Origin of the sequence: Azospirillum sp. BE72 (assembly GCF_031455875.1) — a bacterium.
Lineage (GTDB): Bacteria > Pseudomonadota > Alphaproteobacteria > Azospirillales > Azospirillaceae > Azospirillum.
This window is the reverse complement of sequence record NZ_JAVDTO010000011.1, coordinates 1-115343: the sequence shown is the minus strand read 5'-3', so window position 1 is coordinate 115343 and position 115343 is coordinate 1. Positions and strand designations below refer to the sequence as shown.

The window sequence follows — 115343 nt, the reverse complement described above, 5'->3', positions numbered from 1 at the left end:
AGCTGGGGCCGACCTTCTCCAGCTACCAGATCAACGTGCCGCAGCTGGACGTCGATCTCGACCGGGTGAAGGCCAAGCAGCAGGGCGTGGCGGTCGGCGAGGTGTTCGACACCATGCAGATCTATCTGGGCTCGCTCTACGTCAACGACTTCAACAGCTTCGGCCGCGTCTACCAGGTGCGGGTGCAGGCGGACGCGCCGTTCCGGGCCGAATCCGGCGACATCGGCCTCTTGAAGACCCGCAACGACCGCGGCGACATGGTGCCGCTGTCCTCGCTGGTCCGGGTGGCGCCCAGCTACGGGCCGGAGATGGTGGTGCGCTACAACGGCTACACCGCCGCCGACATCAACGGCGGGCCGGCGCCGGGCTTCTCCTCCGGTCAGGCGCAGGCGGCGGCCGAGCGCATCGCGGCGGAGACCCTGCCCCGCGGCGTGCGGTTCGAGTGGACCGACCTGACCTATCAGCAGATCCTGGCCGGCAACTCCGCACTGTGGGTGTTCCCGATCAGCATCCTCCTGGTCTTCCTGGTGCTGGCGGCGCAGTACGAGAGCCTGACCCTGCCGCTGGCGATCCTGATGATCGTGCCGATGAGCCTGATGTCGGCGCTGGCCGGCGTGTGGATCACCGGCGGCGACAACAACATCTTCACCCAGATCGGCTTCATGGTTCTGGTCGGCCTGTCCGCCAAGAACGCCATCCTGATCGTCGAGTTCGCCCGCGAACTGGAGGAACAGGGCCGCAGCACCGTCCAGGCCGCTATCGAGGCCAGCCGCCTGCGCCTGCGCCCGATCCTGATGACCTCCATCGCCTTCATCATGGGCGTGGTGCCGCTGGTGACCTCCACCGGCGCCGGATCGGAGATGCGGCACGCCATGGGTGTGGCGGTGTTCGCCGGCATGATCGGCGTCACCCTGTTCGGTCTGGTGCTGACCCCGGTCTTCTACGTCCTGCTGCGCCGGCTGGCCGGCGCGAAGGCGGAGCGGTCGGCGGACATCCCCTCCACCCCGGCGGGAGCGGTGACGCACCACTGACCGCTTACCGTCTGAACACTTCCTCCGCCACGGCATCCAGCAGGGCCTCGTCGCTCTGCTGGTTTCCGTTCGTCAGGAAGATCAGCGCGGTGCGGCGGCCGGGGTAATAGCGGACATCGGCCTCGAACCCGTCATAGCGGCCGTCATGGCCGACGCCGCGCCCCCAGCGGTCCTTCCACAGCGCAACACCCAGCCCCTGCCCCTCCTCGTTCTCCGACGGGGTCATCATCCGCCGGACCATCTCGGGTTTCAGCAGCCGGTTGTCGCGGAACAGGGCGAAGACGAAGCGTTCCAGATCCCCGGCGGTGGTGACCAGCGGCCCGTCGCCGGTGGTCGCCGCCCAGGACCGGCGGCTGACGTCGCCCTCCTCGGTATAGCCATGGGCAAGGCTGCGGTCGCGCGGATCGGCGCCGACGGTGGTCGAACCCATCCCGGCCCGCTCCAGCACCCGGCTCCGCAGCACCTGCGCGAAGGGAACGCCGTCGCGCAGCGCCGCGATGTGGCCGAGCAGGACATAGTTGCTGTTGGAATACTCGTAATGCCCGCCGACCGGCCCGGTCGCCTCCTCCCCCGCCGCATAGGCGAGCAGCGCGCCGCTGCGCGGCAGCCGTTCCGGCTTGGCCGCCTCGTCCTCTTCATAGGCATCGGTGATGTAATCGGGAATGCCCGAGCTATGGTCGAGCAGATGGACCAGCCGCGCCCGGTTGGCATTGGCGACCTTGCCCAGCGGCAGGTCCGGCGCCAGTTCCCGCACCGGCCGGTCGAGCGAGAGCAGCCCCTCCTCCACCTGCTGCATCACGGCGGCGGCGGTTGCCATCTTGCCGACGGAGGCAACGTAAAAGCGCGTCTCCTCCGTCACCGGCCGCTCCCCGCGCCGGTCAGCGATGCCGGAGACGACCACGCGGCGGACATCGGGTCCGGACACCAGCAGGACGCCGCCGTCGAGTTCCTCCTCGGCTATGAAGCGGTCGAGGAGGCGCTGCAGGCGGTCGGTGCTGGCAGCGTGGGCAGGCACGGCTGCATGGCCCAACAAGAGCACCGCCGCCAAGGCTAGCCGAGGCAGGAATCCAATGCCGGGTGGAAAGCGGTCCGATCGGTCCCGTCTGTGCACCTGCATGCCCTGCCCCTCCGACTGCGCGGTCCGGCGGAAATACGCCGAAAGCGGTAACCCGAACTGAGGGTATGCCGCGCAATCGAGAGGCGGCAAGAGTCCGGACCCGCGGATCAGGTGAAGCTGTCGCCAAGCCCGATATTCTTCAAATTGAAGCCGGCATCCTTGCAGGTCTGGCGGATCTTGCGGACGGCGACCAGCAGATCCTTGCTCTGGCTGAGCGTTGGGGAGGTGCGGAGGATCTGTGCGAACAGTTCCTGGTTCATCTGGTATCGCAGCGTATTCGTGGGATCGCTTTCGAGATGCAGAAGGAACATGTCGTCAAAGATGTTGCTGTCCACGGTGCGAGCTTTCGATGTCTTCACCCGCTTGAACCAGCTCATGCTTTTCGCGAGCTTGGAGTTCTGCTCCACCGTCTTCATTTCGCTGGACAGCTTGGCGTAGGCCTTGCTGTCGTCATCCTTGTCGCCCAGGAACATCTTGAAGATGCACATGGCCTTGGTCTTGGTCGGCTCCGCCCGGAAGTCCAGCACCATCCAGGGAAACAGCACCCGCTTGAGACGGGTAATCGACGTCTCGACGGAGTCGACCTCCATCTTCGTCGCGATGGCCCCCTGGCTTCGCGACAAAGCGGCGTAAACAAGGGCACGGCGGGTCTCCGCCGGTGCGAACGCAATCTTCTGGGCAACGGACGTCACGCCAACCCCTCCTTATCAAAGGGATATTTTCGGTCCGTCCGGGCTAACACACATAACTATGCGGACTCAATGTATTGCGGGCGGCGCGGCAGGTGCGGAAGCCGCCCCTCCCCGTCAATGCGCCTCCTCCCAATTGTCCCCGATCCCCGCCTCCGCCACCAGCGGCACACCGAGATGCGCGGCGCCCTCCATCACCCCGCGCACGATGCGCGCCGCGTCCTCGGCCTCCGCTTCCGGCACTTCGAACAGCAGTTCGTCGTGCACCTGCAGCAGCATCCGCGCGCTGCTTCCCGCCACCGCCAGTGCTGCCGGCATGCGGTTCATGGCGCGCTTCATGATGTCGGCGGCGGTGCCCTGGATCGGGGCGTTGATGGCCTGGCGCTCGGCGAAGGCGCGGCGGGCGGCGTTCTTGTCCTGGATGCCGGGCATGTAGCAGCGGCGGCCGAACAGCGTCACCACATAGCCGTGCTGGCGGGCGAAGCTCTTGATCGACTCCATCCAAACCTTCAGCTCGTGGAAGCGCTCCAGATAGGTCTTGATGAAGCTGTTGGCCTCGCCGGGCGCGATGCCCAGCTGGCGGCCCAGGCCGAAGCCGGAGATGCCGTAGATGATGCCGAAGTTGATCGCCTTCGCCTTGCGGCGGATGTCCGGCGTCATCTGATCCAGCGGGATGCCGAAGACCTGGGCGGCGGTGGCGGCGTGAATGTCCAGCCCGTCGCGGAAGGCGTCCTTCAGCGCCTGGATGTTCGCCATCTCCGCCACCAGACGCAGCTCGATCTGCGAATAGTCGACGCTCAGCAGTTTGTGGCCGGGGGATGCCACGAAGGCGCGGCGGATCTTCTTGCCCTCCTCCGTCCGCACCGGGATGTTCTGCAGGTTGGGGTCGGTGGAGGACAGGCGGCCGGTGTTGGTCGCCGCCAGGGCGAAGGCGGTGTGGACCCGGCCGGTGACGGGGGAGATCTTCTCCTGCAGCGCGTCGGTGTAGGTGCTCTTGAGTTTGGCGAGCTGGCGCCAGTCGAGCACGCGCTGGGCGATGGTGTGGCCCTGCTCCGCCAGCTCCTCCAGCACGCTGCTGTCGGTGGAATAGGCGCCGGTCTTGCCCTTCTTGCCGGTGCCGAGCTTCAGCGTCTCGAACAGGATCTCGCCCAACTGCTTGGGCGAGCCGATGTTGAAGCTCTGGCCGGCCAGCGCGTGGACGTCCTTCTCGATCTCGGCGAGGCGGACGGACAGGCTCTGCGACAGGTCGGACAGCGCCTTCTTGTCGATGCGCACGCCGGCCCGCTCCATGTCCGCCACCACCGGGACCAGCGGGCGGTCCAGCGTCTCATAGACGGTGACCATGCGGTCGTCAACCAGACGCGGCTTCAGCAGCGTCCACAGGCGCAGCGTGATGTCGGCGTCCTCCGCGGCATAGGCCAGCGCCTTGTCCAGCGGCACGCGGTCGAAGGTGATCTGGTTCTTGCCGGTGCCGCAGACCTCCTTAAAGGGGATCGGCGTGTAGGCGAGGTGCATCTCCGCCAGTTCGTCCATGCCGTGGCCGTGGGCGCCGCCGTCCAGCACGTAGGAGATCAGCATGCTGTCGTCCACCGGCGACACCGTGACGCCGTTGCGGGTGAACAGCTGGTGGTCGAACTTGAAGTTGTGGCCGATCTTCAGGACCGACGGGTCCTCCAGCACGTCCTTCAGGATCGCCATCGCCTCGGCCGTCGGGATCTGCACCGGCGGCGGCGGGGCGTCGAAGTCCAGCTGGCCGGCGGCAGCGGTGGACGCGCCATGGGCCAGCGGGATGTAGCAGGCGATGCCCGGCTCCGTCGACAGCGACACGCCGACCAGCGCGGCGGTGGCCGGGGTCAGGCTGTCGGTCTCGGTATCCACCGCCAGCACGCCGGTCTCGCGGGCCCGCTCGACCCAGCGGCGCAGGGTGTCGGCATCCTGCACCAGTTCGTAGCGTACCTCCGGCACATTCAGCACCGTCTTGCGGGCCGGGCGGCCTTCGTTAGCCGGGGTATCGGTGGGTGCGGGGGACTTCGCGGCGGGCGTGGGTACCGAACCGGGGGACGGGAGCCCACCGCCGGCGCCGTCGGCGATGCGGCCGTCCTTCAGCATCTCCATCTCGACGCGGGAGACGATGGTACGGAAGCCCTGGGCCTTCAGGAAATCGATCAGGCGCTGGTGGTCGGGCTCGCGCACGCGCAGCTCGTCCAGCGGTTTGGGCGGCGGCACGTTCTCGTCCAGCAGGACCAGACGGCGAGAGATTCGGGCCTGATCGGCGAACTCGATCAGCTTCTGGCGGCGGGCCGGCTGCTTGATCTTCTCGGCATTGGCCAGCAGGGCTTCCAGGTCGCCGTATTCGGTGATCAGCTGGGCGGCGGTCTTCACGCCGATGCCGGGCACGCCGGGGACATTGTCGACGCTGTCGCCGGCAAGCGCCTGGACGTCCACCACTTTTTCCGGCGGAACGCCGAACTTCTCGAACACCTCGTCGGGGCCGATGGCCTTGTTCTTCATCGGGTCGAACATGCCGACGCCGGGGCGGACCAGCTGCATCAGGTCCTTGTCCGACGACACGATGGTCACCGGCCGTCCGGCCTCCTGCGCCAGACGGGCATAGGTGGCGATCAGGTCGTCGGCCTCATACCCCTCAAGCTCCAGGCAGGGCAGGCAGAAGGCCTCCGTCGCCTCGCGGATCAGGGCGAACTGGGGCTTCAGCTCCTCCGGCGGTTCCGGGCGGTGGGCCTTGTAGTCGGGATAGAATTCGTTGCGGAAATTCAGCCGCTTGCTGTCGAAGACGACCGCCACCGCTTCCGCCCTGGCGTCGGCCAGCAGCTTCAGCAGCATGTTGGAGAAGCCCAGCACCGCGTTGACCGGCGTGCCGTCCGGCCGCGTCAGCATCGGCAGCGCATGGAAGGCGCGGAAGATGAAGCCGGAGCCGTCGACCAGATACAGCCCGCTGCCGTCACCGTTGGAGGCGGCGGGGAGCCCGGCGGCGTCGTTCTGGGAGGCAGCGGTGGCGTCGGTCATGATGGTCTCTCGTCCCTTCCTTGCGGGCGCTACCATCGCCGAAGGAGGCCCGGGAGTCGAGTGCCGAGACCGGGTATCAGGGGTCGGGGATCAGGGCCCGGATTTCAGGGCGTGCTGTCCTCGACCACGCTGCTGACGACCGGGCCGACGAAGGCGTATCCGACGCCGTGCACCGCCTGAACCGGCAGGGCGCAGCCACTGCGCTCCTCTACCTTGATGCGCAGGCGGCGGACCAGCGAATCGATGGAGCGGCTGTAGGGGTCCCAGTCGCGGCCGGTCAGCGCCACCGAGATGTCCTGCCGGGTCACCGGCTCGCCGGGAGCGGTGACCAGCAGGGAGAGGAACTTGTACTCGGTCGCGGTAAGCGGCACGGCGGAGCCGGTCGGCGGCTGGATGCGCCATTCGATGTCGTCGAAAACCCAGGCCTTGCGCGCGTCGGCCGCAGCCGCGGACGCGGCGGCGGGCGGCGGTTCCGGTGCCGTGAGCGGAGCGGTCCCCTTCTGCATCCGGCGCATCAGAGCCTTGACCTGCGCCTCGACCTCGCGGAAATCGACCGGCTTGACCAGATAGACGTCGGCGCCCAGTTCCAGCCCGATGACCCGGTCGATCAGACTGGACCGAGCCGTCAGCATGATGATGGCGGCATGGGACGAGGTGCGGATGCGCCGCGCGACCGAGAATCCATCCTCATCGGGCAGGTTGATGTCGAGTACGATGACGTCGGCCGGACCGCTTTCCAGCAGCCGGTCCAGCTCCGCACCGCGCGACGCCCCCCGCACCTCGAACCCGCAGCGGTCGAGATATTCGACGAGATCGTCACGAAGGTCGGCTTCGTCTTCGACCACAATGATCCGGGCCACGACGCCTATGCCCCCATTCACATTCGTATGAGGTTATATTAAACACCCAATCGGGTTACGCAAACCCAATCAGTTCGACCGGACCAAACCGGGGCCACGCAAGATCGGTTCCACAGCTTTACCTAAGGGATAGGTATTGGTCGCCCACGGTAGCGGAGTAGCGCGCAACCGCGGCCTTGTCGATAGCGTCGATCCGGCCCTTCCCCTTCAGCTCCGCAAGGCAGCGGTCGAAGTCGCCGCGCAGCGACTCGTCGCGGAACACCATGCTGTAGGGTGTCGGCGGGAAGATGGCGGTGAACTGCACCGGCTGGGCCGGATCGAAGGGCAGGCCGCCGCCGGCCTTCGCCTTGTCCTGAAGCTGGCGGTTGTATTCGGCGAAGATCAGCCCGTCGGCCAGAACCGCGTCGACCCGGCCGGCGAACAGCAGGTTGGAATGCACCATCTGGTCGGCGCGCTCGCGGAAATCGCCGAAGCTGGGGATCGCATCCCGCAGGCCCGGCAGGACATCGGGCGCGCCGGAGAAGGTGATGACCCGCTTGCCCGCCAGATCGGCCAGCGACTTCACGGCCAGGCCACTGCTCTTCAGAACCGACGCGCCGTTCTGGTACAGGATGTAGGGGGCGGAGCGCGCGCCCGGCATCTCCATGCCGGCCGGCACGGTGGTGACGGCGTCGACCTGGGCGCCGTCGCGGAAGTCGTTCCAATGGCGGCCGAAGGGCACAACCTTGAACCGCGCCTCATGCCCGCAGGCCGCCAGCGTCTCGGTGATGATGGAGGCCTCCCGCCCGGTGCCGTCGGCGGTCATCATCGGCGGCAGTTCCGGCGTCAGCACCGTCACCGGACGGGCCGCGGCGGGTGACGCCGCCATATGAAGGGCTGCGGCGAGCGTGGCGGAAAAGACCCCTGCGGCACCGAATGCACGAACACCGAACGCCATCCTTCGCCCTCCACCATTGCGGTACAGGCCGCGACCGTCCTGCCGGCTAGCGGCGGGCCGGGAAGCGGCGGGCGGGAAGGTAGCATGGGCAACTGTGCGGCCGTCCACCGAAAATCCCATTCCGGGCAACGGCTTCGCCCCGCCCAAGCCACTATTCGGCCGGCGTCCGTTACAGTTCGTTGCAATTGGACGACATTGGTCGCCCCTGGTTGCCGCTCGTTCCCATTCTCTTGGGCTTTCTGACAATGAAGAAAGCCATTGCCGAATGTTATTTCACGACTGGCTAAAACGATCGTGCTATGGATAGGCTCATCCGCCACACGCATCATGCCCGCCGGCTCTTTCGATGACTGTCGGCGCATTGCACGCAGGGGTGGATTTACTGATGGGCGCGGGACTACCGCACTCCCGGTCGACCGGACCGGGACTGCCATGAAGACCGTCATGAACGAACGCGCCCCGGTCACCCGGGTCAGGAGGATGTGGATGAGCGTCACGGGATGGGACGACACCGAATCCTATACGCTTCGCGGCTCCGGCCCCCGCGGCACGGATGAGGACGCCGTCCGCGCCGGCGGATCGTCGCTGCTGACCCGCGTCATCCTGATGATCGTCGGCTGCACCCTGCTGGTCGGAATGGTCGCCATGGGCGTTTCGTCCGTCCTGGTCGGCCGCCAGCAGCGCGAGGCGGTGACCCACCGCGCCATGCTGGTCGGCACGCTCCAGGCCTCGGCCATGGGCCAGGCGGTGTGGGAGTTCGATACCCGCGCGGTGGAGGGAATGATCCGCGGCCTGATGGCCGAAGATCCCGCGGTGCGCAGCGTCAAGGTGTGGGCGGCCTCGGGCGGCCGCGGCGGCCATGGCGAGCCGCTGGTGGCGCTGGAACGCCCCGCCGGACGGGCGGAGCTGACGACCGTCGAACGGCAGATTGCCATTTCCGGCAGCGGCGGCGAACGCACCATGGTCGGCCTGCTGCGCCTGACCTATTCGCTGGAAGAGGCGGAAAGCGCCACCATGACCGCGCTGGCCCCGATGGCCGGACTGGTCTTCTTCTCGCTGCTGGCCGTCATCGGCATGATCAGCATCCTGCTGAACCGGCTGGTCCTGGCGCCGCTCGCCCGGCTGACCCGTTCGGCCGGCGCGATCGCGGCCGGCGACTACCGGGTGCGGCTGCGCAACCGCCGTGCCGACGAGATCGGTCAGCTGACCGTTGCCTTCAACCACATGGCGGAAACCGTCCACGACTATACCGAACGGCTGGAACAGCGCGTCGCCGAACGGACGGAGGAGCTGCGCCAGTCCAACGAACAGCTGGCCGTGGTGAACCGTCAGGTCATGGACAGCATCCAGTATGCCAGCCTGCTGCAATCGGCCATCCTGCCCGACGAGCGCGAGATGGCAAAGCGGCTGGACGGTGTCTGCGTGCTGTGGCGCCCGCGCGACGTGGTGGGCGGCGATTTCCACATCTTCCGCGAGTTGGAGGACGGCCGCTTCCTGATCGGTGTCGCCGACTGTTCCGGCCACGGCGTGCCGGGCGCCTTCATGACGATGACGGTTTCGGCCATCCTCGACCATGTGCTGTCCGACACGCCCGACAGCGATCCCGCGGCGATCCTGGGCCGGCTGAACCGCATGGTGCGCTCGGCGCTGGCCCGCGGGCGGGACAACCCGCGCTTCGACAACGGGCTCGACATCGGGCTTTGCCTGGTGCGGCCGGACCGCGGCGACCTGTTGTTCGCAGGCGGCCGGATCGGGCTGCACATCGTCGATACCCAAGGGGTCGATACCCAAGGGGTCGATGACCAGGGCCGCGGCACCGCATCGGTCAGCGAGGTGAAGGGCGACGCCGAAAGCCTGGGCTACCGCCGGTCGGACATCGGCCACCGCTTCACCACCCACCGGGTGGAACTGGCGCCGTGCCGCAGCTTCTACCTGACCACCGACGGATTCCTCGACCAGGCCGGCGGCGCCCGCGGTTTCGGGTTCGGCAACCGGCGCTTCAACGCCATGCTGCTGGAACACGAAGGCATCCCCATGGCAGACCGCAAGGCCGCCTTCGCGCAGGCTCTGGCCGACCACCAGGGCGACCGCGCCCAGCGCGACGACATCACCCTGATCGGCTTCTCGCTGTCGCCGGCATCGGCCGCAGCGGGTTTCGGGGCCGCCGGCCCCTCCTCCCAATTCATCCACCCGTAAGGCAGGTCGTCAAGGTACGATGAAAGGCAACGAACTCTTCAACCTGCAGGAGCTGCTGTCACGGCAGAAGCTGCTGATCTGCTTCAGCGGCCCCTTCAGCCACAGCGTCATCGAAGAGCTGGGCAAGGCGGTCCGCAACCACCTGGAAAATGAGCAGATCGAGAAATCGGCGATCATGGACGTCTTCTCCGTCTATGTGGAGCAGGCGCAGAATGTCCGCAACTATACCGCGTCCCGCGAAGCGCTGGGCCGACCGATCCCCGCCAACAGCGGCATTGTCGTGATTGGCAAGGAGGACGAACATTACGTCGTCAGCTCCGGCAATCTGGTCGAGGCGGACGATGTTCCCGGCCTGTCGGCGATGCTGGAGAAGCTGCGCGGCCTGGACAAGGTGGGGCTGAAGGCCGCCTACAAGGAACAGTCGCGCAAGCCGCGCGAAGCGGGCGCCAGCGGCGCCGGCCTGGGCCTGATCGACATGGCGCGCAAGGCCACCCGGCCGCTGGAATATTCGCTGCGCGCGGTGGATGAGCGCTATTTCTTCTTCAGCCTTGAAGTCCAGCTATAAAAAATCACGGAACACGCATAATGGACAGTTTACGGATTGAGGCAACGTCCTGCTCGCCCCTGATCGATTTCGATCCGGCGGCCGGGCTCCTGCGCATCGAGGGGGAGTCCTACCCGGAAAACTCCTTCGATTTCTATGCGCCGGTGTTCATCTGGCTGGAGGAGTATTTGAAGGAACCGGCGCCGGCGGTGGTGCTGGACATCGGGCTCAGCTATCTCAACACCAGCAGCATCAAATGCATGATCGACGTGCTGGAGATGCTGGACCTTACCCATCAGAAGGGCCGGACCGTATCGGTGCGCTGGCATTACGACAGCGACAACGACCGCGCTCTCGACATGGCGGAGGAGTTCGCGGAAGACGTCTCCCTGCCCTTCGAGATCCTCGCCCATTGATGACGCGTCCAGCAGCCGAAATGAACTGAGCACCCGAGATGACGATGCGGTCGCAGGAACAGGAGCTTCGTCAATGGATCGAGCGGCTGGCCGAGGATCCGGCCAATGCCGACAATCCTCTGCTGGCGGAATTCCAGAAGCTGGCGGAACGGCATGGCAAGCTGTTGCACCAGTTCCGAAAGATCGCCAAGATCAGCGACCGGCTGCAGACCGAGACCAAGGACATGGCGCGCCAGCAGCGCCAGTTCGTGCTGATGGTCAGCCATGAGTTCCGCACGCCGCTGGCGATCATCGACAGCGCCTCGCAATTGCTGGAACTGGAGCCGAAGCTGCCGGTCTCGGCCATGCCGCGGGTGGGAAAGATCCGCAACGCGGTGCAGCGGATGCTTCACCTGATCGAGCGCTGCCTGACCGATGAACGGCTGGGAACCGCCGCCGCCCGGCCGATGGCCTTCGACCTTGCCGCCATGCTGACGGGGCTGGTCGCGGAAATTGGGGCGTCAGCGGCCGGCCACGGCCACAGGTTCGAACTCCACGGCGTCGATCGCCCGGTGCCGATTCCCGGCGACCGCGACCTTTTGGCCGTTGTGTTTTCCAACCTGCTGGAAAACGCTGTGAAGTACTCGCCGAAGGGAGGGACGATCCGCCTCGACCTCTCCACCGGCGAGGGGCAGGTGACGGTGCGGGTGGCGGACGAGGGGATCGGCGTCAATGCGGCCGACGCGGCGCGGCTGTTCGACAAGTATTTCCGGGCGTCCAACGCCGCCGGCACCACCGGCGCTGGGCTGGGTCTCCATCTCGCCCGCTGCATCGTGGACACCCACGGCGGCGGGATCGCGGTGGCGAGCCAGCCGGGTCAGGGTGCCGCCTTCACGGTCCGCCTGCCGCTCGCCCGCACCGCTCCCGCTCAGGCGGCTTCGGCTGCGGTTTCGACGGAACCGCCCGTGACGGAGCCGCCAGTCACGGAGCCGGCGTCATGAGCGGCGGCGCGAAGTCCGGTGACGCGAGGGTAACGGGCCTGCCCAGGCGCTGGGCACTGCGGCGGGGAACGGTGGGGATGATGCTGCAGGAACAGAAGCTCCAGGACTGGCTCGCCCGCCTCGCCGAAAACGACGATTACGCTGCCCACCCGCTGATGACCGAATTCCGCGCCCTGGCGGACGAACACCTGAAGCTGATGCGCCAGCTGACGAAAATCGCCAAGATCAGCGACCGCATGCAGACCGACACGCGGCAGATGGCCCAGGCGCTGCACGCAGCCTCGCAGACCGATCCGCTGACCGAGCTGCCCAACCGCCGCCATATGGTCGACCGCCTGGAAGCCGAGCTGTGCCGCGTCGGCCGGAACGGCGGCGGTAGCGGTAGTGACACCGGTAGCGGTTGCGGCGGCTTCGCCCTGATCATGCTGGACATCGACCATTTCAAGGAGGTCAACGACGCCTTCGGCCATGCCGCGGGCGATCACGTGCTGGTGGAGGCCGCAGGTCTGTTGCGCCGGAACCTGCGCGGGCATGATCTGTGCGCCCGCTGGGGCGGCGAGGAGTTTCTGATCCTTCTGCCGGACACCGATCAGATCCAGGCGGAAGCGGTGGCGGAAAAGCTGCGCGGGCTGATCGCCCACCAACCCATCATCCACCAGGGGCACAGCATCGCCGTCACGCTCAGCCTGGGCGTGGCCGCCTACCGGCCGGGGCGGACCGCCGACGACTGCATCCAGGCCGCCGACGATGCGCTCTACATCGCCAAGCGCGCCGGACGAAACAGGTGGGCCACAGCGGCATAAGCCGCCGTGATGCCGGCCTTTCTCAATCCGCCCTTTCTCAATCCGCATCGACCTGCGGCTCGGCGGCTGCCGGCGCCGTAGCGCCGATCTGCAATTCCTCCAGCTGCGCCAGGGCGCCGGCCATCCCGGTGGCGACCAGGTTGGCATCGGTCTCGGCGCTGGCGCGTTCCGGGACTTCGGCTTCGGGGTGAGCGCTCCACAGGCAGAGCAGGAACGGCACGCGGGGGCCGAAATGCAGGCGCAGCCGACGCAGCAGCCGGCGCGAATGACCGAGCGACGAGGGGTTGAGGGAGGACAGAACCACCGCGTCGATGCCCGCGGTGCCGAGGCTGGCGATGGCCCTGGTCGACACCTTCTCGCACGGGATAACATCGGTGCGGATGTCGCGGCCGGTCAGCAGATAGGCGAGCAGCCCGGCTGCCGCCTCGTCCAGGTTGTTGCGGGCGCCGATGCAGAGCACCCGTGGCGCATCCTCCGGCGGAGTGCCGGTTTCGGACAGTTCGTCCAGCAGGCTGGCCATCCCGTCCGCCACCGCCTGACGGCCCTCCGGGTTCAGTGTCCCGCGCTGGCGATCCTGCTCGGCCAGCGACAGGGCGGGCAGCAGCAAGCCGTCCGCCATTTCCACCGGGGTGCCCTTGCCGAGCCGTTCCTCCGCGATCTCGGTCGCCTCGACGGGATCGCGGGCCAGCAGGCGCTGGTAAACCTTCGCCTCGTCGGGCAGGACGGGACGGTCGCCCAGCATCACCTCCAGGAAATGCAACTGCGGCACGTGGCGGCCCAGCACCACGAGACAGACGGTCAGCGGCGTGGCCAACAGAAGGCCGACCGGCCCCCATAAGGTCGTCCACACCACTGCCGCGATGATGATGGCGAGGGAGGACAGGCCGGTCGCCGTCCCATAGAGCCAAGGCTCCACCACATTGTTGGAAAACAGCTCCACCGCCACGAACAGTGCGATGCACAGCAGCGGCAGGGTCCAACCGGTGTCCACCGCAAAGGACAGCAGGATGGGAAAGGCCGAGGCGATCACCGGCCCCAGGAAGGGGATGAAGCGCAGCACCGTCGCCATCAGCCCCCAAAGCAGCGGATTCGGCACTCCGAGCAGCCACAGGCCGATGCCGATCGGAATGCCGTAGGTGACATTGACGACCACCTGCATCAGCAGGTAGCGGCTGACCCGCTCGCCCGCGTCGTTCATCGCCTCGGTTGTGCGGCTGAGATCGCCGGACCCGACCAGCCGGATCAGGCGGTCGCGCAGATCCTCGCGCTGCAACAGCATGAAGATTGTGAAGACCAGCACCAGGCCGGCCATGGCGATCGGCGTCATCGCCGGGCCGAGGACCCGGCGCACGAGGTCGAAGACGCCGGCATCGGATTGGTCGAGGCGGACCGGCACCGGCTCCCGGCGCGGCGGGCTGGCGGTCGTGGCGGTGGTCGTCCCGGATGGTGGCGCGGCCGGAGCGGCACCGGCCGCGGGTGGCGCCGGCTGCTCGCCGCCGGTCGCCTTCTCCAACTCCTGCTGAAGGTCGCGGAAGGCGTCGGTCGCCTGCTTCAGCGCGCCGCGGTCCCCGGGCGACGAGGTGGCGGTGCGCAGGGTCTGGATCTTGGTGTGGATGTTGCGCTGGTAGGTCGGCAGATTCTCCGCCAGATCGCCAAGTTGGCTACCCACCACCGCGCCGAAGCCGATGATGGCCATGAACAGCAGGACCACCACCGCCAGCACCGACGGCACCCGGCCCAGATGCCAGCGCTCCAGCCGGCTGACGATGGGCGTCAGCACGAAGCCGAGCAGCACCGCCAGCGCGATCGGTATCAGGATGTCTGCCGCCAGATAGAGCGTCACCACGATCAGCGTGATGATCAGCAGGATCGTCTGGATCGAGGCGGGCGGCGCGGCCTTGGTCACCGCGATGGGGCGTGCCTGCAGCCGGCGGGCGGTGTCCTCGGCCATGGTCGTCGGGCTTTCTGGAAGGGAGAATGCCCGACAAGAACACCGGCCGTGCGGACGCGTTCCCTCGCCCGCCGAACGCAGTGACGGAGAGGGAGCCGCAGTCAGCAAGCCGCCATCAGGGAAGCGGCTGCTGCTGGGTGATGCAGTGGATGCCGCCGCCGCCGCGCACGATGTCCATGGCGGCGATCTGCACCACCTCGCGGTCGGGGAAGGTCTTGCGGACGACGCGGTAGGCCTCGTCGTCGGCCGGATCCTCGAAGGCCGGCATGACGATGCCGCCGTTCGCGATGTAGAGGTTGGTGTAGGACAGCGTCAGGCGCACGCCGTTCATGTCGCGGCGCGCGGGCTGCTGGATCGGGATGACCTCCAGTTCGCGGCCCCTGGCGTCGCGGGCACGCTTCAGCCGGTCAAGATTGTCCTGGAAGGCCTTGAAATTGGCGTCTCGGGGGTCGTCGGTGGTGATCGCCATGACCACGCCCGGGCGGACGAACAGCGCGATCTCGTCAATGTGGCCGTCGGTCTCGTCGTCCTGATAGCCCTCGCCCAGCCAGATGACCGTCTCGATGCCGAGATGGTCCTTCAGGTTCCGCTCGATCTCGTCCTTCGACAGGCCGGGATTGCGGTTGGGATTCAGAAGGCATTGTTCGGTGGTGATCAGCGTCCCCTCCCCGTCCACATGGAACGAGCCGCCCTCCATCACCAGCGGGGCGGAAAAGCAGGGGAGCTTGAGGTGGTCGAGGATCAGGCGGCCGACCTGCTGGTCCTTGTCGCAACCGTCGTAATTGCCGCCCCAGGCGTTGAAGCCCCAATGGACGCCGGCCAGCCCGCCCTTGCCATCGACGACGAAGCTGGGACCGGTATCGCGAATCCAGGAGTCGCTGATCGGCAGCGGCAGGATCTGCACGCCGGGACCGCAGGCGAGCGAGGCTTCGGCCACATCCGCCGGGTCGCACACCATCGTCACCGGCTCGAACCGGGAAATGGCCTGCGCGACCTCGGCGTAGGCGTCGCATGCCGCGTCGAAAGCACCCTCCGGCCAGGTTTCCGGCCGGCACGGCCACGCCATCCAGCAGCCGCTGTGGCGGGCCCATTCGCCGGGCATGTGGAAGCCTTGACCCGTCGGCGTCGGGGCGTTCGGTGTCGTCATGCGTCGATCCCTCTACCCTTTGTTCTCTGCGCATATCCCTTGGGCGCATATCCCCTGGCCCATCACGGCGGCGGCACCAACGCTGGCCGGCACTCCGACTGGTCGGGACATTTTTCAACCCAACCCACCCTAACCACGGGAGCGCGCGTTTGGCAATCGCGTCCGCGACAGCGGGCACTTGGCCTGATGGCAGAGAAACTTTTCAAAGGACGCGATCATGGGGTCGCGTCGGCATGCCGGGAGAGGGAGCCGGCATGAGGTCCGGTCAGCAGCCGAACCGTGGCCGATCAGTGGCCGGACGGCGGGCGCAGGGCGCGGCGGGCGGTGACCGTACGGGTGGTCGAATAAGCAGTGGAAACGGGATTGAAGAATCCGAGCCTCAACAAGGGGAACCACAGGAGCGCGCGCATGGCACAGCCTCTTTCGCTGTTGACGATGGCTTCAACATAGCAAAAGAAACGGGCAATTGCCATCCGTAGCGGCACGGGTCTGCCGAGCGCGGACGGATAGGCTGGCGAAAACGACTGCGGACCGGCCGGCTTATGCTTCCGGCCGGCCCGCGCAAAACCTCAGTCCTCGGGGCTCAGCCGTTTTGAATCGCCATCTGCTCGTCGCGTTTGCGCTGGCGCTCCTGGCGGGTCATGACGATGCTGGCGACGAAGATGCCGGTCGCCACCACCAGAACCATCAGGGTTGCCAGCGCGTTGATCTGTGGGCTGATGCCGAACTTCACGCTGGAGAAGATCACCATCGGCAGCGTCGTCGAACCGGGACCTGAAACGAAGCTCGCCACCACCACGTCGTCCAGCGACAGGGTGAATGCCAGCAGCCATCCGGCGACCAGCGCCGGGGCGATCAGCGGCAGGGTGATGACGAAGAACACCTTGGCCGGGCGGGCGCCCAGATCCATCGCCGCCTCCTCCAGGCTGCCGTCCATGCCGGCCAGCCGCGACTGGATGACCACCGCGACATAGGACATGGTGAAAGTGGTGTGGGCGATGGTGATGGTGGTGATGCCGCGCCCGTCGGGCCAGCCCAGCCACTGCTCCATCGCCACGAACAGCAGCAGAAGCGACAGGCCGGTGATGACCTCCGGCATGACCAGCGGCGCCGTGATCATTCCGCCGAACAGCGTCCGGCCACGGAACCGCCCGAACCGGACCAGCGCCAGCCCGGCGCAGGTCCCCAGCAGCACCGACAGCGTCGCCGACACCGCCGCCACCTGGAAGGACAGCAGGGCCGCGTCCAGCAGGGTGTCGTTGTGGATCAGCTCCGCATACCATTTGGTCGAGAAGCCGCTCCACACCGTCACCAGCCGCGACTCGTTGAAGCTGTAGACGATCAGCAGTGCGATGGGCACGTAGAGGAAGGCATAGCCGAACCACAGCGCCCAGGACAGGAAGCCCATCCGTTTCATCGGCCGGCCTCCGCCTGTCTGCCCTGCACATGCTGGAAGATCATGATCGGCACCACCAGCACCAGCAGAAGCGCGATGGCGACGGCCGATGCCACCGGCCAGTCGCGGTTGGCGAAGAACTCGTTCCACAGCACGCGGCCGATCATCAGCGTGTCGGGACCGCCCAGCAGCTCCGGAGTCACGAACTCGCCCACCGCCGGGATGAAGACCAGCAGCGAACCGGCGATGATGCCCGGCAGCGACAGCGGCAGCGTGATCGACAGGAAGGACTTGAAGGGCCGCGAGCCGAGATCGGCCGCCGCCTCCAGCAGGCTGGGGTCCATCTTCTCCAGCGTCGAATAGAGCGGCAGCACCATGAAGGGCAGATAGCAGTAGGTCATGCCGATATAGACCGCCCAGTCGGAATAGAGGATCTCCACCGGCCCGCTGGTGATGCCCGTCCACTCCAGCAGGTTGCTGATGACGCCGTTGCCCTTGAGGATGCCGATCCAGGCATAGATGCGGATCAGGAAGCTGGTCCAGAAGGGCAGGATCACCAGCATCATCAGCGGCCCGCGCCGCGCCGGCTCGGCCTTGGCGATGGCATAGGCCATGGGGTAGCCGATCGCCAGGCACAGCAGCGTGGTGACCGCCGCGATCCGCAGCGAGTTCAGGTAGGCCAGGATGTAGAGGTCGTCCCCGCCCAGCCGGAAGTAATTGCTGATGTTCAGCAGGACCTGCAGCTTCGAGGTGCCGGCATCCTCGTCGGTCAGCCATTCGACCAGCGACGAATAGGGCGGCTGGGCGATGATCGATTCGGAAAAGCTGATGCCGAAGACGATCAGGAAGGGCACCAGGAAGAACAGCATCAGCCACAGATAGGGGACGGCGACGACTACGCCGCGCCCCCACAGCCCGATCCGGCTGAGGCCGGAAACAAGGATGGAGACGACCGTCCTCATTGGGTCAGCACCACGCCGGCGAAGGGGCGCCAGGTCAGGGTCACCTCGTCCTCCCAGGTGATCGGCATTTCGGTGCGGCGGGTGACGTTGGGGGCGGTGACGCGCACCGTCTTGCCGGTCGGCAGCTGCACCAGATAGATCGACACGTCGCCGAGATAGGCGATCTCCCGCACGATGCCGGTGGTCCGGTTGCGGCCATCGCCGTCGGGGCCCGGCTCCTTCGACAAGGCGATCTTCTCCGGCCGGATGGCGACGGAGACCGGGGAGCCGGCCGGCGCCGGGGTGGCGTGGGCGATCAGCAGCTCGCAGCCGGCCTCCTCCGACGCGACGATCACCTGATCGCCGTCGGTCTCCACGACGCGGCCGTCGAACATGTTGATGGAGCCGATGAACTCCGCCACGAATCGGTTGTGCGGATATTCGTAGATCTCGGTCGGCGTGCCAACCTGGGCGATGACGCCGTGGTTCATCACGGCAATGCGCGAAGACATGGTCATCGCCTCTTCCTGGTCGTGGGTCACGACGATGAAGGTGACGCCCAGCTTTTCCTGGATGTTGACCAGTTCGAACTGCGTGCGTTCGCGCAGCTTCTTGTCCAGCGCGCCCAGCGGCTCGTCCAGCAGCAGCAGCTTCGGCCGCTTGACCAGGGAGCGGGCGAGCGCCACGCGCTGGCGCTGGCCGCCGGACAGCTGGTGCGGGCGGCGCTTGCCGAAGGCCGACAGCTGGACCATCCCCAGCATTTCCGCCACGCGGTCGCGGATCTCCGCCTTCGCCACCCCGTCCTGTTTCAGGCCGAAGGCGACGTTCTGCTCCACCGTCATGTGGGGGAACAGGGCGTAGGACTGGAACATCATGTTGACCGGCCGCTCATAGGGCGGGATGCCGGCCATATCGACGCCGTCGATGAAGATCTTGCCCTCGGTCGGCTGTTCGAACCCCGCCAGCATGCGCAGCAGCGTCGTCTTGCCGGAGCCCGAGCCGCCGAGCAGGGCGAAGAACTCGTTGCGGTAGATCGACAGGCTGACCTCGTCCACCGCAACGAAGTCGCCGAACGTCTTCGTCACCTTTTCGATGCGGACATAAGGCGTCTGGCCCGCGTCCTGCCACGGTTCCAGGCGGGTGGGCTTGCGAATCGGCTGACCGGCCATCCGGTATCCTCTTTCATGACAACGCCCCGGCAGTTCCCCATTGCTGGGGATCGGCCGGGGCGGGCCGGCGCCACGGGTCGGCGCCTCAGGGGGGCGGCTTACTTGCCGGTCTTGACCTTGGTCCACACGCGGGTGCGGGCGCGGTCGGTGGCCTGCTTGATCTGCTTCAGCGAGAACAGCTTCAGATTGCTGTCGGCCGGCAGGAAGATGCCCGGGTTCGACTTGATGTCGTCGGCGACCGTCGCCAGCGACCCCGGCACCGCGTTGGCGTAGCTGACCTTGTTGGAGATGTTCGCCATGTTGGCCGGGTCGAGCACGAAGTTGATGAACTCGTGCGCGCCGTCCTTGTTCGGCGCGTCGGCCGGGACCGCCAGGGTATCCCACCAGACCTGGACGCCTTCCTTCGGCGTGATGTACTCCACCTTGGCGCTCTTGGCCTCGGCGGCGCGGGCGGCACCCTGGATGGCGTCGCCGTTGTAGGCCATCACGACGCAGGCGTCGCCGCCGGCGAGGATGTTGATGTTCTCACCCGTGACGAAACGCTTGATGTAGGGGCGGACCGCCATCAGCGTCTTTTCGACCTTCTCCAGATCCTCCTTCTTCTCGGAGTTCGGGTCGAGGCCGAGATAGTTCAGCACCGACGGGATGACGTCGATGGCCGAATCCATCACGGTGATGCCGCAGGCCGAAACTTTCTTCGCCACTTCCGGCTTGAAGATCAGGTCCCAGCTGTCCAGCGCAACGTCGGGGGCGACGGCCTTGATCTTTTCGGGGATGATGGCGATGCCGACGGTCCCGCCGAGATAGGGGACGGCGAACTTGTTGCCGGGATCGGAATTCTCCAGCAGCTTCAGGACCTTCGGGTCGATGTTCTTGTAGTTGGGAATCTTCGACTTGTCGAGCGGCCCCACCACCTTCGCCTGGATCAGGCGCGACAGGGTCGGCTCCGCGGTCGGCACGATCACGTCATAGCCGGACTTGCCGACCAGCACCTTCTGCTCCAGCAGTTCCAGGCTGTCGTACAGGTCGACCTTCGTCTCAGCGCCCGTGGCCTTGGTGAAGTCGGCGAGGGTCGTTTCACCCAGATAGTCGTTCCAGATGTAGATGTTGACCGGCTTCTTGGCCTGGGCCATCGCCGGGCCGGCGATGGCGATCGCCGCGACCGCGCCGATGAGGCTGAGAGCGAATTTTTTCATGGTTTGCCCCGACCTGTTCGTCTGTGTTGCGGGCGCCGCCACATCCCAACGGCACACCCGGCTCGCGGGCGCTATTGCACCCAGGCGTGGGTGTGTTGTCAACGGTTTGGGTCGAGTTTGCAGACGCCTGCGGAGTTGGGGCGTGCCGAAAGGAAGGTGGCGGCCGGCCGCGCTGCCAAGGGGCCGGAAAGCCCGTGTGGCAGGTATCGCGGCCGGCAAGGCAAAGCCTCTCCCCGATCAATGGCCTGACGGCCGGCAACCGGGTCGCCCACGCTGAAATTGCATACGCCAGTATTTTCGCTCGCGACTATGCGGTCAGTTATATCCCTCGCAACTTTCGGGTCAATGCCACAATTGTCGCATTTTGTTTCCGAACTGAAAGACGAGACGACACAGGGCGTTTCCAGACGATCGCATGTATTTCGACGGGTGCGGATGGAGCCGGCAGCCTCCCTATCACCTCCCTCAACTCTGCGCCGTCAGCACCACGCCAAGCACGACCAGCAGCGTGCCGATCAGGCGGGTCAGGCTCATGCTTTCGCCCAGCAGCAGGACTCCGAGCGCCAGCGTGACCAGGAAGCCCAACCCGACGAAGGGATAGGCCATTGTGACCTCGACCTTCGCCAGAACGGCCAGCCACACCACCATGCCCAGCCCGTAACAGGCGAGGCCGGTCAGGATATGCGGCGTGGCGACGACCGACAGGGCGATCCGCCCGGCCTCCCCCTGCGCCAGGGCGGTCGATACCGCCGGGCTGGACATGCCGATCTTCAGGGAAATCTGAGCGATGGCGGACAGCGTGACGCTCAACAGGATCAATCCGACGACAGCGATGGGCATGGGAACTCCGGCAGGATGGCGGAAGACAGGGGGCCGGCTGTTCAGGTCCGGCCGAAGACGAGCACGACGGCGCAGACCAGACCGATGGCGAGGCTCCACTTGTCGCGGGCGGCGAACACCACCGGATCGTCATGCATCAGCCCGCGGTGGGTCTGCAGCCACACCCGCCCGATCCAGAAAAGCAGAAGCGGGCAGATGATCCACAGCGCCTGCGGCTGGTCATAGATGCGTCCGACCTCCGGGCTGTTGATGTAGAGCGCCATCACCAGCACCGAAAGGAAGCCGGCGGAAACCCCGATGGACTGCAGGACCGGCATGTCGGCGGTCAGGTAGCCGCGCCCCTCCGCCTGCCCGAGCCCAAGCTTCACCATGCTGTCCATCTCCGAATAGCGCTTCACCATCGCCAGGCTGAGGAAGAGGAACATGGAAAAGGCCAGCAGCCAGAAGGACGGGACGATGGCCGTCGCCGTGGCGCCACCCAGCACGCGCAGCGAATAGAGCCCGGCCAGCAGCATCACGTCCCAGATCACCCGGTTCTTGGCGAACAGGTTGTAGAACAGCGACGAGGCGGCGTAGGTCCCCAGCGCCGCCAGGAACAGCGGCGGCAGGGTCAATGCCGACAGGACGACGCTCGCCAGCAGCAGGCCGGGGATCAGCGACAGGCCGAGGTCGAGCGGCAGATCCCCCGCGGCGAAGGGCCTACGGCACTTACGCGGATGGCGCCGGTCGGCGGGCAGGTCGAGCAGGTCGTTCAGCACATAGATGCTCGACGCGCACAGCCCGAAGGCGAGGAAGGCGGCGGCTGCCTGCAAGGTCGGACCGATCTCGCCCAGCTTCTGACCGGCGAGCAGGGGGACGAAGACCAGGAGGTTCTTCAGCCACTGGTGCAGGCGCAGCGCCCGCAGGATCAGCAGCAGGCGCGGGCGGCGCGGAGTTGCGATGGTTTCCATCGGGCACAGGGTCGCGGCATGGCGCACCACGGCGGCGGACGCGTCCACCGCGGTGCCGCGGCGGGCGGCGCGCCAGACGGCATAGTCGGCCTCGTCATTGCCGATGTAGTCGAAGATGCCGGACGGCACCTGCGCCCGGATCGCCGCCAGTTTGCGCTCGCTCTTCAGGTTGACGGCGTCGCTGCTGGCGAGAACCTGATCGAACAGGCCGAGATGGCGGGCGATGGCATCGGCGTAGCGGTGGTGTGCGGCGGTGGCCAGCACCAGCCGGCGGCCGCGTTCGCGCTCCGCCTGCAGCCGCTCCAGAACGGCTTGGTTGTAGACCAGACCCGCCGGATCGATGTCCACCCGCCGGGCCAGTTCCGCCTTCAGCCGCGCCTTGCCCCCGGCCAGCCAGACCGGCACCAGCAGCGCGGTCCAGGGCCGCGCCTTGATCAACCCGAACAGCGATTCGTAGAGCAAGTCGGTCCGCAGCAGCGTGCCGTCCAGGTCGACGAACAGCGGGGGCTCCGCGGCGACCGGCGATGCCGGCCGCTCGGCTCCGGCAGCCGAAGCAAAGGCTGCGACGTTCGGAACGGGAGCGGAAGCGGGAGCACTGGAAACGGCGGCACCTCCTTCGGCCGCCTCCCCCCGGCCCGGCCCGGACGTTGCGGTACGGTCAAGCCGGCCGGTCAGCACGCACACCAGCCCCAGCAGCATCAGCGTGGCGAAGAACAGGTAGGACTGCAGGAAGTTCAGCGGCGTCGCGGCCAGCGCGTTGACCGGCCAGAACAGCAGGTTGCCGGCCAACAAATAGGCGGTCGCCAGCAACGCGAAGGCCCCCGCAGGACGCCTCGCGCCTGGCTCCAGAAGGATGAGGAAGGCCAGCGCGAAGGCCGGCAGCAGGATGCCGTAGTGATGCACCCAGGCGACCGGAGAGCCGGTGGTGAAGCAGAGGCCGGCGACGGCGAAGGCGGCGATCCGGTCCGTGCCGCGGTCGTGGCGGCGCCACAGCAGGCCGAAGGCGAAGAAGGCGATGCCGGAAAGCTGCGTCGCAATGTGCACCACGGGGTGGTAGGGGGCGAAGGCCTCCGCCGACCAATCCAGATTGTTGCCGTTGTGCAGCAGGCGGTTGACCAGCCCGTTGACGGTCTGGTTGACGTGATAGCTCTCACCATGGCGGCCGATGAACAGCAGCACGTCAAGGTAATCGATCATCGGCGCGAAACCGTAGAGCAGGGTCGCCACCGCCACGCCGGGGACCACCACGGCCGCCCAGCCGGCCGCCATGCGCCAGTCCCCCCGCAGAACCGCCCAGGCCAGGAACAGCGACATCTGCGGCTTCATCAGCGTCGATGCGCCGAGCAGCGCGCCGCACAGCGCCCGGCGGTCGCGCAGCAGGGCGATGCAGGCGAAGACGAAGGCGGCATTCAACCAGACCTGCACCTGCCCCAGCGAAAAGGCTTTCAGCACCGGATAGAAGCACAGGGTCGCGGCGAAGCCGAACCCACCCAGCAGCACCTGGGTCACACGGTCGTCCCGCACACCAGGCAGGCGCAGCCATGCCGCCATCTCCAGCATCAGGATCGCCATGCCGGCCGCCGTCGCCAGAACGAACATCAGGTTGATGCGCTCGAACGCGGCGAGGTTCAGGATGCCGAACGCCTGCATCGCCTCCAGCGGCAGAAGCGATGTCACGGGATACTGGAACTTGATGCGCTGCTGGAAGAACACGCCTTCATAGACGTTTTCGCCGGGGCGGTCGTGCAGCCAGTTCAGCGCCGCGATCATCGGATCCCAGGAATCGACCGGAACCAGATCCGGATTTTCCAGCACGAACAGATTCTGGATGTCGGTCAGGTTGCTGGCATGGCCGCCACGGTGAAGCGCCAGCCCGAGCAGGCCGGTGGTCAGCACGACGAACAGCAGCGCCAGTACGACGACGCGCTGGATCCGCCCGGCTCGATGGACACCTGTTGGAAGGGATGTGATCGCGGGCTGCATGCTCATACTTGGCCATCCATCGGTTGCGTCGAGACGGTGCGTTTCCGCCGGCTCGACAAGCCGGCAGAGCAAAGAGGGCGCACACCACGGCGACGCGGCGCGCAATGCCCACGGCAGATGCGGTCGAAAAGCTTGACTGTTTTCAAAGGAGATAACAAATTGGCCACTGCGGCATTGCCGGGTGGCGCCGGCACTTCCTTTTTCAGCCCAACGGTATGGTTGAAAAATACATCACTGTTTTATTTTGAAAGTCTTCGATTTCGTGTGCGGCCGCCCATAATAGAGATATCGGCAACCTCGCGTTTTTCTGCTTTCTGCCCACGACCGGGCAGCGCGGACGTGGAAAGCCGCAGCACCAGGCGCCTGGACGGGGTGGAGATGCCTCCCCGCCGGGTTAAGACTTGGGCCGGGATGCGCCCGCAGGGTGGAGCGTTCCGCCGGATGTCGGGAAAATCCGGGTGGATGGGCTCACGAAAGGAGAATTGGCCGGCGCGAAGCGGCGGACGGCGCTCGGCCTTGGCCAGCGCGGAGATGCGCAGGAAGCGGGTTTCGGATACGTAGAGGGGCGGCCCGCGGGAACCCCGCCGGCCGCCCCTGTTGTCTACCGATAGGTTCGGATCAGACGTTCAACAGCAGGTTCTCGCGTTCCCACGAGCTGATGACGCGGTTGTAGGCCTCGTACTCCGCCTGCTTCACGCAGGTGACGGCGTCGATGAAACGTTCGCCGAGGATTTCCTTCAGCGGCTTGCAGGCGTTGAACTTGGTCAGCGCTTCCGACTGGTGGCGCGGCAGGGTGAAGGCGAGGCGATAGGCGGACCCCTTGATCGGGTCGTTCGGCTCCAGCCCCTGGGTCATGCCGATATAGCCGCAGGCCAGCGACGCGGCGATGGCGAGATAGGGGTTGGCGTCGGCGCCGGCCACCCGGTTCTCCACCCGGCGGGAGTCGGGCTGGGAGACCGGCACACGCAGGCCGGTGGTACGGTTGTCGCGGCCCCAATGCACGTTGATCGGCGCATCGGAGTTCGGGACCAGCCGGCGATAGCTGTTGACGTTGGGCGCCAGCAGCGGCATCGCGTAGGGCAGGTATTTCTGCAACCCGGCGATGTGCGCCATGAACAGGTCGCTGTCGGTGCCGTCGGGGTTGGCGAACAGGTTGCGGCCGCTGTCGGTGTCCACCACCGACTGGTGGATGTGCATGGCGCTGCCGGGTTCGCCCTGCATCGGCTTGGCCATGAAAGTGGCATAGATCTGGTGGCGGATCGCCGCCTCGCGCGCCGTGCGCTTGAACAGGAAGGCCTGGTCGGCCAGTTCCAGCGCGTCGCCGTGGTTGAAGTTGATCTCGATCTGGGCGGCGCCGGCCTCGTGGGTCAGCGTGTCGATGTCGATGTCCTGCTTCTCGCAGAAATCATAGACCGCCTCGAAGATCGGATCGAATTCATTGACGGCATCGATGCCGAAGGCCTGCCGGCCGCTTTCCATCCGGCCGTTGCGCCCGACCGGCGGCACCAGCGGGTAATCGGGGTCCTTGTTGACCTGGACCAGGAAGAATTCCAGTTCCGGCGCCACCATCGGCTTCCAGCCGCGCTCCTCGTACAGCGCCAGAATGCGCTTCAGCACATGGCGTGGCGAAACGTCCACCGGACGGCCGTCGGCATAGACGCAATCGGTGATGACCTGCGCCGTCGGCTCGTTGTACCAGGGGACGAAGCGGATCGTGCGTTCGTCCGGGATCATGTAGATGTCCGAATTCTCGTCCGACGTGATGTCCTCGTCGTCGGGAAATTCACCGGTCACGGTCTGGACGAAGATCGCCTCTGGCAGGCGCAGGCCGCGGTCGCGCAGGATGCGGAGGAACTTCTCGGCGGGGACGATCTTTCCCCGCGCGATGCCCGACATGTCGGGCACCAGGCATTCGACTTCGGTAATGCGGTTCTTCTTGATGAAGTCTTCCATAAAACCCATGGGTATGGCGGACCGCTCCGGGCGATGGGCAGCCCCCTCCGTGCTGTGGACGACAGCGACACTATGACGCCGTTCCGGCAGGCCGCGCCAGAGGGTTCAGCATGACCCTTCGGTGAAACATCCGCCTTTCCGTTGACCTCCCCATCGGCTGGGACTTAACTGCGGCCATGCCGAAAGCCTCATACCTGAACAGCTGGTACGCGGCCTCCGCCGCTCCCCGAGCCGACCGCCCGATCCTGGAAGGAGAGGTCGCCTGCGACGTCTGCATCGTCGGCGGCGGCTATACCGGCCTGACCGCGGCGCTGGAACTGGCGGAACGCGGCTTCGACGTGGTGCTGCTGGAGGCGGAGCGCTGCGGCTGGGGCGCTTCGGGCCGCAACGGCGGGCAGATCATCACCGGCTACAACAAGCCGATGGCGACCATCGAAAGCTGGGTCGGCAAGGAGGATGCGCGCCGCCTGTGGGAGTTCGGGGAGGAGGCGAAGACCCAGCTTGCCCAGCGGGTGGAACGCCACGCCATCGCCTGCGACCTGACCTGGGGCTTCGCCTATGCCGCGCTGAAACCCCGCCACATGCAGGACGTGGCCGCACTGGAGCGCGAGATGCGCGACGGCTACGGCTATGACCGGGTGCGGCGGCTGGACGGCGCCGGCATCCGCGAGCATGTCGGCAGCGAGGCCTATATCGGTGGCCTTCTGGACGAGGGCAGCGGCCATCTGCACCCGCTGAACTACGCGCTCGGCCTCGCCCGCGCCGCCGATGCCGCCGGGGTGCGCATCTTCGAGAACAGCCGCGCCATAGCCATGGACAGCGGAGCGGCCCCATCCGTCAGCACCGGGCGCGGCCGGGTGACGGCGAAGCACCTGATTCTGGCCGGGAACGCCTATCTCGGCGGGTTGGTGCCGACGCTCGATCGCACCATCATGCCGGTGGCGACCTACATGATCGCCACCGAACCGTTGGGCGAGGAGCGAGCGCTCGCTCTATTGCCGACCAACATCGCGGTTTCGGACATGAAGTTCTCGCTCGATTACTTCCGCCGTTCCGCCGACCACCGGCTGCTGTTCGGCGGCGGCGTCAGCTATTCCGGGGTGGACGCGCCGGGGCTGAAGCAGGCAATGCGGCTGAAGATGCTGGCGATCTATCCGGAGTTGAAGGACGCCCGCATCGATTACTTCTGGGGCGGGCGGGTCGCCATCACCATGAACCGCATGCCGCATCTGGGCCGGCTGTCGCCGACGACGCTGTACGCCCACGGCTATTCCGGCCATGGCGTGGCGCTGGCCGGCATGGCCGGCCGGGTGATGGCGGAGGCGGTCGGCGGCAACGCCGGGCGATTCGACGTGTTCGCCCGCATTCCCCACACGCCCTTCCCCGGCGGGCGGCGGTTCCGCACCCCGGCGCTGGTCCTCGCAATGATGTGGTTCCGTCTGCGCGATCTGCTGTAGGCTGGGGATGCAATCCGCAGTCTTCCCCCTCCCCCGCTCCTTCATACTGCCGAGTACCGCCCCCGCCCATGACCGACACCTCCAGCAGCGACGAGACCACCCCCTCTTCGGAGACCGCCCCGGCCGCGGATGCCGCCCCGGACGATGCCGTCGCTGAAAAGGCCGCGCAGGAGAATGTGCTGGTCCAGCCGATGCGGGACACGCATTTCGACTTCCAGCACAAGGTGTTCAGCCTGCCCGGCGCCTTCTTCTGCCAGGAGCCGAACAGCAAGGAGCCGGTGCTGAACATCCTGCTGGGCGATCTGAAGGCGACGCTGGCCTTTCCCACCCTGCTCGAATCCTTCCAGATCGAGGACGGCACCCACGACGCCCGCCTGCTGGAGATCATCGAACAGGGGCTGGCCTTCGTGAAGCTGATCCGGCCGGGTGAGGAAATCCCGGGCGAGTTGCTGGACGGCCGCGCCTCCTGGTCGGTGGAGGACAAGCACCGCGTCATCGCCAAGGGCCGGCTGACCGTGCAGATCGTCTCGTCCTTCACCGGCAACGAGCTGATCGTGTCGGACATCGACGAGCTGGAGCAGTTGGTCGAGGATCCGCAGACGAAGGAACGGATGAAGGCCGCCTTCGCCAAGATCGCCGAACGGCTGAAGCTGACCAACGACTATGAACAGTACCTGACCGACCGCATCGACGATCTGGCGCAGGAGTTGTCCTACATCGAGGCGCTGCGCGATCGTTTCAAGCACATCCGCCGCATCGATCAGGCGATGGCGAAGCTCGCCACCATCTACCGTACCGACCGGACCTTCTGCAGCGAGTTGAACCGGATGCAGGGGCTGATCCGCAAGCCCTTGCGCGAGTACGACCTGATCTTCGACCAGGCCGACGCCCAGACCGGCGACATCGTCGGCGCGCTGCGCAACTTCCACCCCACCATCCAGTTCATCCGCAAGATCCGCGACGACCTGCGCGCCAAGCTGCTGGAATGGGAGGAACTGCTGCAGGGCTGGGACGAGGTCACGATGGAACGCTCGCCGAAGGTGGAGGCGTTGCAGAAGCAGACCTACCGGTTCCTGGCGAGCCGGTACATCGAGACGACGGTTTGGAAGCGGGGGGGATGAGGATTGGGAGGTGTCGGGGGTGCGGAGTCAGACCCCCACCTTAATCCTCCCCCGCTGGGCGGGGGAGGAGATCAGTGCTGTATCGGAAGAGCGGCGGCAGTCCCTCCCCCGTCCAGCTCTCGCACAAAGCTTTGCTTTGTGCTGACGCGGCAGGCGGACCGTAGGTCCGCCGAGAGCGAGGGAGGATAGGTGGGGGTCTAACTCCGCACTCACCCCCTCACGCCACCCCCCGCAATTCCTCCGCCGCACTCAAGTCCACACTGACCAGCTGCGACACGCCGCGCTCCACCATGGTCACGCCGAACAGCCGGTCGACGCGCGCCATGGTCAGGCGGTGGTGGGTGATGATCAGGAAACGGGTGTCGCCTTCGCGGGCGATGTCCTCCACCAGATCGCAGAAGCGCCCGACATTCGCCTCGTCCAGCGGGGCGTCCACCTCGTCCAGCACGCAGATCGGCGCCGGGTTCGACCGGAAGACGGCGAACAGCAGCGACAGCGCGGTCAAGGCCTGCTCGCCGCCCGACAGCAGCGAGAGCACCTGCAGCTTCTTGCCCGGCGGGCTGGCGTAGATCTCCAGCCCGGCGTTCAGCGGATCCTCGGCGTTGACCAGTTCCAGATAGGCCTTGCCGCCGCCGAACAGGCGGGTGAACAGCTCCTGGAAGTCGCGGTTGACCACGTCGAAGCTGGCGACCAGCCTTTCGCGCGCCTCGCGGTTCAGGCTGGAAATGCCCTGGCGCAGGCGGGCGATGGCGGCGGTCAGATCCTCGCGCTCGCCATGCAGGCCGGTGATCTGGGTTTCAAGCTCCTGCGCCTCGATCTCGGCGCGCAGGTTGACCGGCCCCATGTTCTCGCGTTCGCGCGTCAGCTTATCGAGCCGGGCTTCCACCGCCGCCGCATCGGGCATCGGTTCGGCGGGGTCGAGGTCGGCGGCGGCGCGGGTGTCCTCCGGGCGGCAGTCCAACCGTTCGGCGATGCGCTCAGTCAGGGTGCGTTCCTGCTGGAGAGCGGCGGACACTGCGGCCTCGGCACGGGCGCGTGCCTCGCGGCCGTCAGCCAGCGCCGCTTCGGCATCGTGCAGCGCCTGTTCGTTCTCCGCCAGCCGGGACTCGGCCTCGGCCAGCCCATCGGCGGCGCGCTTGCGGTCGCGCTCCGCCATGGCGATCCGATTAAGCAAATCCTGGCGCTCCGCCGCGATCGCCGCCGGTCGTCCGGACAACTGGGCAAGTTCCCCTTCGGCCTCCTCCGCGCGCTGGCGCAGCTCCGCCACCCGTCCCCCGGCCCCGGCAGAGCGGGTGTCCCATGACGTGGTTTCGGCCTGGATGGCGTCCAGGCGCTGGCGCCGGGCCTGTGCCTCGCGCGTCAGGCGGTCGACGGCATTCTGCCGCTCGGCCAGCACGGCACGGCGTTCGGCCAACGCGGCGCGCTGGTCGTTTACCCGCTCCCGCCCTTCGCGCGGGTCCGGCAGCGATTCCAGCAGTTCCAGCGCTTCGTCGCGGCGGGCGGCGACCTCGCGCTCGTCGGCGGCGAGCCGCTCGACGGCCTCCGTCAATGCCGCAAGGCGCGAGGATGCGGCATCGGCCTCGCGCGCCAGCTTGGCGTAGCGGTCGCGGGCGGCGTTCAGCGTCGCGAAGCCTTCGCGCACGGCATCGCGGGCACGGCGGTCGGCCTGGGCCGCCTCTTCGACGGCCAGTTTCGCGGCGTCCAGCGTCTCGCGTGCCAGATCGACCCGTTCCTCGGCAAGCTCCAGCTCGCCGCGCAGTTCGGCCAGCCGGTTGCGCTGCTTCAGGCGGACGGCCGCGGCGGTCGGAGCGCCGGCCTGAACGGTCAGACCGTCCCAGCGCCACGCCCCGCCGTCCCGGCTGACCAGCACTTGCCCCGGCGCCAGCGTCGCGGCCAACGCTCCGGCAGCGGCGGCATCGTCGACCACCCCGACATGGACGAGAGCGCGGGCGGCAGCCCGCGGCCCCTCCACACGGCTCGACAACGGCTCCACCCCATCCGGCAGCGGCGCCACCGAGCCATAGGCCGGCAGCGTACGCCAATGCACCGGCGCCTCCTCGTCCAAGGGAGCGGTCAGCGCGTCGCCGAGCGCGGCGGCCAGCGCCCCCTCATAGCCAGGCGACACCGCCACCGCATCGACCAGCGGCGGGAACGGCCCGCCAGCCCCGGCCTCCAGCAATTCGGCCAGCGCGCGTTCCTCGGCATGCAGCTTGGCACGGGCGGATTCGGCGGCGGACAGCGCCTCACGGGCGCGGGATTGGGCCGGTTCGGCCTCCGCCTTCGCCTGTTCAGCGGCCTCGGCCGCCTCGCGGGCCTGCTCCAACCGCTGTTCGGCAAGCTCCACCGCCAGTTCGGCGTCCGACAGGTCGGCGCGGGCGGCAATCTCCGCCTCCAGGGCGGCGCGCTGGGCCTGCTGTTCGGCCAGCCGCTTGGCAAGTCCGGCGGCGCGGGTTTCCAGTTCGGCGGCCTGACGCTGGGTGGCGGCGCGGCGTGCCTCGTCGGTGGCGACCGCTTCGGTCAGGCGGGTCAGTTCGCGGTCGAGGGCATCGACCTGCTCGCGTGCCTCGGCCAGCGTGTCCGCCGCGGCTTCCTCCAGCATCTCCTCGTCGGACTGGGCGGCGATCAGGCGGTCGCGCTCGGCCATCAGCCGGACCAGCGCCTCCCCGGCATCGGCGGCCAGTGCCTCCTCGCGGCCGAGGTCGCCGGCGATCTGGCGCAGCCGGGACTCCAAGGCGCGCTGCTGGTCGGCGACGCGCTTCTCCTCGGCGTCCAGCTGTTCGCGGGCGATCACCAGCCGTTGCAAGGCGGAAGCCGCGCGCGCCTCGTCCTGGCGCTTCTCCGGCAGGCCGGCGGCGGCGTCCGTCCGCCGCGCAGTCAGCTGGTTGACGGAGAGCATGCGGTCGCGCACCGCCGCCTCTGCCGTTGCGAAGGCGGCATGGGCGCGGGCGCGCTCCTCCTGGGCGGCGATCCAGCGCAGGTGCCACAGCACGGCTTCCGCCTTGCGGATCTGGTCGGACAGGTTGCGGTAGCGGGATGCCTGACGCGCCTGCTTCTTCAGGCTTTGCAGCTGGGTGTCCATCGCCCCGATGACATCGTCGAGGCGGGTCAGGTTGCCCTCCGCCGCCTTCAGCCGCAACTCTGCCTCGTGCCGGCGGGAATGCAGGCCGGTGATGCCGGCGGCCTCCTCCAACAGGGCACGGCGGTCCTGCGGCTTGGCGGAGATGATCTGCGCGACCTTGCCCTGGCTGACCAGGGCCGGCGACGCGGCACCCGAGGCGTTGTCGGCGAACAGCAGCTGGACGTCGCGCGCCCGCACCAGCTTGCCATTGATGCGGTAGTCGGAACCGGAGCCGCGCTCGATCCGCCGGGTGATCTCCAGCTCGTCATGCTCGTTGAAGCCGGCGGGCGCGGTGCGCGACCGGTTGTCCACCGCCAGCGTCACCTCGCCCAGGTTTCGCGCCGGCCGGCTGGAGGTGCCGCCGAAGATGACGTCGTCCATGTCGCCGCCGCGCATGCGCTTGGCCGACGTCTCGCCCATCACCCAGCGCAGCGCCTCCACCAGATTGGACTTGCCGCAGCCGTTGGGGCCGACGATCCCGGTCATGCCGGGTTCGATGACCAGTTCCGTGGCATCGACGAAAGACTTGAAACCCGACAGGCGGAGACGCGTGAACTGCACTGGGGAAGAACCTTTGGTGTACTGGGCTTTGATGAGGTGCTGGCGTTGGGTGGCGAAGTGTCGGCTTCGAATGCCCCCACCTATCCTCCCCCGCTCTCGGCGGACCTACGGTCCGCCTGCCGCGTCAGCACAAAGCAAAGCTTTGTGCGAGAGCTGGGCGGGGGAGGGACTGCCGCCACTTTCCCGCTTAAGTACCGATCCCCTCCCCCGCCCAGCGGGGGAGGGTTAGGGTGGGGGTCTAATGCAGGCGCTTACTTCAACAGCTTGTCGATTTCCTTCGAGAACTCTTCGAACGACTGGGCGCCTTCGATGCGGGCCTTGCCGTCGTTGAGGATGAAGGTGGGGGTGGCTTCGATCTTGAACTGGTTCTGACCGGTCAGGCGGGTGTTCAGGATGGCGTCGGCCAGCTCCTTGTTGGCGAGGCAGGCGTCGATCGTCTCCTGGGTCATGCCGGCCAGCTTGCCGTACTGCGCCAGCGCCTTGGCCGGATCGGAGGAACGGCTCCAGTTCGGCTGGCTTTTGAACAGGACGTCGGTCAGCGCGAAATACCGCTCGGGCGGGGCGCAGTGGGCCAGCATGCTGGCGCTGAGCGCGGCCTGATCGAAGGGGAAGTCACGGAAGACCAGCTTGGCCTTGCCGGTGTCGATGTAGGCTTCCTTGATCTTCGGCAGCACGTTGACGTGGAAATTGGCGCAGTGCGAGCAGGTCATCGACGAATAGTCGAGGATCGTCACCGGCGCCTTCGGGTCGCCCAACACGCGCTCGGCCATCATCTCCGAAACCGGCGGCAGGGTGGCCGCGGCCTGTGCGGCCGTGGACGCCGCAGTCATGGCGGTGCCGAACGCGGCGGTGAAGCCGATGGCCAGAAGACCGGCGATTCCCAAAATTTTGCGGTTCACTTTGCCCTCGTTCCTACCAGATGTTGACGTATAGACAATGACGTACCGATGCGTCCAGCAAGCCGGCTATCGCGCGGCGCGTTTCGGCCGGGCCATCAGCGAGCGGCCGAAGCGTTCCAACGTGGCTCGCAGTTCCTCGTCCTCGACCGCCGCGGTGGTGGTGGTGATGCCGATCTCCTCGTCCATCGTCAGGGCGCGGGGGCGCACCACCGGCGAAGGGGTGGACGGCAGCGCTGCGTGGATCAGCTTGATCTTCGCCACGGCGCGATAGCCGAAGAAACTGTTGATGCGCTCGATGATCTGCGGTTCCAGATGCTGCAGTTCCAGCGCGATGGCGCCCATAGCGCGGATGTGCAGCGTAGCCTCCTCGCGCTTGCCGCGGGGAAAGCTGAGCTTGTCGGGCGCCGTGCGCAGCGACAGCTGGTGGCCGACGATGGACGGCCAGTCGGTGATCAGCGCGCCGAAGGCAAGTCCGCGCTTGCCCAGCACCTTGCCGGCGACCTCCGGAACGGATTGGCCGATGCGACGCGGTCCGCTCATGCTCTGCGATCACTCCTGTGCGGCCCCGGTCCGGGAACCGGTTCCGGGTCATGTGGGATGGCGGCACCCTAGCGCAAGCGTGGGCCGATGCCCAGCATCCGGCCGGGGATATCGCCAGCTCCCTTCCCCAGACGCTCCCGGCCCTCTATTTCTTCCCATCATGATTCCAAATTCGATCGAGGCCGCCCGGCGGCTGCTGTCCTGGTACGACCGCCACCGCCGCGACCTGCCCTGGCGCGCCAAGCCGGGGGAGACAGCCGATCCCTACCGGGTCTGGCTGTCGGAAATCATGCTGCAGCAGACCACCGTGCCCGCCGCCGCCCCTTATTTCCGCAACTTCACCGAACGGTGGCCAACCGTGCGCGATCTGGCCGATGCGCCGCTGGACGACGTGCTGGTGGCCTGGGCCGGGCTCGGCTACTACGCGCGCGCCCGCAACCTGCATAAATGCGCCCGCGTGGTGGCGGACGGGCAAGGCGGGCATTTTCCCGGCGACGAGGCGGCGCTGTTGGATCTGCCGGGCATCGGCGCCTACACGGCTGCCGCCATCACCTCCATCGCCTTCGACCGCAAGGCGACCGTGGTGGACGGCAATGTCGAGCGGGTGATCGCCCGCATCTTCGCGGTGGAGGAGCCTCTGCCCAATGCCAAGCCGACCCTGCGGCGGCTGGCGGCCACCCTGACGCCGGATTTCCGACCCGGCGACTATGCCCAGGCGATGATGGACCTGGGTGCCACCATCTGCACCCCGCGCAAACCGAAATGCATGCTGTGCCCGTGGGCGGAGTATTGCGAGGCGCGCGCCGCCGGCATCGCCGAAAGCCTGCCGCGCAAGGCGGCCAAGGGCGAGAAGCCGACCCGGCGCGGCGTCGCCTATTGGCTGCTGAACCCCGACGGCGCCGTCCTGCTGCGCCGCCGGGCGGAGGAAGGTCTGCTGGGCGGCATGGCGGAGGTGCCGTCGACCGCCTGGGGACCGGAACTGCCCGGAGAGGCCGCGGTCGCAGCCCAACAACCCCTGCCCGCGCGCTGGCGCCGGCTGCCGGGACTGGTCCGCCATACATTCACCCATTTTCACCTTGAGCTTGAGGTGGTCGCCGCCCAGGCCGGTCCGGACTGGCAGCGGGCCGATGGAAACTGGGTGCCGGTGGACCGCCTGGGCGATCATGCGTTGCCGTCGGTGATGGTGAAGGTGGTGCGCCACGCGCTTGCCAATGCGTGACGGACCGGCTGCCTGGCCGATTGCGTGATGGAGTGCCGATGGGAATGCCGCGTGCCGTAACGACCGTTCTGTTCGTCCTCCTGGCCTTGACCGGGGTTGCGCAGGCGGACCCGCCCGGGAAGGAAGGACAGTCGGGCGTGGCGCTGGTGCTGGCGCTCGACGGGTCGGCCTCCATCACGACCGGCGATCTGGAATTCCAGTTGCAGGGCCATGCCGCCGCCTTCCGCGATCCGGCGGTGGCCGAAGCGCTCGCTTCGGCACGGGCGCGGGTGACGCTGGCCGCCTATTCGGGGCCGAACAGCCTGAAGGTTCTGATCCCCTGGACGGCTCTGGCCAAGCCGGAGGATGCCGGGCGCTTCGCAGGCCGCATCGACGCCCTGCCCCGCGGCTTCCAGGGCGACTCGACGGCCATCGGCAGCGCCATCCTGGAGGCGGCGAAGCTGTTCGACCGCGGCGGCAAGGCGCCACGGCAGGTGATCGATCTGGTCTCCAACGGCTTTTCCAACGGCGGGATCGACCCGGCCGAGGCCCGCGACCGGGTGACGAAGCGCGGAATCATCGTCAACGGCCTCGCCATCCTCGACGAATTCTCCTGGCTGGAGGAGTATTTCGAGGAGAACGTGATCGGCGGTCCGGGAAGCTTCGTGAAAAGCGCCATGGACAAGGAGAGCTTCGTCGCCGCACTGCGGCAGAAGCTGATCCTTGAAATGGTCGCCCTGCCCGATCACATGCCACGCCAAAGCGCCGCCATCCCATAGGCGGCCGATAAGATTCTGAGGAGCGGGACAGTTGGAAAGCGTCGATTTCCTGGTGGTCGGGGCCGGCATCGCCGGTGCGTCGGCGGCCTATGAGCTGGCTGCGCAGGGCCGGGTGCTGGTGTTGGAGCGCGAGTCGCAGCCGGGCTATCACTCCACCGGCCGGTCCGCGGCGCTCTACACCCAGACCTACGGTCCGGCGCCGATCCGCGCCCTGACGGTGGCGAGCTGGGATTTCTACACCGAACCGCCCGCCGGCTTTGCCGAACACGAACTGCTGACGCCCCGCGGCGTGCTGATCATCGGCCGCGACCACGAGATCGAACGGCTGGATGCAGAGTATGAGCAGGGCCGCCGCCTGACCCCGTCGGTCGAACGTTACGACCGCGAACAGGTGCTTGCCCGCGCACCCTTCCTGCGCGCGGATTATGTGGCCGGCGGCGTGTGGGAGCCGGACGCCCGCGACATCGACGTTCACGCCCTGCATCACGGCTTTCTCCGCGGGCTGAAGGCTCGCGGCGGCCGGGTGGTGACCGATGCCGAAGTGCGAGCGCTCGCTCGCCGAGACGGCCTGTGGGTGGCGGAGACCAGCGCCGGCAGCTTCGCGGCGCCGGTGGTGGTGAACGCCGCCGGGGCCTGGGCCGACGAGTTGGCGAAGCTGGCCGGAGTCTCCACCGTCGGGCTGATGCCGAAGCGGCGCACGGCCATCACCTTCGACCCGGTTTTCGAGAATCCGGCCGACAAGGCGGGGCTGGACGGCTGGCCGATGGTGTCGGACGTGGCCGAAACCTTCTACGTCAAGCCCGATGCCGGCCGTCTTCTGGCCTCCCCCGCCGACCAGACGCCGGTCGAGCCCTGCGACGTGCAGCCCGAGGACATCGACGTCGCCCTGACGGTGGACCGGCTGGAACAAGCGTCGCGATTCTCCGTTCGGAGATTGGCCCACCGCTGGGCGGGACTGCGCAGCTTCGTGGCGGACAAGGTGCCGGTCGTGGGTTTCGCGCCCGATGCAGAGGGGTTCTTCTGGCTGGCCGGTCAGGGCGGCTACGGCATCCAGACCGCGCCGGCCATGGGGCGGGTGGCGGCCGGGCTCGCCACCGGACGAGGCCTGCCGGAGGATGTCCGTACGTTGGGTGTCGCCGAGTCCGACCTGTCGCCGGCCCGGCTGCGGTAAACGACTGCGGGATATGGGGAGGCGTGCGATGACTGTGCGTCGGATGATGGGGCGTCGGATGATGGAGCGTCGGATGGCGGAGAGCGGGCCGGCCCGCCGGCTTCTGACCGTGGCTTCGCTCGCCGTCGCCGGGGCTTTGGCCGGCTGTGCCAACCCGGCGGCGGACGAGGCGCTGGTGGCGCAGACCGCGCTGATCGGCCTGCCGAAGGAAACCCTGCTGTCCTGCGCCGGCGTGCCGGAACGTCAGGCCACGGTCGACAATCGCGAGTTCTTCACCTACCGCAGTTCCCGCCTGGTGTCCTACCCCAGCCCACCGCCCCTGGGTTATTACGGCGGCTGGGGATGGCCCCATTACGGTTACGGCTATGGCTGGCCGGCATATGGTTATGAAGTCAACAGCTTCGACTGTGAAGCAACCTTCAGTTTGAGAAACGGCGTCGTCGAACGCGTGGTGTATGGTGGCGCATCGGGTGGGTCGGCACGACTTGGCCAATGCTATGCCATCGTCCAGAACTGCATGGCGCTGGTTCCGCAGCGAACGATCAAACCAACCCCTTGATTTCCTTGTCCATGCGACAACTCGTCACTGTTGCATAGCTGCTGCATGAGGAGAGGAAGGGTTGTAGCCCCCCTAGTACCCGTACACGGTGTCTGGTAATAGCTCCATCGGCTGATGCCACAGAACAGCAACAACGCATTGCCTGGAGCAGACCCCATGACCATCCTGTCGCGCGCCGCCGCCGCCCTGCTGGCGACCTCGGCCCTTGTCGCCATCGCTTCCCCGTCGCTCGCTCAGGACTTCAAGGGCAAGTCGGCCGGCGACATCGTCGTCCGTGCGCGCGGCCTGGCCGTGCTGCCGCAGGAAAATGGCACGCTGAACAACAGCGCGCTGGGCGACATCGGGTCGGCCAAGGTCGGCAACGACTACATTCCCGAAGTCGACTTCTCCTACTTCTTCACCGACAACATCGCCGCCGAGCTGATCGCCGGCACCAGCCGCCACAAGGTCCGCGGCAACCTGCTGCCGGCGCTGGGCAACGGCATCGATGTCGGCAAGGTCTCCCTGCTGCCGCCGACTCTGACGGTGCAGTACCACTTCATGCCGAAGGAGCGCATCAGCCCCTACGTTGGCGCCGGCATCAACTACACCCTGTTCTACAACGAGGATGCGGCCAACAACCCGAACGCCGGCGGCCTGCGCGTCACCGACGTCGAGTACAAGAACCGCTTCGGCTGGGCCCTGCAGGCCGGTGTCGACGTCGCCCTGACCGGCAATTGGTCGCTGAACGTCGACGTCAAGAAGATCTTCCTGAAGACCGACGTCACCGCGACCGTCAACGGCGCGCTGCCGGTCACCTCGAAGGTCACGCTGGACCCGTGGCTGGTCGGCGTCGGCATCGGCTACCGCTTCTAAAGATTACCTCGGAGCACAGTGTAAACTGCCGCTTCTGAACGACGGCGGACTCCTTGTGAGTCCGCCGTTTTTCGTGGTCTACGGCGCATGGTACGGGCATACCCTCGTCGGCGCCGGAGCGCACCACGGCGGGGACGTAAACAAATGCCCCCATTGTATCGTCTCGGAATTGTGCAGTTCGTGAACGGGGAGCGGCTGCCGATGCTCATCGACCAGAGGGATGGGCGCCCAGCGTACCTACCCACCCTGTAGTGTTTGACGATGCTGAGCATCCACGCGGGCTAGCGCTCGGTCACCGGAACCGCACGCCGACAGGGTCAGTCCGCCTGGACCGCAATCCAAGCGCTGGGCGGCGGAACCTTCGTCGTCGCCTGAACGCTCAGCCGCCGCCAGGCCGGTGAGCAATTACCATACGAGAAATGGCGAGAACGCCATTTCCCGACCGTTCAAGGGAGGCCGCGTCAGTCAGCAGCACCCCATTGGACGGGGAACGGGGACCACCTCACAGGGCAGTCCCCATGTACGGTTTCGCTTCGCAGTATAGCCGCTTCACAAACGGGTGCTGCGCAGTCGAAGCGCATTGCCGATGACCGACACCGAACTCAGGGCCATCGCAGCTGCCGCGATGATCGGACTGAGCGTCCAGCCAAACAGCGGGTAGAACACGCCCGCCGCAACCGGTACGCCCAGCGCGTTGTAGACGAACGCCAAGAACAGGTTCTGCCGGATGTTTCCCATGGTCCCCCGGCTCAGCACCCGCGCACGCGCGATGCCCGCCAAGTCTCCCTTCACCAGGGTGACACCCGCGCTCTGAATCGCCACCTCGGTGCCGGTGCCCATGGCCACGCCGACGTCGGCCTCGGCAAGTGCTGGAGCGTCGTTCACCCCATCCCCGGCCATCGCCACCACGCGGCCCTCGGCCTTCAGCTTGCGGACGACCTGATGCTTCTGGTCTGGCAGCACCTCGGCCTCGACCTCGCCGATGCCCAGGCGGCGCGCCACCGCCTCGGCCGTGGTCCGGTTGTCGCCGGTCAGCATGACGATCCGCACGCCGTCGGCCCGCAGCGTCTCCAGGGCCTGCGGCGTGCTCGCCTTGATCGGGTCGGCCACGGCAATGACTCCGCCGGGGTGGCCGTCGATGGCGGCGTACAGCGCCGTGGCGCCCTCGCGCCGGAGCTCCTCCGCGCGCGCCTCCAGGTCGCCCAGCGCAATGCCCTGGTCCCGCATCATCGCGGCATTGCCCAGCGACACCGCCCGGCCGCCAGCCTTCCCGACCACGCCCTTGCCGGTGACGGAGGCGAAGTCGGCGGCCTCATGCAAAGCCAGCCCCCGCTCCTTTGCGGAGGCGACGATGGCAGCCGCCACCGGGTGCTCGCTCGACCGCTCCAGGCTCGCCGCCAGCGAAAGCAGGGTCGCCTCGTCGACACTCGGCGCCGGGACGACGGCGGTCACCCGCGGCCTCCCCTCGGTCAGGGTGCCGGTCTTATCGACGACCAGCGTGTCGACCTTCTCGAACCGCTCCAGTGACGCCGCGTCCTTGATAAGGACGCCCGCCTGGGCACCCTTGCCGACGCCAACCATGATCGACATCGGCGTCGCCAAGCCGAGTGCACAGGGGCACGCGATGATGAGCACCGAGACCGCCGCAATCAGCGCGTACGCGAAGGCAGGCTGCGGCCCCCAAATCATCCAGGCGACGAAGGCCAGGACGGCGACGAGGATGACGGCGGGGACGAAGTACCCGGACACCACGTCGGCCATGCGCTGGATCGGCGCCCGGCTGCGCTGCGCCTCAGCGACCATGGTCACGATGCGAGACAGCATGGTGTCCGAGCCGACCTTGTCCGCGCGCATCACCAGCCCGCCGGTCTGGTTCACGGTGCCACCTATGACCTTGGCACCCGGCTCCTTCTCTACCGGCATGCTCTCGCCGGTGACCATGGACTCGTCCACGGCGCTGCGCCCTTCGAGCACCTCGCCATCCACAGGTACACCGTCCCCCGGGCGCATGCGCAGCCGATCGCCGACGTGAACCTGGTCGAGCGGGATCTCCTCGTCTTCACCGTTGGCCTGGATGCGGCGCGCCGTCTTCGGCGCCAGGTTCAGCAGCGCGCGGATGGCGCCGCCGGTCTGCTCGCGGGCGCGCAGCTCGAGAACTTGACCGAGCAACACCAGCACCGTAATGACGGCGGCTGCCTCATAGTAGACGGCTACGACCCCGTCCATGCCCCGGAAATCCGGTGGGAAGAGGCCGGGCAGGAAGGTCGCCACCAGACTGAACAGGTAGGCGACACCGACGCCCAACGCGATCAGAGAAAACATGTTCAGGCTGCGCCGCCGAAAGGACTGCCAACCGCGCTTGAGGAGCGGCCAGCCCGACCACAGCACCACCGGCGTCGCCAGCAGCAACTGCACCCAGACCGAGACGCGGGACGGAATGAGGTCGTGGAGGCCGAGGCCGGGGATGTGGCTGCCCATCTCCAGCACCAGCAGCGGCACGCTCAGGGCCAAGCCGACCCAGAACCGGCGGGTCATGTCGACGAGCTCGGGGTTTGGGCCCTGCTCCGGCGCGGCGGTCACCGGCTCCAGTGCCATGCCGCAGATGGGACAGGTGCCCGGCCCCTCCTGGCGGATCTCCGGGTGCATCGGGCAGGTGTAGATCACGCCCCGCTGCGGCGAGGTTTGCTCCGGTGCCGCGGGCTTGGCCTCCGGCTTCAGATACTCCTCGGGGGCGGCGACGAACTTCTCCCGACAGCGCGCCGAGCAGAAGTGGAAGGTCTGGCCGCCGTGCTCCGCGCGGTGTTCGATCCGCTCGGGATCGACCATCATGCCGCAGACGGGATCCTTCACCCTGGCGCGATCGGCCTGTTCGGCGCCATGGCCCTGATGGCTATGATGGTGCGCGTGGCCGTGGTGCAGGTCGTTCATGGCTGCTCCCTCCGCATGCTCGGCACCGGCTTCCGGTGCACCCGGGCGCCGCCCCGTTTACCGGCCAAGCGGCTACCATAAATCCAAGGCTCCACCTTCCAGTGATGGGAAGGTCAATGCCCTTGTGCTGGCCTTCCGCCCCCGCTCCTCACTTCTTCGTCTGCTCGCTCATGGCGGCGTGACGGCGGGTCTTCTCGGGCCAGGATCCCTTGATGTACGCCAGCACCGCCCAGATCTCGGCGTCGCTCAGCACGCCGCCGAAGGCGGGCATGTCGCTCTCGTACCCGACCGGGGCAAACGCGGCGATGCCCTGCTTGGTGATCTTGAAGAGGTCGGCGTCGGGGTGGTGCCACGTGTGCCCGGAGGCGTCGTGCGGCGGCGCTGGCAGGCGGCCGTCCGGCTTGCGGCTCTGCCAGTCCGCTTGGCCTTCAAGGCGCACGCCGTGGCACGACGCGCACTGCCTGGCATAGACCGCCTTGCCCTGGGCGACCTGCGCCACGTCGTCCGGGTCGGCTCGCCCCGTCGCACCGGCGTGCCACAGCACGGCGGAGACGACCGCCGCTCCCAGGGTCAGACCGATGACGGCGGTCCGGGTTTTGGACACGCGCATGAGGAACCTCAATGCCAGAGTCCGGAGGCGCGCCAGCGCGGCCGGTGTGCTGGCGGCACCAGGTGGACGGGAAGCGTGATCGACCCGGGGCCGAAGCGGCGGCAGCGGCGCGATCCGCCGGAGGGAGAGGAGCCGCTCGATCCGCTCCTCGGTGTCCGGATGCGTGCGCAGCACGGACGGGTGCGGGTTCCGCCGACCGGGAAGGAGGATGCGCTCCCAGAAGCCCGGGTCGTACCGCTGGAGCTTCGCAAGGGCGGAGGCCAGCCCCTCCGGGTCGCCGGTGAGCCCGGCGGCCTCAAGGTCGGCGTCGAACTCCCGCGTGCGCGACAACCCGAGTTGGATGAGCGTGTTGATGGTGGGCGCCGCCAGGAGCAGCGCAATCACCGGCCAGTGCACCGCGCCGTGCTCCTCGATCATCAGCGGAAGGCTCACGAGCAGCAGGACGGCACCGGCGGTCGCCATGGCGCCCGTGACCCGGCTGATGATGTCGGCCAGCCCCATGGTCCAGAGGTCGTGGTTGCGGATGTGGCTGATCTCGTGCGCCAGGATCCCGGCGAGCTCCCGAAGGTCCATGACCCGCAGGAGTCCGTCGGTCAGGACGATAGCGCTGTTCTTCGTCGAGCCGACCGCGAAGGCGTTGGGCATCGAGGTCGCCAGGTAGTGAAGCTCCGGCACACCCGGCAGCCCCGCCCGCCGGGCCAACACCTCGATGACCTCCTGAAGCTCCGGAAGCTCGTGACGGCCGAGGCGGCGGGCTCCGTACAGGCGCAGTATCGCCCGCGGCGACAGGGTCGGGCTGAACGCCAGCGTCACGCCGGTGAGGATGCCCACCCAGAGGATGCCCACCGGTCCCACGAGCAGCCAGCCGACGACCGCCGCGAGCAGGCCCAGGCTCCCGACCAGCAAAGCGGACTGGACCACGTTGCGGAGCTTGTGGCGCCGCCGCTGCTGTTCATCGAGGCGAACCGTGTACATGACGCCCAGCCTTCCGCGGGGTTACGGCTTGAACGGTTTCCAGGTCTTCCCGCCGTCCTGACTGGCCAGGATGGCGCTCTTGTCGGTCACTGCGTACAGCCGCTCCGGGTTGGTCGGATCGACCGCGAGGTGCAGCAGGACGGCATCGCCGAAGCCGTTGCTGACCGGCTGCCACGCGAGGCTCGGCTCGGTCGTCCTGAGCAGGCCGGTGCCGACTTGGAAGGCGTAGGCGGCGCCTTCCTTCATGGTCACGACCATGGTCGCCGGGCGCTGCACGATGTACGCGGCCTGCCAGGTCCTGCCCGCGTCGCGGCTCACCAGCAACCCGGCGCGCGTGGCGCCGTACACGGTGTTCGGGTCCTTCGAGGACGCCGCCAGATCGAACATGTCGGCGGGCGGCTTGCCGGTCACCTCCCAGGTCTTCCCGGCGTCGCGGCTGACCTGGACGCTGCCGTAGTGCCCGTACAGCACTTTCGGGTCGGCCGGGCTGACGTCCATGGAGTGGAAGTCCACCGGCCCGTTCACGCCCGCGGAGATTTGCGTCCAGGTCTTCGCCCCGTCGGTCGAGACCAGGACGCCCAGGTTCCCGCCCTTCTCCGGGTGGCCGCTGGCGAAGAAGGCGACGGGCTGCGCCGGGTTCGGCGTGAAGCCCATATAGTCGTTCCGGTTGTCCGAAATCCGCGTGGCCGTGCCATCCGGGTTGGTCAGCCACACGCCATGGTGCGTGGCGAGGTACAGCCGCGCCGGGTCCGTCGGGTCCACAGCGATCCCGTGCAGGTGCGAGACTTCGGACAGCTTGGCGGTTTCCGCCTGGGCCGGTCCGGCGAACAGCGCGCCGACCATCAGGGCGGCTACGGTCATGGTGAGTTTCTTGTTGGCGCTCATCGCGCATCTCCATGCTGAAGAATAGGTGCGGCCGAGGCGGCGGAGCGCCAGGACCAGCGACGCCGTCGCGATCAGGACGTCGCCACCCGCGCAGTGGAGGGCCGCAAAGACGATCTCGCCGGGCGTGCCGGTGCGCCAGAGGGTGTAGAGCGGCATGTGGGCGAACTCACAGGCCACGCTGCCGAGCGCGACAACCGCCAGATACCGGCGGACCGCCCACAGCCAAGTGCCCGGTGCTGCCCACATGGCGCCCATGGCGTCACCGCCCTTTCCGGTCCGCGTCAGTGACCCGCGTGGCCCATCTCGAAGCGGGCCTGAACCGGCTTCTGGCCCGGCATGGTCAGCGCGGTCACGACCTTCACGCTGTCGTGCGCGCCGCCGAGGTTCGCCTGCCCCTTCAGGGCGTTGCCGCCGGCGGGCTCCAGTGCGACCTTCTGGGTCTGCCTGTTCGCCAGGACGGTCGCCTCGGCCTTGGCGCCGGTCACGTCTACCGGCTTGTCGGCGGCGGCCGTCACGTACAGGACGACGTCGTTGCCATTGAGCACGACTTCGACGTGGTAAGGGCCCGCGTCGGCCCGCTGGCCGCCGTTGGGCCCGATCCTGGGGCCGTCGGCGAAGGCTGTGGCCGGAGCGGCGAACAGGGCGGCGGCGAGGAGGATGGTCGGGAACTTCACGTGTGTTTCTCCATGTGGACGAAGGGGAAAGAGATCAGTAGGCCTCGGCCGGACGCAGCGAACCGGCCTGGGCTTCGACCAGACGGTTGAGCGGCTTCTCGCCGAGCTTGAGAAAGAGGACCGGGGTCAGGACCGTGTCGAGCAGGGTGGCGCTGACCAAGCCGCCGAAGATGGTGACGGCCACCGGGTGCAGGATCTCCTTGCCCGGCGCGTCGGCGCCGATCATCAGCGGCACCAGAGCGACGCCCGCCGACAGCGCGGTCATCAGCACCGGCGTAAGCCGCTCCTGGCTGCCGCGGATCACCATGGCCTTGCCGAAGGTCTCGCCCTCGTGCAGGACCAGGTTGATGTAGTGGCTGATCTTCAGGATGCCGTTGCGCGTCGAGATGCCGGTGAGCGTGATGAAGCCGATCATCGACGCGACCGACAGCGGCTGCCCGGCGATCCACAGGGCGGCGACGCTGCCGATGAGTGCCAGCGGCACGTTGCCCATGATGATCAGCGTCAGCACCGCCGAGCGGTAGCGGCTGTAGAGCACCAGAAAGATCATCGCCAGCGACACCAGGGACAACAGCGCGATGGTCTTCGAGGCCTCCTCCTGCGCCTGGAAGGTGCCCTCCAGGCTGGTGAAGTAGCCGGACGGCATCTGCGCCCCGGCAACCACGTTGCGGATGCCCGCGACGATCTGCGCCATATCCGTCTTGCCGTCGGAGTTGCCAAGGATGACGATGCGCCGCTTGCCGTTCTCGCGCAGGATCTGGTTGGGTCCGTCGGTCTCCTCGACCGAGGCGAACATGCTGAGCGGCACCCGGCCCGCCGGGGTCTCGACCAACAGGTTCGCCAGCCCGCTGGTCGTGCGGTCCTCGTCGGACAGGCGCAGCACCACGTCGAAGCGCCGCGTGCCGTCGACGATCTCCGACACGACGCGGCCGTTCGACAGGCCCTCCAGCGCCTCGGTCGCCATGGCCGGAGTGACGCCGAACATCGCGGCGCGCTCGTAGTCCACGACGACCTGCACCTGCGGGATGCGGACCTGCTTCTCGATCTGGAGGTCGACCAGTCCCGGCACGCCCGCGAGCTTCTGCTGAAGCTGACCGGCAAGGCTGCGCAAGGTGTCCAGGTCCTCGCCGTAGACCTTCAGCGCGATCTGGGCGCGGACACCGGAGAGCATGTGGTCGAGCCGGTGCGAGATCGGCTGGCCGATGTTCACCGACACCGGCAGGGCCGCCAGCCGGGCGCGCACGTCGGCCAGCACCTCGGCGCGGCTGCGCTCCGAGGGTGCCAGGTCAACGTCGATCTCGCTGGAGTGCACGCCCTCGGCGTGCTCGTCGAGTTCGGCGCGGCCGGTGCGGCGGCCGACCGACTTCACCTCCGGGACCCGCATGATGAGCTTCTCGGCGGCTTGGCCGACCCGGTTCGATTCGGCCAGCGAGATGCCGGGGTTCAGCACCATGGAGATGGTCAGCGTGCCCTCGTTGAAGGGCGGCAGGAAGGCGCGCGGCAGGCTGGGCACCGTTGCCGCGGCAATGACAACGGCGGCGCCAACGGCGGCAAACAGCGTGCGCGGATGGGCGAAGGCCCAGCCGAGCAGCCGGGCGTTGCCCGCCTTCAGCCGCCGCACCAGCCAGCTGTCGTGCTCATCCAGACGCTTCAGGCGAGGCAGCAGGTAGTAGGACAGTACCGGCGTGACGGTGATCGCCGTGACCAAGCTGGCGAGGATGGAGACGATGTATGCCACGCCCAGCGGCGCGAAGAGGCGCCCCTCGATGCCGGTCAGCGCGAACAGCGGCACGAAGACCAGGATGATGATGATGGTGGCGTAGACGATGCCCGAGCGCACCTCCTGCGAAGCCGACGCCACCACCTCCAGGATGGGCCGCGGGTTGCCCGCGCGGCGGTTCTCGCCGAGGCGGCGGAAGATGTTCTCCACGTCCACCACGGCGTCGTCGACGAGTTCGCCGATGGCGATGGCGAGACCGCCCAACGTCATGGTGTTGATCGACATGCCGAACGCCTTGAACACCAGCACGGTGATCAGGATCGAGATGGGAATGGCGGTCAGCGAGATGAACGTGGTGCGCACGTTCAGCAGGAACAGGAAGAGGATGACGGCCACGACGGCAACCGCCTCCAGCAGCACCTTTTCCACGTTGCCGATGGAGGTCTGGATGAAGTTGGCCTGCTTGAACAGGATCTCGTCGGCGTGAACGCCCTTCGGCAGGAACTGCGTCAGGTCACCCAGCGCCTTCTCGATCTCCCCGGTGAGTTCGGTGGTGTCGGCGCCGGGCTGCTTCTGGACGGACAGGATGACAGCGGGCTTGCCGTTCACCCCGGCGTCGCCGCGCTTCACGCGGGCGGCGAAGTCCACCGCTGCGACCTGGTGGAGCAGGATGGGTTGCCCGGCCTTGTAGGCGACAACGAGGTTGCGAAGATCCTCCAGCCGGGTCGTGCGGCCGATGTTTCGGATCAGGTACTCCTCGGAGTGCTGGTCGATGAAGCCGCCGCCGGTGTTGGCCGAGAACTGCTGGAGCGCCTTCACGAGCTCGTCGGTCGTGATCTCCAGGTCGTGCAGCCGCGCCGGGTCCGGCGAGATGCGGTACTGCTTGATCTCGCCGCCGATGGGGATGACCTGGCTGACGCCGGGGATGGCGAGCAGGCGCGGCCGCACCACCCAGTCTGCGATCTCGCGGACCTGCATTGGGCTGACAGTCTTGCCCGATGCATCGTCGCCAGACATGGCGATGAGCATGATCTCGCCCATGATGGAGGAGATCGGGCCCATCTGCGGCCGGACGTTCGGGGGCAACTGCCCCTGGACGATGGCGAGGCGCTCAGCGACCTGCTGGCGGTTGCGGTAGATGTCCGTGCCCCAGTCGAACTCGACGAAGACGATGGACAGGCCGACGCCGGACACCGAGCGCACGCGGGTGATGCCCGGCATGCCGTTCATCGAGGTCTCCAGCGGGAAGGTGACCAGCTGCTCGACCTCTTCCGGCGCCAGCCCTTCGGCTTCGGTCATCAGCGTGACCGTCGGCTTGTTCAGGTCGGGGAAGACGTCGATGGGCAGGTCCTTCAGCACGAAGGAGCCGTAGACGACCAGGATCGCCGCGGCGGCGAGAACGAACAGCCGGTTGCGCAGGCTGGCGTTGACGAGGAAATTGAACATCGTCGCCTCACCGGACCTGGTTGAGGAGACCGGCGCCATCGGTCACGATGCGCGCCTCAGGCTCGATGCCTGCCGACACCAGGACCGTGTTGCCGTCCACCGGCTGCATGCGCACCGGCCGGGCGACGAAGCGCTGCGGGGACTCGTGCTGCCAGACCAGCGGCTGGCCGTTCGGCCCCCGTACCACGCTCTGGCGCGGCAGGACGATGCCGGACACCTTCCCCTGGATCTGGGCGACGATGCGCACCGGCTGGCCGACGCTCAGGCCCTGGGGCGGCGCATGGATGCTGAACAGCAGCGGGATGGCTTGTTGCTTGAGGGTCAAACTGTGGCCGAGGTGCTCCAGGTTCAGGGTCACGCCGTCGGCGGTGGTTGCCGAAGCCATGTGGACGGTGTTCGCCACCCGCGGGTCGAAGGCAACCGCCTCGACCATCAAGCGGGACGGGTCAACGATCTCGAACAGCACCTGGTCGCGGCCTTCGACGACCTGCCCAACCTTGACGTTGTTCGCCGTGACGACGCCGGAGATGGGGGCCCGCAGCGCCTCCCTCGTCGTCAGGGTCGGCGACAGGGCGGCCCGGCGCTTGCGCAAGCCGTTGAGGTTGGCCTCCGCTTCCTCGATGTCGCGCTGGGGGACGCTGCCTTCCAGCTTCTTCAGGCGCTGGAGGCGGGATTCAGCGATGACGAACTCCTGCTCGACCGTGGCGATCTGCTGCTGGATGCCGCTGCGGTCGATGACGTTCACCGCCGGAGCGATGTAGGCTAGGATCTGGCCCGCCTCGACCTGTTGGCCGACGAACGGCAGCCCCTTGTCACCGGGCTCGATGCGGCCGGTCTGCGTGGCCTGGACGTGGCCGCCGCCGTTCGGGTCGGAGACGATTTGGCCGATCAGCTGGACCGTCTGCGCCGCCTCCTGCGGCTTGGCCACGACGGTGCGGATGGACAGCAGGCGCTGCGACGGCTTGGGCACATACAGGCTGCCGTCGGGCAGGCGGCGCGGGCTCTCCGATGCGCCCGTGGGCGCCATCGACGGGGCCGCCGCAGGAGCCTTGCCCTTGTTGTCCTGGCTGTGGTCCTCATCGCCGTGGGCGAAGGCGGCGCCGCTGGCCAGCAGCAGGCCCAGCCCAATCAGGGCGGCCCCGGCGACCGTGCGCGTGCGCCCGCGCTGGGTCAGGGCGACGGTGGTCAGCACACCGAGCAGGAAGACCATCGCGGCGCCGAGCAGCAGGCCGGAGTCCTGGCGGACCCGCCCAAGCACGTCGGCGACGCCGTTGCCCGTTCCGGTGACCGGCCCGATGGCCCCGGCCGCCGGGATCTCCAGGGTGCCGATCAGCAGGTCGGACGCATCGGCGGCGGTGATCGAGACGGTCAGGTCATGCGGCCCGGGTTTCGACAGCCACCCGGCTTCGGCGCGGTACACGCCTTCCTCTCCGGAGACCGGGGAAGCGGTCACCGCCTCGCCGTCGGCGGTCACCTCGACGGTGGCGCCGTTCACCGGCTCGTTGGTGGCGTAGCGGTCCAGGTAGACGAGCAGGCTCCTGCCCTGGGCGACCGCCACAAGCTGAAAGTCCGCCGACACCGTCTCCAGGGTGGGGGCCGCCGTCGCCACGACCGGCTTCGGCTCCTCGCCCCCGTGCACGTGCCCTTCATGGGCGAGGGCCGGGAGAGGTGCTGCAACGCTCATGACGACCGCAGCGGCGGCGAGAAAGCGTTGGACGGTCATGGCAGAACTCCAAAGGACTGGTTCAGGCGGGCACGGGCGGCACCGACCTGGACTTCGGCGGTGGCGCGGGCCAAGTCGGCCTCGAAAGCCGCCTCCTGGGCGCGCACGTACTCGACGAGACTGATCTCGCCGCCTCTCCGGGCGCGCTCGACGTTCGAAAGACGGGCTCGGAGGGCGGCGGCACGGTCGCGGGCGATCGCCAGGCGCTCGGTCGCGGCTTGCTGGGCCAGCCGGGCCTGCTGGATATCGGACTCGACCATGCGCGCCGCGTTGGCCTGCTCGGCTTCGGCGCGAACGACCTCGCTCATCGCCTCGGCACGCTTGGGCGCGTTCACCGCATCCACCGAGAACGGGATACGGACCGAGACACCCATGATCGTGTCATACCGCTCGCCGCGGGCGTCGCGCTCGCGCCGCGCCATCAGCCCGACCTCCGGGTTGTCGCGCGTCGTCAGGTCCACCAGCTGGCGCTGGGCCTGAGCCGAGCGGATGCCCAGCTGCGCCGCCAGCAGCGACGGGTGCTGCTGGAGAGGCGGTTGGCCGATGTCCGGCTCCGGTGCCGCTTTCGGCGGCGCCATGCCCGTCAGCGTCCGGAACACCTGGCGGGCCTCGTTCAGGGCCAGTTCCTCGTCACGGAAATCCGTGGCAACAGAGAGCGCCTCGGCGCGGGCCAGCTGGTAGTCGGCCTCCGAGGCCTCTCCGGCCCGGGCTGTCCGTTGAGTGTCGGCCTCCAGCTGGCGGGCGACTTTCAGACGCTGACGGGCGAGCTCGGCACGCCGCTCGGCCAACGAGACCTGCCACAAGGCGGTCCGGACCTCCCCGGCAATGGCCAGCTGACGGGCGGCAATCTCGGCATCGGTGCGCGCCAGCAGCGCGTCGGCGGCGCGGACGGTGGCCGTGCCCTGACCGGGCAGCCAGAGCGGAACGCCGACCTCGGCTTCGTACTCACGCCGTCCGACGTTCCGGCTCAGGTAGTCGGTGGTGTGCCGCAGCGTAACCGCCGGGGCGGCCGGAACCAGCGATTCCCCGGCACCGCGCTGGGCGGCGGCCACGGACCGCCGCGCCTCCAGGCTCTTGACCTCGGGGTTGAGCCGCCAGGCGCCCTCGACGGCGTCGCGCAGCGTCTGCGCCCCGGCGGGGAGCGCCAGCAGGCACGCGGCAACCGCCGCGCCCGCCAGCGCGCCCGTCCGGAAGAAGCGCCCCCCGGTCATGGTCCAGCGTGCCATCAGCCTTCGCCTCCGGCGCCCTTGCCGCCCGTGCCCGAGCCGCCGTGCCCGCCATGACCATGGCCGCCGTGCATGAACAGGTGCATCAGCGGGCACAGAAGCAGGACGAGGAGCGGAAGGGCGTCGAGCACGTGGTCGACGTGGAAGAGCGACAGGTAGAGCGCGCCGAGCGCCGCGGCGCCGAGGCAGGCCAGGCCGGTCCAGGTCCGGTACCAGGGCGTTCGGGCCTGCGTCTCGGGGGTGTGGTGGGTGTGTTCGTGGTGCGTCATGGCCGCCTCCTCACATCATGCCCATGGGGCCGGTGAGCAGCTTGTCCGCGAGCTTCCTCTGGTCGTCGGTCAGCACGGCGTAGAGGGGCTTGGCGGCTGCATCGAGAGCCTTCACGGCGTCGAGCCGGGTGGAGAGCGCCTTCTGCTGGAACACCAGGCGGTCGGGCCAGGAGGACAACATGCCGCCCTTGGTCATTTGCTCGTGCACGGCCTGATGGGCCTTGGCGTTCGAGCGCAGGGTGTCGGCGAAGGCGTTCCACTGCGGCGCCTGCGCGTCGGTGATCTTGAGTTCGGCCTTCAGGAAGGCGATGCGGCCCTCGACGTGCTCGAAGGGCAAGCCCATGGCGGCCTGCTGGCCCATCATCATCTGGCGCATCATGGACATCATGCCGGACTGCCCGTCCTGCTGGCCCATCATTGAGCGCATCTGGTCCATGTTCATCATCATGCCGGGCTGACCACCCGGCTGCTGGGTACCGGGCTGGACGATGGCCCCGCTGCCCATCCCCTGGCCGATCATCGGCGCATTGGCTGCCGCGCCGGGCTTGGCTGTCTGGGCCTGGGGTGCGGGCGCCGGAGTCGGCGCGGACTGGGGCTGCGTGGTCGTCGCGCCATCGGGGTGATGGGCGTCGTCGGCGATGGCGGTGCTAACCTGAGCGGTGGCCATCATGGCGGCGAGCGCGAAGGTCGGGAGCATCGTGCGGGTGAGAGACGACATGGCGTCCTCCATCGGATCATCTGGTTCGAGCCTCCCCCGGACGGACTCCACGCGGGAGTTCCGGGGACGCGAAAGCCAAGCGCACGAGGGCCGGAACCGGCGTCCTTCACCGGGCCAAGGCTCAGGTCGGGCGCGGACGGACTCGTGGCGTCAGATGATCAGAGCGGGGGGCGCAGGGCCGGGTCGATGCCGATGCCGTCGGGCGTGGCCAGGGCAGGCAAATGCAGGGAGGCGTTCAGGCGCGGGACGAACGCCTCGATGACCACCGCGGGAAGTCCACCGTGCATGGTGGCGCACTGGGCGACGCTACAGCAGGCTCCGTCGTCCGTCAGGCCGAGGTCGCCGCAGGGGGCTCGTTCGTGCTCGTGGTCGGCGACAGCGGCGACAGCGTTGCCGTGATTGTCGACCAGAATGTGCTCGTGCGGGGCCGGGGCTTGGTGATGGGGCAGAAGGCTGGCGTGGCTCGGCGCGGCGTAGACGAGCAGCGTGGCCAGCGTCAGCAGGCTCACCACCACCCTCCTCACCGTCGACCATGTTCCGCGCCACATGGCGATTGCCTCATCATCGATGGAGGTTGTGCGGCACCGGAGTGCTCACTCCAACCTCTTCTAAAAACCTAGGGCCGTTCCCCGCCCCCTGCAACAACAGGATTGCCCGCCCGGCAAGCCCCGCGAGGGATAAGGAGGAGGGTGTGACGGATTGTCACCGCCCCCTTCGACCTTGCCTGAAAGGCCACCGGACCACCATCCACCTTCCAGCCACTGGAAGGTCAACAACAAAATGTGCGGTGCCGATACCAGCCACGGGCAGCCACCGAACGGTCTCTACGTGGCACAGTGGCGTTGGCCTTCAACCCCTCAAACGATGTCCGCTTGAGAAAAGTCGAGCGGCCAATTGTCCTTGCCTCCGAGCTGGGCGCGCAAGCGCGGCAAGCCGGAGCAGCGCCAGCATCGACCCTGCCGTCGGTGCATAAGGAAGCGGTCGAAATCAAGGGCTTGCCTTCTGAAAGCCGGGAAAATCACTGATTCTAAAGGGCTCGCCGTTGACCCTGATCAATGTCCGGACCTGGAATGTGGGCTATGGTCAAGCTGGCCTGGGCGGATCCAGGTCGTTCATGACGCGGCAGACATGAAGCGGTTGGGCCACATCTTCGCCGTTCTGGCGTTCGCCATCGCGCTCCTGACGGGCGCGGCGGGCGGAGCCATGGCGTATGTGGACACTTATGGCGGCGCGATGGACCACCACGGGTCCCACCATGCACCGGCGCCATCGGCACCGTCCCAACACGACCATCACAAGGCCGCCCTCGCCGTCGCCGCGACGTGCTGCCCGGCGGCCGAGGCTCCGGCGAAGCACGTCATCACCCTCTCGGTGACGACGGTCGAGACGTCCTGGCATCCGCGGCCGGACTACGTCCCGAACGCCCGAGACATCACCCCGGACACACCCCCTCCGAAGACCAGCCTCTGATCGGCCGAGCCTTCTGACGTTCGCGTCGGGAGTCCGGCCACGCGCCGCGTTCGTGCGGTGCCGCACGTGATTCCGACCACGCGATCAGAGGACTCTCGCTATGTCTGAGAGGCATTTCACGACCCGTCGCGGCTTCATCGCCGGACTGGGCTTCGGCGCCGTCTCCCTGTACGGCGCCTGGGCGGCCTACGGGGCCGCACCGCTCCCCTTCGGCGGCAAGACGGCTGCTGCCCCCGAACCCGACGCTCACGGCGGAGGTCATGGCGGCCACGGCACCGCGGAGGCGCCCGCCGAGGCCGGTGTGCACGGTGGTCACGGGACTTCGGCGGGCATGGCGCCCGAGGAGTTCCGCTTCGAGCACGACTACTTCGTCCAGCGCTACACCCAGCCGGACGGCGGCGTGAACCCGCACGTCAGCGAAGACACGCACAGCCACGCCGCCGAGGGACACGACCACGGCCAAGACGCCGGTGGTGAGCCGGTCGACGTCTATCTCATGGCGCAGAAGTTCGCCTACAGCCCGGACATGCTGCGGCTGAAGGCCGGGCAGGCGTACCGGTTCCGCATGATGGCGGATGACATCACTCACGGCGCGTCGATCCAACTGGGCTCCGCCAGCCGCATCATCCGGTTGCGGCCGAATACGGTCACCGAGCAGACGATCACCTTCACCAGGCCGGGCGAGTACCTCGTGTACTGCACCGTCTACTGCGGCCAGGCGCACGACGCCATGATGGGCCGCATTGTCGTCGCCTGAGCGGAGGAAGGAAACCATGAACATGATATCCAAGCCTTCCGCCCCGGTCGGCGCGACGTCGCGCCTGACCTCGCGGATCTCCGCCCTTCCCGGGGCTGACAAGGCCCTTCTCAAGCTGCTGTTCGGTGCCGCCTTGCTGGCGCTGGTGCTGGGCCTCGCCGGTGGCTTCGTGACCGCGCTGGCCCGCGCCGGTGCACTGACCTTTTTCCCGGACGACACCTACCGGCTGCTGACGCTGCACGGCGTGTCCGTGTTCTTCTACTGGCTCTACCTGATCCAGGCGGCGCTGCTGCTCGGGCTGGCGGCGGCGGAGAACGGCCGCGGTCTCGCCCTGCGCCCGTTCGCCTGGCTCGGTGCCGCGCTGATGGTGGCGGGCTTCGGGGTCAGCGAGTGGATCTCGTACACCGGCACGCCGCTGCTGTACGACGGCAACCCGGAGCTCGCCGCGGACGACCCGCGCTCGGTCGGCTTCTTCGCGCTGGGCTACCTGCTGCTCTCCGGTGGCCTGGTCGCCTCAGCGGTGAGCGGCATCGCCACGGTGCTCCAGCCTCGGCTGCGCGGCGAGGCGGACGAGTTCACCGCCGTCGGCTTCGCCCTGTTCGCCTGGGCGGGCTTCCTGGTGGTCAGTGCCATCGCGGCGACCAACGCCTTCTTGCCGGGCGTGCTGTGGTCGCTGGGCGCCGGGCCGTTCCCTGCCGACCACGGCACCGAGTGGCACATCCTGTTCCATAACCTGCACTACCTGCCGCTGATGGCGACGGTGCTGGTGTGGTACGTGCTGACCGAGCACCTGACCGGAGTGACGTCGATCCACGGCGCACGGATGTCGAAGATCGTCTTCGCGGCGTATCTGGTCTTCGTGCCGCCGACCTCGCTGTATCACATGTTCCTCGAGCCGAACCTGTCCGAAGGCGTGCGGGTGGCCGGCTCGCTGCTCTCGCTGTTCGTCTCAGTGCCGACCCTGGCGGCTTTCGCCATCATCGTCTCCTCGCTGGAAGCCAGTGCCCGGGCGCGGGGCGCGACCGGCTTCTTCGGCTGGATGCGCGGGCTGCCCTGGGGCAACCCGGCCATGGCCAACATGGGCTGGTCGGTCGTGAACATGATGATCGGCATCACCTTCGCCTTCGTGTTGATCCAGGGCGACCTGGCGCCGATGCTGTCAGACACCTTCTTCGTGCCCGGCTACTTCCACTTCTTCGCCGTCGGTGTTCTGACGCAGACCTTCCTGGCGGCCATGATGGTGATGCTCCCGGCCCTCGGCGGCGGCACGCTGTGGCGCCCGGCGGCGCTGCGGCGGATGCCAGTGGTCGTGACCATCGGTCTGCTCATCTTCGGCGCCGCGGGCATCACGGCCGGGTTCATGGGAGTGCCGCGCCGCGTGTTCGACGTGAGCTACGGCGGCATGGCCCCTGCGGCGTGGCCGGTGCTGATGGCGCTGGTCGGCATCGGCGCCACCATCTTCGCCGTCGCCATCTCGGTCACGGTTTACGGCGTCGTCCGCACGCTGCTGTCGCGGCGCTCGGCGGCCGCAGCCGAGGGGCCGGTGGTCGACTGGCGAGCCGGGGAGCGCGGGGTCGGCACGGCGCCCGCGTGGACCGGGCCGGTGTCGGTCGCCGCGCTCGTCGCCGCCATGTACGTCTTCACCATCGTTGCGTTCCAGTTGATCCAGTCCCTGCCGATCGTCGCCATTGGCGGCGGGCACGGGCACTGAGCGCAGGAGAAAAGCCATGAAGAACGATGAACTCTGGCTGACCGCGGCGATCGTGGCCGTCTGGGCGGTCCTCGCCGCCGTCTATGCCATGGTCCCCAGCCTCGGTATGCCCGGCTACGTGCGGGTCTGGGGTGGTGGCGCCGTGGTGTTCCTGGCACTCGCCGGGATACTGGTCACCGTCGGCAGGAAGGCGCGCAGGGGCTGAACCGCAAAGGGAACAGCCCCGCCACCATTATCCGGTGATGGAGGCGGGGACTGTTCGAATGGGATGAAGCGGGCTGTTGGACTCGAACCAACCTGGCCAGCCTGGAAAGCCGGTGCCCATCCTCTGGACCAAAGCCGCGTCGCGCCCGGATCATGCTTGACCGGGCCGGGACACCACAACGGTGCAGGAGTGGCGCCCCATTCGCTCGATGGCTGGCCGCCGGCAGTAGGGCATGGGGGACGGCATGTTTGGCTCGGTGCCCGAGCACCCGTCCACATGGATGTTGGTCAACCGAGCCAGTATCGGCCACCGAACCGGACGGAGCGCCTTCTTGTGGTGCTCCGTCCGCCTGGTTCGTCAGTCGTCATCCCCGTCGAAGCGGGCGCTACGGGCTGCGGCGTGGCTGGCCGGGCCGTAGGGGGTTCCATCAGCCAGGATGATTTCGCTGGCTATCAGCCCTCCCCGCCACACCCGGCCGACAACGGTGACCGGGTCGTCCTTGCGAATGCCCTCGGGCAGGAAATGCCCCGTGGTCACATCCACCCGAGCCGAACCATCCTCAATGGTGAGCCAGTTCGCGCCGCGCTCGGTCACCGACCCGATTACCGTGCCGCTTCCCACCCTGAGCACCTCGGCGATCGGCTGCGGTGCCGATGGCTGGACGGCGGAGTGCTTCCGGTCCGCGTGCGCCGCCCCGGCGCCGAGCATCGTGCCGGTGACCAGGGCCGCGACGAGAATGGCGGTTGCTGCCGATGTGCGCATGTCCGTTCCTCCTGTCGGCGGGCGCGGAGGCGCCCCATGGAGGAGAGCATGCCGGACCGCGCCTGAGCGGGGCCTGAACGGGGCGTTCAAAGTCCGTTCAGGCGGAGCCGTGTCGCTGTCCCGCATCAGGGATGATGCACCTCCCGCTCACACGTCGCAGAAGCTCGGTGAAGAAGGCTGCCCCCCGCCTCGTCGAGGCGGCCGTGGCCGCGCAGGAAGTTGCTCGCGCGGAGGCCGGTGTACCGGCCGAGCAGTTCCCCGTCCCGAACGATGAGGGCGTCCCGCGCGAGGTCCGCCGCCCTCATGTGGCGGATGCCGCACTGCTCACGGAACTTCGGAGGCGTCGTCGCCCGGGCGAGAAGCATCTCCTCGATGCCGTCGATGATCTCGGCCAGTACGACATGGAGTTGGGCATCGGCGTCCCCGGGACGGTGGCAGTTCTTCACCACGTCATCGACATGTTCCTCCACCCGTCCCGCCAGGGCGGCATACTCCTCGGCGCCATACCAGCCGTGGTGCACCCGGTCCGGCACCTCCACCATTTGCGCCCGGACCGCGGTCATCCCGCGGCGCAGGGCCTCGTCGGTCTGCCACTTTGCCCGGTTGCCGAACGACAGTTGCACCGTGCCTTCGCCATGCCCGTGGTGGGAGAGGCTCGTGGTTGCCAGGGCGGGGCCAGTCGTCCCCAACGCCAGGACCACCGCAAACATGGAGGCGTATCGCGTCCCCAAAACCTTCATCTTCTCCTACTGATTATTCATCGTTGTTCAAGTCCCGCTCCAACGGGGCGGTGTCAGTCGTCCTCGTAGAGCCCCTTCTCCGCGCCACGGTGACAGGCGACGCAGTTCGCCCGGGACCGAACATCCTGACGCTGCCAGACCTCCGGACCGAATTTGTGCTCGTGCGTCCACCAGCGCTGCTCGGTGATCCGGATCAGGCGGCCGTCCCCCGGCCCGGCGTTCCGGGTCAGGTAGGTCCGGATATCGGCCACCACCTCGGGCCCAAGGCTGGCATTGTCGCCGAAGTGGTCGGAAAGGTCGTCCATGATCCGGTTCCAACTGGCGGCCGGGAGCAACCCGGGCTGGAAGGCCATGTGGCACTCGCCGCATTCCTTGCGCGTCGCCGCGTGGCTCACTGGCGGAACGCGCTCAAGCTCATTGGCCAGGGCCGCCGTGGCGGCAAAAGCGAGGAGCGCGGCGCCAACGATCCGAACGTGCATCAGAACCTCCTTCATGCCGCGGCTCCAACGGCATCCGTACCGGGCTTCAGCGCGGCGTACCCGCTAGAGAAGAAGAGCAGCGGGGCTCCGTCCCTGTGCTCGAATCGCTCGACATGTCCGAGGAACACCAGATGGTCGCCCGCTTCGACGGAGCGATGCGTGGCGCACTCGAAGCGCGCCAGGCATCCGGCCAGGAGCGGAACGCCGCCCGCGCCGGGCGCCCATCCGACGGAGCGGAAGCGGTCCTCGGCACGGGAGGCGAAGCGGTCCGAGATGTCCTGCTGGTCGGCCGCCAGGACGTTCACCGCGAATCGAGGCGCGCCGAGGAACGCCGGGAGGCTGGCGGAGCGTCGCATCAGGCTCCACAGGACGAGCGGCGGATCCAACGACACGGAGCCGAACGAATTCACGGTCAGTCCGACCGGCAGGCCGTCGGCCGCGAGGGTGGTGACCACGGCGACGCCGGTGGCGAACCGGCCGAAGGCGGCGCGCAGGACGCGGGGATCGATGTCCATTGTCTGAGCTCCGTTTACTGGCCCACCAGATAGGTGATGAAGTCGCCCTTCTCGCGGGCCGTGCAGGCGCGGCCGAGCACATTCGGGCAGTCGCGCTCAAACCGCTTCTCGACCTCGGCCGGATCGGTAAAGCGTTTCGGCGTTGCGGACATGGCCATCGGCGGGATCTCCCTGCCTGTCTTGTAGTGCCGTCCGACGGCGGCCGGGTTCGAGGTGTGGCAAGCGGCGCAGGCGTTTGTCTCGGCCTTGCCGCCCGTGTGCGGTCCCAGGTAGAGCGCCCGGCCGCGCTCGGCGGAGAAGCCGGAGAATCCCGGCTCCGCCGTCTTTGCCTGGGCAGCGTAGTCAGCGAGGATCTTCGTGCGGCTCGGGTTCTCGGCCGCGGCCAGCGCTGAACCCGCCGCCAGCGCGGCGGCCATCGTGAGGGCGAAGCGGAACTTCATAGGGTCGGTCGTCCTGTCGGTTCATACGGAAGGGGTGGCGTGATCAGGTCCCGGCGGCGGTCCGAAAAGAGTCGGGGCGTTTCAGCCAATGCAGTGCGAGGACCAGGGCGATGTGCGCGAACACGACCCACAGCGCGACCTCCCCGAGCGCCTCGTGCAGATCTTCCAGAGCGGTCACGAAGTCGGCTCCGACCCCGGCCAGAGCCGCGGTCCCGACGGCGACGAGGAGCGCGGTGGCGATCCAGGCAAGCAGCGGGCTGCGTTCCCGAAGCGCCGAGGCGTCGCCTGTCGCCAGCCTGCCGAGCCAGGCGCGCACCGGGGTGGCGCGCGGGCGGGGCAGGCGTAGCGGGCTGCCGGTCGGAGCGAACAGTCCGGCCAGCAGCCGGACGGCGACCGCCCCCAGAACCGTGTAGCCGGAGAAAACGTGCATCCCGTAGGTGTCCTCGTCGCCGGTCAGGTAGGCGACCAGGAACGCCCCCGAGATCGAAGCGTGGAACACCAGCAGGATACCGAGTTCGAGTGTGGTCGGCTTGCGTGCGGCCATGGTTGGGTTCCCCTCTGGTCAGTCGTCGTGCCGAGAGCCGTGACTGTCTCCCGCCACCAGTCCCGCATTGGCGTTGGAGGCGCCGCCTGAACCGCCGGAAGCGAGCGCCTGCCAGCCGAACCCAAGGGCACCAACCACGAGGGCGGCCGCGATGCCGTGGCGTATCATCCTGCCGATCATCTTCCGTCTCCGATCCGGTACGGCCGCGGTGGCCGCTTCGAATGGCAAGATGCGCCCCCGTGGCTGAACCGGATGTGACCGGGGCGTTCAGTTTCCGTTCAGGACGTGCGCCGGAACGCCGCGCCCCGTTCAGCCGCCGTTCAGCCACCCCATGTTAGGATCAGGCATGCTTCACGTCCGCCTGACCGCTGCCGCCCTGTGCGGTGTTCTGTTCCTCTCCAGCCCGGCTTCGGCCGACGAGCGGGACCACGAGCGCGCCCGCGAGGCCGTCGCCTTGGGCCGCATCCTGCCGCTCGAAGCCATTGTCGAACGGGTCCGCGCCGAGGTCAGCGGCGACATACTGGACGTGGAGTTGGAGGACGAGCACGACGGGCGCCTCGTCTACGAGATCAAGGTGCTCGCCCCGGGAGGGCGCATCCTGAAGCTCGAATACGACGCGGCCACCGGAGACCTGCTCCGCTCCAAGGGACGCCGGAGGTGACGGGATGCGTGTGCTGGTGGTTGAAGACGAACCGGATCTCGGGCGTCAACTCGGCGAGAGGCTGCGGCACGAGGGCTATGCAGTCGATCTCGCCCGCGACGGCGAGGAGGGGCAGTTCCTGGGCGAAACCGAACCCTACGACGCCGTGGTCCTGGACCTGGGCCTGCCCAAGGTCGACGGTCTCACCGTTCTGCGCGCCTGGCGCAAGCGGGACGTGACGGCGCCGGTGATCATCCTGACGGCGCGTGGCGCCTGGACCGAGAAGGTCCAGGGGATTGACGCCGGAGCCGACGACTACCTCGCCAAGCCCTTCAGCATGGAGGAGTTGTTGGCGCGCATCCGTGCCCTGATCCGTCGTGCGAAGGGACACGCCTCGGCCGAACTGTGCTGTGGTCCGGTCGTGCTCGACACTCGGACTGGCCGCGTTACCGTCGAAGGGCGTCCGGTCGAGTTGACCGGCTACGAGTATCGGGTCCTCGCCTACCTCATGCACCGCAAGGGCCAGGTCGTCTCGCGCATGGAGTTAACCGAGCACGTCTATGCCCAGGACTTCGACCGCGACAGCAACACCATCGAGGTATTCGTCGGACGTCTGCGCCGCAAACTCGGCGCCGACGTCATCAAGACCGTGCGCGGGCTCGGCTATCGGATCGACGAACCGTGAGCGCGTCGGGTTCCCTCCGCTTCCGCCTGCTCACCGGGGCGGCCGTCTCGACCGCGCTGGCGCTCCTCGCCGCGGGAATCGTTCTATCCGGACTGTTCCAGGATCATGTGCGGCGGCGCTTCGAGGCTGAGTTGGCCAACCACCTTGAGCAGATGGCGGCGCTCCTGGAGGTGGGCGCGGACGGCGCACCGACCCTGCGGCAACCCTTGAGCGATCCGCGGTTCCGCCGACCGTTGTCAGGTCTGTACTGGCAGGTCGGACCTCCCGAGGCACCGGGACTGCGCTCGCGCTCCCTGTGGGATGCGGTGCTGCCGCTCCCCGCCGACCATGTGGCGGACGGCGAGGTCCACCAGCACGTTGTCCCTGGACCGTCAGGGCGCAGGTTGCTTGTCCTCGAGCGCGCCCTGACGTTTCCGGACGGGGCGCCGCCGCAGCGGATTGCCGTTGCCGCCGATGAGGGGGAGGTGCTGAGCGCCACGGCGGCCTTCAACCGTGTGCTCTGGTCGTCGCTTGGCGCTCTCGCGGCGGTGTTGATCATGGCGGCTGTCATCCAGGTGCAGGTCGGACTGCAACCGCTGGCGCGGCTTCGGGCGGAGCTCGCCGAGGTCCGCTCGGGACGCAAAAGGCGCTTTGGGGCGACCGTGCCAATGGAAGTGAAACCCCTGGTCGACGATCTGAACGCGCTCCTGGAGCACTCCGAGGAGGTCATTGGCCGCGCCCGGCTTCAAGCCGGAAACCTTGCGCATGCGTTGAAGACGAACCTCGCCGTTCTGGCCAATGAGGCGCGGAACCTCGAACCTGACAACGCCCGTGAAATCGGTGCAATTGTTGTGCGGCAGGTCGACGTGATGCGCCGCCATGTCGATCACCACATGGCGCGCGCGCGGGCCGCCGCCTCGCGTGGCGTGCCTGGAATGAGCACATCGGTCCTAGAATGCGCCTCGGCGCTCGGCCGCGTGATGGAGAAGCTGAACGCAAACGCCGGGATCCAAGTCAATGTTTCCGTATCTCCAAACCATGCGTTCGCAGGCGATCGTGAGGATCTCGATGAGATGCTCGGCAACCTTATGGAGAATGCCTGCAAATGGGCTCGGCAGCGGGTCGAGGTCGCCGCATGGATGGGTACGAACGGAATGCTGACCATCACCGTCGACGACGATGGCCCAGGGTTGCCCGCCGAGAGGCGCGAGACGGTTCTTGCCCCTGGTGTCCGTCTGGACGAGAGCATACCGGGAGCTGGTCTTGGACTTGCCGTGGTGCAGGACGTGGCTCGGCTCTACGGGGGCGATGTCCGTCTGGAGAATTCACCTCTTGGGGGGCTGCGGACCGAGTTGTCACTTCCCGCAGCTGGGAACTAATACTGCAGCCGGACAACATCGATTTGTGTGCGTCGTTTCCAATGTGATCGCTTTGCTCGCTGTTGATGCCGTCTTCGCCAAAGTGACCAAGCGATAACGGCGTTGATGCCGAGTATCGGCCAAGGCAAAAGTGGTGAAGCAGGCGTCGAATTTCCGGTACGGTCAGGAGGATCAAGTCGGCCGCCAGGTCGACCAGGTCCTCTCCCTCCGATAGCCGCCTTGCGCAAGACGGTGAGGAAGGCGAATGCCAGCATGGCCAAGGTGATGTGGCGGTGCCATCCGGTCCAGGAGCGCACCTCAGAGTGGTCGAGCCCGACCTCACCCTTGGCCATCTCGAAACTGCTCTCGATGGTCCAGCGCGCGCCTTCATCCGCCGTCAGCCGACCCCCGATCCCGAGCGCCTGGTGTTCCTCGACGAGACCTGGGCCAGCACCAACATGACCCGGCGCCACGGCCGGTGCGCACGCGGCTTGCGCCTTCCGGCCCCCGTCCCGCATGGGCATTGGAAGATGACCACGCTGATCGCCGGACTGCGCACCACCGGCATCGTCGCACCCTATGTGTTCGACGGACCGATCAACGCCACCGTCTTCCGCGCCTGTGTCGAGCAGCTTCTGGCCCCGACCCTGCGAAGCGGCGACATCCTCATCCTCGACAACCTCTCCAACCACAAGGTGGCCGGCATCCGGGAAGCCGTCGAGGCGCGGAGCGCGTGTGTCCTCTACCTGCCGCCCTGCAGTCCCGACCTCAACCCTATCGAAATGGCGTTCGCCAAGCTCAAAGCTCATCTCCGACGCATCGGCGCCCCCACCATCGAGGAGCTGTGGAAAGCTGTCGGCTCCATCTGCGACCTCTACACACCCGACGAGTGCTGGAATTATCTCAGGCACGCCGGATACGCGTCAGATTAAACGCTCGAAACTCTAAGAACGGGTTCCGGGATCAGTCCCGGACATCCGAAAGGCGGCCTCTCCCATCCGGAGAGGCCGCCTTTTTCTTTGAACAATCTGTCTTGCAGATTGTACGCGCGTCCCCATGATTCCAGTATCAGGGTCATCGGAAGGGAGGCCGTACAGCCATGCATGTTGCAGCCGTCTTGAAGCGCAAGGGCAACCGGATCGTTTCCGCCTCACCGGACGATACCGTGGCCGCCGTCACCCGCCTGCTGACCGAGCACCGGATCGGCGCCGTGCTGGTGATGGACGACGATGGCCAGCCGGTCGGCATCCTGTCGGAACGCGACATCGTGCGGGCCATCGCCCGCGACAGCGCCACGGCACTCGACCGCCCGGCGGCGGACCTGATGACGCGCGACCTGATCACCGCCACCCCGACCGACACAGTCGCCGACATGATGGCGGTGATGACCGAACGGCGCATCCGCCATGTGCCGATTGTCGACGCCGGCCGCGTCGTCGGTGTCATCAGCATCGGCGACGTGGTGAAGGCCCGCATCGACGATGCCGAGTTGGAGGTCGAATCGCTGCGCGGCTATGTGGCCGGAATGGGCTGAGGCGAACAATCCATCCCCAATGCGAAAAGACCCGCCGGGCTGCCCCGGCGGGTCTTTTCGCATCGATGTCCGGAATGCGGCTTTACGCCGAATGCGACTGCGGGAAGGCCATGGCCGCCTGGGTGCGGTTGCGCACTCCCAGCGACTTGAAGATCGCAGTCATGTGGATCTTCACCGTGCCTTCGGACAGGCCCAGCTCATGGGCGATCTGCTTGTTCGACTTGCCTTCGCGCAGGCGGTCGAGCACCTCGCGCTGACGCTGGGTCAGCAGCTGCTCCAGCTGCGGGTCGCTCGGCGGCATCACCGAACCGCCGCGCTGGTCGGGTTCGATCCCCTCGCGCAGTACCGTCGCCGGCACATAGACGCCGCCGGAGAAGATCAGATCGAGCGCGCTCAGCATGATCTTCACGCTGGACGATTTCGGGATATAACCGGCGGCGCCGTTCTCCAGCGCCTCCCGCACGTCGGAGTGCGCCTCGGACGCGGATACGACGACGACCTTCGAATTCGGCTGCCGGTCGCGCAGCATGCCGATTCCGGAAAAACCGGGCCAGCCCGGCATGCGCAGGTCGGTCAGGATCAGGTCATAGGCCTCATCCTTCACAGCCGCCATGTCCAGAAGCTCGTCGAAATTGCTGGCCTCCGCAAAGGTAGCGTTTTCGCGCAGCTGCTCAAGCAGACGGCGAAGACCTTCCCGGAACAGGACGTGATCATCACCGATCAGGATCTTCATCGCTCAAACTCCCGAACCATGCCTGCCCCTCCGAAAGTCGCCCCAGAGGCTTGAGAAAAGGAGGGGGCTGTCGCCACCCGCATATTCCCTAAAATCCAAAGGATATAGCAGGCACCGGCCGAACGTAATCTCTATTGAGATGTAACACGCAGGGACGAGATGGAACAACCCGAAATTAACTTTTGTCACGGCCCCGAATGCTGATCGGCTGAGGCAAGAGCTTCCCGAGGGTGATATTTCCAATGGGGTATGACAATTTTAGGTCACTGTGCGAATGCGTGCTTCCAGCTTGTGCAAAGGCAAAAAAATGGCCGGGCCGGCCCCTTGCGGGCACCGGTCCGGCCTGAAATCGCGCGCCCCTGTGGGACGGTCGACATGTGTCAGAAAGCGGCCTCTTCCAGTTCCATCAACGGCTTGGCACCGGCGGCAATGGTGATGAAAAGGCTGTTCGTCTGCGGCAGCAGTTTGGTCATGTAGAAGCGGGCGGTCTTGATCTTGGCCTCATAGAAGGCGGCATTGCCCTCCCCGGCTTCGAGCTTGGCCTGTGCCTTCTCCACCATGGTTAGCCAGCTCCAGCCCAACGCCACCAGCCCGAACAGGCGCAGGTAGTCGCTGGAGGCGGCACCGGCCTCCTCCGGATCCTTCAGGCCCTTCTGGGCGATCAGGGCGGTGGCCTGCTGCAGCTTGGCGAAGGCCTTGGCCAGCGGCATCACGAACTCGCCCAACTCGTCCTTCTCCATCGCCGCCTCGATGTCGCGGCCGACGGGGTGGAAGAAGTGACGGAGCAGACGGCCGATGTCCTGCGGCAGCTTGCGGCCGACGAGGTCGAGCGCCTGGATGCCGTTGGTGCCCTCATAGATCTGGCAAATGCGGGCGTCGCGGACATACTGCTCGACGCCGGTCTCCCAGATGAAACCATGGCCGCCATGGACCTGCACGGCGATGTTGGCCGCGTCGAAGCCGATGTCGGTGAACAGCGCCTTGATGATCGGCGTCATCAGCTGGACGAACTCGTCGGCATCGCGGCGGGTGCGGGGGTCCGGGTGCTTTTCCGCCACGTCGAGCTTGTAGGCGGCCAGCGCCCCCAGGGCACGCGCACCCTCGGTGAAGGCGCGGGCGGTCAGCAGGTTCCGGCGCACGTCGGGATGGACGATGATCGGGTCGGCCGGCTTGTCCGGCGCCTTCACCCCCGACAGCGACCGGCCCTGAAGCCGTTCGCGGGCGTAGTTGACGGCGTTCTGGTAGGACACCTCGGCCAGTCCCAGCCCCTGGATGCCCACGGCCAGACGGGCCGCGTTCATCATCACGAACATGGCGCGCATGCCCTTGTGCGGCTCGCCCACCAGCCAGCCGGTGGCGTCCTCGAAGTTCATGACGCAGGTCGAGGACGCCTTGATGCCCATCTTGTGCTCGATGGAGCCGCAGGCGACGCCGTTGCGCGCACCCGGTGTGCCGTCGTCCTTCGGCATGAACTTCGGCACCAGGAACAGGCTGATGCCGCGGGTCCCGGCCGGTGCGTCCGGCAGGCGGGCCAGCACCAGATGCAGGATGTTCTCGGTCAGGTCATGCTCGCCGGCCGAGATGAAGATCTTGGTGCCGGTGATCTTGAACGACCCGTCTTCCGCCGGAACCGCCTTGGTGCGGATGATGCCGAGGTCGGTGCCGCAATGCGGCTCGGTCAGGCACATGGTGCCGGACCAGGTGCCGTCGACCAGCTTGGGCAGGAAACGCTGCTTCAGCTCGTCCGAGCCGTACATCGCCAGCGCGTTGTAGGCGCCGAGCGACAGGCCGGGATACATGCCGAAGCTGAGGTTGGCGGAGCAGATGAACTCCTCCAGCATGATGTTGACCAGCTTCGGCAGCCCCTGCCCGCCATAGGCCGGGTCGCAGGCCAGACCCTGCCATCCGGCGGCGATGTAGGTGTCGTAGGCTTCCCTAAAGCCCTTGGGAGTGCGGACTTCGCCATTCTCGAAATGGCAGCCCTCGCCGTCGCCGGACTGGTTCAGCGGGAACAGCACCTCCTCGCACAGCTTGGCGCCTTCCTCCAGCACCTGGCCGACGAGTTCCGGCGTGGCGTCCTCATAGCCCGGCAGGGCCGACAGCTTGTCCAGGCCGACGATCTCGTCCAGGACGAAGCGCACATCCTCAAGCGGAGCCTTGTAGATCGGCATCTCTCGTTCCTCCCCCTCAGTTCCGCAGCGGCTTGCCGGTGAGCAGCATGTGCTCGATCCGGTCGATGGTGCCGCCGGTGCGCACCAGACCCATGAACGCCTCCCGCTCCAGCCGCAGGACATGGTCCTCGCCGACCGGCTTGGAGATGTCGGCCTCCTCACCGCCGCTCAGCACCTCGGCCAGGGCGGCGCAGACCACCTTGTCGTGCGGCGTGACCTTGCCCTGCAGGGCGAAGCCTTCCACCGCCAGTTCCATCGCCGCCTTGGCGCTGGGGCCGGGCAGGACATAGGCGGTGGTCTTCTCCGGCGGGGTGTAGTCCGCCGCCAGTTCCAGCGCCTTGGCCTTGGCGTCGGCCAACAGGCGGTCGCGGTTCATGGTGATGCCGTCGGTGGCCCGGAAATACAGCAGCTCCTTGGCCTCGGCCGCCGATTTGGCGACGGTGGCGGTGCTGATGATCTCGAAGGCCTTGGCGATGCCGGGCATCGGCCCGCGCGGCGCCTTCGGGTTGGCCTGATGGCGGGCCAGCATCTCGGTGCAGCCGCCCCAGGCCGGGATCAGGCCGACGCCGACCTCGACCAGACCGACATAGGTCTCGGCATGGGCCTGGACATGGTCGGAATGCAGCAGGATCTCGCAGCCGCCGCCCAACGCCATGCCGCTTGGGGCAGCCACCACCGGGAAGGGGGCGTATTTCAGCGCGCGGTAAGTGCGCTGGCCACCCTCCACCATCTCCTCGATCTGCGGCCACAGGCCGATGTTGAGCGCGAACAGGGCGAGGCCGAGATTGGCGCCGACCGAGAAATTGTCGGCCTCGTTGTGGATGACCAGCGCCTTCCAGTCGCCTTTGCCATCGCCGATCAGGCGCATGGCCTTCTCGTAGGCGGCCATGATGTCGCCATCGACGGCGTTCATCTTGCTGGTGAACTCGACGCACAGCACGCCGTCGCCGATGTCCCACAGGCTGGCGGAGCCGTTCTTCCACACCGGCTTGCCGGCGGCGCGCTTGATGTCCGACAGCAGCAGGACGCCGTCCGGACGCACCACCGTGTCATAGACGCCGGCCGTGGAAAGGTGCTGGAGCTTGCCGCCCTCGACCCGGTAGAAGGGACGGCCGGATGCCGTCTCTACCAGCGCCGGGACCGGGATGCCTTCGGAGCGGCACAGCTCGGCGAACCACTCGGTGCCCAGCCGGTCGATCAGCTCGAACGGACCCTGCTTCCAGTTGTAGCCGAGGCGCATGCCCTCATCGACGGCGACGATGCTGTCGGCGATCTCCGGCACCAGGCTGGCGGCATAGGCCAGCGTCTGGGCCAGGACGCGGCGGGCGAAGCGGCCGCCCTTGTCCGGATGCTCGCACAGCTTGCGCAGGTCGCGGCCGGCGGATGAGACGCTGTCCAGCCGGGCCTTCTCCGACGGCGCGTATTCGCCGGTCTGGAGGTTGACCGACTCCTTCACCTTGCCGCCGCCGGCCTTGTTGATGCGGTAGAAGCCGCCCTTGCCCTTGCGGCCGGTATAGCCCTCCGCGATCATCTTCGTGATGACCGGGTGCTCGCGCATCTGGCCGCGATAGGCGTCGTTCGCCGGCAGGGTGGCCGACATGCTCTTGGCGATGTGCGGCATCAGGTCGAGCCCGACGAGATCCATCAGGCCGAACACGCCGGTCTTGGGGATGCCCATCGGCCGGCCGCCGACGGCGTCCGCCTCCTCCACGGTCAGGCCCAGGTCCACCGCGGCGTTGACCGCCGCCTGAATCCAGAAGACGCCGATGCGGTTGGCGATGAAGCCCGGCGTGTCCTTGCAGTGGACGACGCCCTTGCCGAGGCGGCGGTCGCAGACGTCGGCGATGGCCGCCAGCGCGTCGGCCCGCGTATCGGCACCGCCGACGATCTCCAGCAGCCGCATGTAGCGCGGCGGGTTGAAGAAGTGGGTGATCAGGAAGTCCTTGGCAAACTGCTCGCTCTGCCCTTCGGTCAGCACCGCCAGCGGGATGGTGGAGGTGTTGGACGACACCACCGACCCCGCCTTGCGCACCGGGTCGATGCGCTTGTAGAGGTCGGCCTTGATCGCCGGGTTCTCGACGATCGCCTCGACGATCCAGTCGACGTCGGCCAGCAGGTTCAGGTCATCCTCAAGATTGCCGGGCGTGATCAGCTTGGCATTCTTGGAATGCATGAAGGGGGCCGGATCGGTCTTCAGCATCTTCGCCACGGCGCCCTTGGCGATGGCGCTGCGGTCCGCACCCTCCTTCGCCGGGATGTCGAGCAGGACGCAGGGGATGCCGGCGTTGGCGAAATGGGCGGCGATGCCGGCGCCCATCACACCCGCACCGATCACGGCGGCGCGTTCGATCTTCATGGTTTTTCCTCCCCGATCCCGTTCGTCAGACCGCTTCCAGGATGGTGGCGATGCCCTGGCCGCCGCCGATGCACTGGGTGGCGAGCGCGAACTGCTTGCCTTCGCGCTTCAGCAAGGCCGCAGCCTTGCCGGTGATGCGGGCGCCGGTGGCCCCCAGCGGATGGCCGAGCGCCAGCGCGCCGCCGTCCGGGTTGATGCGGGACGGGTCGATGTCGAGGTCGCGCATGCAGGCGATGGCCTGGGACGAGAAGGCCTCGTTGATCTCGATGATGTCGATGTCGTTGATCGACAGGCCGGCACGCGCCAGCGCCTTGCGGGTGGCGGGAACCGGACCCAGTCCCATAAGTTCCGGTGCGCAGCCGGCGACGGCGACCGAGCGGATCTTCGCCAGGATCGGCAGGCCGTTGGCCTTGGCATACTCCTCCGTCGTCACCAGAACGGCGGCGGCACCGTCGGTCAGCGGCGAGGAGGTGCCGGCGGTCACGGTGCCGTCGGCGGTGAAGGCCGGCTTCAGGCCCGACAGGCTGTCGGCGTTGGTGCCGGGACGGATGCAGCCGTCCTTGTCGACCAGACCGGCCGGGGTCTGGATGCCGACGATCTCGGCGGCCATGCGGCCGGAAGCCTGGGCCTCGGCGGCCTTGGCGTGGGAGGCGACGGCCAGCGCCTCCTGCTCGGCGCGGGAGATGGTGTATTTGCGGGCGACATTCTCCGCCGTGATGCCCATGGAGCAGTAGGCTTCGGGGTAGGAGGCCTTCAGCGCCGGGTTCGGCATCGGGTTGAAGCCCATGATCGGCACGCGGGTCATCGACTCGACGCCGCCACAGATGAACACCTCGCCGGCGCCCATCTGGATGGCGCCCGCCGCCTGATGGATCGACTGCATGGAGGAGCCGCAATAGCGGTTCACCGTAGTGGCCGCGGCGGTCTGCGGCAGCTTGGCCAGGAAGGAGATGCTGCGGGCGACGTTCAGCCCCTGCTCGCCTTCGGGGAAGGAGCAGCCGACGATGACGTCCTCGATGTCGTCGGTCTTCAGGCCGGTGCGCTCCACCAGCGCCGCGAAGACGCGGGCCAGCAGATCGTCGGGGCGGACCTTGGTCAGCTCGCCCTTGTGGGCGAAGGCGAAGGGCGAACGGGCATAACCGGCGATGACGACCGACTTCATGAGTGCTTCTCCTCCATGTCCTGCGTCTCCGTGATGCCGTTGCGGCGAAGATGCTCGGAGATCTGGGTGTCGATGGTGCACAGCTCCGCCAGCGTCTGCTGGACGTCGGCAAGCTGCTGTTCAAGCGCGGAAATCCGGCGGCGCGCGATGGAGCGCATGTAGCGCATCTGTTCGATCTGGGCGTCGTCGGTGTCGTAGAGGTTCAGGAAATCCTTGATTTCGGCCAGGCTGAAGCCCAGCCGCTTGCCCCGGCAGATCAGCGCCAGCCGGGCGCGGTCGCGATGGCCGTAGACACGGGCGCCTCCAGGGGCGCTGCCGATCCGCTCCGGCGCCAGCAGCCCTTCATCCTCGTAATGGCGGATGGTGCGGTGGGTCAGACCGAACTCCCCGGCCAATTCGCCGATGGCAAGCCGCGAGCCGGACATGCGGCTGTTCTCCGCGCCCTCCCCAGTCTCCGCCATGCCGTAGCCGACCGAAAGCCGATCCACTCCGTTCGCTCCCTTCCTTGACGTTTACGTAAAGGTAAGGTCGATGCCGCATGCTGTCAACAGACTTGTTGACCAAGCCAACCAGTTTTGGCGAACCGCCCGGCCATTCCCTTGGGCAGGCAACTGTTCAGCCACTAACGGGTGCGGCGCGCCCGCGCAGTGACAGGATGCCACGCCCCGTTCCGCATTGCGGCTGTGGCAGGCTTTGCCCAGGACACGACGAGCCCCGCCGGTTCCCCGATTCCATATGGGAAGCGGATACGGCGCCGGACAGACGGTCAGAAGGCCGCGGCGGGTTCAGGGTGGGTCGACTGTTTTCGGCGGATCAGGACAGGGGATAGGAGACAACCCATGTCGGCGCGCGCCATCGTATCGCTGGGCGTCTGGATATTGGCCATGGTGCTGCTCGGCACCATGACGGTCGGCCTTGCGCTGGCCTTCTACGTGCTGCTAACCCTGTGCTTCGCGGTGGTTGTCGCGGCACTGACCCTGCTCGTCCGGCGGCGCGACAATCATCGGGGCGAGCAGAGCTATCTTTAGGCACGGTGTTGCAATCAAGGGGCGCCGGTCGGCGCCCCTTGAGCATTCATCTCACTCCGGCAGCACGCGCAGGCGGGACACCGCTGTGCGGGCGGACAGGTGGGGCCGCTGCAGGTCCTGCACATGGGCGCCGGGGGCCGTGAAGTCGCCGGGCGTGACGGCGCGGACCAGATAGACCAGCCGGAAGCGGGGGGCCGCCTTCGGCAAATCGACGGCAGCCAGGAAGCGGTCGTCACGGAACTCCACATTGCGGACCGAGGACAGCTCGCCCAGCCAGGACAGCTTGCCGAGCTGGCCGCTGTTGGCGAGCCGGACATTCTCGATCTCGAAGCCGGCCGGCAGCGGATCGCTGACCAGCACAGAGTGGTCGAGCGGGTCGCCGACCTCACCCTCAAGGATCACCACCAGCAGGTCGTTGTGGCGGATGCCGGCCGGGTCGACCGGACGGCCGGCCATGTCGAACAGGCGGCGGCGGATGGTCATGCCCTGCTCTTCCGCGCCGGCCGGCTGGTCGGGCACGCCGGCCACCGAAACGGTCTGCCGGACTTCGCCGCCCAGGTTGCGGATCGCCGGTGGTGCGGCCGGGTCGATGCGCAGGATCTGGGGCTTGGCGTTCTCCACCGTCTGGTCGCCGATGGCGAGCTTCATCGGGGCGGCACGGTCGATCAGAGCCTTGGATGCCAGCAGCAGCCAAGCCTGTTCCTGCGGGTTGGTGGTGCGGACCGCGGCGAAGGTCTTCGCCACGCGCTCCGCCGCCTGGAAGATGCGCTCGCGGTCGACCGCCCCGCTTTCCGCCAGCAGCGCAACCACGCCAGCCTCGTCCCGCAGGGAGGAACCATGGTCGCGCAGGCTGGCCGAAACCATCCGGGCGCCGGTCAGCTTGGCGAAGGCGTCGGCGGCAGCCGGCTGGTCGCCCAGCGCGGCGGCGGCGGCGGCAATCTGTGCCCTGCCGAAGTCGGTCGGCAGCCGGTCCCAGTAGTTTTCGCGGAAATAGCGCAACGCGCCGGCATCGATCAGCTTCGCCCGCGCCAGCACATACAGGGCATAGGCACGGCCAGGCAGGTCGGCGGTCTCGACCCAGGCGTTGTCGACCGCCTGCTTCATCCAGTCCAGCCCCTTGCGATAGGGCTGGTCGGGGATGCGATAGCCCGCAGCCTTGGCACGGCCCAGCACGTCGACCGCATAGGCGGTCAGCCACGGGTCGAGATCACCCTTCGGCGACCATGCGGCGAAGGCGCCGTCCGCACGCTGGAAGGTCAGCAGACGGTCGATGCCGCGCTGGACACGCGCCTTGATCCGGTCCTCCGGCGCGATGCCCAGGCCGGCGGCGACGTCGGGCATCGACAGCAGCGGCAGGATGCGGCTGGCGGTCTGCTCCGCCCCGCCCGGTGCCGCCCGGTCGAGCGCGAAGAGCAGGCCCGGCACGTCGAGGTCCGGCAGCGGAGCGACCACGGCACCGACGGACAGGGTTTCCGGCCTCAGTCCGGCGGCGATGTCGGCCGGCAGGGTCAGGCTCTTGTCGGTGGGCAGGGCGGCGACATTGCGGCGCGAAATCGGCGGCGAGGCCGGGCGCACGGTGACGTCCCAGCGCCGGGTGACGCGGACGCCGTCCGGACCGGTGACGTCCAGCGTGACGTGGCCGGCGCCCACGGCGGTGGCGGTCAGCACCCGGCCGGCGGTCGCCCGCTTGCCGCGCGCCAGCTTCGGCACCTCCAACTCGGCACCGCCCTCACCCTGCAGAATGGAGACGGCGCCCTCGGCGGTCAGGGTCATGCGGTAATCGCCGGAGGGACCGTTCAGGTTGTCGAGCGACAGCATCACCTGCGCCGTGTCGCCCGGGGCGAGGAAGCGCGGCAGCACCGCGTCGGCGACGACCGGGTCGCGGACCAGCATCTGGCTTTCGGCATGGCCGATCCGCCCATCGCTCCAGGCCACGGCCATCAGGCGCAGGCGGCCCTGGAAATCGGGCAGATCGAAGGGAACCGAGATCTTGCCGTCGGCTCCCACGGTCAGGATGCCGGAATAGAGCGAGACCACACGTTCCGACTTGGGCGGCACCAGCCCGGCGACCTGACGCAGGCGCGGAGCCGGCGCGGCCGGCGGCCGGGTTGCATCCAGGCTGGCCGGATCGATCAGGCGGCCGTAGGAGTCGCGCAGCTCCACGGTCAACGGACGCTTGCCCAGATAGTGGCGGGCCGGGTCGGGAGACGGCTGGTCGGTCAGCTGCATCACCGATTCGTCGACGGCGGCCAGCGTCACGAAGGCCTGCTTGCCCTCGGCGATGCCGTCCACCGTGATGTCGGCGGTCATGGCGCGGCGCGGCTCCATCTCCGCCGGGGCGGACAGGCGGATGTCCAGCGTGCGCGGCGCCTTGTCCATCGCCAGCCAGGCGAGGCCGACCGCGCGGCGCGGCGGCTTCTTCGACTGCGGGTCGGAGGTGGCGAAGGCGGTCGCCAGCACATGGGCGCCGCTGGTCCAGCCCTGCCCGACCGGGATTTCCAGGAAGGCGCCCTGGGTGCCGATGGCGCGGGTGACGGCATAGGTCACGCCGCGGTCGGCCACCGCCACCAGAACCTGGCTGTCATAGGGCGGCTTGACGAAGACCCAGGCGCTTTCCCCGGCGCGGTAGGCCGGCATCATCACCGAGACGTCGACGGCGTCCGGCCGCTCCCCGGCGGTCGGGGTCATCCACCAGCCGGCGGCAAAGCGCACGCTGGTGGCGACGCCGGTCTTGGGATCGAACACCTCCAACCGGTAGCGTCCGGCGGCGACCGGAGCCTCCACGGCGGTCGGGCTTCCCGCCTGGGCCGACAGGGTGCCGCCGGTCACGCGCTGGTCCTTCACCGTGACCTTGTAGTCCCAGCGGCCGTTGGCCTCGTACCAGGCGTAGTCGTACTCCTCCTCGAACAGCTCGTAGGAGAGGTCGGCGTGGTCGGTCGGCTTGCCGTCCGGCCCGACGGCGATCACCTCGAACCCGGCGGTGGCGCCTTCCGGCACGCCGTCGCCCTCGAAGCGCGGCTTGATGCCGATGGCGAAGGGCTGGTGGCGGACGGGCAGGACGAAGTCGCGGCCGACCGGACGGCCGCCGATATCGAACAGGGTGGCGCGAACCACCGCTTCCAGCGGGCGGGTGCTTTCGGGCGGAAGCGGCAGCTTGACCTTCAGGCGGGCCGAGCCGTTGGAGTCGGTGATGAATCCCGGCAGATCGGCACGGGCCGCCTTCACGTCCTCCTGCGCCAGACCGAAATGATAGCCCGGCAGGTTGGGATAGGGGTTGGCGGCAGAGCGCAGGGTCACCGTCAGCTCTCCCGGCAGGCCGGAGGCCGGCGCGCCGTAGAGATAATGGCTGTCGAGCACCACATCGGCCTCGCCGTCGGCCGCCAGCTCCGTCGTCGGGGAGGACAGCGACAGGTCGAGCCGCGGGGGCACGAAATCCTCCAGCAGGAACTCGGCCCTGCCGATGGCCGGGCCGTCCGGCTCTGCATGGGCGGTGACAGTCCAGCTGCCGGGGAAGGCGTTCATCGGCATGTCGATGCGGGTGGCATAGCCGCCGGCCCCGCTGTCGGCCAGGGTGCGCCGCTCCACCTCGAAGCCGTCGGGGCGCAGGACGCGGATGGTCAGCGCCTTGCCGGCGGGCGGGTTCAGGTCGGTGTCGCGCAGCAGGGCGGTCAGTTGCACCGTCTCGCCGGGACGGTAGATCCCGCGCTCGGTATAGAGATAGGCGTCGAATCCGCCGGTCATCGGACGGGCGATCGGGGCGGGCTTGTCCGGCGTCTCGGCCGAGGGGGCACCACCGGCGGTCAGGTCGAGAACGGCGAAGTCGCCGTCGCCGCGCGCGGCGAACAGGGCCTGCACCGGCTCGGTCCCGGCGGCGCGCAATGCTGCGAGGTCGAAACGGCCGAGCCCGTCCTCTCCGGTCTGGACGCGGCCAAGTTCGGACCCGTTGCGGGCGACCAGACGCAGCTCCACCCCCGCCGCGGGGCTGGCGCTCTGGACCGAGCGGGCGAAGACCACCAGCGAATCGTCGCCGAGGATGGTGTTGAGGCCGAGGTCGGACACCACGAACCACTGGGTCGCCTTGCGGTCCCAGCCGCCCGGCTTGATCTCGTCCGCGCCGGCGACGGCGACATAGACGCCCGGCTCCAGCTTGCCCAGCACGGCGTCGATCGGGAAGGCGGTGGTGACGCTGCGGTTCGGCTGGTTGCCGATCCCCATCTCGCCGCGCCAGACCTCCTGCCCCGACTTGTCCAGGATCTCGCCGATGTCGTAGTCGGTCATCTGCTGGGTGATGCGGCCGAAATAGATCTTCTCGACCAGCGCCCGGTCGGCGATGCGCAGCACCTGCAGCTTCGCCCGGTCCAGGTTGATCGAGCGCAGCGGCAGTCCGTCCGACCCGACGCGCGGCAGGATATAGCCGGCTCCGCGGAAAGCCAGCGAGGGCTTGCGGTTGGGCACCTGCACCTCGCGGGTGTCGGCGGCGGGTAGCCGCTTGCCGTCGATGCCCGGCAGCCCGTCCTTCAGCGTGACGCGGTAGGCCACGCCATGGCGCAGCCCCTCCACGCACAGGGTGCGGTCGCGGGCGATCGCGGCACCGTCGACCGCCGGCTCCACCGCGACATAGTCGCGGTAGTTGACGGCGCGCGAGCGCTCCAGCCGGTCGGTGAAGGTGAAGCAGGCTTGGGGCGTATCTCGCTCCGCCACCACCTCCACGCCCGACACGCCGAAGGGCACCGGCTCGGCCGGGGGATCGGCGGCGAGGGTCCGGGAAACGGTGTTCGTGCCGGAGCACGCGACGAGAACGGCACAGACACGCGCCAGCGCACGCAACATTCGAGACAGACCCCAATTCCGCGGGTGGGTCCGAAACCGCAAAACCGGGGACAGCCCTGGCGTCGGCTCGGACCTGGACAAAACCGGCGGGAGTATGCCCAAGCGGCTGGGGTTTCGCCATGGCTTTGCGGCGGGGGCGCGCAGATCGCTCCCACCGCGGCAACGCCTAGCTGCCCGCGAAGCGTTTGCGCAGGCGGGCGATGGCCTCGTCGAGCACCTCGTCCCGCTTGGAGAAGCAGAAACGCACGACGCCGGCCGGCGCATTCTCCACGAAGAAGGCGCTGACCGGGATGGCGGCGACCTTCGCCTCCGCCACCAGCCAGCGGCAGAAGGCCTGATCGTCGCCGTCGAAGCCGAAACGGCCGATGTCGGCGGCGACGAAATAGGTCCCGGCGCTGGGCAGAACGTCGAATCCGACGGAAGCGAGCCCGGCGGCCAGCCGGTCGCGCTTGGCCTGCAGCCCGGCGGCCAGCCCGGTGAAGTAGCCCTCCTCCTTGCCGAGGCCGTAGGCGACGGCGGCCTGGAGGTTCGGCGGGGTGGTGAAGGTCAGGAACTGGTGGGCCTTGGCCACCGGCTGCAGCAGGTGCGGGGCGGCGGTGACGTAGCCGACCTTCCACCCGGTCAGCGAGAAGGTCTTGCCGGCCGAGCCGATCTTCAGGCAGCGGTCGCGCATGCCCGGCAGGGTCATCAGCGGGATGTGGCGGCGGCCGTCGAAGACGATGTGCTCGTATACCTCGTCGCAGACGGCGAAGGCATCGTGGCGCTGGACGAATTCGGCGATCAGCTCCAGTTCCGCCCGGTCGAAGACCTTGGCCGCCGGGTTCAGCGGATCGTTGATCAGCACCAGCTTGGTGCGCGGCGAGAAGGCGGCCTCCAGATCGGCGCGGCTGAAGCTCCAGTCCGGCGCCTTGAGCGAGACGAAGCGCGGCACGCCGCCGGCCAGCCGGACGATGGGCAGGTAGCTGTCGTACATCGGCTGGAACAGCACCACCTCGTCGCCCGGATTTATCAGGCCGAGCAGACAGGCGGTCAGCGCCTCGGTGGCGCCGGAGGTGACCATCGTCTCGGTCTTCCAATCGACGTCGAGACCGTAGAAGCGCTGGGCATGGGCGGCCAGCGCCTGCCGCAGGTCGGGAGTGCCCATCATCGATGGATACTGGTTCCAGCCCTGGAGCAGCGCGTCGGCCGCGGTCTGCAGCACGTCGGCCGGCCCGCGGTCGTCGGGGAACCCCTGGCCCAGGTTGATCGCGCCATGCTCTTCCGACAGGCGGGACATGACCTCGAAAATGGTGGTGCCATAGCTGGACAGCAGCGCGTTGCCCGACTTCACCGCAAACCCTCCTCATGCGAACGGACGCACAAGATGGAGGCTGCGGGGCGATGCTGTCCAGTGCCCGCTTCCGCAGGGCAGACCGCGGGCGGCCGATGGGGCGAATGGAACGTTTGAAACGGTGTGGAACGGTTTTCCGGCGATGTTCCACCGTTCAACCGGTCAAGCCGGCCACGGCGCGCGGAGAGGGGGACGACGGTCTCGGCGCCATGAGGTCGGCTGGTCACGCTGGCCCCCCTCGCCGTTGGGAATGGTGGTGTCCATTCCTAACACTCGGAGGGCCGGCGGGTAATGGACTGCGGGAAAAAGCGGCGGGTCAGCCGCGGTTCATCTTGCGCAGGCGGCGGGCGCGCAGCTTCTGGCGGATGCGTTCCACCGGACTGAACACGCGGGGATAGCGGCGCTTGCTGCGCACGAACAGGCGGCGGGCATCGGCGGAATTGCGCAGCACGAGAATGCCGCCGAGCAGCATCACCGGCAGCCCGCCGGGACCGGGCAGAGGCGCCAGCAGCAGGCCGAACAGGATGATGGTGCATCCGGCGCCGATCAGTGCCAGCTGGCGCACACGCGCGAAAGACAGCGTCTGGGCGGTATCGGGAGGACTCATCTGTGGTTCGCTAGGCTCCATGCTTCCGTTGGCCTGCATATGGGCCGGAAGGTGGCAGCCGAAAAGGCCCCCTCCCCTTGCGGGTGAGGAATGCACAGGTCCTCGATCTCGAATCGATCCCCTTTCCCCCTGGGGAGAGGGGGATTTTGCGCCCCTCTGATCAATGCAGCGTCCGCGCCGGCTCCGGGCGGGTGGCGCGCAGGCGGGCGGGGTCGAGACGGCTCAGGGCGGCGTCGCGTTCGTCCGGCTTGGGTTCCCAGCCGAATTCGCGGATCAGCTGATCGCGGGCGGCACCCGCGCGCCGGGACAGACGGGCGCAATCCTCGTGGCGGCCGTCCCGCCGGGGCGGCGTGCAGCGGCGGTCGGCGCAGCTTTCCAGCATCAGGCGGATCATCCGCTCGCGCTTGGCGGCGTCGACATAGCCCATCTGGTCGAAATACATCTTGGTGAAGGCCAGTTCGGTGACGCGGGCGTGGGTCTTGCGGTCGCCGACGATCACCGCGGCCACGAGCTCCACGCAACGGCCGGCGAAATGGGGCAGCGGAGCGGTGCCGTCGTCGGCCCGGTCGAGCAGGCTGCTCGGCAGGTCGACCAGCCGGCCGGTCACGTCTTTCACCAGATAGCGGCGCCACACCGACATATCGGCCTCCCGTCAGGCTTCAGCCCCAGGAAGAAGCCTACACCAGTCGGAGGGAGAACGGAACCGGTCCGCGAGACACGAATCCGTGAACGGACGCGATCCTCAGCGCGGCGTCAGCGGCCAGAACACCGCGATGGCCGCCGTGCCCAGGATCACGACCATGATCGACAGCGGCAGCCCCAGCCGCCAGTAATCGCCGAAGCGATAGCCGCCCGGCCCCATCACCAGCGTGTTGCACTGGTGCCCGATGGGGGTGAGGAAGTCGCAGCCGGCCCCGATCGCCACCGCCATCAGGAAGGCGTCCGGCCGGAGCCCGAGATGGGTGGCGAGGCTGGCGCCGATGGGCGCCATCACCAGCACGGTGGCGGCATTGTTCAGGAAGGGCGTCACCGCCATCGCCGTCACCATGATCATGGCGAGCGCGCCGATGGGTGGCATTCCCTGCGACGCCTGCGACAGCAGGCCGGCGATCAGTTCGCTGCCGCCAGTGGTGCGCAGGGTCTCGCTGACCGGAATCAGGGAGCCGAGCAGGACCAGGATCGGCCATTCCACCGCCTCGTAGGCCTCGCGCAGGCTGACCACCTTCAGCGCCATCATCGCCACCGCCGCCCCGAAGAAGGCGATGGCGACCGGAACCAGCCCGGTGGCGACCAGCAGCACGGTCAGTCCCAGTACCGCGACCGCCGCCGCCCGCTTGGGCGTGCGGCCGATGGCGAGGTCGCGCTCGGCCAGGGGCAGGCAGCCCAGCTCGGCCAGCGTGTCGGACATGGCGGCCTGCCGGCCCTGCAGGACGACCAGATCGCCCGATTGCAGGCGGACACGGCGCAGCCGCTGGCGGATCGGCCGTCCGCGCCGGCTGATCGCCAGCAGGTTGGCGCCGAAGCGCTCGCGCAGGTTCACCTCCTCGATGCTGTGGCCGATCATGGCGGAGCGCTGTTCCACCACCGCCTCGACCACTGCGATCTCGTCCTCCTTCTCGACCCCCTCCAGATCCTTGTCGTGCACCATCTTCAGTCCGGCACGCTTGACCAGTTCGGCCAGTGCCGTGGTGTCGCCCTCCAGCACCAGGATATCGTCGGCGAACAGCACCCAATGGCCCGATGGGACATAGCGGCGGTAATTCTCGCGCACGATGGCGGCAAGCGTGATCTCGCCGTCGCTGACGGCCTCCAGCTCCGCGACCGTGCGGCCGACGAACTGGGAACCGGCGGGCAGCCTGGCCTCCGCCGTGTAATCGTCGATGTTGAAGGCCGGACCGGCCGCCGCGGTCCGCCCCTTGGGCAGCAGCCGGTACCCTACCGCCAGGAAGGCGACGCCGAACACCGCGATCACCAGCCCGACGGGCGTGAAATCGAACATGTGGAAGGGTTCGCCCGTCATCTCGGCGCGGACGCGCGACACGATGATGTTGGGGGAGGTGCCGACCAGCGTCATCAGCCCGCCCAGCAGCGACCCGAAGGCCATCGGCATCAGCAGCATCGACACCGGCGTGCCGGTTCGCCGCGCCACCTGCAGGGCGATGGGCATGAAGATGGCCAGCGCGCCGATGTTCTTGACGATGGCCGACAGCAGGGTGACCGCCCCGGCCAGGATGACGACCTGCGTCCACACCGTCGTCATCCGTGCGGCCAGCGGGCGCATCGCCGCCTCCACCACGCCCGACCGGCCAACGGCGGCGCTGATCACCAGGGCGGAGCCGACGATGATGACGATGTCGTCGGAGAAGCCCTGGAAAGCCTGCTTGGCCGGCACGATCCCCACCGCGACCGAAGCCAGCAGGGCGATCATCCCGACGAGGTCGTAGCGCAGCCGGTCCCAGATCAGCAGCGCGATGACCGCGCCGATGATGCCGAACGATAACATCTGGTCGATGGTCATTGAGAGAGGCGGCGTCCTTCCTGTCCGTTTTCCCCGGCTGCCCCGTTCAAGGGGAGTCGGACAGGAACGACGCGGAGCAGGCGGTCAGCGGGCCGAACCCGACGCCTTCCCCTCCCCGCGGTCATTGCCCGACTTGCCGGACGCCGGCGCTCCCTTGTTGGGGGAGCGGGCATCCCGTACCAGCCGGCCACACTGTGGCTGTTCATCACTGCCTGGGTCAAGGAAGGGCAGCACGCCGGCCAGCGGGGTCAGCAGCACGCCCAGCGCCACCGCCGCGGCGCCGCGCGCCGCCGACTCGGTGGGATCGACGCCGATGTCGGGGTTGCCCAGCGTGCCGCCGACCAGCACCGGCACATGGGTGGCGAACATCTGCGGCGACTTGGAATCGCCGACGATCCGCAGGTCGAGCGCCTCGTTGCGCAGGCTGATCGTCCCCTTGCCGGTGACGATCGTCTCGGGCGTGTCCAGCACCAGCGCCTCGGCGCGGGCGATGCCGTTTTCCACCGACAGGTTGCCGACCAGGCAGTTGAAGGGCAGCGGCTCGGAACCGGAGATCACCACGCCCAGCGTCTCCAGGATGTTGGTCTTCAGCCCCTTGACCGCGAGGCTGGTGATTCGCCCGCCATCGACCGAAACGCCGACCTTGCCGTCGGAGGTCGCCAGCAGGTCGGCCACCGTCTTGCCGGTGCCGGCCAGTTGGATGCGCCCCGCCACCGTACCGCCGATCTGGCCGGCGAAGGAGGTTTCGCTGAAGAAGGAAGACAGCTTCATGGAGCGGATGTCCAGGTTGGTGCGCAGCGCCGGAACCTTGCGGCGGCCGTCGACCTGCACCGTGCCGGCGATCCGCCCGCCGCCGATGCCCAGCGACAGCGGGTCGAAATGCAGGTCGCCGGCGGTCAGCTTGACGCGCATGTCCAGGTCCTGGAGCGGCGCAAAGGGCGCCTCCACCCGCTTACCGCGCAGGCGGACGTCCATGTCGGTGTTGCGCAGCTTTTCCACATTGATCGGGGTGGCGGGGATGACCCGGTTGTTGCCGCGGGTCGGGTAATCGTCGCTGCCGCGCGGCGAGGCGCCGACGAGGCCGGCCAGATCCTGCGCCGCCAGCCGGTTGGAGGTCAGGTCGGCCTTCACCATCGGGCGTTCGCCGTTGGTGTCGACCGACAGGTCGCCGGACAGGTCGCTTTCGCCGACCTTGCCGTTCATGCCGTGGAAGGCCCACAGGCCCCCTTCGCGCGACAGGTGGCCGGAGATGGAATAGGGGCGTGTCTTCGGCGTCGGGATGCCGAGGATCGGGAAGATCTCCGCCAGATCGTTGCCGCTGAGCGCCACGGACAGGTCGATGCCCTCCATCCTCACCGGCTCCGCCACCGAGCCCTCGATGCGGCCCTTGGTCTTGCCGATTGCGGCCTCGATCTTCATCGGATAGGGCTTGGGGTCGTCGCGCAGGTAGAGCAGCGAACCGCCTTCCGCCGCCAGGGTGAAGGGCTTTCCGGCGAAGTTGCCCTTGCCGTTCAGCTGCACCGTGTCGTCGTCGTTGCCGCCGGTGGCGGTGTTGATGGTGTTGTCGATGTCGATGTCGCTGGTGGGATCGCGGTAGCGAATCCGGCCGTCGGCGATCACCAGCCGTTCGATCACCGGGATGTCGCCGCGGTCGTCGGGGGTCGCGGCCTCCTTCGCCACCTCCTTCTCCGCATTGGGCGGGCCGAAATTCCAATTGGCCTCGCCCTTGTCGTTCTTCTCCAGGATCAGCTTGGGGCCCTGGAACTTCAGCTCCGGCAGTTCCCAGTCGCCGCGCAGCAGGGGCCAGAGCCGCAGCGTGGCGTCCAGCGCCTGGATCGCCACCATGTCCTTGTCCTCGCCGCGCTCCACCGCCCATTGGGCGTTGGCGACGCGCAGTCCTTCGACATGGATGCGGATCGGATTGCCGAGATGGACGCGCAGGTCGCCGTCGATCGCGACCTCGCGGTTCAGCGCGGCCGAGGCGCGGCGGGCGACGAATCCGCGGGCATCGTTCCAGTCGAACAGCAGCAGCACCGCGCCGACGCCGACCACAGCGAGGCCGAGCAGGCCCAGCAGGCCGTAGCCGATCCATTTGAACACCGATCCCGCTCCCGCTGCCATTCCGCCGGCCCTCCGCAAACCGTCATTTCCTGTCAACGTCCGCCAGAGAGGAACGGCGAAGGGTCGGGGCCGGGAGTACCGCAAGAGATCCCCTCCCCTAGCCCTAAGGTGATATATTTCCGTTGTCGCTTATATTGGATTTAACGCAAAATTCAGCTTCCCGGGTCCGTAATCCAATGATCCGGTTCGACACTCCCTGACAGCCACGGCCGCAGACACGATGCGCTCCCTTACCAACTTCGCCCCGTCCACCTTCGAGGAACGCGGTGCCGCGGTGGCCTTCACCACGCCGGTCCTGGCGCAGACGCGGGTGCGCAAGGACAGCCGCGACCAGTTGGAGGTTCTGGTGCCCAACCTCTCGGAAGGGCGCGGCGTCTATGTGGTGCCGTGGAAGTCGTTGCCGTTGGCCTTCCCGATGACCGTGCACGACCGCATGCTGCACGACCTGATCGCGAAGGCGGACGGCTGCTCTCCCGACGACATCCGCAAGGCGGTGCTGGAGGCGGCGCGCTGCGGCCTTGCCGGCGGCGGCGCCGTGGCGGCGGCGGAAGCGGCACTGAGCGACGACGACGAACAGCGGCTTCTGATCAACTATCAGCTGATCGTCGAGGCGCTGAAGGCGGTCGGCCTGGAATCGACCGAGATCCTGCGGGTCGGCCTGACCTCCGCCGAGGGGCAGAAGCTGACCCGCGACCTGATGATGAAGGCGGCGCAGCGCCTTGCCCTGGAGCCGACCGAACTCTATGGCCGCATCGCCGAACTGGCGGTGATGATGGAGTCGATCGGGATCGCCACCTCGCCCAAGCCGGCACGGCTGCGGCGGCTGATGCGCGACCTGCAGGGCTTCCGCGACAGCATGACCGACTGGGCGACCGACAACGTGTCGGAAGCCGCCCCCATCGGCGGCTTCTGCGCCGAGGTGGCGGAGCACACGGTCAACCACGCCCGCAACGTCATCGGCCAGCTGGATCAGGCGATGGCCTCCTTCGAGACGCTGCTGCGCCAGTGGGAGACCAAGCGGCCGCAGATCCGCAAGGCGTGCAGCCGGCTGTCCTGGCTGCTGGACGGCTGGGAATACCTGATCCTGCTGTGGAGCGACGCGCTGACCCAGGACCGATACTCCCAGGACATGGCCGTTCACGACATCTTCCGCGTCATTCCGCTGCTGCCCAGGGACGAGGGGCGGATCGACCAGTCGCTGATGGCCGACAAGCTGATCACCAGCCAGAGGCGGTCGGTGCGCGCCTATGTCGACTGGCGCAGCGGCCAGTTGGACGTCGATCTCGTCATGCGGATCGAGACGCTCAAAGGGAAGGCGGCCTGACCATGGAGATGAGGGATCTGGTCGCGCTGGGCGACAAGCTTCTGGACATCGACGAGCCCAAGTTCCGTCAGGTGGTCGAGCTGCTGGAGCAGATGAACGAGCATCCCGACATCCAGCGCACCATCGCCGCCATCCGCCCCCGGCTGGTCGAGCTGCGGGTGCACCGCCGGCCCACCCTGAAGCGTCTGTTCTGCGACCCGTTCGAGGATCTGTTCGAGGCGCTGGGCAAGGCCGACCCGGTGCCGCTGAGCGTGATCGAGCGGTCGCTGATGAACAGCCTGTGGCCGCTGGTAGAGGCCGAGATCGGCAAGGACCGGCTGCGCAGCTTCCGCCCCGCCCTGCAGGACGGGCCGCAGCGCAAGGCGCTGACGGAAGCCTTCTGGACGGAATGCGGCGCGGCGGTGGCGCGGATCGCCGAGGGCGCGGTCGCCGGCCATTACAGCGACGCGCTGGAGCTGCGGATGAATCCGGCGCGGATGCGGGCGTTGACCGACATCGCCACCATCCTGTCCATCGCGCCCGAGGTGGCGGAGATGAAGGCGGCGCTGTCGCCCAAGCCGGTGCCTAAGCTGCACGCCGACCATGTCGAGGCGATCCAGGCGATCGGCCGCCGCGTCACCCGCGCCCGGCCGGAGGCGCTGAAGATCTTCGTGCTGATCGCCACCTCGCGGCTCAGCGACCCGACGGTCCTGCTGAGCGGATTGTGGGACATGGATCTGGGACAGAAGTCGGCCGACCGCGCCGCCCTGTTCATGGCGCTGAGCGGAACGGTCGTCGCCCAGATGGAGGACCGCTCCCGCGCCTTCCGGAGCGCACCCGGCACCGGCACCGACCGCATGGCGGTGGCCGACCTGGCGCTCGACCTCGTCGCCAGCCTCGACGCCACCCGCGCGGCGATGGAGCACAGCCGCAACAGGGAGTTCGACCAGCGGCTGAAGGAGGTCCGCAACTCCGTCCATGCCATGGTGAAGACCCAGGTCCTGCAGGACGCGGATGCCGGCATCGTCGCCGCCATCGGCGCACTCGATGGCGGCAACGACGGGCGGGCCCAACTGGCCCAGGCGGAGAACCAGGCGCGGGCCTTGCGCAAATGCGCGACCATCGCCGATTCGCTGGGCCTGCGCGGCGAGTTGCGGGAGATGACGCAGAAGACCACCGCCTCGCTGACGGAAAAGGCGCAGCAGGCGCTGGGCGGACCCGCCGGCAACGCGCGCAGCGGCTACACCGCCATCCGCATGATCGAGCTGATTGCCGGACCCGCCGAAGCGAATAAGATCATGGACGGGATCATGAACGGCGGCCGGCGTTGAGTGTACGGGCGTCTGGCGGTTTGGAGGATCGGACGATGGGAGCGGGATACACCGGCTGGGAACTGCCTGCGGAGGAGCGCGGCCGGCTGCTGGCCCTGATCCCGCCGCGCTATGAGCGGCTCGTCGCCGACCATGTGACCCAGAAGTTCGGCGTCGGCCAGCACGAGCCGCTGCCGACCGCCAGCGAGGCCGAGGTCATCGGCTGCGCGGACGACGGCGAGGGGGTGCAGGCGGTGGTCGTCGCCATCGACGGCACCAGCGACCGGCCCGACGGCTCCACCTACCACATCACATGGTCGCTGGCCGCCGGGCGGCGGGCAGCGGAGTCCAACGACGTCATCGGCGACTATGGCTGGCGCCCGGTGGAGCCGGTGACGATCAGGCTGGTGCCGCGGTTCTTCGGGGGTTGAGTCCGGAGGTGGGTCGGGGGCCTCACGGCACCTCCGCCACCCCCTCCGCCGCCACGCCGCGCTTGAGGCGCTGCTCGCGGTAGACGATGAACAGGCCGCTACCGATGATCAGCGCGGCCCCCACCCCTATGCGGGCGGTCGGCGCGGTGCCCCAGACGGCGAGGTCGAGGATCACCGCCCACAGGATCGACACATACTGGAACGGCACCACCACCGCGGCCGGGCTGAGCTGCAGCGAACGGTTCATCATGGCATGGCCGGCCAGCGCGGTGATGCCCAGCAGCCCCAGCAGGAAGAAGCCGAGCCAGCCCGGCGCCGACCAGGACCAGGGCAGCGCCGCACCGCCGATCAGGATGCCGCCGACCATCTGGTTGCCGACCAGCGTCAGGCTGGAGGATGAGCGCAGGACGCGGGTCGAGATCACCCCGCCGGAGAAGATGACGGCGCCCAGCAGCGCCACCAGCGACGGCCACAGATCGAAGCGGCCGGTCGGATTCAGCACGATGACGACACCGACGAAGCCCACCAGAACCGCCGCCCAGCGGCGCCAGCCCACGCTTTCCCCCAGGACCAACACCGACAGCGCGGTGATGATCAGCGGCGCCGACATGTAGATCGTCATCACGTCGGCGAGCGGCAGATAGCCCACCGCCCAGTAGAAGCAGGCGACATCCACCGTCATCAGGAAAACGCGCAGGATGTGCAGCGGCAGCCGGTCGACGGCGAAGACCCTGGACACGCCCTCGCGCCGGATCATCGGCGCCAGCACCGCCAGCCCGAACAGGCTGCGCACGGCGATCAGCATGGCGACGGAATGGTCGGCCACCAGCCATTTGCCGAGCGCGTCGTTCAGCGTGAAAAGCGTCATCCCGCCCAGCATCATCAGGATGCCGAGGCGGGTGTCGGTCGCGGGTGCCGCGGTCATGGAATCGCCCGGAGATGGTTGAGTGTGTGATCGATTGGGGCGGCAGAGTAACCGAAGCGCCGCCCCGCTTTCACACCCTCAGATCACACCCCTGTCCCGCAAGGACGCGATATCGGCCTCGCTCAAGCCCAGCTGATCCGCCAGCACGGCGTCGGTGTGCTGGCCCAGCGTCGGCGGGGCGGTGTCGTGGACCAGCGGCGTGCCGCTATAACGGATCGGGCTCGCCACCGTCGGCACGCTGCCCTGGGTCGGGTGCGGCAGATCCTGGTGGATGTTGCGGGCCTTCACCTGCGGGTCCTCGAAGACCGCGGCCAGATCGTTGATCGGGCCGCAGGGCACGCCGACCTCTTCCAGCGCGGCCAGCCAGTCGTGGCTGTCGCGGGTACGGATCAGTTCCTCCAGCAGGGCCACCAGCTCCTTGCGGTTGGCGACGCGGGCCGGGTTGGTGGCGTAGCGTTCGTCCTTGGCCAGATCGGGACGGCCGGCGACCGTGCAGAACTTGGCGAACTGGCCGTCGTTGCCGACCGCCAGGATGATGTAGCCGTCGCGGGTGGCGAAGGCCTGATAGGGCACGATGTTCGGGTGGGCGTTGCCAAGCCGCTGCGGCGCCTTGCCGCCGACCAGGCAGTTCATCGCCTGGTTCGCCAGAACCGCCACCTGGACGTCGAGCAATGCCAAGTCGACCTGCTGCCCCTCGCCGGTGCGGTCACGGTGGGCCAGTGCGCCCATGATGCCGATGGTGGCATAGAGGCCGGTGAAGATGTCGGTCACCGCGACGCCGACCTTGACCGGACCGCCGCCCGGCTCGCCATCGGGCTGGCCGGTGATGCTCATCAGCCCGCCCATACCCTGGATCATGAAATCGTAGCCGGCGCGGTTGCGGTACGGCCCGGTCTGGCCGAAGCCGGTGATCGAGCAATAGACCAGCCGCGGGTTGACCGCCTTCAGGCTGTCATAGTCGAGGCCATATTTGACCAGCCCGCCGACCTTGAAATTCTCGATGACCACATCGGCCTGGGCGGCGAGCTTGCGGACAAGCTCCTGGCCTTCCGGCCGTTCGAAGTCGATGGTGATGGAGCGCTTGCCGCGGTTGGTCGACAGGAAATAGGCCGACTGGTCGCCGGCCCAGGGCGGACCCCAGGCGCGGGTGTCGTCGCCGGCGCCCGGCCGTTCCACCTTGATCACGTCGGCGCCGAGATCGGCCAGCGTCTGCGCCGACCACGGCCCGGCCAGCACGCGCGACAGTTCCAGCACCCGGATGTGCGACAAGGGTCCGGCCAAGGTCACTTCCTCCTGTTGGTTCTCCCTCCCCCGCCGGAGCGGGGGAGGGTCGGGGTGGGGGTCCGTGACTGGACGCCCCTTGCCCCCACCCTTCCCATGGCTATGCCATGGGCCCCTTCCCTCCCCCGCTTCGCAAGGGAGGGAGCGATTACGCCGACACCAGTTCTTCCAGGGAACGCTCGATGATGTCCAGGCCTTCGTCGACCAGGGCATCCGACGCGGTCAGCGGGACCAGGACGCGGATCACGTTGGCGTAGGTGCCGCAGGACAGCAGGATCAGGCCCTTCTCGGCGGCCTTGGCGACCAGCGCCTTGGTCAGGTCGGCGGCCGGCTCCTTGGTCTCGCGGTCGGTCACCAGCTCCATGGCGACCATGGCGCCCAGGTTGCGGACGTCGCCGATCACCGACAGGCTGTTGCGCTGGGCCATGGTGCGGAAGCGGCCGGCGATGCGCTCACCGAGCTTTTCGGCGCGCTCGATCAGCTTCTCTTCCTCGATGACGTTGATGACGGCGAGCGCGGCGGTGGTCGCCAGCGGGCTGCCGGCATAGGTGCCGCCGAGGCCGCCGGGGATCGGCGCGTCCATCAGGGCGGCCTTGCCGGTCACCGCCGACAGCGGGAAGCCGCCGGCCAGGCTCTTCGCCATGGTGACGAGATCCGGCTCGATCCCGGCATGCTCGACGGCGAACATCTTGCCGGTGCGGGCGAAGCCGGTCTGGATCTCGTCGACGATCATGACGATGCCGTGCTTGTCGCAGACCGCGCGGATCGCCTGCAGGAAGGACGGCGAAGCGATGTTGAAGCCGCCCTCGCCCTGCACCGGCTCGATGATGATGGCGGCGACGCGGGCCGGATCGACGTCGGACTTGAACAGATTGTCCAGCGCCTTCAGGCTTTCCGCCTCGCTGATGCCGCGATAGGCGTTGGGGAACGGCACATGGAAGATTTCGGCCGGGAACGGGCCGAAGCCGACCTTGTAGGGCACGACCTTGCCGGTCAGGCCCATGGTCAGCAGCGTGCGGCCGTGGAAGCCGCCGGAGAAGGCGACGACGCCGGGACGGCCCGTGGAAGCGCGGGCGATCTTGACGGCGTTCTCCACCGCCTCGGCACCGGTGGTGAAGAAGGCGGTCTTCTTCGGGGTCGGGCCGGGAACCAGCGCGTTCAGCTTTTCCGCCAGCTCGACGAAGCTGTCGTACGGCGTGACCATCGCGCAGGTGTGGGTGAAGCGCTCCAGCTGGCCCTTCACCGCCTCCATCACCTTCGGGTGGCGATGGCCGGTGTTCAGCACGGCGATGCCGCCGGCGAAGTCGATGAAGCGCTTGCCTTCGATATCCCACATCTCGGCGTTCTCGGCGCGGTCGATGTAGAAGGGCATGCCGGCGGAAATGCCACGGGAGACGGCGGCCTCGCGACGGGCGACGAAGGACTGGTTGGTGGTCATGGTCTTCTTTCCTTTGACGACGGTCAGGCGCCGAGGCCGACGCAGAGATATTTGACTTCCATGAAATCATCGAGGCCGTACTTGGAGCCTTCGCGGCCGATGCCGGACTCCTTGACGCCGCCGAAGGGGGCGACTTCGGTCGAGATGATCCCCTCGTTGATGCCGACGATGCCGTATTCCAGCTTTTCCGCCACGCGCCAGACACGGCCGATGTCGCGGCTGTAGAAGTAGGCGGCAAGACCGAACTCGGTGTCGTTCGCCATGCGGATGGCGTCCTCTTCCGTCTCGAACTTGAACAGTGGGGCGACCGGGCCGAAGATCTCCTCGCGGGCGACGCGCATCTCTGTGGTGATGCCGGTCAGGATCGTCGGCTCGAAGAAGGTGCCGCCCAGCGCGTGGCGCTTGCCGCCGAGCACGACCTTGGCGCCCTTTTCCAGCGCGTCACCCATCAGCTCTTCCACCTTGGCGACGGCGTCGGCGTTGATCAGCGGACCCTGGGTGACGCCGGCCTCCGCACCGTTGCCGACCTTCAGCGCCTTGACGGCCTCGGCCAGCTTGGCGGCGAAGGCGTCGTAGACGCCGGCCTGCACCAGAAGGCGGTTGGCGCAGACGCAGGTCTGGCCGGCGTTGCGGTACTTCGACGCCATGGCGCCCTTGACCGCCTCGTCCAGGTCGGCGTCGTCGAAGACGATGAAGGGCGCGTTGCCGCCCAGCTCCAGCGACACCTTCTTTACCGTGCTGGCGGCCTGCCGCATCAGCAGCTTGCCGACCTCGGTCGAGCCGGTGAAGCTGACCTTGCGGACTATCGGGCTGTGGGTCAGCTCATGGCCGATGGCGGCCGGGTCGCGGCCCATGACGATGTTGAAGACGCCGGCGGGGAAACCGGCACGCTCCGCCAGCTCGGCCAGCGCCAGGGCGGACAGCGGGGTGTCCTCGGCCGGCTTGACCACCACGGTGCAGCCGGCGGCCAGCGCCGGGGCCACCTTGCGGGTGATCATGGCGTTCGGGAAGTTCCACGGCGTGATCGCCGCGACGACGCCGATGGCCTCCTTCAGGACGACGATGCGCTTGTTGGCGGCGAAGCTGGGGATCACGTCGCCATAGGCGCGCTTGCCCTCTTCCGCGAACCACTCGATGAAGGAGGCGCCGTAGACGACCTCGCCGCGCGATTCGGTCAGGGGCTTGCCCTGCTCGGCGGTCATCAGTTGGGCCAGATCCTCCTGCGCCGCCAGGATCAGGTCGTACCAGCGGCGCAGGATGACCGCGCGCTCCTTGGCGGTCTTGGCCTTCCAGGCCGGCAGGGCGGCGTTGGCGGCGTCGATCGCCTCGCGCGTCTCGGCGGCACCCATGTCGGACACTTCGGCGATGACGGCGCCGGTGGCGGGGTTGGTGACCGGGAAGCTCTTCCCGGAATCCGCCGCGCGCCACGCACCATTCACGTAGCCCTTGGTTCGGAGAAGGCCCTGGTCGTTCAACGACAGCATGTTCTATCCGCCCTGGATGAAGGATTGTGGAACCGTTAGGCCGCGCCCGGCGAAATTTCCCTTGTTCATCAAGGGCTTCCTGCGCGGGGGCCTGGATCGTGGAAAGAAGCGTACCATGTTTAATAAATTAAACAACCCCTGTTTAACTGTTCATATTCTGATGACGGGGTTGCGCGGATGAGCTATTGCCTAGACGGGTGTGGAGCAGGAGTCCGATGATGGAATTCGACGTCGGCGCAAGGTTGAAGCAGATCCGCGAGCAGCATGGGCTGTCTCAGCGGGCGCTCGCCCAGCGAGCCGGAGTGACCAACGGTACAATTTCCCTGATCGAGCAGAACCGCAGCAGCCCGTCCGTTTCGTCGCTGCGCAAGGTGCTTCAGGGCATCCCGATGACTCTTGCGGAATTCTTCTCCTCCGACGATTTGCCGCCGCCCGAGCAGATCTTCTTCAAGGGCGACGAATTGATCGAACTGGCCGGCGAGCTGAAAGGCACCGTCGGCCAGGTTTCCTTCCGGCAGGTGGGCGACCTGCGCAGCCGCAACCTGCAGATCCTCCACGAACGCTACGCCCCCGGCGCCGACACCGGCCGCACCATGCTTCAGCATGAATCCGAAGAAGGCGGCATCGTCATCAAGGGCCAGATCGAGCTGACGGTCGGTGACCGCAAACAGCTGCTCGGCCCTGGAGACGCCTATTTCTTCGACAGCCGCGTGCCCCACCGGTTCCGCAACATCGGCGATATCGAGTGCGAGCTGATCAGCGCCTGCACGCCGCCGTATTTGTGAGCGGGGTGAGTTAGCCCCCCACCCCAACCCTCTCCCGCTGGGCGGGGGAGGGGGCAAGTGCTTGTTGGGGAGAGTAGCGGTAGTCCCTCCCCCGCCCAGCTCTCGCACAAAGCTCCGCTTTGTGCTGTCGCGGCAGGCGGACCATAGGTCCGCTGAGAGCGGGGGAGGTTAGGTGGAGGTCTAACTCCCCTACCCCGCATTCCCCTTCAGCCGCTCGTTGCGCCGGCGCAGGTATTCCAGCGTCGACAGCATGCAGACCGAGATCACCGTCAGCACCACCGCAACCGCGGTGATGGTGGGGCTGATGTTCTCGCGGATGCCGCTGAACATCTCTCTAGGCAGGGTGCGCTGCTCCGGCCCGGCGAGGAACAGGACCGTCACCACCTCGTCGAAGCTGGTGGCGAAGGCGAACAGCGCGCCCGACGCCAGACCCGGCAGGATCAGCGGCAGGATCACCTTGCGGAAGGTCAGCAGCGGCGGCGCGCCCAGCGAGGCGGCGGCGCGGGCCAGCGTCATGTCGAAGCTCTGCAAGGTCGCCGACACGGTGATGACGACGAAGGGCGTCGCCAGCGCGGTGTGGACCAGGATCAGGCCCAGATAGTTGCCGGTCAGGCCGAGCGGCGCGAAGAAGAAATAGACGCCGACCGCGGTGATGACGACCGGGACCACCATCGGCGACAGCACGAGCGCAAGCACCAGTGGCTTCCACTTGCTCTTCCACTGCGCCAGCCCCAGCGAGGCCAGCGTGCCCAGCACCATCGACAGCATGGCCGAGGCGACGCCGATGATGACGCTGTTCTTCAGCGCGTTCATCCAGCGCGCGGATCCCAGGAAATCCTCGTACCAGCGCAGCGACAGTCCCGGCAGCGGATAGGTCAGGTAGGTGCTGGAGCTGAAGGACAGGGGCACGATCGCCAGGATCGGCGCCATCAGAAAGAACAGCACCAGCGTGCCGACAACGACCGTCGTGATCCAGGCGATGCGCTGGCTGGCGGTCTGGGGGGAGTGGTTCGCGCTCAATTCTTCAGACCTCCCGTCGTCTGGCGGCCGAGCGCCAGCTTGCCGTAGAGCAGCGCCAGCACCAGCGTGGACAGCAGCAGCACCGCACCCAGCGCCGAGGCGAGGCCCCAGTTGACCGTTTCCGTGGTGTAGAAGGCGATGAAGGACGAGATCATCTGGTCTGCCGCCCCGCCGACCAGCGCCGGCGTGATGTAGTAGCCGATGGCCAGAATGAAGACGAGCAGGCAGCCGGCGCCGATCCCCGGAATGGTCTGCGGCAGGTAGATGCGCAGGAAGGCGGTGGCCGGCGGCGCGCCCAGCGAGGCGGCGGCCCGCATGTAGGCCGGCGAGATGCCGCGCATGACGCTGTAGAGCGGCAGGATCATGAAGGGCAGCAGCACATGGGTCATCGCCATGTAGACGCCGAACCGGTTGTAGATCAGCCGCATCGGCTCTTCGATGATGCCCAGCCATTGCAGGGAGCCGTTGACGATGCCTTCGCTCTGCAGGATCACGATCCAGGCGCAGGTGCGCACCAGAAGCGAGGTCCAGAAGGGCAGAAGCACGAAGATCATCAGCAGGTTCGACCGGCCGGTCGGCAGGTTCGCCAGCATGAAGGCGACCGGGAAGCCCAGGATCAGGCAGAGCGCGGTAACGCCGAAACCGATCTCGAAGGTGCGCAGGAAGACATCGCGGTAGATCGACTGGTCCGCCGGGGCATGGATGACGTCTCCGTCCGGGTTGCGCGTCAGGTCGACCGCCGCCAGCAGGTAATAGCTGGTGACCGGGCCGCTGGCGCTCTTGATCGCCGCCCAGCTCTCGCGCTCGCCCCAGGCCGGGGCGATCTCGATCAGCGTCGCCTTGGCGGTGCCGGGAGCGGGCTGCTCCTTCAGCTTGCGGCCGGTCGACAGCAGTGTGGTGCGGAAGCCGTTGACGACATAGTTCAGCCGCTTGGCGGCGACGGCCAGCGTTCCGGCCTCGCGCGCGGTGCGGATGTCGGCGGCGAGCGCGGCGAAGGCAGCCTCGTCGGGCAGGCCCTGGCCGTTCCACTGCTCCAGCGCGGCCACGGTCTGCGGCATCACCTGCGGCACTTCCCAGTCGTCCACCGACTTCCAGATCATGCCGGCGAGAGGCACGACGAAGGTGAACAGCAGGAAGGCCAGCAGCGGCAGCACCAGACCCAGCGCACGGAACTGCCGGGCCCGCTCGGCCCGTTTCAATCGACGCTTCAACGGCACGTCGGCGCCGGCAACGAAGGCGGCTGTCATCGGCATTGTCCTGTTGAGAAGACGCAGGTGCACAAGGCCCCGTAACCCGGGACCATCCCCTCTCCCCCCCCGCTTACGCGCAAACGAAGTTTGCGCTGCCGCGACAGGCGGACCATAGGTCCGCCGAAAGCGGGGAGAGGGTTAGGGTGAGGGGGTCGCATGGCGTCCGGTCACCGAAGGGCGGGAAATGGTCCGCCGGAAAGCATATTGGGGAAGCCATGTTCGGCCCGATGCGTGCCGTTGTGCATCCCCCTCACCCCGACCCTCTCCCCGGGGGGGAGAGGGGGTTTTCTGGGGTGTCGCTGGGTAAGCTTACTTGGCCGCCCACTTGTTGAAGCGTTCGGTCAGGCGGTCGATGTTCTCCAGCCAGAAGTCGGTGTTGATCTCGATCGCGTTCTTCATGTTGTCGGGCGCGGTCGGCAGGTCGGTCAGGACCGCCTTCGACAGCAACGACGGGGCCTTCTTGTTCGACGTGCCGTAGGCGATGCCTTCGGACAGCTTGGCCTGGTTCTCCGCCTTGCCGACGAAGCTCAGGAACTTGTAGGCGGCTTCCTGGTTGGGGCTGCCCTTCAGGATCACCCAGCTGTCGATGGTGTAGAGCGCACCGTTCCACACCATGCCGAAGTTCTTCTTCTCGTTCTTGTTGGCGGCGTCGATGCGGCCGTTGTAGACCGAGGTCATCGCGACTTCGCCGGACGCCAGCAGCTGCGGCGGCTGGGCGCCGGCCTTCCACCAGACGATGTCGTTCTTGATGGTGTCGAGCTTCTTGAAGGCGCGCTCGATGCCGGCCTCGGTGCCCAGCACCTTGTAGACGTCGGCCGGGGCCACGCCGTCGGCCATCAGCGCGATTTCCAGCGTGGTCTTGGCGCCCTGGCGCAGGCCGCGCTTGCCCGGGAACTTCTTGGTGTCGAAGAAATCGGCCCAGCTCTTCGGCGCGTCCTTCAGCTTGTCCTTGTCGTAGCCCAGCACGAAGTCATAGACGATGGCGCCGACGCCGCAGGCGTTGACGGTGGACGGCAGGTAGGCGTCCTCGCCGCCGATCTTGGAGTAGTTCAGCTTCTCGTACAGGCCTTCGTCGCAGCCGAGCGCCAGTTCCTCGCTCTCGACCTGCACCACGTCCCAGGTGGAGGCGCCGCCCTGGACCTTGGCGCGCAGGACGCCGACGCCGCCGTCCCAGGATTCGTCGTTCATCGCCGTGCCGGTGGCCTTGAACGGCTCGAAATAGACCTTCTTCTGGACTTCCTGATAGGCGCCGCCCCACGACACGACGGTCAGGTCGCGGGCGCTGGCGGCCGATGACAGGGCCGTGAGGGCGGTGAAGGTCGCAGCGAAACCGAGAGCCACCTTAATCTTCGACATGATCCCCGTCCTTATTCGTCGTGGTTGTTGTTGCTGGTAAGGCACCCTGGCACTGAGGAACCACGTCCTCAGACCGGATCGAGCGCCCGGCAGTCCTCCGGGCGGAAAGCGATGTAGACGTCCTGGCCGGGCGCCAGACCGGCATAGGAGCCGGCCGGCAGCTTGACCATGAATTCCGGGTTGGAGGGCGTGGACAGGATCGCCAGCGTGTGGTCGCCGACATAGATCAGGTCGGTCAGCGTGGCCGGCAGGCGGTTGGTGGTCGCATCGCCGCTGTCGCCGGTCTCGATCGCCACGCGCTCCGGACGGATGGACAGCGAGGTGCGGCTGCCGGCACCGCCGATATTGACCGCCTGCGCCACCACGGAGCCGCCGGCATCCAGCGCGACCCGCGCCCAGCCGTGTTCGATATTTTCAACAACCCCGCTCAGAACATTGTTCTCGCCGATGAAGTTGGCGACGAAGCTGTTCACCGGCCGCTCGTACAGTGCATCCGGGCGGTCGATCTGCTGGACGATGCCGTCGTTGAACACCGCGATGCGGTCGGACATCGTCAGCGCCTCCCCCTGGTCATGGGTGACGTAGACGACGGTCAGGCCCATCGTTTCGTGCAGGTGCTTGATCTCCAGCTGCATATGCTCGCGCAGGCGCTTGTCGAGCGCGCCCAGCGGCTCGTCCATCAGCACCAGGGCGGGATTGAACACCAGGGCGCGCGCCAGCGCCACGCGCTGCTGTTGGCCGCCGGACAGCTGGCCGGGGCGGCGCGACGCCAGGTTGCCGAGCTTGATCATGTCGAGCGCGGCGGCCACCCGTTCCTTGATTTCCGCCTTGGAAACGCCGCGCACCGACAGCGGGAAGGCGACGTTTTCCTCGATCGTCAGGTGGGGAAAGAGGGCGTAGTTCTGGAAGACCATGCCGATGTCGCGCTTGTGCGGCGGCACGTTCTTGATCGGCCGGTCGCCGATGAAGATATCGCCATGGGTCGGCACCTCGAACCCGGCCAGCATCATCAGCGTGGTGGTCTTGCCCGACCCCGAAGGCCCGAGAAGCGTCAGGAATTCGCCCTTGCGGATGTCGAGATCGAGGCTTTTCACCACCAGATGCTCGCCATCGTAGGTCTTCTGCACCCCGGTGAAGCGCACCAGGGTATCTGTCGTCGCGATCATCCCGCCGTCCATCCGTCCGCTCCCGTCACAGGCGACCTGGAACCGGGTACGCCACCCCGGCCCGGTCCGTCTTTGTGGCCCTGACGGTAACACGCGTTTAAGAAAATAGACAAGAGGAATGACTATGACTTGATCAATTCAACAGTCTGCCGATTTTTTGTGCAAATGCGAAGGCCTTGCCCACGCGGCGACCGCCAGTGTGCTCCATTCGCATGCGATTGAGAAGACCAATGATCGATATCGCGGACAGACGGAAGCATGAAAATCAGCTCTTGCCGCGAAAAGAGGGGGCGAATCGCCGCAGGCGATCCGCCCCCGGTGTCGGCTCAGCGCTGCTGGGCGGCCTGGGAGTAGACGAAGCTGTCGAAGCCGTTCTCGGCGACGCGGAACCACAGCCGCTCCTGCTCCAGGAAGGGCTTCCAACCGTCATAAACCTTCTTGAAGCGCGGGTTGCCGGCGGCGAGCTTGTCGTAGAATTCGAACGACGCCTTCTCGCAGGCCTGCATCATGTCACGCGGGAAGGGGCGCAGGATGGCGCCGCCGGCGACCAGCCGCTTCAGCGCAGCGGCGTTCAGCGTGTCGTACTTGGCGATCATCCAGGTGTTGGCCTCCCAACAGGCCTGTTCCAGGATGGTCTGGTAGGATTTCGGCAGCGATTCCCAGGCCTGCATGTTGAACATCAGCGGGATTTGGGCCGAGCCCTCCCACCAGCCGGGGTAGTAGTAGTATTTGGCGACCTTGTGGAAGCCGAGCTTCTCGTCGTCGTAGGGGCCGACGAACTCCGCCGCGTCGATGGTGCCGCGTTCCAGCGCCGGATAGATGTCGCCGCCGCCGAGCTGCTGCGGGACCAGGCCGAAGGGCGTCAGGATCTGGCCGACCAGACCGCCGATGCGCATCTTCAGGCCCTTCAGATCCTCCAGGCTCTTGATTTCCTTGCGGAACCAGCCGCCCATCTGGGCACTGGTGTTGCCGGCGGGGATATGGTGGATGTTGTAATCCTTGAACACCTCCCGCATCAGCTCCAACCCGCCGCCATGCATCATCCAGGCGATGTGCTGGCGCGTGTTCAGGCCGAAGGGCATGGCGGTGTCGAAGCAGAAGGTCGGATCCTTGCCGACATAGAAATAGGCCGCCGACTGCCCGCACTCGACCGTGCCGTTCTGCACCGCGTCCAGCACCTGCAGCGCCGGGACGATCTCGCCCGCCGCAAAGGTGCGGATCTGAAACTTGCCGTCGGTGGCGTCGGACACGCGCCTGGCAATGAACTCCGCCGCGCCATAGATGGTGTCGAGGCTCTTGGGATAGCTCGACGCCATGCGCCACTTGATCTCGGGCTGGGAGCCCTGGGCGATGGCCGGGGCCGCAATGGCTCCGGCGGTTCCGGCGGCGGCAAGGCCGACGCCGGCGCTGGAAAGGAACGCACGCCGTTTCATGATGACGAATCTTCCCGACTGTATGGTTCGTTGGGCCGACATGATAGCGCAACCAACCGTTTGGGGAATCCTTCTTCCGCCGGGGCAATACAGAATCTGCGGAAGATCCTTGCGCCAGAAACGAAAAATCCAGCCGCATTGGGCTGGATTTTCGGCGACGCAGCATTATTTGTTGTTTCGATCGCCTTTCAGGCGTTTCCTCCCTAAACTCGGGCCGCGGCTCAATAGCTAGCGGCCTTTCCCTTTTTACGCAATATGCTGAAAGTCAGCTTCGCAAACTTTTTTGGCGGATGCACGACCGGTACGTGCTTAACGCAAAAAGCTGCACGCCCGTACATTGTAAATGCCTGCGGCTGTTTTGATTGACCCTTTGTAAAGGGCTGGAATGATACAGTGTCTGCACTGATCGATCTTTGCCCCACCCCTTGCGATTCCCGAAAGGACGATGCCGCGATGACGCCCCTTGGACAGCCAAGCGGCAAGTCCAAACGCCGCAACCGGGCGCTTGGCCTGCGTGCCACGGTCGCCGTAACCGTGGCGATCCTCGTGCTGGGATCGACGGTGGTGACCGGCCTGATGGTCGGCAGCGGCGCCGCCGACGCCCTGAAGCAGGAGATCGGCGATTCGATGACCGGTCTGGCGCAGTCGCTGGCGCGGCAGCTCGATTCGACCATGTGGGCACGCGCCAACCAGATCGCCGCTCTGTCGCGGATCGAAGCGCTGAAGGACCCGGCGGTGGCGCAATCGACCATCGACGAACTGAAACGCCGCGACCCGACCATCGCCTGGATCGGCATGACCAATGCGGACGGGCGGGTGATGGCGGCCTCCGGCGGGCTGCTGCTGGGCGCCGACATCTCCACCCGCCCGGTCCACCAGGAAGGCATGAAGGGCCTGTTCGTCGGCGACGTGCACGAGGCGGTGGCCCTGCGCGGCAAGGTGCCGTACCTGGAGGGCGAAACGCCGAAGTTCGTCGATGTCTCCGCCCCGCTGCAGAGAGCCGACGGCACCCCGGTGGGCGTGCTGGCCGCCCATTACAGCTGGGAGTGGGCCTACGCCTCGATCCGCCAGCTGACGGAGCCGCTGTCCGACCGCCGGGAACTGACGCTCTACATCCTGTCGGCCGACGGCTCCGTTCTGATCGGTCCGGACCAGGCGGTGGGAAAGCCTCTGCCGGTTCCGGCGCTGACCGCGAAGCTGCGCGACGGCTGGAGCGCCGACCGCTGGCCGGACGGCGTCACCTATGTGACCGGCGTGGCGTATGGTCGTGGACTGCATGACTATGCCGGGCTCGGCTGGACCGTGATCGCCCGGCAGCCGGCCAATCTGGTGTTCGCCGAGACCAACCGGCTTCGGCTGTCCATCATCGGGTCCGGCATCCTGCTGGCCCTGCTGTTCAGCGTGATCGGCTGGTTCGCCGCCGGGCGGATCGCCCGTCCGCTGGGCTCCATCGCCGGCGCCGCCGAACGGATCGGCGATGGCGAGCGCGGCGTCGCCATCCCCGATGTCGGCGGTGCCGCGGAGATCCGCCGGCTGTCCGTCTCGCTGCGGGACATGGTGGACAGCCTGACAAACAAGGACGCCGCATTGATGCGGCTGGAGGACATCGCCTACGAGGACCGGCTGACCGCGCTGCCGAACCGCCGTTATTTCGAACAGTATGTCGAGGCGTCGACCGGCAGCGGCGGCGGATCGGCGACGATGATGTACATCGACCTGGACGGCTTCAAGCCGGTGAACGACCGGTTGGGCCACGACGCCGGCGACGCCGTCCTGCGGCAGGTCGGCGGCCGTCTCGCCAGCATCTTCCGCGACGACGACGTGATTGCCCGGCTGGGCGGCGACGAATTCGCCGCCGTCCTGCCGCGCCGCGCCGGCCGCCCCGCCCCCGACACCGAGGAACTGGCGTCCCGCATCATCGCCGCGGTGAACGAGCCGGTGTCGATCAATGGCGAGAAGGTTCGTGTCGGCTGCTCCATCGGCATCGCCTCCTGGCCGGAGGATGACGGCGACATGGCGACGGTGATGCGCCATGCCGACGCCGCGCTCTACAAGGCCAAGCGCGACGGGCGCAACCGCGCGGTGCGCTGGACCAGGGTCGAGGTGGGGGCGGAGGGGTAGGATGCTTGGGGAGTTGGACCCCCACCTAACCTCCCCCGCTGGGCGGGGGGAATTGCCGCTGCTTTTCCGTATAAGCACTTACCCCCTCCCCCGCCCAGCTCTCGCACAAAGCTCTGCTTTGTGCTGACGCGGCAGGCGGACCGTAGGTCCGCTGAGAGCGGGGGAGGGTTGGGGTGGGGGTCTAGCGCCCCTCCAACCCCCGGACCATTCCGTTCATGAATCCCAGCTTTTCGATCACCGCCGCCGACAGGATGAAGGGGTAGAGATCCGGCTGGCCCATGCTGCGGTTCAGGCTGTTCACCGCATAGGTCAGGGGCAGCCAGGGTTCGATCAGGTCCTCGATGTGCCGGGCCTTGTGGGGGTTGAAGTCGATCTCCGATTCCAGTTCCGCCCCTTCGGTGATGCGCGGGCGGATCTTCAGGCCGAAGGCGCGGGCGGTTTCCAGCGTGTCGACGATGTGGAGATAATGCGCCCAGGTCTCGGCGAAATCCTCCCACGGGTGGGCGGTGGCGTAGGAGCTGACGAAGTTCGCCTGCCAGTCGGCCGGCGCGCCGCTGGCGTAGTGGCGTTTCAGCGCCTCGCCGTAATCCTCCCGCTCGTCGCCGAACAATGCGCGGAATCGTTCCAGCAGGGCCGGGTCGTCGCGCACCAGACGGTCCCAGACATAATGGCCGATCTCGTGCCGGAAATGGCCGAGCAGCGTGCGGTAGGGCTCGCCCATGTCGGTGCGGCGCCTTTCGCGTTCGGCGTCGTCGGCCTCGGCGACGTTGATGGTGATCAGGCCGTTGGCGTGGCCGGTCAGCACCGGCGTCACCGTGCCGTCGGGCCCGACGGTGTCGGACAGGAAGTCGAAGGCCAGCCCTTCCTCCGGATTTTCGATCCGGGTCTGCAGCGGCAGCTTCAGGTTGGTCAAGGTGTAGAACAGATGGTGCTTGGCCAGTTCCAGCTTGCGCCAGAGCGTCAGGTTGGCGGTGTCGGACAGGTCGGGGATGGTGCGGTTGTGCCGGCAGGCGGCGCAATGGGTGTCGGATGAGTCGGCCGGCAGCATCCAGTTGCAGGCATCCAGTTCGGCGTTCGCACAGAACTTGTAGAGCGGTTCGCTGGTGGCGAGCGCGCTCCACACCCCGTCATGGTCGGTCGGGTCGATGGCCGACAGGGTGCCCACATCCGGCAGATAGCCCAGCCGGTAGCCGCAGCGCTCGCACAGCGTGTTCTCGAAGTAGAGCGGCTGGTGGCAGTTCTGGCATTCGAAGAGTTTCATGGCGGGGGATCCGGAGGCCGGGGGTTCCCCTCTCCCCAGAGAGAGAGGGGGATTGAGTGTCGGTTCAGGTGGGCTTCTTCGCTTCGGGCTTGGCCTCGGCAGCCGTTTCCACCTTTTCCGGTTCCTTCACCGTCTCCTCCGCCTCGACCGGTTCCTTCGTCTCGGCCGGCTCCGCCGGCTTCTCCTCCTCCACGCTTTCCTCGCCGAAGGATAGGGTCGGGCTTTCGGCGACGTTGCGCAGGGCGTGGGCGGCGCGGCGGAGCGCGAATGAGGTCTTGCCTTCCGGCTCAAGCGCCAGAAGCAGCAGCGAGCGGCCGGTCACCATATAGGTGTCGCCGGTGTCGACGCGCGGCGCCTCGTCCGGATCCGGCAGGTTGGTGTCGACCAGACAGCGCCAGACGTTGCCGCCTGTCACCTCGGGCAGGGTGAACCCGACCACATCGTGATGAGCGTTGATGACCAGAAGCAGCGTGGCGTCCATCGCCGGCCGCTTGATGCCCGTGGCCTGGGCGCGACCGTCCAGCAGCATGCCCATGCAGCGGGCATTGCCATCGTGCCAATGGCTCTCGTCCATCTCGTCAGCGCTGGGGGTCAGCCATGTCACGTCCTTGATGTCGAACTCGGCATTGTACTCGCCCGACAGGAAGCGCCCGCGCCGCAGCATCGGGAAGGACTGGCGCACCGCGATGACCCGGCGCACGAACTCGATCAGCGCCTGCCCGTCCTCGTCGATGCCGTCCCAGTTCAGCCACGCCGTCTCGTTGTCCTGGCAATAGGCGTTGTTGTTGCCGTGCTGGGTGTTGCCGAACTCGTCACCGGCCAGCAGCATCGGCGAGCCCTGGGACAGCAGCAGCGTCGCCAACATGTTTCGCTTCTGCCGTTCGCGGAGTTCTTTGATCTCGGGGTCGTCGGTCGGCCCCTCCACCCCATGGTTCCAGGACAGATTGTGGGAGTGGCCGTCGTTGTTGTCCTCGCCGTTCGCCTCGTTGTGCTTGTCGTTGTAGGAAACGAGGTCGTTCAGCGTGTAGCCGTCATGGGCGGTGATGAAGTTCACGCTGGCCCAGGGCTTGCGGCCGCGCTTGTCGAACAGGTCGGCGGAGCCGCAGAGCCGCGGCGCCACCTCCGGCAGCTTGCCCTCGTCGCCCTTCCAGAAGGCGCGGACGGTGTCGCGGTAGCGGTCGTTCCACTCCGCCCAGCCCGGCGGGAAATTGCCGACCTGATAGCCGCCGGGGCCGCAGTCCCACGGCTCGGCGATCAGCTTGACGCTGTTCAGGATCGGGTCCTGCAGGCAGCTGTCGAGGAAGCCGCCGCCCTCGTCGAAGCCGTAGGGCTCGCGGCCGAGGATGGTGGCGAGATCGAAGCGGAAGCCGTCGACATGCATCTCCGTCGCCCAGTAGCGGAGCGAATCGGTGACCATCTGCAGGACGCGCGGGTGGCTGAGGTTGACGGTGTTCCCGGTCCCCGTCTCGTTGATGTAGTAGCGCTTCTGGTCCGGGATCAGGCGGTAGTAGGAGGCGTTGTCGATGCCCTTGAAGGACAGGGTCGGCCCGCGCTCGTTGCCCTCGGCGGTGTGGTTGTAGACGACGTCGAGGATCACCTCCAGCCCGGCATTGTGGAGATGGGCGACCATCTCCTTGAATTCCTTGATGGAGTTGCCCGATGCGGAATAGCGCGGCTCCGGCGCGAAGAAGCCGATGGAGTTGTAGCCCCAGTAGTTCGCTAGCCCCTTGTCCACCAGATGCTGGTCCTGGACGAAGGCATGGACCGGCAGCAGTTCCACCGAGGTGACGCCGAGCGACTTGATGTAGTCGACCACCTCCTTCACAGCCATGCCGCCATAGGTGCCGCGCAGGCTGTCGGGCACCGCCGGGTGCAGCTTGGTGAAGCCCTTCACATGGGTTTCGTAGAAGATGGTGCGGTCCCAGGCGGTGCCGGGCTTGTGGTCGCGGCCCCAGGTGAAGGCGGGGTCGATCACCTTGCATTTCGGCATGAAGGGCGCGCTGTCGCGCTCGTCATAGGTCAGGTCGTCGCCCGATTCCATCACATAGCCGAAATGGGCCGGATTCCAGCGGATCTCGCCGACCAACTCCTTGGCGTAGGGGTCGAGCAGAAGCTTGTTGGGGTTGAAACGGTGCCCCTGCTCCGGCTCGTACGGGCCATACACGCGGTAGCCGTAGAGCAGGCCGGGGCGGGCGTCGGGCAGGTAGCCGTGCCAGATCTCGTTGGTGAATTCGGGAAGCTCGATGCGTTCGAGTTCCTCCTCGCCGTTTTCATCGAACAGACACAGTTCCACCTTGGTGGCGTGGGCGGAAAACAAGGCGAAGTTGACGCCCAGGCCGTCCCACGTCGCACCCAGCGGAAAGGGCAATCCTTCACCGAGCCGCGTTGCCTGTTTCAGGATGTTTGCCATGATCGCCCACTTCTCCGCCTGGATCGAAAGTCGTGCCCTCGCTCCTGGACAGTGAGAAGCGCGGGCCGAGCCTTCAACCCAGCCGATGGGCGCTTGTTCCTTCCCGAAATTCCTCAGCCCTTCAGGATAGGACCGGCCCGGTGCCCGCCGGCATGCCGCGGCGCAGCAATGTGGCCAAGTCGCGCAAGCCGCGGTCGCGCGGATCGCTGGCCCGCCAGACGAGACCGATGACGCGGCCGGGCGGGCGGGCGCCATTGGAGGACGCATCGAAGGAACGGTAATCAACCAGCCCGCCGACGCTGGCGGTCCGGCCGGCGTCACCCTGGGTCGCCAGCAGCGGCATCAGCGTGCAGCCGGCTCCGGCCGCCACCATGTGGCGCAGCGTCTCCAGCCCGGTGGCGTGGACGCCGCCGCCGCGCGCGCTGAGGCCGCAGGCGGCCAGCGCCTGATCGCGCAGGCAGTGGCCCTCCTCCAGCAGCAGAAGCTCCGACGGGTCGAGGTCGTTCAGCGACAGGGTCGGCGCCGAACAGAGGCGATGGCCGGCGGGATGGGCGAGCAGGAAGGGTTCGAAGAACAGCGGCTCCGCCACCAGCCCGTCGGTCTCCACCGGCAGAGCCAGCAGCACGGCGTCGAGCCGGCCGTCGCGCAGCTCCTCCAGCAGGCTGTCGGTCCGCCCTTCCGACAGGATCAGCGTCAGGTCGGGCCAGGCATCGCGCATCGCCGGCAGGATGTGGGGGAACAGGTAGGGACCCAGCGTGTGGATCGCCGCCAGCCGCAGCCGCCCGGTCAGCGCACCGCCCGACCCGTCGGCCAGGGCCAGGAGCCGCCGCGCCTCCTCCAGCACCACGCGGGCCTGGGCGACGATGGCCTCGCCGCGCGGGGTCAGCAGCACCTTGCGGCTGGTCCGCTCGAACAGGGACAGGCCGAGGGCCTCCTCCAGCTTGCGGATCTGGGCGCTCAGCGACGGCTGGCTGACGGCGCAGCGTTCGGCGGCCCGGCCGAAATGGCGCAGCTCGGCGACGGCGACAACATATTCCAGGTCACGCAGGGACAGGGCGGAGAGATTCATAGACGGTGCCTATGGGAGCATTTCCTTCAATGTCTTGGATATATCGTTCAAGACGCCGGATAACCAGGGGCGAGACAATGACGCCGCTTCAAGCGACACCGCCCCAACGAGGATGACCCGGATGAGCACCCTGACCACCAGCTTCGGCCAGCCCGTTCCCGACAACCAGAATTCTCTGAGCGCCGGGCCGCGCGGTCCGCTGCTGCTGCAGGACTTCCACCTGATCGAGAAGCTGGCCCATTTCAACCGCGAACGCATTCCGGAGCGCGTGGTCCACGCCAAGGGGGCCGGCGCCTACGGCAGCTTCCGCGTCACCCGCGACGTGACCGGCTGGACCAAGGCCGCCTTCCTGTCATCGGTGGGCAAGGAGACGCCGGTCTTCCTGCGCTTCTCCACCGTCGGCGGCGAGAAGGGCTCCGCCGATGCCGAGCGCGACCCGCGCGGCTTCGCCGTGAAGTTCTACACGGAAGAGGGCAACTACGATCTGGTCGGCAACAACACGCCGGTCTTCTTCCTGCGCGATCCGTTGAAGTTCCCGGACTTCATCCACACCCAGAAGCGCAACCCGGCCACCAACCTGAAGGACCCCACCGCCATGTGGGACTTCTTCTCGCTGTCGCCGGAGACCATGCACCAGCTGACCATCCTGTTCAGCGACCGCGGCACGCCGCGCAGCTATCGCCACATGGACGGCTTCAGCAGCCACACCTTCTCGTGGATCAACGCGGCGAACGAACGCTTCTGGGTCAAGTACCACTTCAAGACCCGCCAGGGCATCCAGAACTTCACCGCCGAGCAGGCGACGGTGATGGGCGGCATCGACCCCGACCACGCCACCCGCGACCTGTTCGCCTCGATCGAGGACGGCGACTTCCCGGCCTGGACGGTCTCGGTGCAGATCATGCCGGAGGCCGAGGCCGACGATTACCGCATCAACCCGTTCGACCTGACCAAGGTGTGGCCGCATGCCGACTATCCGCTGATCGAGATCGGCGAGCTGGTGTTGAACCGCAACCCGGAGAATTTCTTCGCGGAGACCGAACAGGCCGCCTTCAGCCCGGCCAGCGTGGTGCCCGGCATCTCCTTCAGCCCGGACAAGATGCTGCAGGGCCGGCTGTTCGCCTATGCCGACGCCCACCGCTACCGGCTGGGCGGCAACTACGCCCAAATCCCGGTGAACAGGCCGCAGGGCTGCCCGGTCCACAACTACCAGCGCGACGGCGCCATGCGGGTGGACGGCAACGGCGGCGGCCGGCCGAACTACGAGCCGAACAGCTTCGGCGGCCCGACCCAGACCGGTGTCGCGAGCGAGCCGCCGCTGCGCATCCGCGGCGACGCCGCCCATTACGACCACCGCGAGGGCAACGACGACTACGCCCAGGCCGGCGCGCTGTTCCGCCTGATCGGCGGGGAGGCTCAGGACCGTCTGATGGACAACATCGCCGGCAGCCTGGGCAAGGTCCCGCTGTTCATCCAGCAGCGCCAGCTGAAGCACTTCCTGGCCGCCGACCCCGCCTATGGCGAGGGCGTGGCCAAGCGGCTGGGCCTGACCGTGGCGCAGGCCGCGGCGTGACGTGAGGTTTCCGACCCTTCCGCGGCTGTGCGGAGGGGCCGGTTCTGAGATGCCGCGCCCATCCCCCTGGGCGCTGGCATGATTGCCGGCATCCAGCCGCGCATTTCCCCGTTTGACTTGGCAGCCCTCTTCCCGGAAACGGGGGAGGGCTTTTTTCGCCGCCGTCTCACCCCCTCCCCCACCCAAACGGTGTGGTCACCGCTTGGGGGCAGACAAAGCGGCGGCCGGCGTCCTAAAGTCCGCCTTCAGCGCGACAGCATTGATGACGGAATGGGACGGGACCGCGACACCGAACGATCGACCGGCGAACGATCCACCAGCGGACTGACCGGGAAGGGGCTGGATACCCTGCTGGCGGCGGCGGAGACGCTGCCGCATGCGCCGGAGGATGCGTGGCGGCTCGACCTGTTCCGGGTGGCGCTGCGCATCGCGCGGTCCACCGAGTCGGTGGCGGACCTGGAACGCGCCAACCTCGCCTTCAAGGCGCTGCCGCACCGGCTGCGCAACCCGCTGGTCGACCGCGCCGCCATGCTGGCCCGGCGCGAGGCGGAGCGCGCGCAGGTGACCGCGGAGCCGGAGGACGAGCCGAAATCCGGCGGGCTGCTGGGCGGGCTGTTCGGACGGGCCGGGGGGCGGCCGAGCCGGAAGACCGCCAAGGAACGGCTGATGCGCGAACTGACGACCCGCCGCGACCCGGACGATGACCGGGAGATTTGAAGACCCGATCGCCGAAAGATCCGGGCAAGGGCAATCCCGGTAGAGGGAGATCCGGACGGCAGATGCCCGTCCGGCCGCTTGTCCGTCCGAAGGACTCCGATGCCCTCCCCCCTCCGCGTTCTCCGGCCGCGTCGAAGGTCACAGCCGGGACGGTTTACGGCGGGGCCGGAATGTGCAAAGGTCGCTACCTCCAAATCGGGCTTATCCTAAAGTTAGAATCAAACGATGACCGGGGGTTCCGTGCGTCGCCTGAAGCCGTTGCTGACCTGCGCCGCCCTGACCGCCCTGCTGAGCGCCTGCGCCAGCGGGGGCGGATCGCACCGCACCGCCACCCCGGCGGAGATCGACGCCCACGTCGCCGAGGCCTCCAAACGCTTCGACATGCCGGAGCTGTGGATCCGCGAGGTCATCCGCCAGGAAAGCGGCGGGCGCACCACCGTCAACGGCAAGCCGATCGTCAGCAAGGCCGGCGCCATGGGCCTGATGCAGGTGATGCCCGGCACCTATGAGGAGATGCGGCGCAAGCACGATCTGGGCTCCGACCCGTTCGATCCGCATGACAACATCATCGCCGGCACCGCGTATCTGCGCGAGATGTACAACCTGTTCGGCGCGCCGGGCTTCCTCGGCGCCTACAACTGCGGTCCGGGCTGTTACGGCGACTATCTGGCCGGCAAGCGCAGCCTGCCGGGCGAGACGCGGCGCTACATCGCGTCGGTCGGCCCGCGGCTGAACCGCACCCCGGCCCCCAACGGCGCCGACATCGTGCTGGTCAGCGCGCCGTCCTCCGATTCGACGCCGGACTTCGGGTCCTCCTACTCGTCGTCACGGCCGACGCCCTCCTATCAGGCGCCCTCCTACGCGCCGCCCGCAAACAGCCGCCCGGCGGCCAGCCGTCCGCCGATCGCCGTGGCGGCGCTGCCCTCGCCTGCCCCTGCGGCGGCTCCGCCGCCAGCGGTGCGGGTGGTGGCGCCCGACACCTCGACTCCCGACGCTCCGGCGCCGCGTCCGGTGGCGACGATGGCAGGAGCGGCGACGGCCGGCGGCGGGGTGTGGACGGTCCAGCTCGGCGCCTTCCGCTCGCCCGACGACAGCCAGCGCGTGATCGACCGCGCCCGCAATTCAATGCCGGTGCTGTCGCGTTCGCAACGGGTGGTGCAGGCGGTGGATACCCAGACCGGGCCGCTCTACCGCGCCCGCCTGTCCGGCCTGTCGCAGCAGGATGCGGCCAGCGCCTGCAACGGACTGGTCACCATCGGCATGGCCTGCTTCGTGGTGGCGCCGGGGGCGTGACCGGCATGGCCGGGCAAGTCCCTGCCGCATGGATGACGTCCATCGGTTGATTTGCCGCCCGGCCGGTGCCGTTGCTATCCTGATCTCCGAACAACGGCGCCAAGGGGCGCTGAGGGGGCGGGCGTGGCGGAGCCGGACGGTCTTCAGCTTGGAACAGGTGTGGGCGCTGCGGTCCTGCGCTTCCTCGACCGCAGCCTCAGCGTCAACGTCGCCTCCAGCGACCGGGCGAACCGGCCCCTGGTCGCACGGGCGGTGGCGGCGCGGGCGAGTTGCGGGGGAGAGCGGCTGACCGTTCTGCTCGACGGGCGGGCCAATGCCGAACTGGTGGCCGCCGTCGCCGACACCGGCCGGCTGGCCGTGGTCTTCTCCGAACCCAGCACACACCGCTCCCTGCAGGTCAAGGGCGATGGCGCCGTCGTGGCCGCCCCGACTGCGGAGGAGGAGGCGCTCACCGGCCCCTATCTGGATGGCTTCATCACCGAGTTGACCGGCATCGGCTTCACCGAGCCCTTCATCCGGGCGGTGATGACCTGCGATCCGGCCGATCTGGTGGCGCTGCATGTCCGCCCGGCGGCGGTGTTCGACCAGACGCCGGGCCCGAAGGCCGGCGAACCGGTGCAGGCATGAGCGCCCCGCAAGCCCACCACACGCTGACGCTCGACGCCATCCGGACTTGCCTGGAGGGGGTGATCCCCGCCACCATCGCCACGGTGGCGCCGGACGGCACGCCCAACGTCTCGCAGCTGTCGCAGGTCCATTACGTCGACCCCGGCCACATCGCCCTGTCCTATCAGTTCTTCAACAAGACGCGGGCCAACATCCTGGACTGCCGGGACGCCCTTCTGGAGGTCATCGACCCGTCGACGGGGGCACAGTACCGGCTGCGGCTGGCCTATCTGCGGACCGAGACCGATGGTCCGCTGTTCGAGAGCATGAAGGCCAAGCTGTCGGGCATCGCCTCGCATGTCGGGATGGCGGAGGTGTTCCGGCTGCGCGGCGCCGACCTGTTCTGGGTGACGGAAATCGAGGGGGTTCCCGGCGGTCGTCCCCTGCCCGCGCGAATGCGCCCCCGCAGCCTGCTGTCGGCCGTCCGGCGCGCCTGCGAAGGCTTGCGCGGCTGCGCCGACCTGTCCGACCTGCTCGACCGCGCCATCGTCGCCCTGCGCGACCTGTTCGGGGTGGAGCATGCGCTGATCCTGCTGCCAGATACCGCCAGCGGGCGGCTGTTCACAGTCGCGGCGCTGGGTTACGAGGCCAGCGGGGAGGCGAGCGGGCGGGGCAGCGGCATCGGCTGGGAGGTGGCGCCCGGCGACGGGGTAATCGGGGTGGCGGCGCGCGAGCGGGTACCGATCCGCATCACCCACATGACCACCGACGTCGCCTACAGCATGGCGATGCGGCAGGGGACGGAGGCGGGACCGCTGCGCGAGATCCCCTTCCCCGGTCTGGAGCGGCCACACAGCCAGTTGGCGGTTCCGATCCTGGCGCATGAGGCCGGGGACGGCTGCGGCAGGCTCGCCGGGGTACTGGCCGGGGTGCTTTTCGTGGAGAGCACGCAGGAGATGCGCTTCACCTACGACGACGAGGATGCGCTGGCGACGCTCGCCGCACAGCTGGGCGCGCTGATGCGCAGCCTGCCGATGGTTCCGGCCCCGACGACGGAAGCTGAGGTGGAGGATACGCCGGCCAAGACCGTGGCGGCACCGGCCGGCGGACAGCCGATCACCGTGCGCCATTACGCCAGCGACGACAGCGTCTTCCTCGACCACGACTATCTGATCAAGGGCGTGGCCGGGGCGATCCTGTGGAAGCTGGTGCGCGACCACACAGCGCTGGGGCGCACCGACTTCACCAACCGCGAACTGCGGCTGGCGCCGGACATCCCGCTGCCGGATTTCGCCGAGAATCTGGAAGCGCGGCTGATCCTTCTGCAGCGCCGGCTGGACGACCGCCGCGGACCGTTGCGGATCGAGAAGACGGGGCGCGGGCGGTTCCGGCTGCTGGTGGAAACGCCGCTGCGGCTGGAGGAGATGCAGTGAGGGTTACGGGTGCCACCTCGCGTCCCCCTTACCCGCTCGCCCCCGCCAGTTCCCGCGCCGGGGCGGTGGCGAGCGCCGTTTGCAGATACTCCAGGAAAGCACGCTCGGCGCGGTTCAGCTTGGCCTGTTCGTTCCAGATCAGGTGGACGTTGACCGGCGCGATCCCCTCGTAGGGCGGCAGTTCCCACAGCATGCCGTCATCCACGTCGCGGGCGGCGATGTGTTCCGGCAGCGGGCCGATGCCAAGGCCGCAGAGGATCATGCGGCGCACCTCCTCCAGATTGGCGGAAGAGGCGACGACGCGTCCGGCGAAACCTTCCCGCGCCCGGAACAGCGTCAGCGGCGACAGGGCGCCGTCGATCTGGTCGGAGGTGAAGGAAACGAAATTCTCGTGCCGCAACTCGGCGATGTCGATGTCGCGCTGCCCGAACAGGCGGAACTCGGAACCGCAATAGAGGCGGTAGGTCTGGCGCAGGAACACTTGGGCGGACAGCCCGGGAATCGGTTCGCGCAACAGGCAGATCGCCATGGCGCCGACCCGCTGCTGCAATGCGATATGGGCATCGGCCGAGGCCATCACGTCGATGCGGAAGGTCACCTGCGGGTACATCCGGTGAAATTCCCGCAGCGACCGGTCGAGCAGCGGCGTCTGGATGCGGCTGGTCATCAGGATGTGGACATGGCCGCTGATCTCATCCTTGGCGTCGCGCACCAGGGCGCCCAGGCGGGACACGGTGGCGTGGATCGCGACCGCCTCGTCATAGACCTGCTCACCGGCGGCGGTGACGGCGAAGCGGCCGGGGCCGCGGTCGATCAGGGTGCGGCCGAGTTGCTCCTCCAGCCGCTTCAGGGCGAGGCTGACCGCGGGCTGCGTCAAAAACAGGCGGACGGAGGCCTTGGTGATGCTCCCCTCCTGCACGATCACCATGAAGGTGCGCAGCAGGTTCCAGTCCATCTGCTGACCCAGGCGGGCCAAAGCCTGCCGTTCCGCCTCGGTTTCGATCACCGCCCGCCCCTTATCCACTCTGCCCGATTCCGGTGCTTTCGTTCGATCGCCCAAATTCTACGCACATGAATGCCTTGTGAGCAACTGCGGCATAAATCAAACTCATAGGCCAAATGAAAAATGCTTATTTGCCTCGTCGCTTTCGACGCCGCCTAATCGACATATGGCGACCTTCAAACATCGCCAAGCCGGACATCCATAGCGTCGCATTATCGCGGTCATATCCATTTAGGATAGTCTGCACAAGAGTCGCTTTGTCTTTTTTCAACCGACCGCGCAGTCCTGCCGCAGCGGTGAAGAGGATTCGGAATGACACGAGAAACGGCAGACCGTCTCGACCATGCGTTGCCGGACCCCGGCTTGCGCACCGCGATCCTCGACGCCGCCGACGCCGCGCAGGCCGAGTGCGTGGACCTGCTGTCCGACCTCGTGCGCCAGCCGTCGCTGCTGGGGGACGAGTCCGGAGCGCAGGCGCTGATGGCCGACCGTTTCGCCGCGCTCGGACTGGAGGTCGACCGCTTCGACGTGGACGAGGAGGCGATTTCCCGCATGCCGGGCTTCTCGCCGCCAGTGCTGCCGGGAGCCTATGCCGGCCGGGAGAATGTCGTCGGCGTTCACAAGCCACGCGAGGCGAAAGGCCGCTCGCTGATTCTGAACGGCCACATCGACGTGGTGCCGACCGGCCCGGCGGAGCTGTGGACCACCCCGCCCTTCGAGCCGCGCATCGCCGACGGGCGGCTCTACGGCCGCGGGGCCGGCGACATGAAGGCGGGCATCGCCGCCTATACCGCCGCCTTCGGCGCGCTCCGCAAGCTTGGCTACCAGCCGGCCGCCCCGGTCTATCTGCAGTCGGTGATCGAGGAGGAGTGCACCGGCAACGGCGCGCTCGCCTGCCTGCACCGCGGCTACCGCGCCGACGCCGCGGTGATCCCGGAGCCGTTCAACCATTCCATTTCCGTCGCCCAAGTCGGCGTGATGTGGCTGCGGCTGGTGCTGACCGGCACGCCGGCCCATGTGCTCGACACCTCGGCCGGCGTGAACGCCATCGAGGCGGCTTATGCGCTGGCGGCGCATCTAAAGGCGCTGGAAGTGCGCTGGAACGAGCCGGCCTGCCGCCATCCCGCCTTCTGCGGTCATGCCCATCCCGTCAACATCAATCTCGGCCGGATCGAGGGCGGCGAGTGGCCGTCGTCAGTCCCGACGCGCTGCGCGCTCGACCTCCGGTTCGGCTTCTTCCCCGGGCAGGAGCCGGAGGCGGTCCGCGCCGAGGTGACCCGGGCGGTGGAGCAGGCGCGCTCCGCCGACCCGGCTCTTTCCAGCGTGGGGATCGAGCTGCAGTGGAACGGCTTCCAGGCCGCCGGCTGCGAGATCGACCCGGCCCATCCGCTGGTGACCATGCTGGCCGACAGCCACCGCGCGGTGCGGGGCGGCGACCCTGAACTGGTGGCGCTGACCTGCACCACCGACGCCCGCTTCTTCCAGCTCTATGGCGACACCCCCGCCACCTGCTACGGGCCGGAGGCGACGCGCATCCACGGCATCGACGAATCGGTGTCGCTGGACAGCCTGCGCGACGTGACCCGCGTGCTGGCGCTGTTCATCGCCGGCTGGTGCGGCCTGGAACCCATCTGATCCCTTCTTTCCCGACGAGACCCGCCCGATGATCGCCGAGACGCTGACCGCCAACGCCGCCGCCGCCGCCACCCACGCCCCGCGCGCCACCCGCGACTGCTCCGACGTGGAGTGGAAGGTGCGCACCGATCTGGCCGCCGCCTACAAGCTGTTCGACCGGCTCGGCATGACCGACCTGATCTACACCCACATGTCGGCGCGGATTCCCGACACGCCCGACCATTTCCTGATCAACCCCTATGGACTGATGTTCCACGAGGTGACGCCCGACAACCTCGTGAAGGTCGACATCGACGGCAATCTGGTGGACGGGCGCGAGGGTGACGCCATCAACCCCGCCGGTTTCACCATCCACAGCGCCGTCCACCACGCCCGCCCCGACGTCGGCGCCGTCATCCACCTGCATACCGACGCCGGCATGGCGGTGAGTGCCCAGGCCGACGGGCTGCTGCCGATCACCCAGCATTCGCTGCGCTGGTACAACCGCATCGCCTATCACACCTACGAGGGCATCGCGCTCGATCTGGCGGAGCGGGAGCGGCTGGTCGCCGATCTCGGCGGCCATCACAGCATGATCCTGCGCAACCACGGCCTGCTGACCGCCGGCCAGGACGTCGCCGAGGCGGCGGTGCTGATGTACTACCTGGAGCAGGCCTGCAAGCAGCAGATCATGGCGCTGGCCGGCGGCCGTCCGCTGATCTACCCGTCGCCCGAAGTCTGCGAGCACACCGCGCAGCAGTACGAGCGCGCCTATCCGAAGGCCGGCGTCCTGGAATGGGACGCGATGCTGCGCTGGCTGAACGGCACGTCCGGGCCGGTGGGGCCGCGGTGAGTGGGTAAGTTAGACCCCCACCTAACCTCCCAACAAAAAACACCGACACGACAGGGTCGCTGACACCACCGACAACTTCTGGAGACGAGGACACCCGATGACCAGACGCCTTACCGGTATCCCCGCCAGCTTCCGCCGCAGTTTTCAGGGCGGTTTCACCCGCGGGTTCCACCGCGCCGCCGCCGCCGGTCTGCTGGCCGCCGTGCTCGCCGTTCCCGGCACCGCGGCGCTGGTCGCCGCCCCGGCCATGGCCCAGGAAACGCCGGTCCGCGGCGGTGTCCTCAACTCCATCGTGCAGCCGGAGCCACCGACCCTGATGCTGGGCCTGAACCAGCAGGGGCCGACCCAGACGGTCGCCGGCAAGATCTACCAGGGCCTGCTGACCTACGACCAGAAGCTGAACCCGATGCCGTCGCTGGCCGAAAGCTGGACGGTGTCGCCGGACGGGCTGACCTACACCTTCAAGCTGTTCCAGAACGTCAAGTGGCATGACGGCAAGCCCTTCACCGCGAAGGACGTCGTCTTCTCCACCTCCAAGTTCCTGATGGAGGTCCACCCGCGCGCCCGTGCCGTCTTCAGCCGCTGCGAGTCGATCACCGCGCTGGACGACCACACCGTCGAGTTCAAGCTGAAGGAAGCCTTCCCCGCCTTCATCCAGGCCTTCGAGGTGTCCTCCGCCCCGATGGTGCCGGCCCACCTCTATGAAGGGACGGAGTTCCGTGCCAACCCGGCCAACGCCACGCCGATCGGCACCGGTCCCTTCAAGCTGAAGGAATGGGTCAAGGGCAGCTACATCCAGCTCGTCCGCAACGAGGATTATTACAAGAAGGACCTGCCCTATCTCGACGGCATCACCTTCCGCGTGATCCCGGACGCCGCCAGCCGCTCGCTGGCGTTGGAGAGCGGACAGGTGCAGCAGACCCAGTACAGCGATCTGGAGCCCTTCGAGGTTCCGCGCATGAAGGCGCTGCCCAACCTGACCATGACCACCGCCGGCTACGAGTTCGTGGCGCCGCTGTCCTGGCTGGAGATCAACCACCGCGTCAAGCCGCTGGACGACAAGCGCTTCCGCAAGGCCATCGCCTACGCCATCGACCGCAAGTTCATCCGCGACAAGATCTGGTTCGGCCTGGGCCGCGTGCCGACCGGTCCGATCAACTCGGTGGTCAAGTTCTATGACCCGAAGGTCACCACCTACGAGCCCGATCTCGCCAAGGCCAAGGCCCTGCTGGACGAGATGGGCCTGAAGCCCGACGGCAAGGGCGTGCGCGCCACCGTCAAGATCATGCCGATGCCCTATGGGGAGACCTGGACCCGGCTGGGCGAGTATCTGAAGCAGTCGCTGTCCAAGGTCGGCATCGCCGTCGTCCTGGAAAGCACCGACGCCGCCGGCTGGAGCCAGCGCGTCGCCAACTGGGATTACGAGATCACCACCAACTTCGTCTACCAGTACGGTGATCCGGCGCTGGGCGTCGCCCGCACCTACATCTCGTCCAACATCCGCAAGGGCGTGCTGTTCTCCAACACCATGGGCTATTCCAACCCGAGGGTGGACGAGCTGTTCGCCAAGGCGTCGCAGGAGAATGACCCGGCCAAGCGCCAGGAGCAGTACAGCGAGGTGCAGCGCATCCTGTCCGACGAGCTGCCGGTCGTGTGGCTGCTGGAGATGGAGTTCCCGACCTTCCTCGACAAGCGGGTCAAGAACGCCAACAAGACCGCCATCGGCGTGAACGACACGTACGAAGACGTCTGGCTGGCGAAGTAGTCGTCCATCTCCCTCGAGTATCCCCTCTCCCCCCCGGGGAGAGGGTTAGGGTGAGGGGGACGCACGGCGGTCCCTCCCCGAGAATCCACGCTATGCCTCCCCCCCCCCCCCCCCCCCACCCCCCGGGGGGGGGGGGGGCCCCCCCCCCCGGGGGGGGGGGGGGGGGGGGGGCCGGGGGGGGGGGGGGGGCGCCGGCGGGGGGGGGGGGATACG

General features: G+C 67.7%; 93 protein-coding genes and 2 pseudogenes (1 of these 95 running past the window's edge). 36 read left to right on the top strand and 59 right to left on the bottom strand.

The genetic code is table 11. The features are described from left to right. Positions 1-1031, top strand: partial view of a multidrug efflux RND transporter permease subunit gene (locus tag J2Y49_RS22685; RefSeq protein WP_310117241.1) — the 3' end only. The gene continues 2155 nt to the left of window position 1, outside the view; only the last 1031 of its 3186 coding nucleotides appear in the window; the start codon falls outside the window, past its left edge; it ends in the stop codon at positions 1029-1031. Positions 1032-1035: 4 nt separating this feature from the next. Here the strand turns inward: J2Y49_RS22685 and J2Y49_RS22680 are convergent, their stop codons facing one another. The 5 genes from J2Y49_RS22680 to J2Y49_RS22660 all read right to left on the bottom strand — a co-directional run bounded on the left by J2Y49_RS22680 (position 1036) and on the right by J2Y49_RS22660 (position 7658). Then, the gene (locus tag J2Y49_RS22680; RefSeq protein ID WP_310117239.1) at positions 1036-2046 is read right to left on the bottom strand and encodes a serine hydrolase domain-containing protein; all 1011 of its coding nucleotides are present in this window, start codon (positions 2044-2046) and stop codon (positions 1036-1038) included. 209 nt (positions 2047-2255) lie between these two features. Further along, positions 2256-2840 carry a hypothetical protein gene (locus tag J2Y49_RS22675; RefSeq protein WP_310117238.1) on the bottom strand — a complete coding sequence of 195 codons (585 nt, stop codon included), beginning with the start codon at positions 2838-2840 and terminating at the stop codon, positions 2256-2258. A 114-nt stretch (positions 2841-2954) separates the two neighbouring features. Beyond that, positions 2955-5861 (bottom strand): DNA polymerase I, encoded by a 2907-nt coding sequence (gene polA / locus J2Y49_RS22670; RefSeq protein WP_310117237.1) that lies wholly within the window; start codon positions 5859-5861, stop codon positions 2955-2957. Positions 5862-5965: 104 nt separating this feature from the next. Continuing rightward, complete coding sequence (locus J2Y49_RS22665; protein ID WP_310117236.1) at positions 5966-6721, bottom strand: response regulator transcription factor; 756 nt, start codon at positions 6719-6721, stop codon at positions 5966-5968. A 118-nt stretch (positions 6722-6839) separates the two neighbouring features. Continuing rightward, positions 6840-7658: a transporter substrate-binding domain-containing protein gene (locus J2Y49_RS22660; protein WP_310117235.1), complete on the bottom strand. Its 819-nt coding sequence runs from the start codon at positions 7656-7658 to the stop codon at positions 6840-6842. A 486-nt stretch (positions 7659-8144) separates the two neighbouring features. On the opposite strand from J2Y49_RS22660, the gene J2Y49_RS22655 reads away from it, so the two are divergent. From J2Y49_RS22655 to J2Y49_RS22635, 5 genes are read left to right on the top strand one after another with little or no spacing between them, the layout of a single operon-like run. Then, entirely contained in the window at positions 8145-9854 is a 1710-nt protein-coding gene (locus J2Y49_RS22655; RefSeq protein ID WP_310117234.1) for a SpoIIE family protein phosphatase, read from the top strand. A 19-nt stretch (positions 9855-9873) separates the two neighbouring features. Continuing rightward, entirely contained in the window at positions 9874-10419 is a 546-nt protein-coding gene (locus J2Y49_RS22650; protein ID WP_310117233.1) for a SiaB family protein kinase, read from the top strand. Between the two features lie 20 nt (positions 10420-10439). Further along, a complete protein-coding gene (gene siaC, locus J2Y49_RS22645) occupies positions 10440-10814 on the top strand; it encodes a biofilm regulation phosphoprotein SiaC (RefSeq protein ID WP_310117231.1) in 375 nt (124 codons plus the stop codon). 38 nt (positions 10815-10852) lie between these two features. Beyond that, entirely contained in the window at positions 10853-11794 is a 942-nt protein-coding gene (locus J2Y49_RS22640; RefSeq protein ID WP_310117228.1) for a HAMP domain-containing sensor histidine kinase, read from the top strand. After that, positions 11791-12597: a GGDEF domain-containing protein gene (locus J2Y49_RS22635; protein WP_310117226.1), complete on the top strand. Its 807-nt coding sequence runs from the start codon at positions 11791-11793 to the stop codon at positions 12595-12597. The genes J2Y49_RS22640 and J2Y49_RS22635 overlap by 4 nt, the downstream gene beginning before the upstream one ends. A 37-nt stretch (positions 12598-12634) precedes the next feature. Here the strand turns inward: J2Y49_RS22635 and J2Y49_RS22630 are convergent, their stop codons facing one another. From J2Y49_RS22630 to J2Y49_RS22590, 9 genes are all read right to left on the bottom strand, one after another. Then, positions 12635-14548 (bottom strand): AI-2E family transporter, encoded by a 1914-nt coding sequence (locus tag J2Y49_RS22630; RefSeq protein ID WP_310117224.1) that lies wholly within the window; start codon positions 14546-14548, stop codon positions 12635-12637. A gap of 115 nt (positions 14549-14663) precedes the next feature. Beyond that, the gene (locus tag J2Y49_RS22625; RefSeq protein ID WP_310117223.1) at positions 14664-15695 is read right to left on the bottom strand and encodes an agmatine deiminase family protein; all 1032 of its coding nucleotides are present in this window, start codon (positions 15693-15695) and stop codon (positions 14664-14666) included. A 583-nt stretch (positions 15696-16278) separates the two neighbouring features. After that, the gene (locus tag J2Y49_RS22620) at positions 16279-17112 is read right to left on the bottom strand and encodes an ABC transporter permease subunit (RefSeq protein WP_310117222.1); all 834 of its coding nucleotides are present in this window, start codon (positions 17110-17112) and stop codon (positions 16279-16281) included. After that, entirely contained in the window at positions 17109-18053 is a 945-nt protein-coding gene (locus tag J2Y49_RS22615; protein ID WP_310117220.1) for an ABC transporter permease subunit, read from the bottom strand. Before J2Y49_RS22615 ends, J2Y49_RS22620 begins: the two co-directional genes overlap by 4 nt. Further along, positions 18050-19201: a polyamine ABC transporter ATP-binding protein gene (locus tag J2Y49_RS22610; RefSeq protein ID WP_310117218.1), complete on the bottom strand. Its 1152-nt coding sequence runs from the start codon at positions 19199-19201 to the stop codon at positions 18050-18052. The genes J2Y49_RS22615 and J2Y49_RS22610 overlap by 4 nt, the downstream gene beginning before the upstream one ends. Positions 19202-19299: 98 nt before the next feature. Further along, a complete protein-coding gene (locus tag J2Y49_RS22605; protein WP_310117217.1) occupies positions 19300-20397 on the bottom strand; it encodes an extracellular solute-binding protein in 1098 nt (365 codons plus the stop codon). Between the two features lie 465 nt (positions 20398-20862). Then, positions 20863-21237, bottom strand: coding sequence for an EamA family transporter (locus J2Y49_RS22600; RefSeq protein WP_149225670.1), 375 nt, complete (start codon positions 21235-21237; stop codon positions 20863-20865). Positions 21238-21278: 41 nt separating this feature from the next. Beyond that, a complete protein-coding gene (locus J2Y49_RS22595) occupies positions 21279-24176 on the bottom strand; it encodes a UbiA family prenyltransferase (RefSeq protein ID WP_310117215.1) in 2898 nt (965 codons plus the stop codon). A 612-nt stretch (positions 24177-24788) separates the two neighbouring features. Further along, a complete protein-coding gene (locus tag J2Y49_RS22590) occupies positions 24789-26132 on the bottom strand; it encodes a glutamine synthetase family protein (RefSeq protein ID WP_310117214.1) in 1344 nt (447 codons plus the stop codon). Positions 26133-26299: 167 nt separating this feature from the next. Between J2Y49_RS22590 and J2Y49_RS22585 the strand changes: the two genes are divergently transcribed. Both J2Y49_RS22585 and J2Y49_RS22580 read left to right on the top strand, forming a co-directional pair. Continuing rightward, complete coding sequence (locus J2Y49_RS22585; RefSeq protein ID WP_310117212.1) at positions 26300-27580, top strand: FAD-binding oxidoreductase; 1281 nt, start codon at positions 26300-26302, stop codon at positions 27578-27580. Between the two features lie 68 nt (positions 27581-27648). Continuing rightward, on the top strand, positions 27649-28701 hold the full coding sequence (locus tag J2Y49_RS22580) for a hypothetical protein (protein ID WP_310117210.1): 1053 nt from the start codon (positions 27649-27651) through the stop codon (positions 28699-28701). A 217-nt stretch (positions 28702-28918) separates the two neighbouring features. Here J2Y49_RS22580 and smc read toward each other — a convergent pair whose 3' ends face one another. The 3 genes from smc to J2Y49_RS22565 form a co-directional block, all read right to left on the bottom strand. After that, entirely contained in the window at positions 28919-32380 is a 3462-nt protein-coding gene (gene smc / locus J2Y49_RS22575) for a chromosome segregation protein SMC (RefSeq protein WP_310117207.1), read from the bottom strand. Positions 32381-32631: 251 nt separating this feature from the next. Beyond that, positions 32632-33279 (bottom strand): DsbA family protein, encoded by a 648-nt coding sequence (locus J2Y49_RS22570; RefSeq protein ID WP_310117205.1) that lies wholly within the window; start codon positions 33277-33279, stop codon positions 32632-32634. Positions 33280-33345: 66 nt separating this feature from the next. Continuing rightward, complete coding sequence (locus J2Y49_RS22565) at positions 33346-33819, bottom strand: DciA family protein (RefSeq protein WP_310117204.1); 474 nt, start codon at positions 33817-33819, stop codon at positions 33346-33348. Positions 33820-33979: 160 nt separating this feature from the next. On the opposite strand from J2Y49_RS22565, the gene mutY reads away from it, so the two are divergent. From mutY to J2Y49_RS22540, 5 genes are all read left to right on the top strand, one after another. Beyond that, on the top strand, positions 33980-35038 hold the full coding sequence (gene mutY / locus J2Y49_RS22560) for an A/G-specific adenine glycosylase (protein WP_310117202.1): 1059 nt from the start codon (positions 33980-33982) through the stop codon (positions 35036-35038). Positions 35039-35076: 38 nt separating this feature from the next. Continuing rightward, positions 35077-35796: a DUF1194 domain-containing protein gene (locus J2Y49_RS22555; protein WP_310117201.1), complete on the top strand. Its 720-nt coding sequence runs from the start codon at positions 35077-35079 to the stop codon at positions 35794-35796. A 31-nt stretch (positions 35797-35827) separates the two neighbouring features. Then, positions 35828-36967 (top strand): FAD-dependent oxidoreductase, encoded by a 1140-nt coding sequence (locus J2Y49_RS22550; protein WP_310117199.1) that lies wholly within the window; start codon positions 35828-35830, stop codon positions 36965-36967. 28 nt (positions 36968-36995) lie between these two features. Beyond that, positions 36996-37526, top strand: a complete 531-nt coding sequence (locus tag J2Y49_RS22545; RefSeq protein ID WP_310117196.1) for a hypothetical protein — start codon at positions 36996-36998, stop codon at positions 37524-37526. Between the two features lie 156 nt (positions 37527-37682). Further along, complete coding sequence (locus tag J2Y49_RS22540) at positions 37683-38381, top strand: OmpW family outer membrane protein (RefSeq protein WP_310117195.1); 699 nt, start codon at positions 37683-37685, stop codon at positions 38379-38381. A gap of 549 nt (positions 38382-38930) precedes the next feature. Here J2Y49_RS22540 and J2Y49_RS22535 read toward each other — a convergent pair. The 10 genes from J2Y49_RS22535 to J2Y49_RS22490 form a co-directional block, all read right to left on the bottom strand. Next, positions 38931-41309: a heavy metal translocating P-type ATPase gene (locus tag J2Y49_RS22535; RefSeq protein WP_310117194.1), complete on the bottom strand. Its 2379-nt coding sequence runs from the start codon at positions 41307-41309 to the stop codon at positions 38931-38933. Between the two features lie 148 nt (positions 41310-41457). After that, positions 41458-42894, bottom strand: a complete 1437-nt coding sequence (locus tag J2Y49_RS22530) for a M48 family metalloprotease (protein ID WP_310117192.1) — start codon at positions 42892-42894, stop codon at positions 41458-41460. A 21-nt stretch (positions 42895-42915) separates the two neighbouring features. Beyond that, positions 42916-44034: a hypothetical protein gene (locus J2Y49_RS22525; protein WP_310117190.1), complete on the bottom strand. Its 1119-nt coding sequence runs from the start codon at positions 44032-44034 to the stop codon at positions 42916-42918. A gap of 26 nt (positions 44035-44060) precedes the next feature. Continuing rightward, positions 44061-44453, bottom strand: a complete 393-nt coding sequence (locus tag J2Y49_RS22520; protein ID WP_310117189.1) for a hypothetical protein — start codon at positions 44451-44453, stop codon at positions 44061-44063. Between the two features lie 34 nt (positions 44454-44487). Further along, complete coding sequence (locus tag J2Y49_RS22515; protein WP_310117187.1) at positions 44488-47619, bottom strand: efflux RND transporter permease subunit; 3132 nt, start codon at positions 47617-47619, stop codon at positions 44488-44490. A 7-nt stretch (positions 47620-47626) separates the two neighbouring features. After that, on the bottom strand, positions 47627-49342 hold the full coding sequence (locus J2Y49_RS22510; protein ID WP_310117186.1) for an HlyD family efflux transporter periplasmic adaptor subunit: 1716 nt from the start codon (positions 49340-49342) through the stop codon (positions 47627-47629). Then, on the bottom strand, positions 49339-50568 hold the full coding sequence (locus tag J2Y49_RS22505) for a TolC family protein (RefSeq protein WP_310117185.1): 1230 nt from the start codon (positions 50566-50568) through the stop codon (positions 49339-49341). Before J2Y49_RS22505 ends, J2Y49_RS22510 begins: the two co-directional genes overlap by 4 nt. Then, positions 50568-50837: a DUF2933 domain-containing protein gene (locus J2Y49_RS22500; protein ID WP_310117184.1), complete on the bottom strand. Its 270-nt coding sequence runs from the start codon at positions 50835-50837 to the stop codon at positions 50568-50570. The genes J2Y49_RS22505 and J2Y49_RS22500 overlap by 1 nt, the downstream gene beginning before the upstream one ends. Before the next feature lie 10 nt (positions 50838-50847). Continuing rightward, positions 50848-51555 (bottom strand): Spy/CpxP family protein refolding chaperone, encoded by a 708-nt coding sequence (locus J2Y49_RS22495; protein ID WP_310117183.1) that lies wholly within the window; start codon positions 51553-51555, stop codon positions 50848-50850. Between the two features lie 158 nt (positions 51556-51713). Next, the gene (locus tag J2Y49_RS22490) at positions 51714-52103 is read right to left on the bottom strand and encodes a hypothetical protein (protein WP_310117182.1); all 390 of its coding nucleotides are present in this window, start codon (positions 52101-52103) and stop codon (positions 51714-51716) included. A gap of 580 nt (positions 52104-52683) precedes the next feature. Between J2Y49_RS22490 and J2Y49_RS22485 the strand changes: the two genes are divergently transcribed. The 4 genes from J2Y49_RS22485 to J2Y49_RS22470 all read left to right on the top strand — a co-directional run bounded on the left by J2Y49_RS22485 (position 52684) and on the right by J2Y49_RS22470 (position 55698). Continuing rightward, positions 52684-53025 (top strand): hypothetical protein, encoded by a 342-nt coding sequence (locus J2Y49_RS22485; RefSeq protein ID WP_310117181.1) that lies wholly within the window; start codon positions 52684-52686, stop codon positions 53023-53025. Positions 53026-53125: 100 nt separating this feature from the next. Next, positions 53126-53782, top strand: coding sequence for a hypothetical protein (locus J2Y49_RS22480; protein WP_310117180.1), 657 nt, complete (start codon positions 53126-53128; stop codon positions 53780-53782). Positions 53783-53798: 16 nt separating this feature from the next. Further along, positions 53799-55493 carry a cbb3-type cytochrome c oxidase subunit I gene (locus tag J2Y49_RS22475; RefSeq protein WP_310117179.1) on the top strand — a complete coding sequence of 565 codons (1695 nt, stop codon included), beginning with the start codon at positions 53799-53801 and terminating at the stop codon, positions 55491-55493. A gap of 16 nt (positions 55494-55509) precedes the next feature. Then, positions 55510-55698: a hypothetical protein gene (locus tag J2Y49_RS22470; protein ID WP_310117178.1), complete on the top strand. Its 189-nt coding sequence runs from the start codon at positions 55510-55512 to the stop codon at positions 55696-55698. A 357-nt stretch (positions 55699-56055) separates the two neighbouring features. On the opposite strand, the gene J2Y49_RS22465 is transcribed toward J2Y49_RS22470, so the two are convergent. The 7 genes from J2Y49_RS22465 to J2Y49_RS22435 all read right to left on the bottom strand — a co-directional run bounded on the left by J2Y49_RS22465 (position 56056) and on the right by J2Y49_RS22435 (position 59358). Continuing rightward, the gene (locus J2Y49_RS22465; RefSeq protein WP_310117177.1) at positions 56056-56460 is read right to left on the bottom strand and encodes a hypothetical protein; all 405 of its coding nucleotides are present in this window, start codon (positions 56458-56460) and stop codon (positions 56056-56058) included. Positions 56461-56585: 125 nt separating this feature from the next. Beyond that, complete coding sequence (locus tag J2Y49_RS22460) at positions 56586-57170, bottom strand: hypothetical protein (RefSeq protein WP_310117176.1); 585 nt, start codon at positions 57168-57170, stop codon at positions 56586-56588. Between the two features lie 83 nt (positions 57171-57253). Then, positions 57254-57694 carry a diheme cytochrome c gene (locus J2Y49_RS22455; RefSeq protein WP_310117175.1) on the bottom strand — a complete coding sequence of 147 codons (441 nt, stop codon included), beginning with the start codon at positions 57692-57694 and terminating at the stop codon, positions 57254-57256. Then, positions 57691-58194 (bottom strand): flavin reductase family protein, encoded by a 504-nt coding sequence (locus tag J2Y49_RS22450; protein WP_310117174.1) that lies wholly within the window; start codon positions 58192-58194, stop codon positions 57691-57693. Before J2Y49_RS22450 ends, J2Y49_RS22455 begins: the two co-directional genes overlap by 4 nt. A 14-nt stretch (positions 58195-58208) precedes the next feature. Then, entirely contained in the window at positions 58209-58634 is a 426-nt protein-coding gene (locus J2Y49_RS22445; RefSeq protein WP_310117173.1) for a DUF1924 domain-containing protein, read from the bottom strand. 43 nt (positions 58635-58677) lie between these two features. Next, on the bottom strand, positions 58678-59178 hold the full coding sequence (locus J2Y49_RS22440) for a hypothetical protein (RefSeq protein WP_310117172.1): 501 nt from the start codon (positions 59176-59178) through the stop codon (positions 58678-58680). A gap of 18 nt (positions 59179-59196) precedes the next feature. Next, positions 59197-59358 (bottom strand): hypothetical protein, encoded by a 162-nt coding sequence (locus J2Y49_RS22435; protein ID WP_310117171.1) that lies wholly within the window; start codon positions 59356-59358, stop codon positions 59197-59199. 166 nt (positions 59359-59524) lie between these two features. Here J2Y49_RS22435 and J2Y49_RS22430 point away from each other — a divergent pair, with 166 nt between their 5' ends. Genes J2Y49_RS22430 through J2Y49_RS22420 form a run of 3 tightly spaced genes read left to right on the top strand, consistent with a single transcriptional unit; the run spans position 59525 to position 61861 of the window. Beyond that, positions 59525-59839, top strand: coding sequence for a PepSY domain-containing protein (locus J2Y49_RS22430; RefSeq protein ID WP_310117170.1), 315 nt, complete (start codon positions 59525-59527; stop codon positions 59837-59839). Positions 59840-59843: 4 nt separating this feature from the next. After that, on the top strand, positions 59844-60503 hold the full coding sequence (locus J2Y49_RS22425) for a response regulator transcription factor (protein WP_310117169.1): 660 nt from the start codon (positions 59844-59846) through the stop codon (positions 60501-60503). Beyond that, entirely contained in the window at positions 60500-61861 is a 1362-nt protein-coding gene (locus J2Y49_RS22420) for a sensor histidine kinase (protein WP_310117168.1), read from the top strand. Before J2Y49_RS22425 ends, J2Y49_RS22420 begins: the two co-directional genes overlap by 4 nt. Positions 61862-62049: 188 nt before the next feature. Here the strand turns inward: J2Y49_RS22420 and J2Y49_RS32465 are convergent. After that, positions 62050-62226 (bottom strand): annotated as a pseudogene (locus tag J2Y49_RS32465) (IS701 family transposase); the annotation flags it as partial. On the opposite strand from J2Y49_RS32465, the pseudogene J2Y49_RS22410 reads away from it, so the two are divergent. Further along, positions 62221-62772 (top strand): annotated as a pseudogene (locus J2Y49_RS22410) (IS630 family transposase); the annotation flags it as partial. The pseudogenes J2Y49_RS32465 and J2Y49_RS22410 sit on opposite strands and share 6 nt — an antisense overlap. Before the next feature lie 167 nt (positions 62773-62939). Next, positions 62940-63374, top strand: a complete 435-nt coding sequence (locus tag J2Y49_RS22405) for a CBS domain-containing protein (RefSeq protein ID WP_310117167.1) — start codon at positions 62940-62942, stop codon at positions 63372-63374. A gap of 82 nt (positions 63375-63456) precedes the next feature. Here the strand turns inward: J2Y49_RS22405 and J2Y49_RS22400 are convergent, their stop codons facing one another. The 5 genes from J2Y49_RS22400 to J2Y49_RS22380 all read right to left on the bottom strand — a co-directional run bounded on the left by J2Y49_RS22400 (position 63457) and on the right by J2Y49_RS22380 (position 70284). Continuing rightward, positions 63457-64107, bottom strand: coding sequence for a response regulator transcription factor (locus J2Y49_RS22400; protein WP_149225682.1), 651 nt, complete (start codon positions 64105-64107; stop codon positions 63457-63459). A 380-nt stretch (positions 64108-64487) separates the two neighbouring features. Continuing rightward, on the bottom strand, positions 64488-66278 hold the full coding sequence (locus tag J2Y49_RS22395) for an acyl-CoA dehydrogenase C-terminal domain-containing protein (RefSeq protein ID WP_310117166.1): 1791 nt from the start codon (positions 66276-66278) through the stop codon (positions 64488-64490). Positions 66279-66294: 16 nt separating this feature from the next. Continuing rightward, positions 66295-68634 (bottom strand): 3-hydroxyacyl-CoA dehydrogenase NAD-binding domain-containing protein, encoded by a 2340-nt coding sequence (locus J2Y49_RS22390; protein ID WP_310117165.1) that lies wholly within the window; start codon positions 68632-68634, stop codon positions 66295-66297. A 25-nt stretch (positions 68635-68659) separates the two neighbouring features. Continuing rightward, positions 68660-69796 carry a thiolase family protein gene (locus J2Y49_RS22385; protein ID WP_310117164.1) on the bottom strand — a complete coding sequence of 379 codons (1137 nt, stop codon included), beginning with the start codon at positions 69794-69796 and terminating at the stop codon, positions 68660-68662. Then, positions 69793-70284 carry a MerR family DNA-binding transcriptional regulator gene (locus tag J2Y49_RS22380; RefSeq protein WP_310117163.1) on the bottom strand — a complete coding sequence of 164 codons (492 nt, stop codon included), beginning with the start codon at positions 70282-70284 and terminating at the stop codon, positions 69793-69795. The genes J2Y49_RS22385 and J2Y49_RS22380 overlap by 4 nt, the downstream gene beginning before the upstream one ends. A gap of 351 nt (positions 70285-70635) precedes the next feature. Here J2Y49_RS22380 and J2Y49_RS22375 point away from each other — a divergent pair, with 351 nt between their 5' ends. Continuing rightward, positions 70636-70824, top strand: coding sequence for a hypothetical protein (locus tag J2Y49_RS22375; protein WP_310117162.1), 189 nt, complete (start codon positions 70636-70638; stop codon positions 70822-70824). 51 nt (positions 70825-70875) lie between these two features. Here J2Y49_RS22375 and J2Y49_RS22370 read toward each other — a convergent pair whose 3' ends face one another. From J2Y49_RS22370 to J2Y49_RS22345, 6 genes are all read right to left on the bottom strand, one after another. After that, positions 70876-75654, bottom strand: a complete 4779-nt coding sequence (locus J2Y49_RS22370; RefSeq protein ID WP_310117161.1) for an alpha-2-macroglobulin — start codon at positions 75652-75654, stop codon at positions 70876-70878. A gap of 166 nt (positions 75655-75820) precedes the next feature. Next, positions 75821-76984 carry an aminotransferase gene (locus J2Y49_RS22365; protein WP_310117160.1) on the bottom strand — a complete coding sequence of 388 codons (1164 nt, stop codon included), beginning with the start codon at positions 76982-76984 and terminating at the stop codon, positions 75821-75823. Between the two features lie 316 nt (positions 76985-77300). After that, a complete protein-coding gene (locus J2Y49_RS22360) occupies positions 77301-77591 on the bottom strand; it encodes a hypothetical protein (RefSeq protein ID WP_310117159.1) in 291 nt (96 codons plus the stop codon). Positions 77592-77751: 160 nt separating this feature from the next. Beyond that, a complete protein-coding gene (locus J2Y49_RS22355) occupies positions 77752-78231 on the bottom strand; it encodes a hypothetical protein (protein WP_310117158.1) in 480 nt (159 codons plus the stop codon). A 102-nt stretch (positions 78232-78333) separates the two neighbouring features. Beyond that, a complete protein-coding gene (locus tag J2Y49_RS22350; RefSeq protein ID WP_310117157.1) occupies positions 78334-80109 on the bottom strand; it encodes an SLC13 family permease in 1776 nt (591 codons plus the stop codon). A gap of 84 nt (positions 80110-80193) precedes the next feature. Beyond that, a complete protein-coding gene (locus J2Y49_RS22345) occupies positions 80194-82230 on the bottom strand; it encodes an AsmA family protein (RefSeq protein ID WP_310117156.1) in 2037 nt (678 codons plus the stop codon). Positions 82231-82450: 220 nt separating this feature from the next. On the opposite strand from J2Y49_RS22345, the gene J2Y49_RS22340 reads away from it, so the two are divergent. From J2Y49_RS22340 to J2Y49_RS22330, 3 genes are read left to right on the top strand one after another with little or no spacing between them, the layout of a single operon-like run. Further along, positions 82451-83554, top strand: coding sequence for a hypothetical protein (locus J2Y49_RS22340; RefSeq protein ID WP_310117155.1), 1104 nt, complete (start codon positions 82451-82453; stop codon positions 83552-83554). A gap of 2 nt (positions 83555-83556) precedes the next feature. Beyond that, positions 83557-84864, top strand: a complete 1308-nt coding sequence (locus J2Y49_RS22335; protein WP_310117154.1) for a hypothetical protein — start codon at positions 83557-83559, stop codon at positions 84862-84864. A gap of 35 nt (positions 84865-84899) precedes the next feature. Then, entirely contained in the window at positions 84900-85274 is a 375-nt protein-coding gene (locus J2Y49_RS22330; RefSeq protein WP_310117153.1) for a hypothetical protein, read from the top strand. Positions 85275-85296: 22 nt separating this feature from the next. On the opposite strand, the gene J2Y49_RS22325 is transcribed toward J2Y49_RS22330, so the two are convergent. The 4 genes from J2Y49_RS22325 to J2Y49_RS22310 form a co-directional block, all read right to left on the bottom strand. Continuing rightward, a complete protein-coding gene (locus J2Y49_RS22325; RefSeq protein WP_310117152.1) occupies positions 85297-86199 on the bottom strand; it encodes a DMT family transporter in 903 nt (300 codons plus the stop codon). 78 nt (positions 86200-86277) lie between these two features. Continuing rightward, positions 86278-87480, bottom strand: a complete 1203-nt coding sequence (locus J2Y49_RS22320) for a CaiB/BaiF CoA-transferase family protein (protein ID WP_310117151.1) — start codon at positions 87478-87480, stop codon at positions 86278-86280. A gap of 148 nt (positions 87481-87628) precedes the next feature. Then, positions 87629-88918: a 4-aminobutyrate--2-oxoglutarate transaminase gene (gabT, locus tag J2Y49_RS22315; protein WP_310117150.1), complete on the bottom strand. Its 1290-nt coding sequence runs from the start codon at positions 88916-88918 to the stop codon at positions 87629-87631. A gap of 23 nt (positions 88919-88941) precedes the next feature. Further along, entirely contained in the window at positions 88942-90402 is a 1461-nt protein-coding gene (locus J2Y49_RS22310) for an NAD-dependent succinate-semialdehyde dehydrogenase (protein WP_310117149.1), read from the bottom strand. Between the two features lie 218 nt (positions 90403-90620). Here J2Y49_RS22310 and J2Y49_RS22305 point away from each other — a divergent pair, with 218 nt between their 5' ends. Then, positions 90621-91187, top strand: coding sequence for a cupin domain-containing protein (locus J2Y49_RS22305; RefSeq protein ID WP_310117323.1), 567 nt, complete (start codon positions 90621-90623; stop codon positions 91185-91187). Positions 91188-91376: 189 nt separating this feature from the next. Here the strand turns inward: J2Y49_RS22305 and J2Y49_RS22300 are convergent, their stop codons facing one another. From J2Y49_RS22300 to J2Y49_RS22280, 5 genes are all read right to left on the bottom strand, one after another. Then, positions 91377-92207 carry an ABC transporter permease gene (locus tag J2Y49_RS22300; RefSeq protein ID WP_310117148.1) on the bottom strand — a complete coding sequence of 277 codons (831 nt, stop codon included), beginning with the start codon at positions 92205-92207 and terminating at the stop codon, positions 91377-91379. Next, positions 92204-93454, bottom strand: a complete 1251-nt coding sequence (locus J2Y49_RS22295; RefSeq protein WP_310117147.1) for an ABC transporter permease — start codon at positions 93452-93454, stop codon at positions 92204-92206. Before J2Y49_RS22295 ends, J2Y49_RS22300 begins: the two co-directional genes overlap by 4 nt. 312 nt (positions 93455-93766) lie before the next feature. After that, positions 93767-94813 (bottom strand): ABC transporter substrate-binding protein, encoded by a 1047-nt coding sequence (locus J2Y49_RS22290; RefSeq protein WP_310117146.1) that lies wholly within the window; start codon positions 94811-94813, stop codon positions 93767-93769. A 68-nt stretch (positions 94814-94881) separates the two neighbouring features. Continuing rightward, positions 94882-95991, bottom strand: coding sequence for an ABC transporter ATP-binding protein (locus tag J2Y49_RS22285; RefSeq protein WP_310117145.1), 1110 nt, complete (start codon positions 95989-95991; stop codon positions 94882-94884). A gap of 314 nt (positions 95992-96305) precedes the next feature. Continuing rightward, positions 96306-97412 carry a TRAP transporter substrate-binding protein gene (locus J2Y49_RS22280; RefSeq protein WP_310117144.1) on the bottom strand — a complete coding sequence of 369 codons (1107 nt, stop codon included), beginning with the start codon at positions 97410-97412 and terminating at the stop codon, positions 96306-96308. Positions 97413-97865: 453 nt separating this feature from the next. Here J2Y49_RS22280 and J2Y49_RS22275 point away from each other — a divergent pair, with 453 nt between their 5' ends. After that, entirely contained in the window at positions 97866-99533 is a 1668-nt protein-coding gene (locus J2Y49_RS22275; RefSeq protein ID WP_310117143.1) for a GGDEF domain-containing protein, read from the top strand. Between the two features lie 181 nt (positions 99534-99714). Here J2Y49_RS22275 and J2Y49_RS22270 read toward each other — a convergent pair whose 3' ends face one another. The 3 genes from J2Y49_RS22270 to J2Y49_RS22260 form a co-directional block, all read right to left on the bottom strand. Continuing rightward, a complete protein-coding gene (locus tag J2Y49_RS22270) occupies positions 99715-100794 on the bottom strand; it encodes a putative zinc-binding peptidase (RefSeq protein WP_310117142.1) in 1080 nt (359 codons plus the stop codon). 64 nt (positions 100795-100858) lie between these two features. Beyond that, positions 100859-103204, bottom strand: coding sequence for a glycogen debranching protein GlgX (gene glgX / locus J2Y49_RS22265; RefSeq protein ID WP_310117141.1), 2346 nt, complete (start codon positions 103202-103204; stop codon positions 100859-100861). Positions 103205-103325: 121 nt separating this feature from the next. Continuing rightward, on the bottom strand, positions 103326-104273 hold the full coding sequence (locus J2Y49_RS22260; RefSeq protein WP_310117140.1) for a LysR substrate-binding domain-containing protein: 948 nt from the start codon (positions 104271-104273) through the stop codon (positions 103326-103328). Between the two features lie 121 nt (positions 104274-104394). Between J2Y49_RS22260 and J2Y49_RS22255 the strand changes: the two genes are divergently transcribed. From J2Y49_RS22255 to J2Y49_RS22235, 5 genes are all read left to right on the top strand, one after another. Further along, the gene (locus J2Y49_RS22255; RefSeq protein WP_310117139.1) at positions 104395-105846 is read left to right on the top strand and encodes a catalase; all 1452 of its coding nucleotides are present in this window, start codon (positions 104395-104397) and stop codon (positions 105844-105846) included. Between the two features lie 270 nt (positions 105847-106116). After that, positions 106117-106563 carry a hypothetical protein gene (locus tag J2Y49_RS22250; RefSeq protein ID WP_310117138.1) on the top strand — a complete coding sequence of 149 codons (447 nt, stop codon included), beginning with the start codon at positions 106117-106119 and terminating at the stop codon, positions 106561-106563. A 225-nt stretch (positions 106564-106788) separates the two neighbouring features. Then, positions 106789-107856, top strand: coding sequence for a lytic transglycosylase domain-containing protein (locus J2Y49_RS22245; protein WP_310117137.1), 1068 nt, complete (start codon positions 106789-106791; stop codon positions 107854-107856). Between the two features lie 159 nt (positions 107857-108015). Beyond that, positions 108016-108483 (top strand): hypothetical protein, encoded by a 468-nt coding sequence (locus J2Y49_RS22240; RefSeq protein WP_310117136.1) that lies wholly within the window; start codon positions 108016-108018, stop codon positions 108481-108483. Next, positions 108480-109895: a GAF domain-containing protein gene (locus J2Y49_RS22235; protein ID WP_310117135.1), complete on the top strand. Its 1416-nt coding sequence runs from the start codon at positions 108480-108482 to the stop codon at positions 109893-109895. Before J2Y49_RS22240 ends, J2Y49_RS22235 begins: the two co-directional genes overlap by 4 nt. Positions 109896-109923: 28 nt before the next feature. Here J2Y49_RS22235 and J2Y49_RS22230 read toward each other — a convergent pair whose 3' ends face one another. Further along, positions 109924-110919: a LysR family transcriptional regulator gene (locus J2Y49_RS22230; RefSeq protein WP_310117134.1), complete on the bottom strand. Its 996-nt coding sequence runs from the start codon at positions 110917-110919 to the stop codon at positions 109924-109926. Positions 110920-111210: 291 nt separating this feature from the next. Between J2Y49_RS22230 and J2Y49_RS22225 the strand changes: the two genes are divergently transcribed. From J2Y49_RS22225 to J2Y49_RS22215, 3 genes are all read left to right on the top strand, one after another. Continuing rightward, positions 111211-112533, top strand: a complete 1323-nt coding sequence (locus tag J2Y49_RS22225; RefSeq protein WP_310117133.1) for an ArgE/DapE family deacylase — start codon at positions 111211-111213, stop codon at positions 112531-112533. A 28-nt stretch (positions 112534-112561) separates the two neighbouring features. Beyond that, positions 112562-113365 carry a class II aldolase/adducin family protein gene (locus tag J2Y49_RS22220; protein WP_310117132.1) on the top strand — a complete coding sequence of 268 codons (804 nt, stop codon included), beginning with the start codon at positions 112562-112564 and terminating at the stop codon, positions 113363-113365. A gap of 97 nt (positions 113366-113462) precedes the next feature. Further along, positions 113463-115130, top strand: coding sequence for an ABC transporter substrate-binding protein (locus J2Y49_RS22215; protein ID WP_310117131.1), 1668 nt, complete (start codon positions 113463-113465; stop codon positions 115128-115130). Positions 115131-115343 lie beyond the last annotated feature (213 nt).

Excerpts from the sequence above, each read along its gene's own strand:
- polA (WP_310117237.1), bottom strand. The coding sequence starts at position 5,861 with ATGACCGACGCCACCGCTGCCTCCCAGAACGACGCCGCCGGGCTCCCC.
- J2Y49_RS22660 (WP_310117235.1), bottom strand. The coding sequence starts at position 7,658 with ATGGCGTTCGGTGTTCGTGCATTCGGTGCCGCAGGGGTCTTTTCCGCC.
- J2Y49_RS22655 (WP_310117234.1), top strand. The coding sequence starts at position 8,145 with ATGAGCGTCACGGGATGGGACGACACCGAATCCTATACGCTTCGCGGC.
- J2Y49_RS22650 (WP_310117233.1), top strand. The coding sequence starts at position 9,874 with ATGAAAGGCAACGAACTCTTCAACCTGCAGGAGCTGCTGTCACGGCAG.
- siaC (WP_310117231.1), top strand. The coding sequence starts at position 10,440 with ATGGACAGTTTACGGATTGAGGCAACGTCCTGCTCGCCCCTGATCGAT.
- J2Y49_RS22640 (WP_310117228.1), top strand. The coding sequence starts at position 10,853 with ATGACGATGCGGTCGCAGGAACAGGAGCTTCGTCAATGGATCGAGCGG.
- J2Y49_RS22635 (WP_310117226.1), top strand. The coding sequence starts at position 11,791 with ATGAGCGGCGGCGCGAAGTCCGGTGACGCGAGGGTAACGGGCCTGCCC.
- J2Y49_RS22630 (WP_310117224.1), bottom strand. The coding sequence starts at position 14,548 with ATGGCCGAGGACACCGCCCGCCGGCTGCAGGCACGCCCCATCGCGGTG.
- J2Y49_RS22625 (WP_310117223.1), bottom strand. The coding sequence starts at position 15,695 with ATGACGACACCGAACGCCCCGACGCCGACGGGTCAAGGCTTCCACATG.
- J2Y49_RS22620 (WP_310117222.1), bottom strand. The coding sequence starts at position 17,112 with ATGAAACGGATGGGCTTCCTGTCCTGGGCGCTGTGGTTCGGCTATGCC.
- J2Y49_RS22615 (WP_310117220.1), bottom strand. The coding sequence starts at position 18,053 with ATGAGGACGGTCGTCTCCATCCTTGTTTCCGGCCTCAGCCGGATCGGG.
- J2Y49_RS22610 (WP_310117218.1), bottom strand. The coding sequence starts at position 19,201 with ATGGCCGGTCAGCCGATTCGCAAGCCCACCCGCCTGGAACCGTGGCAG.
- J2Y49_RS22605 (WP_310117217.1), bottom strand. The coding sequence starts at position 20,397 with ATGAAAAAATTCGCTCTCAGCCTCATCGGCGCGGTCGCGGCGATCGCC.
- J2Y49_RS22600 (WP_149225670.1), bottom strand. The coding sequence starts at position 21,237 with ATGCCCATCGCTGTCGTCGGATTGATCCTGTTGAGCGTCACGCTGTCC.
- J2Y49_RS22595 (WP_310117215.1), bottom strand. The coding sequence starts at position 24,176 with ATGAGCATGCAGCCCGCGATCACATCCCTTCCAACAGGTGTCCATCGA.
- J2Y49_RS22590 (WP_310117214.1), bottom strand. The coding sequence starts at position 26,132 with ATGGGTTTTATGGAAGACTTCATCAAGAAGAACCGCATTACCGAAGTC.
- J2Y49_RS22585 (WP_310117212.1), top strand. The coding sequence starts at position 26,300 with ATGCCGAAAGCCTCATACCTGAACAGCTGGTACGCGGCCTCCGCCGCT.
- J2Y49_RS22580 (WP_310117210.1), top strand. The coding sequence starts at position 27,649 with ATGACCGACACCTCCAGCAGCGACGAGACCACCCCCTCTTCGGAGACC.
- J2Y49_RS22565 (WP_310117204.1), bottom strand. The coding sequence starts at position 33,819 with ATGAGCGGACCGCGTCGCATCGGCCAATCCGTTCCGGAGGTCGCCGGC.
- mutY (WP_310117202.1), top strand. The coding sequence starts at position 33,980 with ATGATTCCAAATTCGATCGAGGCCGCCCGGCGGCTGCTGTCCTGGTAC.
- J2Y49_RS22555 (WP_310117201.1), top strand. The coding sequence starts at position 35,077 with ATGGGAATGCCGCGTGCCGTAACGACCGTTCTGTTCGTCCTCCTGGCC.
- J2Y49_RS22545 (WP_310117196.1), top strand. The coding sequence starts at position 36,996 with ATGACTGTGCGTCGGATGATGGGGCGTCGGATGATGGAGCGTCGGATG.
- J2Y49_RS22540 (WP_310117195.1), top strand. The coding sequence starts at position 37,683 with ATGACCATCCTGTCGCGCGCCGCCGCCGCCCTGCTGGCGACCTCGGCC.
- J2Y49_RS22535 (WP_310117194.1), bottom strand. The coding sequence starts at position 41,309 with ATGAACGACCTGCACCACGGCCACGCGCACCATCATAGCCATCAGGGC.
- J2Y49_RS22530 (WP_310117192.1), bottom strand. The coding sequence starts at position 42,894 with ATGTACACGGTTCGCCTCGATGAACAGCAGCGGCGGCGCCACAAGCTC.
- J2Y49_RS22525 (WP_310117190.1), bottom strand. The coding sequence starts at position 44,034 with ATGGGCGCCATGTGGGCAGCACCGGGCACTTGGCTGTGGGCGGTCCGC.
- J2Y49_RS22515 (WP_310117187.1), bottom strand. The coding sequence starts at position 47,619 with ATGTTCAATTTCCTCGTCAACGCCAGCCTGCGCAACCGGCTGTTCGTT.
- J2Y49_RS22510 (WP_310117186.1), bottom strand. The coding sequence starts at position 49,342 with ATGACCGTCCAACGCTTTCTCGCCGCCGCTGCGGTCGTCATGAGCGTT.
- J2Y49_RS22505 (WP_310117185.1), bottom strand. The coding sequence starts at position 50,568 with ATGGCACGCTGGACCATGACCGGGGGGCGCTTCTTCCGGACGGGCGCG.
- J2Y49_RS22500 (WP_310117184.1), bottom strand. The coding sequence starts at position 50,837 with ATGACGCACCACGAACACACCCACCACACCCCCGAGACGCAGGCCCGA.
- J2Y49_RS22495 (WP_310117183.1), bottom strand. The coding sequence starts at position 51,555 with ATGTCGTCTCTCACCCGCACGATGCTCCCGACCTTCGCGCTCGCCGCC.
- J2Y49_RS22490 (WP_310117182.1), bottom strand. The coding sequence starts at position 52,103 with ATGTGGCGCGGAACATGGTCGACGGTGAGGAGGGTGGTGGTGAGCCTG.
- J2Y49_RS22485 (WP_310117181.1), top strand. The coding sequence starts at position 52,684 with ATGAAGCGGTTGGGCCACATCTTCGCCGTTCTGGCGTTCGCCATCGCG.
- J2Y49_RS22480 (WP_310117180.1), top strand. The coding sequence starts at position 53,126 with ATGTCTGAGAGGCATTTCACGACCCGTCGCGGCTTCATCGCCGGACTG.
- J2Y49_RS22475 (WP_310117179.1), top strand. The coding sequence starts at position 53,799 with ATGAACATGATATCCAAGCCTTCCGCCCCGGTCGGCGCGACGTCGCGC.
- J2Y49_RS22470 (WP_310117178.1), top strand. The coding sequence starts at position 55,510 with ATGAAGAACGATGAACTCTGGCTGACCGCGGCGATCGTGGCCGTCTGG.
- J2Y49_RS22465 (WP_310117177.1), bottom strand. The coding sequence starts at position 56,460 with ATGCGCACATCGGCAGCAACCGCCATTCTCGTCGCGGCCCTGGTCACC.
- J2Y49_RS22460 (WP_310117176.1), bottom strand. The coding sequence starts at position 57,170 with ATGTTTGCGGTGGTCCTGGCGTTGGGGACGACTGGCCCCGCCCTGGCA.
- J2Y49_RS22455 (WP_310117175.1), bottom strand. The coding sequence starts at position 57,694 with ATGAAGGAGGTTCTGATGCACGTTCGGATCGTTGGCGCCGCGCTCCTC.
- J2Y49_RS22450 (WP_310117174.1), bottom strand. The coding sequence starts at position 58,194 with ATGGACATCGATCCCCGCGTCCTGCGCGCCGCCTTCGGCCGGTTCGCC.
- J2Y49_RS22445 (WP_310117173.1), bottom strand. The coding sequence starts at position 58,634 with ATGAAGTTCCGCTTCGCCCTCACGATGGCCGCCGCGCTGGCGGCGGGT.
- J2Y49_RS22440 (WP_310117172.1), bottom strand. The coding sequence starts at position 59,178 with ATGGCCGCACGCAAGCCGACCACACTCGAACTCGGTATCCTGCTGGTG.
- J2Y49_RS22435 (WP_310117171.1), bottom strand. The coding sequence starts at position 59,358 with ATGATCGGCAGGATGATACGCCACGGCATCGCGGCCGCCCTCGTGGTT.
- J2Y49_RS22430 (WP_310117170.1), top strand. The coding sequence starts at position 59,525 with ATGCTTCACGTCCGCCTGACCGCTGCCGCCCTGTGCGGTGTTCTGTTC.
- J2Y49_RS22425 (WP_310117169.1), top strand. The coding sequence starts at position 59,844 with ATGCGTGTGCTGGTGGTTGAAGACGAACCGGATCTCGGGCGTCAACTC.
- J2Y49_RS22405 (WP_310117167.1), top strand. The coding sequence starts at position 62,940 with ATGCATGTTGCAGCCGTCTTGAAGCGCAAGGGCAACCGGATCGTTTCC.
- J2Y49_RS22400 (WP_149225682.1), bottom strand. The coding sequence starts at position 64,107 with ATGAAGATCCTGATCGGTGATGATCACGTCCTGTTCCGGGAAGGTCTT.
- J2Y49_RS22395 (WP_310117166.1), bottom strand. The coding sequence starts at position 66,278 with ATGCCGATCTACAAGGCTCCGCTTGAGGATGTGCGCTTCGTCCTGGAC.
- J2Y49_RS22390 (WP_310117165.1), bottom strand. The coding sequence starts at position 68,634 with ATGAAGATCGAACGCGCCGCCGTGATCGGTGCGGGTGTGATGGGCGCC.
- J2Y49_RS22385 (WP_310117164.1), bottom strand. The coding sequence starts at position 69,796 with ATGAAGTCGGTCGTCATCGCCGGTTATGCCCGTTCGCCCTTCGCCTTC.
- J2Y49_RS22375 (WP_310117162.1), top strand. The coding sequence starts at position 70,636 with ATGTCGGCGCGCGCCATCGTATCGCTGGGCGTCTGGATATTGGCCATG.
- J2Y49_RS22370 (WP_310117161.1), bottom strand. The coding sequence starts at position 75,654 with ATGTTGCGTGCGCTGGCGCGTGTCTGTGCCGTTCTCGTCGCGTGCTCC.
- J2Y49_RS22360 (WP_310117159.1), bottom strand. The coding sequence starts at position 77,591 with ATGAGTCCTCCCGATACCGCCCAGACGCTGTCTTTCGCGCGTGTGCGC.
- J2Y49_RS22355 (WP_310117158.1), bottom strand. The coding sequence starts at position 78,231 with ATGTCGGTGTGGCGCCGCTATCTGGTGAAAGACGTGACCGGCCGGCTG.
- J2Y49_RS22350 (WP_310117157.1), bottom strand. The coding sequence starts at position 80,109 with ATGACCATCGACCAGATGTTATCGTTCGGCATCATCGGCGCGGTCATC.
- J2Y49_RS22345 (WP_310117156.1), bottom strand. The coding sequence starts at position 82,230 with ATGGCAGCGGGAGCGGGATCGGTGTTCAAATGGATCGGCTACGGCCTG.
- J2Y49_RS22340 (WP_310117155.1), top strand. The coding sequence starts at position 82,451 with ATGCGCTCCCTTACCAACTTCGCCCCGTCCACCTTCGAGGAACGCGGT.
- J2Y49_RS22335 (WP_310117154.1), top strand. The coding sequence starts at position 83,557 with ATGGAGATGAGGGATCTGGTCGCGCTGGGCGACAAGCTTCTGGACATC.
- J2Y49_RS22330 (WP_310117153.1), top strand. The coding sequence starts at position 84,900 with ATGGGAGCGGGATACACCGGCTGGGAACTGCCTGCGGAGGAGCGCGGC.
- J2Y49_RS22325 (WP_310117152.1), bottom strand. The coding sequence starts at position 86,199 with ATGACCGCGGCACCCGCGACCGACACCCGCCTCGGCATCCTGATGATG.
- gabT (WP_310117150.1), bottom strand. The coding sequence starts at position 88,918 with ATGACCACCAACCAGTCCTTCGTCGCCCGTCGCGAGGCCGCCGTCTCC.
- J2Y49_RS22310 (WP_310117149.1), bottom strand. The coding sequence starts at position 90,402 with ATGCTGTCGTTGAACGACCAGGGCCTTCTCCGAACCAAGGGCTACGTG.
- J2Y49_RS22305 (WP_310117323.1), top strand. The coding sequence starts at position 90,621 with ATGGAATTCGACGTCGGCGCAAGGTTGAAGCAGATCCGCGAGCAGCAT.
- J2Y49_RS22295 (WP_310117147.1), bottom strand. The coding sequence starts at position 93,454 with ATGACAGCCGCCTTCGTTGCCGGCGCCGACGTGCCGTTGAAGCGTCGA.
- J2Y49_RS22290 (WP_310117146.1), bottom strand. The coding sequence starts at position 94,813 with ATGTCGAAGATTAAGGTGGCTCTCGGTTTCGCTGCGACCTTCACCGCC.
- J2Y49_RS22285 (WP_310117145.1), bottom strand. The coding sequence starts at position 95,991 with ATGGACGGCGGGATGATCGCGACGACAGATACCCTGGTGCGCTTCACC.
- J2Y49_RS22280 (WP_310117144.1), bottom strand. The coding sequence starts at position 97,412 with ATGAAACGGCGTGCGTTCCTTTCCAGCGCCGGCGTCGGCCTTGCCGCC.
- J2Y49_RS22275 (WP_310117143.1), top strand. The coding sequence starts at position 97,866 with ATGACGCCCCTTGGACAGCCAAGCGGCAAGTCCAAACGCCGCAACCGG.
- J2Y49_RS22270 (WP_310117142.1), bottom strand. The coding sequence starts at position 100,794 with ATGAAACTCTTCGAATGCCAGAACTGCCACCAGCCGCTCTACTTCGAG.
- glgX (WP_310117141.1), bottom strand. The coding sequence starts at position 103,204 with ATGGCAAACATCCTGAAACAGGCAACGCGGCTCGGTGAAGGATTGCCC.
- J2Y49_RS22260 (WP_310117140.1), bottom strand. The coding sequence starts at position 104,273 with ATGAATCTCTCCGCCCTGTCCCTGCGTGACCTGGAATATGTTGTCGCC.
- J2Y49_RS22255 (WP_310117139.1), top strand. The coding sequence starts at position 104,395 with ATGAGCACCCTGACCACCAGCTTCGGCCAGCCCGTTCCCGACAACCAG.
- J2Y49_RS22250 (WP_310117138.1), top strand. The coding sequence starts at position 106,117 with ATGGGACGGGACCGCGACACCGAACGATCGACCGGCGAACGATCCACC.
- J2Y49_RS22245 (WP_310117137.1), top strand. The coding sequence starts at position 106,789 with ATGACCGGGGGTTCCGTGCGTCGCCTGAAGCCGTTGCTGACCTGCGCC.
- J2Y49_RS22235 (WP_310117135.1), top strand. The coding sequence starts at position 108,480 with ATGAGCGCCCCGCAAGCCCACCACACGCTGACGCTCGACGCCATCCGG.
- J2Y49_RS22225 (WP_310117133.1), top strand. The coding sequence starts at position 111,211 with ATGACACGAGAAACGGCAGACCGTCTCGACCATGCGTTGCCGGACCCC.
- J2Y49_RS22220 (WP_310117132.1), top strand. The coding sequence starts at position 112,562 with ATGATCGCCGAGACGCTGACCGCCAACGCCGCCGCCGCCGCCACCCAC.
- J2Y49_RS22215 (WP_310117131.1), top strand. The coding sequence starts at position 113,463 with ATGACCAGACGCCTTACCGGTATCCCCGCCAGCTTCCGCCGCAGTTTT.